Below are 112,745 nucleotides of genomic sequence, written 5' to 3' on the forward strand. Positions count from 1 at the left end.
GATTTATTTAAAACTTTGAATTAACAGGTACGTTTTGTCTTGTTTAGTTTTCAAAGATCATTATAATGGAGCGGGTGATGAGAATCGAACTCACGACATCAGCTTGGAAGGCTGAGGTTTTACCACTAAACTACACCCGCATTTTAAATTGGCGCGCCCGAGAGGAGTCGAACCCCTAACCTTTTGATCCGTAGTCAAACGCTCTATCCAATTGAGCTACGGGCGCTTATCAGGCGACTTAACTATCATACTATCAATCAGTGATGATGTCAAGTGTTTTTTTATTTCTTTTCGAAGTTGTTTTCTCAACCTCATTTATTATACACGTTTCTGAGAATTTGTAAAGTCTTTTTTCAAAAGCTCATTTTCTCTTTTAGCGTGATCGCTTTGTTCATCAGCGACGTTTAATAATATACCATGCCCCTTAAATCGCGTCAACACTTTTACAAAAGTTTTTTCTCACTTATTACTTCCTTCTATATATATAGAAAATAAAAAACAGGATTCCTAAGAACCCTGCATCTCTCTTGATTACCCGCTCACCTTGACCTCTGCACTTTTTCGCTCTGGTTTTTCATAAGTACGGAAGTTTTGTTCAAGCTGTTCAAGCGACAGACCTTTTGTTTCCGGCAGGAACCTTTTCACGAATATGACGGACGCTATTCCTAACAGAACAAAAATAAAGAAGGTTGCTGACAGTCCGATGTTTGCGAGCAGAACCGGGAAAGTTAAACCGACAAGGAAGTTCGCGATCCAAAGACAGAAGACAGTGACTCCCATACCAAGCCCCCGCAATCGAAGCGGGAATATCTCCGACAGCATCAGCCAGGTCACAGGAGAAACCGCTCCCTGCTGAAACGCAAGGAAAGTGACGGTTAACCCAAGAACTACATAAGGAAGTGAAGGGGATCCTTTCAGCACGACAGATAAAATGCCGATCAGCAGCAGCACGGCAGTCGTTCCGATCAGCCCCGTCATCAGCATCGGGCGCCGGCCGACTCTGCCGAGAAGCCATATGCCTACAAAAGTCGCAAGCACGGAAATCACACCGTTAGCGATATTGCCGATCAATGCAGCTTTTGTTTCGAAGCCGGCATCTTTTAGTATTTGAGTTCCATAGTACATAATTGAATTTACGCCGGTGAGCTGCTGCACTACAGCAATTCCGATTCCGATAAACACAATGCGGCGCACCCACGGAACGGCAAGGTCCTTAAATGTCGCCTGCTCCATCTCCGCTTCCTTATGAAAAGCAGATTCAATCTCGGCGAGTTCTGACTTTGCTTTCTCGTCATTCCGTATTCGCCGGAGAACGCGCAAAGCATCTTCTTTTCTTCCTTTAGAAACCAACCAGCGCGGACTTTCGGGAACTTTCAGCATACCGAAAAACAAGAATACCGCCGGAAGAGCCGCGATAACGAGCATGTAACGCCAAGCGTGGGACGTATCACCGAGCACATTGCCGATGATGGCATTACACGTGAAGGCAAGCAGCTGGCCCGTTACAATCATCAGTTCATTTTGGGTAACCATTCTCCCCCGGCTTTCCGCCGGCGACATTTCAGCCAAGTATGCCGGAACTGTCACGGAAGCTCCCCCGACAGCAAGCCCCAGCAGAAAACGAGAGATAATCATAACCGATACGTTAGGCGCCAGTGTACATCCCAGCGTCGCCGCAAAGAACAAAACGGCAAGGAAAAGGATATTTTTACGTCTGCCGTTATAGTCTGACAGCCGCCCTCCGAAAACTGCGCCGATCGCAGCCCCCAAGAGAAGGGAGCTTGCCACCATGCCTTCAGTCAGGGCCGTAAGATTAAGCTGGTCAGCTTTCGCCATAAAAGGAAGCGCTCCATTAATTACACCTGTATCGTAACCGAAAAGAAGCCCCCCGAACGTCGATACTAAAATGATGGTTCTCAAAAATGAATACTGGCTGCTATTTTTATTCATCTTCAAATCCTCCCAGTTTTTATACAGAGATTTAAACCGAATATTCAGTTATCTATATTTACGCCTATAATGTCTTACCCACGTTTCGACAATTCAAAACAGCTTCTATATAAAAAATCACTCGAAAGCGTCATCATTTATCATTTATATTCGCTCTCTCCTTTCGTCGAATTGTTACTTTATAGTTATTTTTTAGTTAAGTTGTAATGATATTATTAGCACTTATGTTATTATCTTAATTTTAAAAGCGCTTTCAGTCAATAAATATTTCAGATAATTTCAAAACTTTTCTAAATATGATCTACACATAATCAATATTTGTTTAAAATCATCTCACTTTCAGAATATACTCAATAATCATCTCAGTTTTAATCAATAAATGATTATATAATGAAAAAACCCCCAACTGCTGATCGGGGGTTTTTGTTTATTCTTCGTTCAGTTTAACGATCGTTCTCCCTCTCGCTTTTCCTTTTAAGAGAGCAGGGAGCGTGTCCGGCAGTTCCTCAAGTGTAATTTCCTTTTGAATAAAGGCCTCGAGATCCGCTGGCTTGAAATCTTCAGCCAGACGCTGCCATGTTTTCTTTCTTGTCTCCATCGGACAGGATACTGAATCAATTCCCAGGAGGCTGACGCCGCGCAATATAAACGGGAAGACCGTAGCCGGGAGTTTCGTTCCCGCTGTCAGTCCGCTCACTGCAACTGCTCCGCCGTACTGAATCTGGCTGAGAACTGAAGCAAGCGGCTCACCTCCGACCGGATCGACGGCCGCGGCCCATTTTTGTTTTTGCATCGGTTTTAACGTGCCGTTGTAAACTTCGTCACGGTGAATAACCGATTTCGCACCGAGACTCTTCAGATAGCCGCTTTCTTCTTCTTTTCCCGTACTGGCCTCTACGTCATAGCCTAATGCAGAAAGAATGGAAACCGCAAAGCTTCCGACGCCTCCTGTTGCTCCCGTCACCAGCACTTTCCCTTTTTCAGGGGCGGCATGGTTTTCCTCAAGACGCTGAACGGACAATGCGGCCGTAAAGCCGGCGGTTCCGATCGTCATGGCTTCTTTAAGAGTCAGACCTTCAGGCAGCGGCACGATCCAATCTGCAGGAATGCGGGCCATCCCGCTGTAGCCGCCAAAGTGGGAAACGCCTATGCCGTAGCTTGTCGCAATGACTTTGTCCCCTTCTTTAAAACGGGCGTCATCTGAGGAAACGACGATTCCCGCTAAATCAATTCCCGGCACGAAAGGATACGAGGTTACGATCTTGCCGTCAGGAATGGCAGCCAAGCTGTCTTTGTAATTCACGCCTGAATAGCAAACTTTAATCAGCACTTCACCCTCGGGAAGGTCCTGAACTGCGAGCTCCTGTACGCTGACTGAAAACCGGTCTTCACGTTGATCGACTACTAACGCTTTAAATTGATCTGTCATCACTACGTCTCCTTAAAATGTATTGAATGGCTTTGAAAAAGCATAAACTAAGTTTGATTTGTTTTCAAATGTCCTGCCCCGTGTAGTATGATCAAAAGAAAAAACAGCGAAAGAGTGGTTAGCAGCATGTCTGATAAACAAAACAATGATAACAAAAATAACAACAGCAGTAATCAAACATTACCGGACATTATTCATACCGCCGTTTTCAAGGCGCCGCTGCAAGTGGTCTGGGATACGGTCTCCACTGCGGACGGACTGTCTCTCTGGTTTATGCCGAATGATTTCACGCCTCAAGAAGACAGTGATTTTCAGCTGGAATCTCCATTCGGTCCGTCTCCGTGCAAGGTGCTGGATATCGAAGCGCCGTACCGCCTTTCTTTTTCATGGGATACGGAAGGCTGGATCGTTTCTTTTATCTTGAAAGAAACGGAAAGCGGAGATACGGAATTCACTCTCATTCACGGCGGATGGAAAGAGCCGGATGCCGTCATCAATAAAGTCAATCGGAAAAGCTCGGAGATTCACAGTACGATGGACCAAGGATGGAACGGGCTTGTGAACACGAAGCTCCGCGGGGCGGTCGAGGCTTAACGCAAAAGGACGGGACACACTTTCCGTCCTTTTTTGCTGCCGATACATAAAAACCGACTTTGCTAAGACACGAACAGAAGAACCGAAAACTGATTTCAGGGGGCGCTGTTCATGTATTATTACAAAGAAGAACTGATCAATATCATTAAGCCGGACAAGCCGGATCCGGCCGCCGCCAAGGTGCTTCAGGAAATTTTAGGCGGGCACTACGGAGAAATGCGGACGATGATGCAATACTTTTTCCAAAGCTCTAATTTCAGGGGAAAAGAAAAGCAGTTCCGCGACCTGCTTCGGGGCGTATTTTTAGAAGAAATTGCACACGTTGAGCTCGTCCAGCATACGATTAATGCGCTGCTCGATGAAAGCGGGGCGGAGGGCCCCGGAAATCAGGCTTCAGATCAGGCGCCGATTGACGAAGCAGTGAAGCATGCCAATCCGCACCATTATATTATCGGGGCGCAAAGTTCTCTGCCTGCAGATGCAAGCGGCAATCCATGGAATGGCCCTTGGGTCTACAATCACGGGAATCTGATTGCCGACTTATTGGACAATGTCGTGCTGGAATCAACCGGCGTGCTGCAAAAAACGCGCATTTATGAAATGAGTTCTAATCAGACGTTCAGAGAAACACTCGGTTTCCTGATTGTCCGTGACAATGCTCATCAAAATGCTTTTACAAAAGCGCTGGAAACACTGGGTGTTGAATGGGGAAAATTATTCCCCGTGCCGAATTATGACATTGAGAAATATCCGGAGTGCCGTAAATTCGTTGAGATGGGATATCACAATACCCAATTTAATTTCAGACTGGATTCGACACGGATCGGAGAAATTCTGCAAGGACAGACGCCGAGCCGAAACGGCGGCGAATTAAGTGTGTCTGAGCCGCCTAAAGGGTTCCCTGTGCCGGAACTTCCTGAGCTTCCGAATGAGCACAGCCCCGGACTGAAAGATATGAACTTGTAATAAAAAACGCCTGCTTCGGGCGTTTTTTTATTTTTATAGATGTAAGGTTTGAACGTGAGCAAAACGGGGAATATAAGCGGGGAGATCTTGACATGCGGCCGTATCAAGTCACTCCATTATGATTTGAGCATACTGCTGTACATACTTCAGCATATAAAGCTGTCCTAATTTTCCAGCCGGCCGGCTGGGTATGTTCGAATGATAATGGGAATTATGTAAATAGAACATGTCTTATAAGGAGGCAGCGAATGTCTAAGCAAGGAAACTTCCAGAAATCTATGTCACTTTTTGATCTTATTTTAATCGGCATGGGAGCCATATTCGGTTCAGCATGGCTGTTTGCCGTCAGTAACGTCGCCTCTAAAGCAGGCCCATCAGGCGTTTTTTCCTGGCTGATCGGCGGGGGAATCATCTTATTGATCGGCTTAGTTTATGCGGAACTAGGCGCCGCGCTGCCGCGGACCGGGGGAATTATCCGGTATCCCGTATATTCACACGGACACCTGGTCGGATATTTAATTTCCTTTGTCACCATTGTGGCCTACACGAGCCTTATTTCTATAGAAGTCACGGCAGTCCGCCAATACGTGGCATATTGGTTTCCCGGGTTGACCGTGAAAGGTTCTGACTCACCGACAATTGCCGGGTGGATATTGCAATTTGCGCTGCTCTGCATGTTCTTCCTCCTCAATTACTGGAGTGTCAAAACCTTTGCAAAAGCAAACTTCATTATTTCGATTTTTAAATATGTCGTTCCGATTACGGTTATTATAGTACTGATTTTTCATTTTCACCCGGGCAATATGACCGTTCACGGATTTGCGCCTTTTGGTTTCACCGGAATTCAGGCCGCGATTTCTACCGGCGGTGTCATGTTCGCCTATCTTGGGCTGCACCCGATTGTGGCTGTCGCAAGTGAAGTGCAGAATCCGAAGCGGAACATTCCGATCGCATTGATTGTCTGTATTATCGTTTCTACTATTATTTACACCGTGCTGCAGCTCACTTTTATCGGGGCGATTCCGGCGGATACCCTGAAGCACGGATGGCCGGCTATCGGGACTGAATTCTCTCTTCCGTTCAAAGATATCGCCGTTTTGCTCGGATTAGGGTGGCTGGCGACATTGGTTATTTTAGATGCGATTTTATCACCGGGCGGTAACGGTAATATCTTTATGAATACGACTTCACGTCTCGTCTACGCCTGGGCCAGAAACGGAACTTTATTCAGCATCTTTTCTAAAGTCAATAAAGAAACCGGGACACCGCGTGCCTCCCTTTGGCTTTCGTTCGGTCTGGCTGTTTTTTGGACGCTGCCGTTCCCTTCTTGGAACGCTCTTGTGAACGTGTGCTCCGTCGCATTGATTCTGTCTTATGCGATTGCGCCGATTTCTTCAGCGGCGCTGAGGGTGAACGCGAAGGATATTAACAGACCGTTTTATTTAAAAGGGATGAGCATCATCGGGCCGCTGTCGTTTATTTTTACCTCTTATATTGTATATTGGTCCGGATGGCGCACCGTATCCTGGCTTCTCGGTTCTCAAATTGTCATGTTTCTGATCTACCTCTGTTTCAGTAAATATGCTCCCAAAGATGATGTCAGCATACGGCAGCAGCTGAAATCAGCCTGGTGGATCGTCGGCTTTTATGTGATGATGCTGATTTTCTCCTATCTCGGCTCGTTCGGCCACGGATTGGGCATTATCAGCAATCCGCTTGACCTGATTCTGATCGCCATCGGTTCGCTCGGTATTTATTACTGGGCAAAATATACGGGACTGCCGAAGGCTATGATCGACAGTGATAAATGATGAACGCCGGAAAGAAGCATGATCTTCTTTCCGGTCTTTTTATTTTTAAGGATGACAAAAAAGCGAAAATACGATAAAATGAATGACAGTCATTCATAAAAGGAGGAACCCCTCTATTGGCAAAACAAAGCTCGGGAAAATATGAAAAGATCCTGCAAGCCGCGATTGAAGTCATTTCTGAAAAAGGATTAGACAAAGCATCCATCTCAGAAATCGTCAAAAAAGCCGGAACGGCCCAAGGGACGTTTTACTTATATTTTTCTTCTAAAAACGCCCTCATATCAGCGATTGCAGAAAACCTGCTTGATCATACGCTGGACAGAATCAAAGGGAAAACGGACGGCACTGAAGATTTTTGGACGGTGCTGGACATTTTGGTTGATGAGACATTTCACATCACCCGGCTTCATAAAGATATTATCGTCCTCTGTTATTCCGGTCTTGCCATCGATCACTCAATGGAAAAATGGGAGGCCATTTATCAGCCTTATTATTCCTGGCTGGAAGGCGTCATCAATACGGCCATTGAGCAGGGTGAGGTCATCAGCGGCATTCATGTCAGATGGACGGCCAGAACGATTATCAATGTTGTCGAGAACGCGGCTGAACGGTTTTATATCGGCTGTGAACAGGATGTTGATCTCGAAGTATATAAAAAAGAAATATTCAGCTTTCTCAAAAGAAGCTTACAGAAATGATTGGCAGAGACCGATCATTTTTGACCGCCCTAAAAATGACTGACATTCATTCATAATTGAGGTGACTGTAAATGTATTGGCTGCTTGTACTGATAGCCGGACTGTTAGAAGTGGTTTGGGCGTCCGCTCTGAAACATGCGGACTCGCTCATTGATTGGATCGGTATTTTCCTGCTGATTGCCGTCAGCTTCCTGATGTTGATTCGTTCTTATAAAAAAATACCGATGGCTGCCGCATACACCGTTTTTGTCGGAATAGGCACCGTCGGCACATATGTAACGGGCGTCATTTTAGGAGAGCCTTTTTCAATCGGGCAAATCTTCTTTTTGGCTCTGCTGTTGTCCGGTATTTTAGGAATGAAGGTATTTACGAAAGAAACTGAAACAAGGGGTGAACATTAATGGCTTGGCTGCTGTTATTTATTGCCGGAGCGGAGGAAGTTGTAGCGGCCGTTGCCATGAAACATATTGACGGTTTTAAAAAAAAGTGGCCGCTGATTGTCATGGTAACAGGCTTTATGCTTTCATTCTTTTGCCTTTCAGGAGCGATGCAGGTTCTTCCCACAGGTGTCGCGTATGCGGCTTGGACCGGGATGGGAAGCATCGGCGTATCAGCCGTGGGCATACTTTGGTTTAAAGAAAAATTCAATCTGTCACAATTGGTGTCTCTGGGGCTTATCCTCATCGGTGTCATCGGTTTGAAACTGACAACGTGATGTCCGGAGACAGCTTTTCAAATAAAAAACAAAGGGCCCTAAGCGGGCCCTTTGTTTTTTTATGCTGTTTTGATCTGTTCCGCTTTTCCCGCTCCGACACCGAAAATGAAAATCAGGACGGAGACCGCGATCAGCATGAATAACGGAACCGTCCAGCCGTGCGTGATATCATGCAGCAGGCCGAATACGAGCGGTCCGAACGCTGCAAGCAAATATCCGAATGACTGGGCCATTCCCGAAAGCGCCGCGGCTTCATGGACATGGCGGGTCCGCAGGCTGAAGAACATCATTGCCAGACTGAACGCACAGCCTCCCGCAATTCCGATCAAAATGACCCATAGCGGAGTGAGAGCCGGGCTTCCGAAAAGAACGCCGGCAATCCCGATAAGGAAAAATAAAGCCGTCAGGCCGGCGAGTGCGCGCTGGTTTTTCATTTTAGCGGCAGCGATCGGCACGATAAAAGTAATCGGCAGGACTGAGAATTGCATTAATGAAAGCATCCATCCCGCCTTACTTGAGCTGAGTCCATTCTGCTGAAGAATTTCCGGCAGCCAAGCGATGACGGTGTAAAAAATAAGGGATTGCAGCCCCATGAACAACGTCACCTTCCACGCCAGCGGAGACCGCAGCAGACTGCTTTTCTTCTCTCCGTTTGTCCCAGTCGTGCGGACGGGCAATTCGCGTCCTCGCATTTGCGGAATCCACATGACGAACGCAATGAAAGAAAGGATAGCCCAGCAGCCGAGCGCGCCTTTCCAGCCTAACCCCGCTGAAGAGGCGATCGGCACGCTGATGCCGGATGCAATCGCGCCGCACAGATTCATAGAAACCGAGTAGACGCCGGTCATGACGCCTAAATTTCCGGGAAACTTATGTTTAATGAGACCCGGCAGCAGGACGTTGCATACGGCGATCGACAATCCTAACAGGATCGTTCCGAAAAAGAGAGTGCCGATCCCTGCGATGGAGCGCAGCAGCGTTCCGGCTGTCAGGACAATTAATGATGACAGTAAGACAATCTCGGTCCCGAAGCGCCGGGACAATAAAGGAACAAACGGCGACAGACATGCAAAGGCCAAAAGCGGCACTGTCGTAATGGTGCCGGCAGCCGCATTGGTCATTCCGAGGCTGTCCCGAATTGAGGAAACGAGCGGTCCGACCGATGTCAGAGGCGCTCTGAGGTTGGCCCCTATCAATATGACTCCGATAACCAGCAATATCAGTTTTTTACGCTGACTTGCTTGCAGAATTTGATGTTCGTCTTCAATTTTCATGTTCATCCTCCATGTGTATTGTATCTTTAAATACTGTGATGTATTGGTTGACGGCCTCCATGGCCTCATCCGGTTTCTGTCCGGCAATCGCAGCGGCAAGCTGGGTATGGATCCGGATAGCAGGGGTGATTTCCAAGAGATTATGGACTGACGCACAAAGCGCATCCGTCATATGCTCGTACAGATCAGAAAGCATATTGTTATGGGCCGCCTGTACAATTGTTTTGTGCAGTTTAATGTCAGCTTCGGCATACCGTTTTCGATCTTCATTTTGCAAGGCCGCTTCACATTCATCTAAGCATGCCTTCAGTGCTTTCAGGTCTTCGTCATTACGCCTTTGGGCCGCCAATCGTGCAGCTTCTCTCTCAAGTGCGTATCTGACTTCTAATGTTTCAAGCAAATTTGATTTTTTAATATGGCGGTAAAATGCCGCGCCGAGGACACTGGATGAGCTGACATACGTACCGCTCCCCTGCCTAGTCTGAAGAAGGCCGGCATGTACGAGCGCCCGAATGGCCTCACGTAATGTGTTTCGGCTCACATCAAATTGCTTCATTAAATCCAGCTCAGGGGGAATGCGCGTCCCGACCGGCCATTTATCCGATTGTATTAACGATTCAATTTGCGCCACCACTTGTTCTACGAGCGACAGTCTGCTTGTTTTGGATATCTCCATCAAAACACCTCTGTAATTTGTAGGATGATTCTATCATTGGGTAATATAACATAAATGAAGCGAAGATGTAAATCAGCCGGAACGAAAAAAAGTGAGATTTCTCTCACCCTTCGGCGCTTTATGAACGTTTTAAATTGACTGACGTTACGACGAACTTGTCATGGCGGCGGCGATTTTTTCGTATTTATTCATCGGTTTCCTCCGGCTGTGTAATGTTTGATCTGTATAGACTCCTTACGGTTATCATAAATTTTTTTCTGCTTCATCAATGACCCGCTATTGAAATTGAAAGGATTTCCTCGAATTTTCTATGGAATCTCTCTCACTATTATGGTAGAATTCTTTGCAGAAACGGACACAAACGAATATTGTATACATTGTATAACCTCAATGATATGGTTTGAGGGTGTCTACCAGGAACCGTAAAATCCTGATTACAAAAAATTGTCCCGCACACTTTTTGTAATCAGGATTTTTTATTTTCTAAAAAATAAAAAAAGGAGTATCTGTACATGAATTTCAAAGTATTTCTGCTTGCAGCATCTACTATTGCAGTCGGATTGGTTGAGTTAATTGTGGGCGGTATTCTTCCGCAAATCGCTTCCGACTTAGATATATCCATCGTCAGCGCGGGGCAGCTGATCAGCGTATTTGCGCTCGGTTACGCGGTATCCGGCCCGCTGCTTTTGGCAGTGACGGCAAAAGCTGAACGAAAGCGGCTTTATTTAATCGCACTTTTTGTTTTCTTCCTGAGTAATCTGGTCGCTTATTTCAGTCCTAATTTCGCCGTGCTGATGGTGTCACGGGTGCTCGCTTCCATGAGTACGGGACTGATTGTCGTCCTTTCTTTAACGATTGCCCCTAAAATCGTAGCGCCGGAATACAGAGCGCGGGCGATCGGCATCATTTTCATGGGCTTCAGCTCCGCAATCGCTTTAGGCGTGCCTGTCGGCATTATCATCAGCAATGCTTTCGGATGGCGCGTTCTGTTTTTGGGAATCGGCGTATTATCTCTTGTTTCCATGCTGATTATCAGCGTCTTTTTTGAAAAAATACCTGCTGAAAAAATGATTCCGTTTCGTGAGCAGATCAAGACGGTCTGGAACGCCAAAATTGCCAGCGCACATCTTGTCACCTTGTTTACACTGGCTGGGCATTACACACTCTATGCCTACTTTGCGCCTTTTTTGGAAACAACGCTTCATTTGAGTTCCGTTTGGGTCAGTGTATGCTACTTTTTGTTCGGCCTGTCAGCGGTATGCGGCGGACCGTTCGGCGGCTGGCTGTATGACCGTTTGGGATCATTTAAAAGCATCATGCTTGTGACTGTTTCTTTCGCTTTGATCCTGTTTATCCTTCCGCTGTCAACGGTTTCTTTAATTATTTTCCTGCCTGCGATGGTGATCTGGGGATTGCTCAGCTGGAGCCTTGCGCCGGCGCAGCAAAGTTATTTGATCAAAATTGCGCCTGAGTCTTCCGATATTCAGCAAAGCTTCAATACATCCGCTTTGCAAATCGGCATTGCGCTCGGGTCAGCCATCGGCGGCGGCGTGATCAGACAAACGGGTTCTGTCACAGCAACCGCCTGGTGCGGCGGTTTGATTGTCATTATCGCTGTCGCGTTAGCTGTGTTTTCTTTAACGAGACCCGCTTTGAAAAGAAAATCCGCATAAGTGTGAGACCGCAAAAAAGCCGAAGGAGTTCCTTCGGCTTTTGCGGTCTTTTTTTATTTTGCGGCGGAAAGCTCGTCTTCTGTCACCCATTTATGGTTCGTTACTTTTTGGCCGCCGTCCGTCGGTGTATAGTCGACCATATAAACGGTTGTCTTTTTGGCTGAATCAATAACGGCTTCGGCACCCTTCATGCCTTTCATATGGGATGCCTCGATGACGGCCTTGTCACCCGGCTTTAACGTCTTATCACCGGCGCCCTTTAATTCTTCCTGTATGACCCATTTATGATCTTTAACGCGCTTTCCTCCAGTTGTCGGCGTGTAAGATACACTGTAAACCGTTGTATCATAAGCACCTGTTACGGTTCCTTGCGCATTTTTCATGCCCTTCATATGAGAAGCTAAAATCATGACGTCACTGCCGACTTTATAAGTCGGATTTTCGGCCTTCTTTAAACCTTTCGGCACCTCGGATGAACCTGAGTGATTCATGTCTTCGTGAGCGTGCGTTTCTTTGTCTTTCGCTTTTTCGCTTCCTCCTGAAGATTGGCTGTTGCATCCGGCAAGCGCCAGGACGGGAATGAGGAGAAACATGCTGAATAAAAATAATCTTGCTTTCATTTCAAGAACTCCTTTGCCTTTTTGATTTTTTACTTTTCCCTTTCGGTTCGTCAGTAAAACAAAAGATGAATTGCAGCCGGTCACCTCTCCTAATTCTTCAAATCTCTCTTCATTGCCTTTCGTCAGGTGAAATTGTTCACAAAATGTACACATTAATGGAAATGCAGTATAATTCAATTATCAGATAATAGGGGGAACTCATCATGAAAACGAAGGTTTTTGCGGTGGTATTAGGCGCTGTTTTAATGGTTGCAGGTTTGATTTTGGCAGAGGTTTCACTTTATATGGAATACATCACCATGCTCGGAGCTATGATTTTTTCTTCTATCTTTATGTCAGAGCCGAAAAGGAAATTTCGCGTCATCAAAGGGGTTTGACTTTTCTATTAACCGCCGTCTTCTCAGGACGGCGGTTTTTTTGTATGTCACTCAGTCTATTCGCAAAGCGGTTTCTTCTGTGCCGTCTTGATATAAAACGAAATGTGAGGCCGCCTGGGCTTTATCATCGACAAATTCAATTTCAAGCGGCAGTGCCCTGACAAAATAACGGGTTTCCGTCATTGGGAATAATTCGAATGGTGTCTGCCCGTCTATAGTAAGATACAATCGATTTTCTTTTACCGCCACCGATGCATGTGTATCATCCTGAAATGAGTAATCACCGGTAAATCTGCTGTAAATCGCAGGATCGATATCTGCTTTTTTCTGATCCGCCGGACGTTTCGGAATCACGTATGGCTGATCAAATAAGATGTTTACGGCCGCGGCAATCACAGCTTGTTCAAATTGATACGGTTGTTCCATATTGCTGAGATAGATCAGTGTTTTATTGTGGTCAATATAACGGATCATCAGAGTTGAATAGCCCGGCCAGCCTCCGTCGTGACTGACAACCTTCCCTTTTTGGGGGCTGTTTTGAATCATCCAGCCAAATCCATACCCGAAGTGCTCTTCTTCATTCCAATAGCCAGGTGTAAAAGCTTGGTCTTTCGTCTCTTTGCTGATGATTTCTTCCGTATAAAGAGCCTGATCAAACAGATATAAATCTCTTATCGCGGAGTTAACGGTTCCGTCACCTTGAATGCCGTCAAGGAAGACGACATAATCGGTTTCCTCAAGTTCATCAGGCAGGACATACTCTCCGGAATGCACATCATAGACATAGCCATATGCATAGTTCGGGATGTTTTCTTTACTCAGCCTTCTGTTATAAACCCGCGTATCGTTCATACGGAGCGGATGAAATACAGCTTGCTTCATAAATGCAGCAAAACTCATGCCTGATACAATTTCAATCATAACCGCTAACACAACATACCCCGTATTACTGTAAAGCCACCCCTTACCCGGCGGGAAATAAGCATCCGGTTTATGCTGCTTAAGCATATCGATCACATCTTGATTCACTGCAATTCTGTCCCGGTCCCAATGTGTTAAGAACAGCTCCATATAATCCGGCAATCCTGACGTATGATGAAGTAAATGCCGAATGGTAATGCCCGGATAAGGAAAATCAGGAAGCCACCGCTCTATCATATCGTCATACCGCAGCTTCCCCTGCTGCTCTAACTTCATAATTCCGAGAGCAGTAAACGGCTTCGATACTGAGGCCAATTCAAAGACAGAGCGGTCATTCAGCATCCTGTTTGTTTCCAGTTCTGCAGTGCCGAATGAACCCTGATATAAAATGCGGCCGTTTTCTGCCGCTAAAACAGCTCCGTTTATTTCATGCCTTCCGTCTAAAGTGCTGAAAAGCTGTTCAAAAGCTTGTTTTTTCTTATCCTTCATTATGATCCCCCCATATAAAAACTGTATCTCTCTTTTATACGAATGGCTTTTATATGAGTTTCAATATTCTCCCTTAAACGGCACAAGTCGGTAAATATACGATGATAATCAGAAGCCGCGGAGTTTTTATGACAATCTTTTATTCACACAATACAGTACAGGCTTCGAATTCAACATGCTTCTCATCTTTTTTGGCCCCGGCAATTTCCATAGTTGAAAACATCGCACAGACGACAGCTTTGTATTCGTTCATGACGGTTTGAATTTCAATCAGGAACCGTTCGGATGAAGCCGCGCATTCCGTTACGTACTCTTTCATTTTGCCGATAATATCATCTGCCTGACGGCTGAATCCTGCAGCCTCCAAATCACTCTCAAACTGGTTTTTGTTCATCAAATGAATATGCATTTTCAGGCCCCTTTCAGCAGTAGGTTTGTGGTTATACCTACTGTAAAGGACAGGGTTGGATAAACTTTTAATAAAATATGAACAAACTATGAATTGGCGCATCAGCCTGACCCGCGTGCATCCGGCTGTTCTCCATACCATTTGAACTACCTGAAAATAATACTTCTTTACTCTATTAAAAACAGCTCATATATGATCTAATACTGTAAAACAATCGTTTAGGAGGCGGCCTATGTCAACAGCAGGAAACCGGCAAAAATTTTGGGTTAAGGCGATGCTTATAGCGGTCTTTGCTGTGTTTGTCTTCTCTTTTTCTGAGAATCATTCACAAAAGGACTGGCACGCGACAGTAGATCAGGCGTCCGTGAATGTTTTCGGCCAGCAGATCTTTGAAAAAGACCGTCTGGAAAAAACACTCGGCGCACGTGAGGCAGAATCTCTTCTGACTCTTATCAAACTCGCAAATGAAGAGCATCACATCATCTAAGAGTCTTTATAAAAAGCCTGTTTCCCTTTTTACAGCGGAAACAGGCTTTTTTCGTGTATTATTTTTTTTGTTCAATAAACCGGTCGATCCGGGCCAGAACATCTTTCATGTCCATGCATTCTTTAAAGCTTTCGTTAATGGCTTGAATGCCTTGTTTATATTTCCGGTTATGCAGCACTTCTTCTGCAGCAAGCTTTAACTTTTCAGCGCTTAATTCATCTTTTTGCACTGTATAGCCGGCATTCAGTTCAGTCAGGCGGCGTGCAATCATCGGCTGATCTTTATCATGCGGGATGACAACCAGCGGCACTTGATAATGAATGCCTTCATTTACACTGTTCATTCCGCCATGTGTAACAAATAGGTCAGCCTGCTCCAGCACCTCAAGCTGCGGCACGTATGGAGCGATGATAAAGTTTTCCGGCGCCTGTTTGATTTTCGACAGATCGGCTATTTCTCCGGCGGCGATGACAACCTTGCCTTCAAAATCTGAGAACGCGTCTATGCACAGATTGAAAAACGCTTCCGTGTCCCAGAGTACCGTCCCCATTGAAATATAAATGACTTTTTCATCCTTTAAAGAATCAATCGGGAAGTCGGCGTGCCCCTTTCTCTTCGGAAAACTTGGACTGATAAATAAATACTCATCTCCGAACGTCTCGCTTTCGGGCTGAAAATATCTGCTTGTATAGACGACGTTCAGTTCACCCGTGTTGTTCATAAATTGGAGCAGGCTGTCAGGAGCAACGCCGTATTTGTCTTTCATCTCAGCCAACAGCTCTTCACATTCCCTATCCGGCTGAAACGGCACGCCCGATTCCGGATGGAGCGGGAGGGTTTTCAGGCCGTCTTCGTTGAGCAGGAAGGATGCTGAAGAAGAGATGCCGGGAATGTTGAGATAATCTCTCACCAGCTCTCCCGCACCGAATTTATCATAATAGACGGCGTCGAATTGAATGTCCTCAGCCAGACGCTGCACAATATGTAAAATCTCCAGTGACGTTTTGATATGAATTTTTAAGAATGGCAGTATGCCGGACGGGCTGTCTGGATCAATGGGTGTCATTCTGAGCAGATCGCGGTGAAGGTGAACCTCCGCCCCTACTCCTTCCAGCCTGCTTTTGTATTTTTCCGTTGAGATATAATGAACGTGATCGCCCCGTTCACTGAAGGCCTTTGTCATACCGAGGGTCGGGTTTACGTGTCCTTCTGCGGGAAAATTGACCATGAGAATATGTTTTGCCATTTTCAAACTCCTTTGCCTTTTTTGCGCTTTTTCCATATCCATCATAAATGAGCAGAAAAAATCATGCAAGAAACATCAGTCAGGTCTTTATTGCAGTTTGATGACACCGCAAAAAAAAAGGACAAGGCTTTTCGCCTTGTCTATCGTGATGATTCGTCTGTTTCTTGTGCTTTCAGCACGCCTTTCAGATGTTCTGCATCGTGCTTGAGATGTTCCGTCATATAGTGCACAGCTTTTGTTTTGTCGCCTTTTTTTATTTCTTCAAAGACTTTCCGGTGCTCATGTAAGATCACTTCCGCACGGTCATCCCCTTTAAAATTAAGGACTCTGCAAAAATGAATCAGCACATTGACATGCTCAAGCAGCTTGGCCAGCTGACTGTTATGGCTGAACTCCACAAGGAGCTGATGAAACGTTTCATTCAAGGAAATAATCTCCGTCTCTTTGACGCCTTTATGGATGGCTTCTTCCGTCTCCCGCAGCTGTTTTTCGATGAGTTCAATTTCACTCTCAGCCGCTTCATCAATGACGAGTTCGACCGCCAGTGATTCAAGTGACATTCTGATTTGATAAATCTCTTCAACATCCTTTACGGATAAAGAATAGATGACAAAGCCGTTTCGATCGTCTGCCGTCAGAAGTCCGTCCTTTTCAAGGAGCCGCATCGCTTCTCTGACCGGCGACCGGCTGACTCCGAAATCCTTGGCCAGCTGTGTTTCATTCAGCCGTTCTCCCGGTTTAAAAATCCCGTCAAATATCATTTTTTTCAATTGGGAATAAAATTGCAGATAATACGGGGTTGGCTTATCTAATTTAAAGTTATCCATCTTTCCTACCTCTTCATACAATTTAGGCCTTATTGTTACCAAGATCATATAACAGTTTATCTATGGAAGCAACATTCCCGAGCTTGTCAGCATAGCGAATGTGGCGTAATATGGAATTATAACAAACGACGGTCGACGGTCTGCCGTAAACCGAAACAATTCATTCAGGGGGGATGGAATATGAAAACATACAAGATTGCCAGCATACCGGGGGACGGTGTGGGAAAAGAAGTCGTTCCGCAAGCGGAGCGGGTGTTGAACGCAATCGCCGAATTACATGGGGGCATGGCATTCGATTTTACTTCTTTTCCGTGGAGCTGCGAGTATTACTTGGAGCACGGAACCATGATGCCGGATGATGGATTAGAAACGTTACAGCACTTTGATGCTTTGTTTTTAGGAGCGGTAGGGAATCAAAAGCTCGTCCCCGACCATGTTTCGCTGTGGGGGCTGCTCATCAAGATACGCCGGGAATTTGAACAGGTGATCAATGTGCGGCCGGCGAAGCTGCTGCCGGGCATCACGTCCCCTCTCGTTAACCCTAAGGATTTTGATCTGCTGGTCGTCCGGGAAAACAGTGAGGGCGAGTACAGCTCTGTCGGCGGCAGAATGTATCAGGGCGAAGACGAAATCGCCATTCAAAACGCGGTCTTTTCCCGCAGAGGAACGGAAAGAGTGATGCGGTATGCCTTTGAACTGGCGGCAAATCGGAAAAAACACGTCACAAGCGCGACGAAATCCAACGGTATTGTTCACTCGATGCCGTTTTGGGATGACATCTTTAAAGAGGTCAGCCAGGAGTATGCCGGGATTGAAACGGACTCGCAGCATATTGACGCACTGGCGGCCTTTTTTGTCACTCACCCAGAGCGCTTCGATGTCATTGTCGCTTCAAACCTGTTCGGAGATGTGCTGACAGATATCGGCGCGGCGATTATGGGAAGCATCGGGATCGCTCCCGCCGCCAACATCAATGTAAACGGCAAATACCCTTCCATGTTTGAGCCTGTTCACGGCTCCGCTCCGGATATTGTCGGAAAAGGGATTGCCAACCCTATCGGCCAAATATGGACGGCTAAATTAATGCTCGATTCATTCGGAGAAGAGGAGCTGGGCAATCTCCTCCTGCAATCAATTGAAACGGTCACAAACAGCGGCGTCCTGACCCCGGACGTCGGCGGAAAACATTCAACGGAAGACGTCACTTCCGCTATTATTTCTCAAATAAAAAAATAACATTTTATAAGGAGAGAGAAAATGGATTCTTTTCGTGAACAATTTGAAAAGCATGTGACCCATGATTCAATTGAGGTAAATGGCATCCGCCTTCATTACGTCTTTGCGGGAAAGGAGGAGGCTCCCCCCGTCATTCTCCTGCACGGCTTTCCGCAAAGCTGGGTGACGTGGCGTTATGTAATTCCGACGCTTGCCGCTTCTCACAGAGTCATCGCTGTTGATCTGAGGGGCTACGGCGATTCTGAAAAGCCGGGCGGCATAAACGGCTATGATAACAAAACGATGGCAAGCGATATACAAGGTCTGATGCGCCGCCTGCATATACAAAAAGCGTTAATTGCCGGGCATGACAGAGGCGCCAGGGTAGCAAGACGGCTTGCTTTAGATGCTCCGGAGCTGGCGGCAGGCCTTGTGCTCATTGACATTATGCCGACTGAATACGTCTATGATTCTCTGACGGCAGCTGAAGCGGCAAAAAAATACTGGCACTGGACATTTCAAGTCGTTCCCCATCTGCCGGAAGAATTAATAAGAGGAAAAGAAGAGGAATATCTTAGATTTTTATTAAGCAGAGGTGACGGGCTTTTTGACCTGCTGACATCAGACGGCGCCTGGGACCGGTACTTAGCCGCCTGGAAGCAGCCCGGCGCTGTCCAAGCTGCGCTTAACGACTACAGAGCCGCTTATCACATTGATTTGCCGAGATATCGTTCAGAAAAGGAAGCACAGAAAAAACTGGATGTTCCCACGCTTTTGCTGTGGGGAGAAAAAGGGAACTTAGCCGGCCTTCCCGTGCTTGACACATGGAGAGAATCAATTCGTGAAGTCAGCGGATTTGAGGTAAAAGGCTGCGGCCATTACGTCCCCGAGGAAAAACCGACAGAAATTGCCCGCAGGATTATCGATTTTTCAAAAACGGTTTTTTAAGGGCGGACCACACCGAAACAGGCAGACTCTTAAAACCCGGCCTGATGATTTACCATCTCTATCACAGGCCGGATCATTCATAAGTGAAATGGTTCTGAACCAGTTCCTCTCTTTTTCCTGCTTGCTGCCTTAATCAAAATAAACGGGTTCGTCCGGATGTTTGAGATATGCAAACATCCTTTCAATCTGACTTTCCGTATTGCGGGCTTCAGACAGCGGCGGCAGCTCCGTTTCTGCAAAAAAAGCGGCCGCGCTTGTTTCCGTTCCCTCTCTGAGCCGGCCGCCGATGATCTCGCATTTGATAAACACTTTGTAAACGTGGGCGGCGGACGGCGGATGGGAATGGCATTTCTTATCCATTACAGCTAACAGTTTAACGGGCTTTACGTCGATTCCCGACTCCTCCTTTACTTCTTTGACAGCGGCTTCGCCAGGAGAGATGCCGATATCGGCCCACCCGCCCGGCAGCGCCCATCTGCCGTCGCTTTTCTCTTTCACCATTAATATGCTCTGATCTTTAAAAACTGCCGCTCTGACATCAACTTTCGGAGTGGGATACCCGCTGTCCCCTGCGAAGACGTCTTGTATAATCTCTTTGCCGGTCCCGGTATGATGCGCCATGATATCCACGCTTATTTTTCTTATTTCTTCAAATCTCTCAATATCATATATGTCTTTGGAATAAGCCAGCCCCGCTTGCGCCGCGGATTGAAGCTGTTTTGCCCATTCAAGCCATTTTGGCTCCATTTTCAATCACCCGCCGATCTTTATGTTTTCACGAATACAGAAAATGCTGCCGGTTCATTAAACCCCAGTTTTTCCGCCGATGAGACTGGGGCCGGTTCTCCCCCCTGCCGGAGAAAGCAGACGGAACAGGGTTTGTTTTTTTACATGAATTCAACTGTTATGAAGTATTTTTTGACGTCTTCGCTCATAATACCTCCTTGACGATATGGCAACCATATCCATTATGATGATCATTGGATGATCTTCAGAAAAAGCGGAAGAGGAGTATGAAGGATGACGATTGAAATCAGAGCAGTGACGGAAGAAAACCGTGCCGATATACTGGCGCTTCATGTAAGTGAAAGCCAGGCTTTATTTATTGAAACCGCGGAAGAGTGTTTACAAGATGCTGAGGATTGCCGGCATTATCAGCCGGCCGGCCTTTATGTTGACGGGGAGTTGGTCGGCTTTGCCATGTACGGCTGGTTTCCGGAATATGATGAAGAAAATAAAAACGGCAGAGTGTGGCTTGACCGTTTTTTCATTGATGAACGATACCAGGGACGGGGATTGGGCAGACTGATGCTTGATGCCCTTATCCATTATCTCGCTCAATTATATGATTGCAGACGGATTTATTTAAGCCTGTTTGAAGATAACGTGCACGCACTGCGCCTTTATCAAAAATTCGGCTTTAGATTCAATGGAGAGCTGGACTCAAACGGGGAAAAAGTGATGGTCAAAGAGCTTCAGAGCGCTGTATAAAAGCATTCCGGCTTCTTGCCAATACTTTAAATTTGAGGTAACATAAAGATATTGAACGACGGTCGACGGACAACGGTCGATCGTTAAACATCTGGTACAGCGGATCGAAACATTGTCATCAGGCATCTAAATGGAGGAGAAGATTGTGCTTATTATACTCGTTATGTTTCTGCTCGGGATTATTCTCGGGTTTATCGGCGCGGGGGGAGCCGGCTTTGTCATTGCACTTTTAACCATACTTTTTCACGTCCCGATTCACACGGCTTTGGGCACTTCCCTTGCCGGAATGGCTTTCACAAGTTTGTCCGGGGCTTTCAGCCACTACCGTGAAGGCAATATTCAGATGAAAATCGGTCTCATCGTCGGCGTTTTTGCGGCATTCGGTTCTTTTTTCGGGGCCAGACTTACTTCTCTTATCCCCGCAGATTTGCTGCATTACTTGACGGCGGGCATGCTGTTTTTATCTGCTCTATTGATTTTAGTCCGGTTATTTATTTTAAAAGAAACACAAGAAGACACCGGACCGCAAAGCAATCTGAACATATGGGTGAAAGCCGTTGTTCTCGGTATCATCGCAGGAATCTTGTCCGGAACATTCGGCATCGGCTCCGCCCCTTTCATCCAAATCGGCTTAATGATTCTTTTGCGCTTATCCATCCGCCAGTCGGTCGGCACCACCATGCTAGTCATTATCCCGCTTGCAGTCGGCGGAGGTCTCGGTTATGTGACGGAAGGGTTTGTCGACTATATGCTGTTGGTCAAAGTGCTGATCGGAACGATGTGCGGCGCATATGTCGGAGCGAAATTCACCAATCTCGTGCCGAAAGTCATTCTGAAATCAGCTATCTTTTTAACACCGGCCATCGCCGGTCTGATGCTTTTATTTTAAACTGAACGGAAGGCAGCGGCCTTCCGTTTTTTTCTGTTTTCACCTGTTTTCGAAGAGCTTTTTCAGCTTTGCTTCCGTTTCGGTATGATCTACCGGCGTATAGACGCTGCAGCGCAGGTCACTGTTGCCCTGAACCTGAAAAGAAGTCAGATTAAAGACCATTTTTCCCGCCTTCGCGTGGCGGAACTCAATTAATACTTCGGGAGCCGAGCTGACTTCGCTCTCATTCCACAACGTATGAAACTCTGAATATGTCTTCTCCATTTCTTCTATAAACTGAGAATACCACGTATCCGCTACATATTGGCCGTAATACGTTCTGAAAATGGCAATGAAACCTTTCACAAAGTGCTCCCAGTTCACGGCTAGACTTCTTAATTCTTTTCTTGAAAACAATAGCTCAATGAGATTCCGTTTTTCGGGGGGGATTTGTTCAAAATCTAAAAACACGTGAGCCGCCGCCTGGTTCCACCCTACGATATGACACCGCCTGTCCGAGATAATGGTGGGACAATAACGGAGTTCCTGCAAAATTTTTGAAAGGGACGGGCTGATGACCGCTTCTTCCTCTGCGGTAAACGGCTGTTTCACGCCCTCATCAATGGCAAGCGCGTACAAATAATTTCTTTCATCTTTATTCAGCTGCAACGCATCGGAAACGGCGTCCAATACACCTGCCGACACTTTAATGTCTCTGCCCTGCTCCAGCCACGTATACCACGTGGTGCTTACGCCGGCTAATTGCGCGACCTCTTCTCTTCTGAGTCCCGGCGTTCTTCTTCGCGTACCCGTCGGCAGGCCGGCCATCTGCGGAGAAATTTTAGCCCGCTGCGTTTTTAAAAACTCTGAAAGAGCCTGGAGTCTTCCTTCTGGTATCATTCCGAATCTCTCCTCTCCTACCCTGGTATTCATTATACTAGGATAAACAACAACTTGTAATAGGATAATTGCGAGTTACAATAAATACATACCGAAGGAGGAATGACCATGAAAAGAGTTGTAATCACCGGAATGGGAGTGATTTCACCTCTCGGCAATGATGTAAATACATTTTGGAAACACCTGACGGAAGGAAAATCGGGAATTTCTTTCATAGATTCTTTTGATGTCTCCGGCTCCAAGACAAAAATAGCCGGCACCGTCCGCGATTTTGACGCAGAAGAAAGATGGGGCAGAAAAGAAGCGAGACGGCTTGACCGTTTCAGCCAGTTTGCTTTAGCGGCAGCGGAACAGGCGCTGGAAAGCTCCGGAATTCAGCTCGATCAGATTGACCGTGAACGCCTCGGCGTGTACGTCGGCTCCGGAATCGGCGGCATCACGACTTTGATTGAGAATGTTCATACTTTAAATGAACGGGGAGCACGAAAAGTGAGCCCGAGCCTTGTCCCCATGATGATCTCAAATGCGGCCGCCGCTCAAATCAGCATCAGATTAGGCGCGCTCGGCCCCTCACTTTCTCCTGTGACCGCGTGTTCCATCGGCAATACGTCGATCGGGGAAGCATTCAACGCCATTCGGAATGATGACGCGGATATCATGTTTGCCGGGGGCGCGGAGGCGGCGATTACCAATCTGTCACTGGCCAGCTTCGGCAATGCCCATGCCCTTTCAGCAAGAAACGAAGATCCCGCCGCGGCAAGCCGGCCGTTTGACGCGGATCGTGATGGATTTGTCATGAGTGAAGGCGCAGGCATCTTAGTATTAGAATCATTGGATAGCGCAATCAGCCGAAACGCCCCTATCCTCTGTGAGGTGCTCGGCTACGGCGCGAGCTCGGATGCCTATCATATGGTAGCCTCTCATCCGGAAGGAACGGGCGCTTACCTGGCGATGAAAAACGCTTTGAAGAAGGCGAACGTTTCAGCGGAAGACATTGATATCGTAAGCGCCCATGCGACAAGCACAAAAGCCGGAGATCTCTCTGAAACATTGGCCATCAAGAAATTATTCGGGGAGCTTGCCTATGACATTCCGGTCACGGCAAACAAATCAATGCTCGGCCACATGCTTGGCGCGGCAGGCGGAGTTGAAGCCATCGCTCTGACAGAAAGCTTGAGACACGGCATCATCCCGCCGACAATCAATCTGCAAAACTCTGATTCGGCGTGTGATTTGGACTATGTATCAGACGGTCCGCGACATCAATCGTTAACGATCGGCCTTTCCAACTCATTCGGCTTTGGCGGGCATAATTCAGCGATCGTGCTCAAGACATATGAATAACGGGAACAAAAAAAGGAGTGAATCATTTCACTCCTTTTTTTGCTTTCTCCGGTTTAGTTGTTAAGGTGAAAAAAGCGATGGAACCGATAACGGATGTCGTAAACATAATCGCCCCCATCGGGACGGCCGTCGCTTCATTCATTCCGACAAGCGGCGACACGATGGAACCGAGAAGAAGCGGAAGCATGCCGAGCAGTGCGCTTGCGCTTCCCGCGCGGTGTCCCTGCTTTTCCATCGCCAATGTAAAGGTGCTTGTCAGCGTCATACCGATCGTAATCATATAAATAAAAATTGAAATCACCAGTGCCGCCAGCGGCCCGTGAATGATCGTCATGACAAGCAGAACGGCAGTCGCCGTCATCGCTGTAATCACGCCGATTCTCAGCAGGCTTTTTTCATGAATGATTCCGCCGAAACGCCCGATGATAAAACTTCCGGAAATGATCGCCAGACCGTTTATGCCGAATAAAATACTGAATACCTGCGGCGAGACTCCGTAAATATCCTGATACACAAAAGGCGTCCCGGAAACATACGCAAAGCTCCCGCCGTGAATAAAGCCGACCGTCAGCGCATAGCCGATAAATGACCGGTCTTTCAGCAGGCTTCCCATTGTCCGCACGGAATTTCCGATGGAACTCGGAATCCGCTTTTCCGGCGGGAGGGTTTCTGTCAGCTTGAGCGCAATGATGAGAACAAGCAAAAACCCGATAACGGTTAAAAAGAGAAAAATCGTATGCCATGATGCAAACGGGAGCAGTAAAATCGCGCCTCCCGTCATCGGCGCCACCATCGGCGCGACGGCGGTAATGACCATCAGCAGCGAGAAAAACTTAGAAAGCTCTCTTCCCGTAAACACATCTCTGACGATCGCACGGGACAGAACGAGCCCCGCCGAAGCGGTGAATCCTTGAAGAAAACGGGCAATCACTAATGTTGTAATGTTCGGTGCAAGCGCGCAAAACAGAGAAAACAAAGCAAATAAAAAAATACATAGTAATAACGGTTTTCTTCTTCCCTTCGCGTCACTTAACGGGCCGACAACAACCTGTCCGATTGTCAGTCCGATCAGACATGCGGTTAAACTGAGCTGGACAAGTGATGCGCGGGCGCTTAAATCTTCAGCGATTTCAGGGAAACTCGGCAGATACATATCTATATTCAGCGGCCCCAGTATCGCAAGCATGCCGAGAAGAAAAGCCAGCGCAAGCCGCTCCTTGCCGGTCGGATTATGCAGCATATCGTTCCCACCTTTCCTTTGTTAGTCTCTCAAAACATTTGTATATTGTATCATAATTTTTTCTTTATTTTTAAAAGTTTTCAAGCGGGGCAAAAAGACATAAAAAAACCAAGAGCCGTCACAGCCCCTGGTTTCAAATCGCGCGATGAAAATGTTTACGCATGCTTTTCTTTAAACGCTTTTGCGTATTGGTCGGCCGCTATAATAGCATCCGCCACGTCGTCAGCCGTCACATCAAAAGCGGCATGAATCGTTTCTTCCTCAATCGTCGCGGCTTCTGCCACTTTCATAATATCCTCTTTCGATGCGTCTTTTAATTTGATGTCTTCAAGTGTGACTGGCAGTCCCAAGCTGATATAAAACGCGATATACCGCTCAATTTCTTCAAGCGAACGTTTTTCCAGCGCCAACTGAACGAGCGTGCCGAATGCCACTTTTTCACCGTGGGTTAAGTGATGGATTTCTCCTTCAAGCGCGGTGAAGCCGTTGTGAATGGCATGCGCCGCAGCCAAGCCTCCGCTTTCAAATCCCAGTCCGCTCAGAAGTGTATTCGCTTCAACTACCGCTTCCAATGCGGGCGTAACGGCTTTCGCTTTTACAGACTCATAAGCGAGACGGCCGTATTTGAATAATACCGCTTCACATTTTTCCGCGATAGCCTCTCCGGCGATTGTCGGAATTCCGCCTGCCATCGTTTTACCGCCATTGGCGATGACACTGCGCGCCTCTATCCACGTCGCCATCGCATCGGCAATCCCTGATGCTAAAAAGCGCGGCGGAGCTTCTGCAACGATTTTCGTATCGACCAGAACCAGATCAGGATTCTTATGGTAGAAACGATAATTTTCAAACGCGCCTTGTTCAGAATACACGACAGACAGCCCGCTTGTCGGGGCATCCGTCGAAGCGGCCGTCGGCACGATAACAGTGTAGCCGTTTATTTCATCTGATACCGCTTTGGCCGTATCAAGCGTTTTACCGCCGCCGACTCCGATTACAATGGACGCGCCCGCTTTCTCTGCGATGCCCGCAATTCTTTTCATTTCTTCTTGGGAGGCTTCCCCGTTGAAAACCGCCTCTTCAGCCGAAATGCTGCTTTTCTTTAATTCAGCCGTCACTTTGTGACCCGCGATATCCCATACGGTTTTGTCTGCAATGACGATGGCTTTTTCACCAACGCCCTCAAGGTGTCCGCCGATCGTTTCAATTGCGTTTTTTCCCTGCACATATTTAGCCGGACTGATAAAAATTCGTTCCAATGTTCTCATCCCTTCTTTGTTGCTTTATTCCATTTCTCTAATCAATAGATTAGAAGTAAAAACTCTTCTGATATAATTCCTTGTTTTTATTTCATTCAAACCTCATATATACAATAGAAAATTCAATTTTTACGTCATTGACAAGATGTGAAGGTGTCTATATAATCTTCGATATTGAAGCTGATCATTCTTTACTGAATGAACAAACGAGATTGTGAATGATTCGTCTTAAAAATTATTTAGTTCTGCTGGATAATTTTTGAGGCGTTTTTGTTTTGTATATATTTTTGACTGCGGAGGAGGTTTGCACATGAAGAATATTTGCAAGGATATACTGATGATTATGGCCGGAGCCTTTCTTATCGCGGCATCCGTGGAATTTTTCGTCATCCCGAATCATCTGGGGGACGGCAGCACCGTGGGAATCGCTCTCGTTTTATATTATCTTTTCCATATACCTGCAAGCATTACAACTCTGGTTGTAAATTTGATTTTTATCGGGCTGGCTTATAAATTTTTAACGAAAAAGACAATTTTATATACGATACTCGGCACGGGAATGACTTCTGTTTTTCTCAGCATCGTCAGCTTTATTCCATTCGGCGTGCACGACATGGTGCTCGGGATTGTATTCGGCGCTCTGCTGATGGGAGCAGGGCTGGCATTGATCTTTATCGCTGACGGATCTACCGGCGGAACCACGCTTTTGGCGTATTTATTGAATTACACAAAGGGCTTTAACATCTCCAAAAGCATGTTTTATATGGATTGCGTCATTATTTTCGCGTCCGTTTTAGCGATCGGCATCAATCATATGCTGTATACGTTTATATTCGTTTATCTGTGTGCCAAAATCGTCGATATTGTCATTGAGGGTTTCCATAATAAAAAAGCTCTCACCATTATGTCCGACCAATACGAAGAGATCGCCAAAGCCATCACGTCCGAATACGGCAACGCGGCGACGATTTTTTACGGATACGGGTATTACGGCAGCAAAGACAAGCGTATTATCTATGTCGTCATTAAAAAGAACGAATTGCTGAAAATCAAAAAACACGTTCAAAAAATTGATCCAAAATCATTTATCGTTATTCATGAAGTAAAAGAAGCTGTCGGAGGACAATTCGGCTTTACTAACCTGCCTGCCGCCGCGAATGAGAAATAACCGCCTGCAGTGTACAGCTGCAGGCTTTTTATATCGCCCTTCCCCGCTCAAAGGTTTTTGCATCTTTTCGATCGAAGTATTAGCATGAAACCTTTTGGATGGGAGAATGTAAAATGAAGATCAAAACCGACAGGCTCGTGATCCGGACATTTGAACGGGAAGATTGGCAAGACGTTTATGAGTACACGTCAAATCCGGAGGTCATGAAGTATATACCGGAAGGCGTCTTTTCCGAAGAAGACGCCAAGAAATTCGTTATTGAAAACAGCGGTGAACATGCTGAAAAGTATCCCGTTTTATTGAAGAATGAAAAAACGGTCATTGGCCACATTGCTTTTTTTAAGTATTTTGGCGACCATACGTATGAAATCGGCTGGGTGTTTCACCCGGAATATCAGGGCAAAGGATATGCTTCAGAGGCTGCACGCGCCGTGCTGGCATTCGGGTTTAACGAGATGAAATTACACCGAATCATTGCGACATGCCAGCCGGAAAATACGGCTTCGCACCGGGTGATGGAAAAGATCGGAATGAGACGGGAAGGTTTCTTCAAAAAATGCATCCCCCATGAAAATCACTGGTGGGATGAATATTATTATGCGGTGTTAGAAGAAGAGCGGGAAGCCTCGAATCTGGAATAAAAAGGCGAATACCCTTTGCTCTTACAGGTAAGTGTGTGCTACACTGTTTGTAACAAATACGAAGGGACGATGGGTGGACAATGATTAACTAATCTTATTTTGACCGTTTGAAATCAAATATTTCAAATTAGAAAAAATAGGATTAGTCTGCCCATTTTCTATACGATACGAAAGCTATGTGAAAATAGCTTATTTGATCATGCACAGGTACGGCTAATCCTTCCAAATCAATTGGGAGGATTTTTTTGTCCTCCCTTTAAAGCGAGGGATTGACATATGAAAGAAATATTAAAATTAAGCGGCATCAGTTATGAAATCAACAGTGTGCCCCTTTTTGAACAGATCAGCGCAAGCGTTCAGCTGGGCGACATTATCGGCGTTATCGGCAAAAACGGCGCCGGCAAATCTTTATTGCTGCAAATGATCTGCAATAAAACAGCGCCGTCACAAGGACAGATTCAGATGATGCAAGATGTGAACATATATATGGTGGAACAAGAAACGGAAGCTTATGATTCCGGCCAACCGGAGCCTGCAGAAGCAGCCCTGTTAGAAAAATGGAACGTGCCCGCCCGCACCTTTTCACAATTAAGCGGCGGAGAAAAACTGAAAGCCCGGCTTGCCAAAGGATTCTCCTCCTCAAGCGGTCTTTTGTTATTAGATGAACCGACGAACCACCTCGATCAGCAAAGTTTAGACATATTGCTTAATCAGATCAAGAACTATAAGGGCACCATTATTTTCGTATCACATGACCGTGCATTTTTGGATGCGGCGGCGACAAAAATCTGGTCGATCGAAGGAAAGAAACTCATTGAACATAAAGGGAATTATTCAAGCTATATGGAGGTCCGCAAACAGAGAAGACTGACACAGCAGCGGGAATATGAGAATCAGCAGAATATGATCAGACGGATTGAAGCTCAAATGAACGAGCTGAGCGCCTGGTCAGCAAAAGCCCATGCCCAATCAACGAAAATAGAAGGCTTTAAAGAATACCATCGCGTAAAAGCAAAACGCACGGACGCCCAGATTAAATCAAAACGGAAGCGCCTTGAAAAAGAGCTTGAAAAAGCGAAAGCAGAACCGGTGGTGGCGGAGTATGAAGTCCGTTTTTCCATTGAGCACCGCAAAAAAGCGGGAAAGCGTTTTTTAGAAGTGAGTGATCTCACAAAATCGTATGACGGCCGAACGCTGTTCAAAAACGTGAATTTCACTGTTATGCACGGCGAAAAGATTGCCATTACAGGCCCGAACGGGAGCGGGAAAACAACATTATTGAAGGTCATTCTCGGTCAGGAAAAAGCGCAGGGAAGCATATGGATATCTCCGTCTGCAAACGTCGGATATTTAACGCAGGAAGTATTCGACCTTCCGCTTGATAAAACCCCCGAACAGCTTTTTCACAAAGAAACGTTCGAAGCAAGGGGAAATGTTCAAGCTCTCATGAAGCATTTAGGATTTACCGCAGCGCAATGGACGGAACCCATCGGCAAGATGAGCATGGGAGAGCGGGTCAAATGCAAGCTGATGGCGTTTATTCTGGAGGAGAAAGATGTGCTGATTCTGGATGAGCCGACAAACCACCTTGACCTGCCGTCACGCGAGCAGCTTGAAGACACATTGGCTCAATACGACGGTACGCTCATCATCGTATCGCACGATCGCTACTTTCTCGAAAAGACGACAGACATCCGGCTTGATATCACGAACGGCAGCGTTCAAAAACAATGGAAAGAATCCCCCGCCGCCAGAGATGATATTGAAGAGCTGCGGTTAAAGCTTGAAACCGAACGGCAGGAAGTCCTCGGAAAGCTCAGCTTCATGACTCCGGCTGATAAACAATATCGTGAGCTTGACCAAAAATTCAAAGAGCTGACGGAAGAGATCAAGAAATTGAAATGAATGTAAAGACCCGTGATTATTGTCACGGGTTTTGTTTTAGAAAGCTTACGTATAAAGAGAATAATTTCAAACTGATTTGTACAACCTACGTTCAGATTTGTTATGAACAGGCTCAGAAAGAAAGGTTCAGGTGAACGAAGAATGGCCAAGCGCATTGGTATTACGGGAAATATTATGGCTGATCAATCCGGGCCTTTCCCGGGTTATAATCGGGCGTATGTCAACAATGATTATATTCAGTCTGCTGCCGAGGCCGGCGGTGTGCCGTTTATATTGCCGGTAATTCAAGAAACTGAGCTTTTAAAGGAACAGGTCTCTCATGTTGACGGCATTATTCTGTCCGGCGGCCAGGATATAGACCCGCTGATGTACGGTGAAGAACCTTTACAGGCTTTAAGAAAGACCTTTCCTGACCGGGATGCCTACGAGAAGGAGCTGATCCAAACGGCGGTTGCTTTGGAGAAGCCGATACTGGCAATCTGCCGGGGGATGCATATATTAAACGTCACTTTCGGGGGGACTTTATACCAGGATCTGACACACGCTTCGTTTGCTGAAATTAAGCACGATCAAGAAAAAGATCCCCCGTTAAGAACCCATCATGTTTCTTTTGAAAAAGGAACCCGTCTTCATTCCTTGTTTGGCGATTCAACGCTTGTGAACTCGTTCCATCACCAAATCATAAAAGAGACAGCGCCATCGTTTAAGGCCGCGGCTTATGCGAAAGACGGGGCCATTGAAGCGATTGAACGGACGGGTGAATTATTTGTCGTCGGCGTGCAATGGCATCCTGAAATGCTGACAAAAAAACATGAAGATATGAAAAAGCTTTTTTCTCTTTTTATGGATGCGGTCAGCACATAAAAAAAGCAGATCATTATGATCTGCTTTTTCATTTTATTCTTCCGGTTTCTCCGGCGTTTTGCTTTGTGTCAGCTTATGGCCTTCGATATCCACGTTCGGAATGATCTTATCCAGCCACTTCGGCAGGTACCAGGCCGCATGTCCCATCAGCTTCATGACACTCGGAATGATGGTCATTCTTACAATGAACGCATCGAAAAGAACACCGAATGTCATTGCCAATCCCATGGATTTGATCGTAGAGTCCCCTGCGAAGATGAATCCCGCAAAGACGAAAATCATGATCAGCCCCGCCGCTGTTACGACAGGCCCGCTATGTTTCAATCCGGCATGGATGGCTTGTACCAGGTTTTTTGTTTTGACATATTCTTCTCTCATTCTGCTGACAAGGAATACTTGATAGTCCATCGCCAGCCCGAAAAGAATACCGATGGCTAAAATAGGCAGGAAGGCGAGAATCGGACCTTTTTCCGGAATGCTCAGCAAGCCGGTAAAATTCCCATCCTGCAGGACGAACACCGATAATCCAAGTGTAGCGGTCATCGTCAGCAAAAAGCCAAGAACGGCCGCCAGCGGCACGAGAAGCGAGCGGAAAACAACGGTCAGCAATACAAACGCAAACCCGACAATAAGAATGGCGAATTCCGGAATCGCATCGTTTAACCGGTCTGAAATATCAATATTCACCGCTGTTGACCCGGTGACGAGCAGGCGGATACCGTGTTTGTCTGATCGTTTCCGTATATCCTGCACTAACTCTTTCGTCGCCTTATCGTTCGGCCCGGTTTCAGGCACTGCCGTAATAATGGCATAATCCCCTTTTTGATTCGGCATGGCAGGGGTGACGCTCGCCACATTGTGCAAGTCCTTTATTTCTTTCACGGCGTCTTGGAATGCTTCATTTTTATTGCCCTTGACATCTTTTGCATCGGCAACAATTGTCAGCTTGCCGTTAAAGCCTTCGCCGAATCCTTTAGATAAAAGATCATAGGCACGGCGATCCGGACTGTCTTTCGCTTTCATTCCTGCATCAGGCAACCCCAGCTCTAAATGCATGGCCGGCAGACTGATGACGGCTAAAAGAATAATGCTGAAAATGCTTAACAGAATAGGCCTCTTTGTCACGAAGCGCCCCCAGGCATTCGTGTCGGCACTTTTCTTTTCTTTCTTCTTGTTTGATTTCGGAATCATCCGTTTTCCTGCGATTGATAACACTGCTGGCACCAGCGTAACAGAAGCCAATACAGCCATCAGCACACTGAGTGCCGCAGTCAGCCCCATCGCAGACATGAACGGAATGCCGACAACAGTTAATCCGCAAAGCGCCACGATCACAGTCAGTCCGGCAAAAACGACGGCGCTGCCAGCCGTTCCCGCAGCTTTAGCGATCGATTCATTTTTTTGTACACCTTCGCCCAAAAACTGACGATGCTTCGTAAAGATAAACAGCGCATAATCAATCCCGACGGCCAGTCCGATCATTCCGGATAATGAAAGACTGACTGAGGCGATCGTAAAGAACTGTGTCCCAATTAACGTCAGCGCGACGCTTACGCCTAACCCAATCAGGGCCGTGACAATCGGCAGCCCCGCTATGACTAATGAACCAAACGTAATGGCCAGTACGACGAATGCCAGCACAATGCCGATAATTTCTGATACACCGCCGACTTCAACACCGGCCCCCGGCACATCACCGCTGAGCTCCGTCTGCAGGCCCTTGTCTCCGGCGGCGGACAGACTGTGTTTAATATGTGAAACAGACGCATCCGTAATGTCATCCGCCGCTTTTTTGTACGTAATATCGGCATATGCCACTGATCCGTCTTTAGAAATGGTTCCTGTCTCAAAAGGACTTGCAATGGAAGCGACTGAATGATCTGTTTTGATCTTCTTTAAAGTATCTTCGATCGCTTGTTTTTCCGGTTTTGACGTCAATTTCTTCCCGTCTTCAGCTCCGAAAATAACCCGTATGCTTCCTTTATCAGGACCCTTTGAAAATTCTTTTTGAATGATATCCATCGCCTTTTCAGAAGGTGTGTCGGGAATTGACATATCCTCAGAAAAAGCAGGTTTTAACGAAATGGCGATCACTATTGAAGCGATCAGTATCACAAGCCACGCACTGATCATTTTTAATCGGTTGCGGGCAGACCATCCCCCTAATTTATATAAAAATCCAGACATCGAATACTCCTCTCCAATCATTACTTTCTGCCTAATTGTAGTTCACATTCACATAAAAAAAACGTACATAGGGGCATGTACGTTTGGGCAGTTTTTTATTATATATTCAGTTTCAAAATACCTTTTTGCATGGCAATGGTGACGGCTTCAGTCCGCGAATCCGCTCCTAATTTGTTATAAATCGATGTTAATCTCGCTTTTACCGTCCGTTCTGAGATTCCTAAATCGAAGGCGATTGCTTTGCTTTTATGCCCTTTCGCCACGGCTTCCAGAACTACGATTTCCTTTTCCGTCAGCTGTGTTTCATTGGCATTGTTTGCCCGTTCCATTTTCATTTTCCGGAAACGCTGCAAGATGTCCGGCTGCAGAAGCACTTCTCCCCTGACTGCCGCATCCATCGTATGAAATAAGGTTTCTGAGCTTGTGTCTTTCAGCAGATAACCGTTTGCGCCTGATTCAATGCCTTCTATCATCAGGTGATCTTCATTATAGGTCGTCAAAATAATGATCGGCACATCAGAATGCTCTTTTATCTGTTTAATGGCTTCCAGCCCGCTCATTTCCGGCATGTACAGATCCATGAGAATGACATCGGGCTTTAGTTCCTCTGCGAGGCGGACGGCGGTTTTCCCGTTTTCCGCTTCTCCCGTTATGGTGTAATGGTCATTTGTTTCTATCAAAAGCTTCAGACCTTCTCTGACGACAAGATGGTCATCTGCTATTAACACTTTATACATGTTCCGCCTCTCCTTGAATTGGTATGATGATCTCAATTTGAGTTCCCGCTGATCTGGCGCTTGTGATACGGCAGGTGCCGTTCATCATATTGACACGTTCTTGTATCCCAAGCAGCCCGTAATGTCCGCTTTTTCTCATTTCCGTTCCGGCATCAAAGCCTTTCCCGTCATCTTTGACGGTTATGCGGATCTGTCCCTCTTCTTCTCGGACGGATACCCAGACGTTATCTGCTTCCGCATGCTTGGCGGCGTTTGTCAGGCCTTCTCCGATTATATAATGACAGTTCTCCGCCATATGAACGTCAAGCACATGATGCACGCTGTACTCTAAAAAACAAGACAGCCCGGAGGCTTCTGTAAAATGGTTGATTTGTTCAGTGATGCTTTCTTCTAAAAATCCGATCTCTTCTGATTTGCTGCGAAGATTATCAATGGCTGAGCGCGCATCAGCCAATGTGCCCTTTACTCTTTTCATTGACTGGCGGATGATGTCTTTCGCTCTGTCAGTGTTATCTTTCGAAAGATGAACTTGCACCGCTTCAAGCTGCATATGCAAGCTGACCAATCCTTGGGCAAGCGTATCGTGCAAGTCTCTCGCCATCCGCTGCCTTTCGTTTTGAAGCGTCAGCTGTTTCACTTGCCGGTGAGCGAGCTCTAATTTTTCAAGCGTCATCTGTGTTTTTATTTTTTCATCAACTTGCGCGAAAAACGTTGCCGCATACGTGATAATCACAATCATAATGGGAGCGGCGATAACGATGAAACGAAGCAGATGATGCGGATGCTCCTCGTGCAAGGCTGTTATGGACATTAAAATGAAAAGATAGAGTATGAGCAGCGTTTTGCCCTTATCCGTCATTCCGATAATCTGCCCGATTAAAAAGGCATAGAGACCGACGACCACCGCGATATAGCCGCCGGCCATCAAGTTAGCCGATGTATATATGATTAATCCCTGTATGATGAAATAAAGAAACGTTTTTCTCTTGACCCAGCGATAGGAATGCCAGTGCAGCACGGCAAAAGTGACGATCAATATCGTGAATAACAGCAGCAAAAAAACCGTCCAGCTTTCATAAATGTACTGCAAAGAGACTGATGCGGCATATACCATAAAAATAAACGCCAGACCGGGCACCCGAAATGCGAGCATATGCAATGAGCGTCTGTCACGGGAGACATAGTCTTCTTGATGTTTTGTACCAAACAATCTCTGTCCACTTCCTTTTAGCCGACCGGCCTCACGAGATTTTATTCTATTTGTCATCATACCATAAGTGCCTGCCTCTCACCTTCCCCTTCTGTCCTGCATGACGGGTGAAAGAAAAAACAGCCAGCCGGAACCAGGTTCGTTGCCCTGGACAGCGTTCTGTTTATTATCAGCACAGAGGCTTTTGCCGCTTTAAAAAGCATCTTATTTGGACTCATTTACCATATTAGGTATATCGTTACAGGAGGGGTATGCTTCCTCTTTTTTGATGGGCCCCCAGACTTCTTCTCTGCTTTTTTTATAAACAAAATGTGCAAGAATAAAGTCCTTTTCTCAGGGGAAATTAATTACGTAATTGAGAAGAGGAGGTTTAAAGATAATTATGGAAAAGCGTGAATTAGCGGCTCACGAGTCGCTTGACTTACATGAAATGATTAACTTCAAGACGCTTTGTGTAGCGAAGTCCAAGCTCATGCAAGGGCTTGTGTTTGATCAGGACCTGAAAACGTTAATGGAGAAAGATGTTCAGCAAGCCTCTCAAGACCTGGCTGATTTACAGGCGGTTTATGAACGTGCATCTTTTCAGGCTCCTGTTCCTCAAAACCGGCCGACTTCGATCATCAATTGAAAGGAAGGTAAGCATCATTGAATCATGACTATTTAGATCCAATCAATTCATTACACGTCCCTGAACTCGCAGATACGACATTCGCAATGGATTTTCTTTTACGGGCAAAAGAAGGCGTCAGAAATACCGCCGTCGCTTTAACAGAAACCGCTTCACCTGATGTAAGAGCTTTGCTGCGCAAACAGCTCATGCAAGGAATCGCGATGCATCAGGAAATTACAGACTTGATGGTCAGCAAAAAGTGGTTTCACCCGCATGATCTGAGCGAACAGTATAAACTGGATCAGCTCTCTGCGAAAAATACCCTCATGGTCGGAAACATGAATCTGTTTCCCGTTGAAACGAACAGAAAAGGGATGTTTGACCGCACACCTGATGAACACTAACACTGGAGGTATTACAGCATGAAGGCCGTAACGTATCAAGGAGTTAAAAACGTCGTCGTCAAAGACGTGCCTGATCCGAAGATTGAAAAACACGATGACATGATTATAAAAGTCACAAGTACGGCAATTTGCGGGTCAGATTTACATTTAATCCACGGACTCATCCCGAACTTGCAGGAAGACTACATCATCGGGCATGAACCGATGGGCATCGTGGAAGAAGTCGGCCCCGGCGTGACGAAAGTCAAAAAAGGGGACCGTGTCATTATTCCTTTTAATATCGCCTGCGGAGAATGCACTTATTGTAAAAATCACCTGGAAAGCCAATGTGATCAATCAAATGATAACGGCGATATGGGCGCTTATTTCGGCTATTCAGGGAGTACCGGCGGCTATCCGGGCGGCCAGGCCGAATATTTACGCGTCCCTTTTGCGAACTTTACTCATTTTAAAGTCCCCGAAACATGCGAAGAACCGGATGAGAAATTGAGTGTTATTGCCGATGCGATGACAACCGGCTTTTGGAGCGTTGACAATGCCGGCGTAAAAGCAGGCGATACGGTCATCGTTCTCGGCTGCGGGCCTGTGGGTCTGTTCGCTCAGAAATTCTGCTGGTTAAAGGGAGCGAAACGCGTAATAGCTGTAGACTATGTCAACTACCGTCTCCAGCATGCGAAACGGACGAATAAAGTGGAAATCGTGAACTTCGAAGACCACAAAAATACGGGCAGCTACCTGAAGGAAATCACCAAAGGCGGCGCTGATGTGGTCATTGACGCCGTCGGCATGGACGGAAAAATGACGGATCTGGAGTTCCTCGCCAGCGGATTAAAACTTCAAGGCGGGGCGATGAGCGCTTTAGTCATTGCCTCCCAAGCGGTGCGCAAAGGCGGAACGATCCAGATTACGGGTGTATACGGCGGCAGATATAACGGGTTTCCTCTTGGCGATATCATGCAGCGAAACGTCAATATCCGATCAGGACAAGCTCCGGTTATCCATTATATGCCGTATATGTTTGAACTGGTGTCAACCGGCAAAATTGATCCGGGCGATGTTGTAAGCCATGTCATTCCGCTTAGTGAAGCGAAGCACGGCTATGAGATGTTTGACACGAAAACAGATGATTGTATTAAAGTTGTACTCAAACCTTAGAGAACGGAGGCTACAGAAATGGCCAGCGCCTTACATGAATTACTCGAAATTCAGGAGATGGCTTCTTTTAAGTCACTTTGTCTGACGAAATCCAAAACCATGAAAGCGCTCGTATCCGATCCGCAGCTGAAAGAAATCATGCAGCAGGATACGGATACATCAACAAGGCAATTGCAGGAGTTTGCCTCGATTTTATCTGATGCAAAGCATGAATAGGAGATGAATAACGAATGAATCCGATTATGGAATACCTGACGGGGATGGATGCACTGACAGACCAAATTGTCGCTATGGATTTATTGAATTCGGCAAAAAGCGGAGTCAGAAACTATGCGATGGCGGCGACGGAAGCCGGAACGCCTGAAGTGAAAGCGATCCTCACCCGTCACTTAGAAGAAGCCATCGACATGCATGAGCAAATCTCACGCTATATGATGGAAAAAGGCTGGTATCATCCGTGGAACACAGATGAACAAGTCCGGTTTAATTTACAAAATATTGATACGGCGCTCCGCCTGCCCGTCCTATAAATCGTTTTGCTGCTGAGACAGCAGCTTCAGTATGTCAAACTGAGAACTGCCTTTACAGCGCCCAGGCAACGAAACCCTCGCGAATCAGCTCTGCAGCTTCTCCAGCCTTTCTTCGGGCTGTTATTGGCAGCCGTGATTCTGCACGAAAGAGTAGGATGAGGAGGATGAGGAGGATGAGGAGGATAAGGACTTGCGGGGGTGAATGTCGGCGTTATCGCGTGCGTGGCAGCCGCCCGGCGGTTCTCTAATAAAGCAGAAAAGGCAGAACAATAACCTTGTTCTGCCTTTTCATTATTTTCCGCTTTATTCAGGTAGCTTGAACTCCCTTAAACGCATTCATCACCAAATCATGCACATAGGCATCATTGACCTCGTCCCCTGTTACAAGCAGCCGATAGAAAATCGGTCCGTAAATGAGATCAATACTTACTTCAATATCAAGATCCTCTCTCAATTCACCTTTCTGAATTCCCTTTTCCAGAAGGCCTTTCGCTTGGAGGCGGCGGGGCCGGAAAAATCGTGTGCGATATTCTTCTGCCAATTTGGCATCCAGCTGCCCAGCACCTATTAATTCCTTAATCACGGTTCCTTCCCGGCTTGTCAAAAACCTTGCTAAATTCGCGGCGTGGATCGATACATCGTGTACTGTTGATCCCGTATCAGGCACAGGCAGTCTTTCCGTAGCGGTCGAAAGAAAGCTGTCCATGATAACGGCAGCTTTGTTTGCCCACCATTTATAAATCGTTGCTTTACTCACTTTTGCGCGCTCTGCAATTTTATCGACTGTCACCGCATCAAAGCCTTTTTCCAGCAAGAGGTCATAGGCCGCAGAAAGAATCGCCTTATGTGTTCCTTCATCACGCGGCCGCCCTCGTTTACTCTGCACATACATCATTCCTTCCCGAAATATAAACGATACGTTCAGTATACTTAACATGATAAAAAAATAAAACAGAAACCCATTTACAAAACTGAACGTTTAGTATATCATTCACTTAGAAATAAAACTGAACGTTCAGTTTATAAAATGTTCAACACTCCGCAAAACCTTATCATTAAAAATCTATGGAGAGGAGATGAATCAGCAAAATATTTATCCAGCATCATAAATTCATTAAAAAGGAGTTCATTCACATGGCTACATTAAACAAACAAAAAGCAGATCAGGGGGTCTCAACTGGTTTAACCCTTCTTCTCGCAGCTGCATGCGGCATCATTGTCGCTAATCTTTATTATGCACAGCCCTTGGCAGGATTCATCAGTACGGCAATTGGGCTTTCTCCAAGCAGTGCCGGATTGATTGTCACGCTGACTCAGATCGGATACGTTGCCGGCTTACTGTTTCTCGTCCCTTTGGGAGATATTATCGAAAACAAAAAACTTGTCGTGGTATCGCTCCTTCTAAGCGCAGCCGCTTTGACACTGACAGCATGTGTGAAGCATGGAACACTGTTTTTAGCCGCTGCGTTTTTCATCGGATTGGGATCGATCGCAGCCCAAGTGCTTGTTCCGTTCGCATCCTACCTTGCACCGGACGCCGCACGCGGCCGGGTTGTCGGCAATGTGATGAGCGGCCTATTGCTCGGTATTATGCTTTCCCGCCCGATATCCAGTCTGGTCGCTGATATATGGGGGTGGAATGCCATATTTGCTTTTTCCGCCGCGTTAAGTGTTGTCCTGGCCATCGTCTTAGCAAAAGTGCTTCCTGCCAGAAAACCAACAGCAAACACACGCTATACCGTCTTACTCGGTTCAATGTGGAAGCTGCTGCGCACGACTCCGGTCTTACGCCGCCGCGCCATTTATCATGCGTTTGTATTTGGAGCTTTCAGCTTGTTCTGGACGACTGTACCTTTATTATTGTCCGGTCCTGCTTTTCATTTTTCTCAGAAGGCAATCGCGCTATACGCACTGGCGGGCATTGCGGGTGCAGCCGCTGCACCGATAGGCGGCCGTCTGGCTGATCGCGGCCTGACCCGGCTTGCCACCGGAATCGCTCTCGGTGCTGTCATCGTTTCTTTATTACTCCCGCTCATGATTCAGAGCAGCTCCCCCGTCGGAATAGCAGTTCTGGTGGCCGCAGCTATCCTGTTAGATGTGGGTGTATCTGCCAATCTCGTACTCAGTCAGCGTGCCATTTTTTCGTTAGCGCCTGAATTTCGCAGTCGATTAAACGGTTTATTCATGGCAATCTTCTTTCTAGGCGGTGCTGTAGGTTCATCAATCGGAGGATGGGCATACGCTTCAGGCGGGTGGAGTATCACATTATGGATTGGAATCGCTTTTCCGGTCATAGCATTGCTTTATTTCACCACGGAGAAATAAGCCTTTCACCAAAAATAAGCCGTCAGGACCAAGCTGACAGCTTTTTTGGTGTATTCTTCTTTAAATCCTTCCGAACAAAAAATACGGATTCATGAAAAATTTTGCTTCATGCGGTTCCATATTCTCACCGTTAAGACCGTAATCAATATAAATGAAACAATAATAAGTGCAATGCCTGCAAAAGACTCACTGAAATTGATAACAACAAAGCTGGACAATACGATGACAGGAATATTTGAAAGCAATACAGTTAACATGTAGACAGAATACTTTAACCCGGCTGCAGCGGATAAAAAACAAATCACATCCGTAGGAGCTGCCGGGCAAAGCATCCCCAATGCCAAAAACTTATAATTGTACTCCTCCAATAACACTTTCAAATCAGGATATTTATCTTCCAGTAATTGAGTCGTTTTTTCGCTGGCGAATTTCCTCGAAAAAAGATAAACCAATGTTTCGCTTATAAACAGACCGGCCAATGATAATAAAATGCTGACCATCGGATCAAAGCATATTCCGCCCAAAAACATCAGCGTCATGCCGGGAATAAAAAAGAGAAGCCTGACGACCCACAAAGCCAAAAACAGCAGCATCGCGTATTCCGCATGCCCTGATATAAAATCCGTTACATCATTCATATCAAATGACAGCAAGTCCAGTTCCTTCAAACAATAAATGCCTAAAAACCATATACATAATAAAACAATTTTATTTTTCAATTTCACCGCTCTCCTCGCTTTCCATCACATCATAAGCAAAGAAAATGAAGAAACAGCCGGTAAAATTCTTAAGGATTCTTAAGTTATTCTAAAAAAAGCTTATGGAATGTTTGTGCCGCAAGCTCTAATCAATCTGGTGTTCAACAGTAAAACTAAGCCAGCCGCCGCTGTAATCCGCATGAATACGGCCGCTGTGAAGCTCAACAATTCTTTTTGAAATGGCAAGTCCGAGCCCGGTGCCATGATGACCCGTCCTGGCCTTATCCCCTCTGAAAAACCGTTCAAACAATTGATTTATATCGTCAGCCGGAACATTTTCGGCCTTGTTTGATACTTGCAAAATCGCTTTTTCATCTTTCAGCTCAAGGTTTATGAAGAATTCAGAAGGTTTGATACTGTACTTTAACGCATTCATAAAAAGATTATCATAAACGCGAACCATCTTTTCTATATCAATACATACAGGTACATGTTCTTCCGTAATTGATTTTCGGACAGTTAATTGTTCCTTTTCAAACATAGGAAAGTACTCTCCGACGATTTGTTCCAATAAAGCAGACAAGTCTGTTTTGCTTCGGTTCAAAGTAACATCCGGACTCGATAAATGTGTATATTCAAACAGTTCATCTATCAAATATTTCAGTCTTTGTGATTTTGAATAAATCGTTTCAAGGTATTCCTGAAATTGTGCTTTACTATTGTATTGTTCTTTTTTAAGCAGATCCAAATATCCGATAATCGATGTTAACGGGGTTCTTAAATCGTGCGATACATTTGAGATCAGCTCACTTTTCGTTCGTTCCAATTGTCTTTCATGTTCAAATTTACTCTCTAATTCTTCAGACATATAATTGATATGTTGTGCAAGCTGAGTCAATTCATCCCTACTCTCCATCCTAATGGTCAAGCCCAAATTTCCATTGGCAATATGGTGAACACTCTCAGTAATGAGCTTCAAATATCCTATTTTTTTTCGTATCAATAACCAAAAAACCACAATAAAGGTCAAAATAGCTGCAGTAAACTGAAGCAATATCTTAAAATAGGCGCCGCCTACGCTCATATTTGTCAAATGGTATATTTTATCCAAATATGAAATAGATAATATAACAAGAATCAATACACCGAATGCAACAAGATAACTAATAGCGATCGCGACCAGAAGCCTGACAATCAGCTTATTTCCAAACTTCCTCATATTTTATATCCCGTTCCCCATACCGTTTTGATATAAATCGGATGTTTAGAATCCTCTTCTATCTTGTCTCTGATCTTTGTGATATGGACCATTACAGTATTGTCCGACTTAAAAAAGTCTTCCTTCCATACCGCCTCATATATTTTTTCAACACTCATGACAATTCCTTTGTTTCTCGAAAGAAGCTCCAGAATATCAAACTCTTTCGGAGTGAGCCTGACTTCTTCTCCCCGCACCCACACCTGCCTTGTATCCGTATTAACGGTCAAATCACCGATTTCAATAACGTTTGCCGTGCTGACCGCATCTGTATTGTATTTTTTATACCTTCTCAGCTGAGATTTCACTCTGGCGATCAATTCCAACGGATTAAACGGTTTCGTTAAATAGTCATCTGCACCGGAAGCCAGCCCTTGAATTTTATCCATATCTTCTGATTTGGCGGACAGCATGATGATGGGCAGATTTCGTTCTTGTCTGATCTTCATGCATGCCTCAATCCCATCCATATTGGGCATCATAATATCCAAAATAATCAGGTCAAACTCCTTTTGCTCCAATAATTTCAAGGCTTCAGCAGCATCTTCCGCCTTGCGCGTGCTTATTCCTTCATTTTCTAAATATACAGAAATAAGATTTCGGATATCTTTGTCATCATCCACGATAAGAATGCTTGTCCCCATATGAATCCTCCCTCGTTTTTGGCGGCAATGAACAGCTGAAAACATAAGCCGGCGGAATATTCCTGAATTCTCTCCTTACTTCTGTTTTGGGAAAGAATTGCTCAATCAATGCCTTCTTATATTGAGTATATTGGAACGTGATAAATTCTCCATGATTTCTTAAGATTTTAGCTGTATCCGTCAAAATATCTTCAGAAACATTTTTTGGCAGGCTTGCAAAAGGAAGTCCGGAAACGACATAGTCGGCATAAGGGATTCCATGCTCTTTTATATGCCTCTCAATATGTTCGGCTGATCCGTGCACAATGAATAGGTTCTGTTCATCTTTATATTGTTCTTTCAGCAAAGCATAAAATTCTTCATTTTGTTCTATCAATAAGATTATTGTCCCGGGTTGCCGTTTTTCAAGCAGCTTTTTTGTAAATACTCCCGTACCGGGCCCGTATTCAACAATGTATTCAGCTTTATGAAAATCAATTTTTCCCATCATCTTCTCAGCAAGAAAACGCGAGCTGGGCAGAACGGCGCCAACAGATCTGGGATTCATAATATATTGAAATAAAAATAACAGACGTTTCATCTTTAATCTCTCCATTTGTTTTGAATTTATAAAACACACTCTACATTCAAAACCTGAAGAAAAAGCGGTGAAAGTTCTTAAGAAATCTTAAGATATAAAAAAGACGGCGGGATTTGCCGTCTTTTTCAGCTGCCGATTCTTTCAGCAGCGGTAAAACCATGTCATAATTGATAGACATAATTGCGCTATAGGCAGGTGAACACATGAAGAAGTATTTATATAAACACCTTTTGCTGGCTCTGATTTCGTCCGTTTGCTTTTTAATGATCTTTTATTTTGGTTTAAGAATGACACAAGAAGACACACCGCCGTTGTCTTCTTATCCGTTTTACCTTTTTATTTATATGTACATAGCAGCCGGATATTTGACGGTCGGCCTTTTGTCAGCATGTATGACTGATGTCTTGAAGAACCGCTGGACATTGAATAAAACGTCTTCCATTCTATTGAAACTTATCGTTTATTTACTCATAACGTATGCTATTTCCCGTTCTTTCTTCGTTTTATCGGCGCCGTTGATTTATTTGCTGTTTGAGTCGTTATTCATCCTGAGAAAAGCTTCATAATCAGAAAAAAACATACCGCATGCTGCCGGTATGTTTTTAAGATGCGTATCAGTTTTTTGCAGTGATCCGCTTGATGTTTTCTTCCATCAGGCCGGAAATGAGCTGTTCGTTTGTGTGCGGGATCTGTTTGAGCTGTTGTACGACCATTTCCTGTCTTTGAGCTGAATGATTTTGACTCAGCTTCGCTTGCCCCTCTATTTTGCTGATTTTAATTTTAAAGCCTTTTACCCCTTTGTTCATGCCTGACAGGAATTTCGCATCGACATCCTCTAATTTGTAGGGGCTGTCGGGGCTTTCGTATTTCAATACGAGATCGCCCATCGAATGCACGGTTTCTTCCTCATCCAAAAGCTCTGCCTCCCCGTATACATGAACCGCCACATAATTCCATGTAGGAACAGCCCGATTCGTCTCATACCATTTGGGTGAGATATAACAATGAGGCCCTTGAAAAACGGCTAATACACTTTGGCCTTCAATCTCTTTCCATTGGGGGTTCGGCAAGGCAAAATGACCGTATAAGCATTCGTTGTCCTTGCTCATCGTCAATGGCAGATGGGTTGCATACGGCATGCCTCCTGCCGTTGAGAACAGTGCTGCGAAACCATACTCTTTAATAACATTGCACGCTTCAGCTTCACTCAGCTGAAATGGAGCGGGAATATACATAAAAACTCTCCTCTCTGAACCTGGATTGGTAAAGCGCTTTCCGCTATAATAAAATATCAACTGACATTTAAAAAGGTACAGTTTCGGATAAATGCACATGTCAGAGGAGAACATCTGATGAAAAATATGATTTTTGCTTTCAAAAGCGACACCCCGAAATACAAACAAATTTACGAGCAATTTAAGACATTGATTGAGCAGGGAACGATTCAGGCAAATGAGCGGCTGCCATCCATTCGGGAGCTGGCAGATTCCCTGCGGGTAAGCCGCAACACGACACTGATGGCCTATGATCTGCTTTTCGCGGAGGGATACATTCGCGGCGAAACGCGCAAAGGATATTTTGCAAATGAAATAGAGCCCTCTTTATTTCAGCAAGAAAACGATGTTGTTCACGCAGAGAACACCGAATCAACTCAGCCGGCCCTGATTGATTTTCGCGCAGGAGCCGTCGATCAAAAGCATTTCCCTCTGAAAACATGGAGAAAATTATACAATCAAGTTTTAACATCAGAGAAAAGCTTTCTGTACGGTGAACCGTTCGGCGAGAGAAACTTGCGTGAACAAATTGCCGCTTATCTCTTGGAATCACGCGGGGTGAAAACAGATGCGGATTCGGTTATCATCGGCAGCAGCACACAGCAGATGCTGATTTATCTCAGCCGGATTCTGAAAGAAGATTTTTCCGGAGTTATAGTAGAAAACCCGGGCTTCGACGGTGCCAGAGAGGCTTTTCAATTTCACGGGCTTTCTCTTGAAACGATACCCGTCTATGAAAACGGAGCTGATTTTTCTCAATTGCATGCAATGAAAGAAAAATTAATCTACGTGACTCCTTCCCACCACAGCCCTTACGGCGTAAGCATGTCCATTCAGCAGCGCCAAACTCTGATCAATTGGGTGAATAAAAGAGAGGGATATATTCTTGAAGATGATTATGACAGTGAATTTCGTTATACGCAGCAGCCGTTTCCCGCCCTTGCTTCCATTCAGTCAGACCGGGTGATTTATTTAGGGAATTTCTCAAAATCCTTTCTTCCGGGCATCCGCATAAGCTATATGGTTTTGCCGCAGCGCATTTTGCATCGGTATAAAAAACATTTCATTCATTTCGAAAGCACCGCTTCTTCGCTTAACCAGCTGACCATGGCTGAATTGATGAAGACCGGGGAATGGACCCGCCATATTAAGCGCATGCGCACTGTCTACAAGCGTAAGATGCAGCACTTGACTTCACATATCAAGCAGCAGTTCGGCGATCATGTGACGGTCATCGGCGAGCAGTCCGGATTGTATATATTGGTGAGAGTTCACTTGAACTGTACAGAAGAAACGTTAATTGAGCGCGCTCTTCAGTACGGAGTGAAAGTATACCCTACCTCCGTTTATTTCGTTGCCGGAAAGCCTGAACCGCCGATCATAAAGTTAGGTTTCGCCCACCTCGATACTGAACAGATCGCACAGGGCGTGCAGCTTTTGAAACATGCTTGGCTGAGATGAAAGAAAAAAGGCGCCGAACGGCGCCTTTTTTTATTTCGTATTCCTTGTGAATTTCGGCAGGCCAAACATAATGGCGATGATGCCGCAAATTCCGATTAAAACGGGGTAGAAAGAGTATGGCAGGATGCTGACGGGGGAAATATTCCCGAATTTCCCGGCCGATAACAGCTGCGCGCCGTAAGGAATCAAACCTTGCACCATGCACGAAAAGATATCCAGAATACTTGCCGATTTTCTGTTGTCGATCTTAAATTCATCAGCGATATTCTTTGCAATCGGACCGGCTGCGATAATCGAGATCGTATTATTGGCAGCAGCCAGATTCGTCACGCTGACCAGTCCGGCAATGCCGGCTTCGGCGCCTTTTTTCGAACGGATTCGTTTCGTGATGAACTCCAGTAAAAAGTCGATTCCGCCATTTTGTTTCATCACGCCGACCATTCCGCCGATCAGCATGGACAGGATGATCAGATCGCTCATTCCGGCAACTCCATCCGTAATCGCCTTAAAATAAGAATCAAACGTCAGGCTGCCGCTCGCTAACCCTATGATTCCCGTCAAAACCAATCCGCCGAATATGACAGCCATCACATTAATACCGATTAACGCAAAAACTAACACGGCGACATAAGGAAGCACCTTAATCCAGCTGTAAGATGCAGCACCCGTATGGAGGGCGTGGCCTGCCGGAATAAAAAATAAGATAATAACAGTCACAATGGCAGCGGGCAAAACAATCAGAAAGTTCGTTTTGAATTTATCCCTCATTTGTGTTTTTTGCGTCCGGACTGCCGCAATGGTCGTATCTGAAATAAAAGAAAGATTATCTCCGAACATAGCTCCGCCGACCACAGCCGCAATCGGTATCGCGCTGGAGATGCCAAGCTCGCCGCTCAAACCGGCGCTGATCGGCGCAACCGCCGCAATCGTACCCATTGATGTTCCCATCGATATAGAAATGAAACAAGCAATGATAAACAGCCCCGGCAGCAAAAACTGCTGCGGAATAATGCTCAAAGCAAGATTGACAGTTGAATGCACCGCTCCCATCGCTTCAGCCGCTGAAGCAAAGGCACCTGCCAATATAAAAATCATAACCATAATGATAATATCAGGATGTCCCGCGCCGGAAGCAAACCATTCTATTTTTTGATTGAGCGATTTCTTCCGGTTAAATAGCAGCGCAAAAGCTGATGCAATAATCGCGGCAATCAGAATCGGCAATTTATAAAAATCTCCGGTCACCAGACCAGAGCCGACAAAAAGCCCTACGAATAAGACTAAAGGCAATAACGCCCAAGGGTTCTTTTTATTGTTCATCTGGGTAAACCACCTCTTTTCAGCATTAAAGTCGCTAATCACAGTCTAAGCAACATTTCACACTTTAAAAGTCTGCAGTAAAAAAGTCAAGCTGAAAAAAGGATAAGTAAAGATTGATAAGATAGGAAAAACTGTTTTGTCTCCTCTCTTTAGAAAATAAAAAAACCAAGGTTCGTTTCCCTTGGTACATTTCATGCGGCCCGGCGCCCGGGACATCTACTCTTCATTCAGAAATACATTCAGCTTTCAATCTGTTTTTAAGTTTCGCTTCATTTTTGAGGATGTCTTCGTAATCCTCAATCTTCCTGTTTAATCGTTTTATAGTTTCATCAATTTCCCTCTGTTTCTCCGTCAGCCTTTTCCTTTCATTTATAAGGATGTTTTTTCGGGGTTCAATCGTATGATCGGCTCCTTCAATAAATAAAGCGGTATATTCAATCAGCGCCTCAATCGACAGCCCGGCACTTCTCATGCATTTTATAAATTGAATCCAATTCACATCATCTTCGTCATAATCGCGGATGCCGCTTTCATCGCGTTTTACCGGAGGAATCAGTCCTATACTTTCATAATACCTAAGCGTCGCGGCTGATAACTCAACCTGCTTTGCAGCCTGCGCAATTTTCATCTTCTTACCACCCATCCTTCATCCCTTTCATAAGCGTGCCATTATAGAATATCATTTCATAAAAAAATAAACCAAACCCCTTGACTTAAAGTTCGCTTTAACCTTTAAAGTAAAACCGAACAGAGGATTCATCACTTTATCTTGGAAAGGAAGATAACCATGTGCAATAATCATCCGACTCGTGTATTAAGCGCTCCGCATGCAAAAGCTAAATTTGAGCGGACGACGATTGAGAGAAGAGCATTACGGCCGCACGATATCCTGATTGATATTAAGTACAGCGGGATTTGTCACTCAGACATCCACAGCGCATTCGATGAATGGGGCGGCGGAATCTTTCCGATGGTTCCCGGGCATGAAATTGCCGGAGTTGTGGAAGCCGTGGGTGAAGAAGTCACCAAATTTGCCGTCGGCGACCGTGTAGGTGTCGGCTGTTTTGTAGACTCCTGCGGGGAATGTGAATACTGCCTTAACGGAGACGAACAATATTGCACAAAAGGTGTTGTTCAGACCTACAATAACCTGGACTACGACGGAAATCCTACGTACGGCGGCTACAGCCAGAAAATAGTTGTCACTGACAGATTCGTTGTCCGGATTCCGGATCAGCTGGATTTGGATGCTGCCAGCCCGCTATTGTGCGCGGGCATTACCACGTATTCTCCGCTGAAACACTGGAATGCCGGTCCCGGCAAAAAAGTGGCGATTGTCGGAATGGGAGGGCTCGGACACTTAGCCGTTCAATTCGCGCACGCTTTAGGCGCAGAGGTCACCGTCCTCAGCCGCTCAATGAACAAAAAAGACGAAGCTCTTGAATTTGGAGCCGATCATTACTTCGCGACAAGCGATCCGGATACATTCACTGAGCTGGCCGGACATTTTGATATCATTTTAAATACGGTATCCGCAAACCTTGATGTAGATGCCTACTTATCCCTGCTACGCATTGACGGTACATTAGTAAATGTAGGAGCGCCTGCTGATCCGGACTCATATAGTGTGTTCTCCTTAATCACGGGCCGCCGCAGCATCGCGGGTTCACTCGTCGGCGGTATTCCGCAGACTCAGGAAATGCTTGATTTCGCCGCCGAGCACGGCATTGCTCCTAAAATTGAAGTGATTCCGGCCAATCAAGTCGACGAAGCATACGAACGGGTTCTTCGAAGCGATGTCCGCTACCGTTTCGTCATTGATATTTCAACTTTATAATCATCAAAAAAACATACCAATATTTATTGGTATGTTTTTTTCAGCGCAGATTATTTTTTATTTCAGCAGCCATCCGGGCACCGCTTTGATATAAATCAATTCGCCTATCAGTTCAACAATCGTCTGTGTGACGATAACAGCTGCGGCTAATGAGGCCCAAGCATCCGGCAAGGCCAGCGCTAACGGAAGGACTGCGAGAGAATTTCTTGTGCCCGTGCTGAAGATCAATGCTCTTCCTTCGCCTGTATCCAGACGGAACGCATATGCGATAAACCGGGAAACAAACGGCATCATGAGCAGGAATAACAGATAAATCGGAATTACGCGTATAATGACCTCAAAATCACTGTATACCTTGCCGATTTGTGTGGCAACGACCGCCAGCAATACGAGAGCCATAAAAGGAACAGGCAGCCAGGCCGTCCACTCTAACATCCTTTCTCCAGCCGGCTTCTTATCAGCCCACAATTGTGTCATCACTGCCGCCAGCAGCGGTCCCGCTATTAAACATAAGAATGCTTCCAGAAACGGCCCGGCATGAACAGCCCCTATGACTTCTTTCCCGATAAACAGCCACAAGTATAACGGAAGCAATACCATCTGAACGACGAACAAAACCGGCGTGGAAGCCAGTATTAATTTCTCATTACCTTTCCCGAGCTGAGTAAAGACGATGACGTAATCAATGCAAGGTGTAAGCAATACTAAACAAACTCCTAATAATATAGGAGGAGATTGAGGAAAAATGGCGGTCAAACCCCATACAACAACAGGCACAGCTAAGAAATTACCAATCAGTAAAGCCGCCATAAACTTGAGGTTTGAAATGGCTTCCCTCAGCTTCAAGAATGGGATTTGGGCAAACATGGCATACATGAGAACAGCGATTAGCGGTGATATCGTCCAGCTCCAGCTGAGTCCTGAATCCTTCCCGGCGATCCCCGCTATTCCTCCGATCACAAGAAACACACCATATATCCAAATTTGCTGATTTTCTAATGTCTCTCTGGTTATTTTCATTGACTGGCACCCCTTCCCGCCCATTATACCTTCTTTTCTGATGCTCTTGTTATTACCGGCTGCATGAGTATATTCCGCCTCGTTTTTTTATAAATAATGGTTAACAAGGTAAAAAGTATGATATATTATGATTGAAATAAATTGGGAGTGTGATAACTTGCTGAAAAATCCACCTATTCTGTTGGTTCTGTTATCAGTTGCAGGATTTCTGGCTTATATCAGCCGGACCGCTGAATTATCAGTTCCTATTAGTTGGATCGTTTTATTACTGGGTGTTGCTTTGTCATTTTACAGCGCTGTATGTCTTGTAGCATATAATGCCAATCTAAAGAAACAGCTTCGTGATAACTGAAATGTTCCAAAGAAAAAAACAAGCATGTAACAATATGCTTGTTTTTTTACTTATGCATGATCAGACCTTCTAGCCGTGTTTTGTTTTAACATCCTTATTCCTTCCAATGAATAAGGTCACGGCAACACTCGCTAAACTGACCAAAGTCCCCAGAACGGCAGCAAGAATTGTCAAAAAGCCATGAGGGATAAGAAATCCAATTGGAATGAGCCCCGCAAACGTGAGAACGATAAAACATTGATAAACTCCGGATATGATTCTCACAATCAAGCTGCCAAAAAAGGACATCACTAATGGGGGAATGAATAAACATAAAATGATTCCGAGTGAGATCAATAAAATCATAGGCTCGTCAAAAGAAATGACATGATCACCGGGAGACTCCTCAGCAGCCGCGAATACAGCAAATACAGACATTATCAGCGTAAGAAAAACAAGAAAAAACCTTTTCAGCAACGTTTTATACTCCTTTTTATAAAAAATTGAGCAAGGGTCTGCTCCAACTGCCGCTAAATTTATTTCAAGATTATAAATTTGGAATCAATGCCAAACAATTAACCTCTCATCACCCTTAAGCGGCAGTTAAAATTGATAATACCAAAAAATCGCGATCTCATTTGCCGTTGAAAAGTTGGAATAAAGCATAGTATCAACTGCGCCTATTACAAAGCCGTGTTTAGCATAAAAATGACAAGCTGATACATTAATATCTTGTGTTTCAAGCATGAGACCGCAAAAATCATTCTCCTTTGCCCATTCAATCCCTTTATTTAATAATGCCGTTCCAATACCATTGTTTCGATAGTCCTTTGCAACCGCAATGTCCTCTATCAGCGCATATCCATTCCAATTAGAACGTATTTTAATCCGGCCGATGCAGTGATTTTCATCATAATAAAAAAAGACTGCTTTCCCCTCTTCTTCAACATAACTGACGTCAATTTCGTCATCTTCATATTTCTTAACATAAGGCTTAGAAAATCGTTCCTCAGTATATGTCCAAACATTGTTTTCAAGTGCGGGTATAATTCTCCCGAAAACAACCAGAGGTTCATTTGGTTTATTGAAGTCTTTGATATGAAACGAAGTCATTTTAATGATCATCTCAATCTCCTTCTCAACGAGATTACATTCCACCATTTCCATTATATGTTACTGCGCAAATAAATCAATAACGTTTGCCAAATGAATGAAGAAGCAAAAAAAGAGGATCTCTTTCTTTGCTGAAAAGCCTAATCAAGAAGGCCATATTGGACTCGTGCCGGGGTATACCGGAGAATTTGAGGCCGTTAAAACCGATACATTGCCCGCAGCGATCAAAGACCGATTTAAGGAAATTAAATCCAACAAAAAATAAGGCCGATTCATATTAAATCGGCCTTATTTACCGTACTCTTGGGCATCCAGAAAGGCGTAATCCCAGTTTGTCAAACCTCTGCAGCATACTTTACGCTAACCTTCCGCAGCCTCTGCATCTGCCTTAGTCGCATGAACCGTACCAAATGGATGGTTGGGAGGCGCATAAATTGAATATAGTTTTAACGGCGTATTACCCGTATTAATCACATTGTGCCAAGTGCCGGCAGGTACAACAATGGCAAAGTCATCATAGACATTTCTTTGGAAAGTTAAATTTTCCTTGCTCCTGCCCATTTTAACGATTCCCCGGCCTTGCTCAATCCGTAAGAATTGATCTACGTGGGGGTGGATTTCCAAACCGATATCTTCTCCAATGCCGATACTCATCAAGGTAATTTGAAAATGTTTTCCTGTCCATAAGGCAGTACGGAACGTGTGATTTTGTTTTGCGGCTTTATTGATATTCACAACAAATGGTTTTGGTCCGTAATCTTTCAAGAGAAGGTTTCTATCTTCGTATGAAGATCGCAAATCATCATTTCGGTCTGCATACCCCATGTCGTTTGGATAAGTCCAATAAACAGATCTTCCATCGCTATACATCGGTACATTCACACAATAATAACATTGATGCGAAAAAGGTATATAATACATTTTTCATCCCCGCAATTTCAAATTTTTATGATATTATCCTATGCTTTTTGTAATGAGAGTGTGCCACAGCAGAAACGGCCACAAAACCTGTTTGCATAAAAAATACCAAAGGTCTGCAACTCTTGGTAACACTGTTGCAGCCGGGAAACTTGAATCTGCCCGGGGTATGCACTCACCATTTCGACAACCAAGAGATATTGTATTTTCTGTTCAACAAGCCGATTAAAACAGCGTTTTTGGCGGGTTTCCTTACGTGCCGCGCAGTTAGCTCGGGAAGTACGTCAGAATGTTGCACAATCAGTGAGTCAGGGATCTTCTTACTTAATAAGTCAAAAGATTTTTTCGGCTTTACACAGTCACATAACTGGACTTATTCAATACAAAAAAGAGCAGTAAACCCGTAAGTTACTGCTCTCCTCAGTCTATCCACCGTTCATTTGTTTTACAATGTATTCAGCATCATTTCCTACACCTTGAAGCAGCGCTGAACCTCGCCTATGCTGCCAAGGCAAACCAATAAAGTACAATCCTTTCACAGCTGAAACACCCCGGTGATGTATAATTCGGCCTTCCTTATCCAAAACACCTTCTATTTTCATCCACCAAAGCGGATTCTTAAAACCAGTTGCCCAAATAACATTGTTTACTTCTAATGAAGATGAATCTTTAAAAATGATTTCATTTTGCTTTCCGGCTATGACTCTTTGTTTTAAAATGATCTTCTTCTGTCTTATTGCATGTTTTAATTCATACCCAAATATGGGGTCGCCTTTCTTTTGAATGAACTTGCCTAATATTGATGTATGACTTGCATGTAAAACTCCTAATTTATCAAACCACCAAAAGATGCTTCTTTTTCCAATCCATAAAGGGAAATAAACCGGTTTATTACTGCAAGACAAATATGTAACTCTTTCTTTGGATAATTCAACAGCTATCTGAGCCCCGCTATTCCCGCCGCCGACTACCAGTACATTCCCAGGCGCCAGTTGTTTTGAATGTTTATATTGTGAAGAATGTAATTGATGAATATGACCGGCTACATCCTTTGATATTGATGGAATGTTAGGGGTATGAAAAGGACCTGCGGCCATCACAAGATTCTTCGTTTGATAATCTTCCCGGTTTGTTTTTATTAAGAAATAGTTGTTTAATTTTTGGACACTTATTACTTCTGTCCGTAATTGGATCGGGATTTCAAATCTTTCAACATATTTTTTCAGATAAGCAGCAATTTCATTTTTTGAAGGGAGCCCATGCTTGTCTCCTTCAAGATGCATTCCAGGCAAAGAGCTGTACATTCGAGAAGTAAATAAAACCAATGAGTCATACCGGTTTTTCCAGCTTTCTCCCACTTCATGACTTTTATCTAAAATGATAAACTTTTGTTTCGACTTCTTTAGATAATATCCTGCTGAGATTCCTGCCTGACCGGCTCCGATTACTATCGTGTCGTACATCCGAATCCCCCTCCGGTTTTATCTTAATTGTCAGAGAGACAAAGTGAGTCCCTATCTCCTCCTTTAATGATGATGGTGGCCGTCCGTCTGCTCAATTTTTGCCTGACAAAGGATTGCATTGTCGTGATTATGCGCTGCTGTTTCCATTTGAATCGTTACATGCGTAATGCCTTTATCTCCAAGCTCATGTTCAATTTTGCGTAAAATACTTTCGCTTTCTGAAATGGTCAGCTGATCGTCAACAACAGCGTGACAGGAAAGAGCATTCAACCCGCTTGTGATGGACCATATATGTAAATCATGAATATGCTGAATGCCCTCTGTCTCTTCAATCGTATGGATGATGTCAGTCACGTCAATATTTTCCGGGGTTCCTTCCATTAATACGTGAATGGAATCTTTCGTCACATGGAAACCGCTTCTTAAAACAAGAACAGCTACAATGACACTGGCCAATGGGTCTGCCCAGCCCCACCCGAAGAAGATGATAAGCACCGCAGCCAGAATGGCACCTACAGAGCCGAGCATATCACTTATTACATGTAAATAAGCTCCCCTTATGTTCAGGTTATTCTTTGTATCTCCGCCGTTCAGCATAATCCAAGCGACCAATATATTCACAGCTAACCCGATGATACTAATGATAAGCATGCCGGTTGTTGCCACTTCCGGCGGATGAGAGAAACGTTTGATTGCTTCATAAATGATATAAAGGGAAATCAATATTAAGGCAACACCGTTTATCACAGCTGCGAGAATCTCAAATCGTTTATAACCGAATGTCTTATTATGACTTGCCTTTTTTTCGGCTAATTTAAAAGCAATCAGAGCAACCATTAATGAGATTGAGTCACTCAGCATATGACCGGCATCTGACAAAAGCGCTAAACTATTGGTTACAAATCCCCCTATAGCTTCTATTATCATATAACCTGTAATCACGATAAAAGAGATCAATAAAACCTTCTTATTGGACCCGCCGGCGTGATTGTGATTGTGACCCATAAAAAATCTCCTCCTGCATTTATTATTCCTTTTCTGTTATGAAGCATTCTAACATGTACACAAAAATAATCATATATGATTATGTGCTCACATATGAATATATAGGTTCTTTACTGAAATGTCAAAATCTTTTCTATATGGTGCTGCAGTGCAATAATGAAACTTGATATCATTTTCTTATTATCAGCTTGGGAGGTTATATTTTTATGAAACCGCGGGTTACAGTCATCACTTTAGGCGTAGATCATCTGGAACGATCACTTCGCTTCTATCGGGACGGCCTCGGACTGCCTGCTGAGGGAATAGTCGGAAAAGAGTTTGAACATGGCGCCGTTGCCTTTTTTGACTTACAAACAGGACTGAAACTGGCCATTTGGAATCGTAAAGACCTCGCACATGAGACAAACGTTGTTTTAACTGCATCAAGCCCGGCAGAATTTACATTAGGACATCATGTTACGAGTAAAGCTGAAGTCGATAAAGTCATGGAACAGGCAAAACAGGCAGGAGCGACGATAACTGATCCCGCTCATGATACTTTTTGGGGCGGATACTCCGGTCACTTCCAAGACCCCGATGGACACTTATGGGAAATCGTTTGGAATCCGCACTGGGATGCAAGTGAATAACCAAATTTTATAGCAACAATAAAAAACACACCTGAATGTTCTGGTGTGTTTTTTATTTTGTTTCCCAAAACGATCAAACTATTTATACGATGGCGGGATGCTTTGCGGAAAATGAAATACATTTTCGGGATCGTATTTCGCCTTTACTCTTTGAAGCCTTGCAAAGTTTGAGCCATAATATGCTTTTCCGAAATTTTCAATATTCTGATCCGGAACATTGACGTATGAACCTGTTACATATGGTTTCAACAGCTGACGCACTCTTTCAACTGATGCAAGGTTCGAGGCTTCTTGTGATTTATTTTTCCAACTGGCCGTCCATTCCGTATAAAACAATGGACGGCGCCAAAAGAAGGCTGTTTCGCTGCTGGGAACTCTGCTTATCGCACCGCCCCAATTGATAAAAAAGAAATTTGTTTCTGTCCCGGTGGCTTTTTCTAAAAATTGTCTCATCACTGAAATAGGTTTTTCCGGCCAAAGATTTAGCGCCCACGCCGAGGAGAATTTAACACTCTGATCAGATCTTCCCGGGATCGGTTCATCAGGGTCCAGGAAATCTATGCAATCCGGATAGTATAATGTTTTGATAATTGTCCGTGTCGGGGTTCCGGCATTTAATAAAGGTTTTAATAATTGAATCAGCTCAGGTTTTGAACCGAGGAACAATCCTTCCGCATGACACAAGCCATTTACTTTGCTGTAAATCTCAAGGTAGCACCCCAATCGTTCGTCTGTAAACGGCGCCCACTTTTGCCAAGCTTTAAAGACCGTCTCCAACTGCTCCCATGGCCAAATAATATTAAAGACGGTTGCAGTTTTAGGAGCACGGTGAACTTTGAACGTGTATTGGGTATTATATCCGAAGTTGCCTCCCCCGCCGCCTCTGGAAGCCCATAGTAAATCTTCATTGTGAGATTGATTTGCTTGAATGATCCTGCCTTTTGCATCTACCATTTTCAGTGCGAGAAGGTTATCACTTATCAGGCCGATTGATCGTGAAAGCACTCCAAACCCGCCGCCCATCGTAATTCCTCCGATTCCCACTGTCGGACTGTCTCCAAACGGAGCCATAAAACCATCCCGGGCCAATCCTTTCACAAGCGGGCCGACGTGAATGCCGGTTTGAACGGTTGCAATCGCGTTTTTTTCGTCTAATAAAACTTTATTCATGTCACTCACATCAATAACTATTCCATCACTTACGACTGAAAGGTTTCTATCCAGAGCATGGCGGCCGCTTCTGACACGCAAAGGCACATTATTCTCACGCGCCCATTTAATCGCATTACTTACATCGTATGAATTTTGTGCAAAAACAAAGACAAGCGGACAGACATCAACATAAGGGTTCCAATTCTTAACCGCCTGTGCATAGCCGGGGTCCCCTTTGAAGATGACGCGCCCTGTTAACTGTGTTGATCCCATCTGTTTCACTCCCCATAAACATTTGATTCCGATTCCAGTATATGCAGGATTTGGACAAATTCTTAGACGGATGATCTGCTGACTTAAAAATAAATACAAATACGCGAAGATGATATAAAAACACAAAAAAGACAAGAGCGGCAAGTTGCCGAAACTCTTGTCTCTCCTATCTTTTTAATATGATTGGCGTGATATACTGACCCGGCTATGGAAGCTCATAGGAAAGTTTTTGTTTGCCCTGCTATGCGTCCTTTTTGCCGCACCAGCTGAGTAATCTTCCTGTTTGATCCTCCAACAAGAATCTTTTTCTTTATCGTTTTTGCAGCCTTGGGCCGGAATTTCTCTTATTTTTTCTTCTTGTGTTTCCGTTTGCAATCATGTTTTTTCTCTTTCTTATGATGTTTTTTACATTTCGCTTTTGCTGCTGCTTTTGCTGCTTTTGCCGCTTTTACCTTTGCTTCTGCTGCTAGTCTTTCTGCTTCTGCTGTTCTGGCTCTTGCTTCTTCCGCTCTTGCTATTGCCTCTTCCGCTCTTGCTCTCGCTTCTGCTTCTCTTGCAGCTTCTGCTCTTGCTTCGTCTTCCGCCATATCAAAATCATGGCCAAGGTCACAGGCTTCGTCGTATGGTTTTTTCTGAACGTGATTTTCACCTGGGTTATAATACATGAACTACCACTCCTTCTCATATTTTTTAATCTCTTCATACTATGTATATAAAAGACTCCAGCTTGGACTATTCATTTAGTTAACCAGCACATTTCAGCCTCAATTTTCATTTATCCATACAACAGACTCTGGATGCCTGCAATAAACTTGAAAAAAATAAGCTGCGAAAACCACAAAAAAACCAAGGGGCTGAACCCTTGGTTTTTTGTGAGACTGAGAGATGCTGCACGCTGCAGCCTCCTTCTGTACCGACTTTTTTGACTTTTAATTTGCTTGCTGTGTTTGTTTTACCGGTTCTTTGCTAAAAAGTCCAACAATGTTCCACAAGACAACTACTGAAGCTATTATTAAACGAGTAGTGTTCACTTCTTGGTTAGTCAATAATTTATAACCATATATTGATCCCAATGCAACTATACAAAAAATATTGAACCATTTACTCCAACGCAATTAGAAAACTCCTTATCAAATGATAAAATTTCCAAACAATGTATTATAATATTAACAAAATTTTTCAATATTTAAACTTAAACCTTTCTTAATTTCGGTTTATCACTACAGGCTAGATCCAGACATCATTTTCAGCTGTTTGATCAGTTATTTCTTCCCCGGTATTCACAACACCTTTAGGCTCTACAAGCAAAATTTTACACTCTGATTCTGCATAAGGTTTATGTTCAGCATTTTTCGGAATGACAAACATTTCACCTTCATTTAATTTTACTTCTCCATCACGAAATTCAATGATTAAATTCCCCTCAATCACAATAAAGACCTCATCTGTTTCCTCATGCTTATGCCAAACAAAGTCCCCTTGTACTTTAACAAGTTTAAATTGATAATCATTCATTTCAGCAATTACTTTTGGAGACCATTGATCTTGGAATGCAGCTAATTTCTCTTGAAAATTAATCGGTTTATATTCCATTCTTTCCCCTTCCCGTGTAAAACTAAAGACATATATGTCCGCCTTTGTTCTTCTCCTGATTTTAACTAGTCCCAAATGAAAGGCCGCTCCACTTCAGCAGTTCTGAGATAGTCTAAAAGCTGACCGGTATGTACTGACTCATGATAAGCAATCCTTAATAACATGTCCCCCAGTTCACGGACGTACCCAACATCAGACCTATCAATCTTTATATTTGTTAAATCGGTTTCATTTAAAGATTTGATGAATGTCAAAAACTCGGTCCGAAACGGTTTTGCAAATTCTAATTCTTCGGCTGCTGTGGTAAACGTTTTTGATTCATAAGGATTAGCAGATTCCTCTGAAGTCTCATTCATATGTTTTAGTAAAATTTGATGATAAAGACATTCTGCTTCTAAAACATGTCTTATCATTTCCTTACACGACATGGCTTCGGAATCCGGGCGCCAGTCCATCTTTCCTTAGATATACCTGTCCATAACTTAATGCTTCGCCGTCTCACTTATTTTTAAATCATTCTCCTTCTTCCCGGAAAAACCTCTTCAAATAAAGAAGATATTATTTCCCAACCCGCTGGATTGATAAATTTTTAAGATAAAGAGATCTTCATTCATCCATACAATAGACTCTGGTTGAGCATATACTGAATGATAGTTTTCATTAGAAAGGAGACATCAGCTTTGGCAAAATATCGGATCATGACCTTTGATGGGGGAGGTACGTTAGGTGCTTTAAGTTTACAGCTATTGAACAGACTGGTTAAACAAAATCCCACTTTAATAAGCCGAACCCACGTGTTTTCAGGAAATTCAATCGGTTCATTCACTGCCCTTGCATTAGCCAGCGGAAGATCGCCGCATGAGACATTCCGCTATTTTAAGGAAAAAATCCTGCCCGCATTCAGCGTTTCCCGGCCGGGCGGACCCGTTTTCAATCAACAATTACCATATTCCGGTTTTATTAAAGCGGTACGGAATTTTTTCCCGGCAGATCTTCGTCTCAAAGATTTAAGAAAGCGAATTGTTGTCCCTTCATTTAAATTATACTCTCCAAAACTGGATCGTTGGACTCCTGTATTATTTCACAACTTTCCCGGCTCTCCCTATTTAAATGAGAAAGTGAGTGATGTCATACTGCGGAGCAGCGGTGCCCCTGCGACGCAACGCGCCTATCAAAACTACGTGGACGGATATGTAGTAGCAACGAACCCCAGTACAGCCAGTATCGCGTTTGCAGTTGGTAAAGCCAACGTGCCATTGGATCAAATTGCGGTATTGTCCATCGGAACAGGTGAAGCCCCGACCCGGTTAAGAAGAGATACGAGGGGATGGGGAATGGTAAGTGCAGATAACATACGTCCCGAAAATCTGAAGAACCTTCCTCCAAATTGGGGAGTCCTTTTGGACAGGTCGCCTAATGAACCTTTACTGCCATTTCTTCAGATAATTGCTGGCGGAAATGGTTACTATGAATCCATGGTCAGTGCGAATCTTCTGGGAGATCGTTTTTTCCGATTAGATCCGCGGATTCCGAACTTCTCCAAAACGGACCCTGCCGTCGTTCCCGCTGTCATTGAAATTGCAAACAAAACCAACTTACAGCCTGCGATTGAATTCATAGAGAAAAACTGGAACAACAAATAAGAACAGACAAAATACCAAGGGTGGAAAAACCCTTGGTATTTTTAGATGCGGCCGGAGAGGACTGCTTAATATGAAACTGAATCGGTCTCCGGCTTTTGCTCTTTTTTTATTTTCACCGTTTCAGGCAGTAAGCAAGTAAATATTGCCGCTCCAAACAAAATAATAATTGAGAAATAAAAAGAAGGATCATAGTTACCCAATTCACTATAAAGAAAACCCGGTACATAAGCTCCCAGTGCTGATCCTATCTGATGGCTCAGGAATAACCAGCCTAAAATAAATCCAACTGAATATTGCTTAAAATATTGCGTGGCTAACATTTGGGCAGGAGCTACAGTTGCAAAATCAACCAGCCCAAACAGAATTGCAAAAATAAGTAATATAACCGGATGATGACTGTATAACAGGATGCAAATTGATAATGCGCGGATGACATATAAAAGAATAAGCATCTTTTTACTGCTCCAGCGGTCTGCCGCAATTCCTGAAATGATTATCCCCAAAATATTAAATCCCGCCAACACACTAACTGCAGCACTGGTTACACTTGTTGAAAACCCATGGTCATGAGAAAAAGGAATAAGGTGAGTATCCATCAGACCTGTAGTTGTAAAACCGCATATCGCAAAGGGTAATATTAAAAACCAGAATTGTTTCTTGCAAAATACTTCCCAAACAGAAATGCGGGTCGTATGCTGCCCACTTCCAGCTTCTTCTTTCATCAAGCCGCCCATAGGAGATAACCCCATCTCGCCGGGATGATTCCGTAAAAATAACAGGATGACAGGAAACACAATAACCATTAAAAGCAGACCCAAAATCACTACAGTTAACTTCCAGTCAAACCATTGAATCAAAATGAGAGAGCCGGGAACAAGAAGCATCTGACCAGCGCCAAACCCCGCCTCCATAATGCCAAAAGCAAGCCCGCGTTTTTCATTAAACCAATTTGTAACCACAACTGTTGCGGCTACATTAGATGCCCCTCCAACACCGATGGAGATAACAATTCCGTAAAGGATAAATAATTGCCATGGATGATTCACAAAAGAAGTTAAAATAAAGCTAAGCCCGACCAAGAAAGTGCTGACTGACAAAATCATTCGGGGGCCTAATTTATCAACCAGCCTCCCTATTATGGGCTGAGATATGCCATATATGATAAAACTCAGAGTAGAAATAAGGGAGATTGTTCCTCTGTTCATGGAAAAATCTTTTTCCCACGGTTCAACAAAAGCTCCAAATGAAAGACGTGCCCCTTGAACCGCTAATAAGGTTAAAAAACTGACAAAAACAATGATCCATGCGTAGTGATATTTTATTCGCATCCTATCCCCCCTCACTCTTATTTATAATTCCAAATCCCAGCGCTCTTCTATTAAATTTGATCCCCATAAAGGTTTCTCTTCATGAACTTCTGTCATTTCGAATCCGGTTTTTTTATACAATGGCCGGGCTGTTGACATGTCTTTTACCGTCCAAAGAAATATGCGCTCGTATCCATTTTCTTTACAATATTGAACAAGTTCCTTCATCAGACGGCTGCCGACACCTTTTCTTTGAAAAGACGGATCGACTAAAAACCATCTTAACTGTCCTGTTTTTTCATCGTCATTCACTAAGCCGATACAACCCGCAAATTGATTCCCGCTTTCTGCCACCCATATTTTTTCAATATCAGCTTTAAACGTATCGCGAAGATAAGATAAGAATGTGTCATCCCACCCATGGGATTTGGCATAAAATAATCGCTGTTTTTCAATTATGTTTTTGACATCCTCTGAAGTATAATAGTCTCTTATTGAAATCGGAGATTCTTTATCATAAAAAGAATGCTGCAAAATGTTTTGAATGGTTTCCATTGATTCTACAAGTTTTTCTTGTTCCTCTTTGTCTATGCATTCAAGGATATATTCAACTTGCTGATTGGCTTTTTTCTCCAGACTTTTATAAAGACTTTTCCCTGACTCGGTGACATAAAGGAAATGATTACGTGCGTCTTCTCTGCATTTTTGCTTATATATGAAGCCTTCCTTTTCTAATTTTCTGATAATTCTGCTTACATATCCTCTGTCCAGGTCTAATTTTTCTTGAATGATTTTTGCTGTACAATCCGGCGTATTATAAATTTCGTATAAAATCCTGGTTTCTGTTAAAGAGAATGGACTGTCATAAATATGTTCATTCAGAAAACCCAAAATATCTGTATAAAATCTATTAAATTGTCTGAATGCCAAAACACGTTTTGTTTCCAAATTGATGTTCCTCCTCCAAATGATTGACTTAAGCAACTTTTTTTCATCGTAATCGAGACAGTTGCTTAAGTCAACTATATTTTTCAATCCTTCTACCTTTTTTGTAATGAGCACCTTTTATTTCTAAAAAACACATTGAAAATAAACGGCACTGTTTCATCGGAGAACCGTTATGCACCGCCATAAATTCTTTTTTACTTCAAGTTCCTTTTACAAATTTTGAAAAACTCATTGACTATTCAGTTGAACTGTATTACATTATTATAAAGTTGAACTATATAGTCGAACTGAATAGAGGGTGAGGATATGAAACATAAATTATTACCGCTGTCTGAAACCATGCATTACATTTTATTAGCTCTGCGTGAGCCGCTTCATGGCTATGCCGCCATGCAGAAGATAGAAAAGATGAGTAACGGTACTGTTATATTAGCGGCCGGCACTTTATACGGCGCGATTGAAAATTTGAATAAGCATGGCTGGATTGAGCCTGTCGGAGAGTCGGGCCGGAGAAAAGTCTATATGATAACTGCGGAAGGAAGCGCCATTTTGAAAATGGAACAAAACAGGTTATTGCATATTTTATTCCTGTACGAAGGAAGTGAATCGAATGAAGAAATTTAAGATGTTTTTTGATATTGAAAAAGAGGAGCAATGGCTGAACGAGCAATTACAAAACGGCTATCGTTGTACAAATATTAGCGGATTAGGAATATACACCTTCGAAAAAACCGATAAGAGATATGTAATGCGAGTGGATTATCAAGATTATTTATCAAACAAAAAGTTCAAAGATTACAAAGGAATTTATGAAGACTTCGGCTGGAGTTATATAAATGGCCCTTGGGGGCTTGGAACTCGATATTGGCAAAAAGAAGATGATGGTCAAAATGAAATCTTCTCGGATCGCCAATCAAAGAGTAATTATTATAAAAGATTAATGAGTTATTCATCAAGTTTTGGTTTCCTGTGTTTGTTTATTTCTTATATGTTTTACAAGGATTCAGGTTTATATTTAGCTGAAGGCCTGTGGAGTATGGAAGGCTCAATGTTTTGGAAAGCATTTTTATTTGAAACTCCATTTGCCATTTTGAGGTCGCTTCCCGCCCTTATGGCTGTTATCTTCGGCATCAGTTTCTATAAAGCGTATCGAAAGTATTCAATGTTAAAAGAAGAATAATGCGGGGAAGTTACATTCAAAAAAGTAATGAAGGATCATGTACCTGTCACAGTCGGGCGGTTTAACGCCCTGAATTCGCTGACAGATCAGACGGCTTATTTTAAAACAAAAAATACCAAGGGCGTTAAAACCCTTGGTATCATTGGGGTGCGGCCGAGACGGCGTGACGTTTTTAAAACAGATGAAGCAAAACATTCTTGAAACCAGCTCTTCTACTCGTTTTCGTTTCATCCCGAAATGATCCTCCCCTGTTTAGTGGGGATTTTTTTCATTCAAGGTTTTTGGAAATGTTGCATGTTAAACTGAATACAATTTAAATTTCCAGAAAAATATCCATTCAAGTACAGCGCCTATAATGTTAATGCTTTTGAAGACAAAGCAGCTTTCAATCTTCGTATCCCTTCTTCTATTTCTTTCTCAGCTAAATTTCCGTAACCTAAAATAATTTTGTTTTTATGAACCCCTTTCTGGATCGTATGGAGTTCAACCGGGTAAATTTTAATTTTATGCTGATCTAACTTTTTCAGCACCTGTTCAGAAAAAATGACATTTTTAAAACTCGCTATTAAATGGAGACCTGTCGAATCTCCAAATATCTTGACCTCATCTCCAAATTCACGGTTCAGGCTTTGTTTTAAAGCCTCACGACGTTTCTTATACACTTTTTTCATTTTACTAATATGGTGTTCTAGATAACGATCCTCAATAAAGTTTGCAAGTGTAAGCTGCTCCAAGGAAGAGGTATGAAGATCTGTAAACCATTTTAGATTCTTACACTTCTCAACGAGAGACGGCGGAAGAACTAAATATCCAAGACGCAGTGCCGGTGATAAGATCTTACTGAATGTACCGATATAAATAACTCTTGACGGGTCTAACCCCTGAAGGGAACTTATAGGTGATCCCTTATATCGAAATTCACTATCGTAATCATCCTCTACGATATAACAATTTGATTGACGCGCAAACTGTATTAATTGAATACGGCGTTGAATTGTTAATGTACCGCCGATTGGGAATTGATGAGACGGAGTGACAAATACAAAACTTGGTTTTTTATCGTGGGGCAGCAGCTCCGTTCGCATCCCATTATGATCTACTGGTATAGGGTATAACGAGCTGCCGGGTGATGAAAAAATAGTTTGAATTTCATGTGTAATAGGATCTTCAATAATGACTTCATCACCCGGTGACAATAACAATTTTGCTATAAGGGAAAGTCCTTGGGTTGCACCTGAAGTGATGACAATTTGGTCAGGATGACAATGAACCCCTCATGTTCTTCTAAGATACCTTGAAAGGACATGCCTTAATAGGATTATTAGTTAGCGTACAAGTTCCCCATATAGAAAATAAAAAGCCAGCTCTCCTTCGGGAGAAGAACTGGCATAACAAAGCTTCTTGCTTCTTATTTTGCTGTATTGCTCGGACCTTTTAATTTCTCTTTGTTCTTGCGTCAATGTTTTATTTTTAGGACACAACCAATTAAATAATGACGATCGAGAATAGCAACGCTGCTTTTGCAAAGCAGTAAGCCCTCCAAAATATAAAAGAGCTGCAGTCATTGCTGCTGGGATAATCCCGGATTATTCTGAGTCTGTATGTCGAGTAGTCGGTCAATTAAATTGATGCTTTTTTCATTCCTTTTCTGTTTGCTCCATTTTCCACCACAGTGAATCTTTTGGATTTTCAACAGCTTCTTGAAACTCAGCTTTAGAAGCAACTGTTGGGTAAGAACCTTTTAAAGATTTACCTGAAGTATCTTTAAATAAGGTTAACACCACTATTAAGCCAATTAGACTAACTGCTAATAAATAAAAACCTGGCGCCAAATTGTTTCTTGTCACATGGGTTAACCAAGAAGCAACTAAGGGTGTTGTTCCGCCAAAAATAGAAACCGATAAGTTGAATGTCCAGGATAATGTACGATATCTAATGTCAGTATGGAACAACGTAGGTAAAGATCCTGGCATAGTACCTTCATATACAGATAATACAATACCTAACAATAAAAGTCCTATAAATAAGAATGTTATATTCCCCATATTAAGAAATTGGAAAGAGATAATCGAAAATACAATTCCCAATACTAATCCAATTGTTATAACTTTTTTATTTCCTAATTTATCTCCCAGTTTACCAAAAGTTAAAGCGAACGGTACCATAATAATCAATACAATTGCTGTAACCGGTGTACTTATATTATCACTTATACCAAGGTTCTCATCTAAATAAGAAGGCATATAACCTAACAATAGGTAATTGGTTATATTGAAAAACGCCACAAATACGATACATAAAAAGATATCTTTTTTATATGTTTTAATTACTTCTAATAAACCTGGTTGTTGTTCTTGGTTTTCAGAGATGTCATTTTCAAAGATTGGTGATTCATCTAAATGACTTCTCAAATACAAACCAAATAATCCAATTGGAATACTTAAGAAGAAAGGAATCCTCCATCCCCAACTATTCATTTGAACATCAGATAAAGCCCAGAAAAGTACTGTAACTAAAACAGAAGCTACTATATAGCCAGATAATGTACCGATTTCTAAACCACTGCCTAACCTTATACGTTTATTATCTGGAGAAGATTCTGCGATATATACCATTGCACCAGCGTACTCTCCACCCACAGAAAAACCTTGCAGAATACGAGCTAAGAGTAATAATATAGGGGCCCATACACCAATCTGATCATAGGTAGGAAGTACACCAATTATTAAAGTAGATAAAGCCATCATTAAAATAGTAATTGTTAATACCATTTTCCGACCAAATTTATCACCCATTTTACCAAAAATAATTCCGCCTACCGGTCTAAGTAAAAAGGCAATTGCAAATGTAGCAAAAGTAAATATTAACTTTAATTCATCGTTTTGAACCGGACTGAAAAAGTTTTTACTAATAATAACTGCCAAATAAGAATATAAAGCAAAATCAAACCATTCCATCGCGTTTCCTATCCCTGTAGCAAACACGCTTTTCTTCGCTTTTTGAATGTCTACAACGTTAATTTTTTTCTTGTTGAACTTCATTTAATAATATCAACTCCTTAATGATCAAATCCACATGATACAAGCGGATAAACGGTCCAAGCGTGCAGTCCCAGAATGTATAGCGTAATGCTTCTCTAAAAAGTCTGGGGGTTTCTGTTTCACCTGATGGAGAGCTAATGGCATAGTGGCTGATCGGTTCAACTGGACCTTAAAAGACTAGACCAATATCCATCTCAGCGCCAAATAACATTGTAAACCAGGAAAGAAGGATGAAATTCAGCTTTTCCGACGGTTTTCTTAACTTATTTTTGCCGATTGGACTAAAAATAATACAAACAGCAACAAAAAGAGAAACAACCAACAGATAATGCCAGCCAAAGTGGTTAGTGATACATCCTTGGGCTGTGGTTGGTATTTTCTGCAGACTGTTTGGAGAAATGATTCCCCTTCATAAGCTCTATTGTGAATATTATCACAATCGAAAAAAAACTTTTATTTCTTCAAAGTATCCTAAACCTTTATTTTAGTTCTTCCATTACGTCTTCCAATATGTTTATTATGTGTTGCAGAAAGATTTAGGTCATTTCTAAGAATTATTTACTGATCCTATCTTTATTACCCCGCAATCAGGTGAAACAAAACATTATAAACGTAGCATACCTTTTTAAAACCTGACAAGCCCAACAGGGTGATAGAAACCCGGCTAAAGCCAAGCTAATCAATGGATAGAAGAAATTTTTTTTGTTTTTCCAAAGGAATAACCGTCTGCGTTTAATCTAGCCCAATCAGAAAGAAAAAAGAGCAGGAGTCATCCTGCTCTTTCATTCAAAACTTTAATTTGTATGACGAATTTCGTATACCTTTTCGACTTTCTTTACCTATTAATTAGTATGCAGACTGCAACAGAAATACTCATATCGCCATCATCAATAATGCATTATAAAATCAAAGATATTTTTTCCTATTAAGATAACAGTAACTAAAATAAATAACATTCTCACATAGGTTACACCTTTTTTAATTGCGAAGTTAGATCCCACAAGCGCTCCTAATATCATTGATATACCCATTGGTACACCATATAAAAAATTAATTTTATGAAGAAAAAGAAACATAATTAGAGCTGCAATGTTACTGCCGAAATTAAGAAATTTTGCATTTCCTGCAGATTGTAAAAAATCGAAGCCTATTATCAAAAAGGCAAATAAAATAAATGAACCCGTTCCTGCACCTAAAAATCCATCATAAAAACCAATAGCGAATATTACAAAAGAAAAAAGAATGGCTTTTTTCCAAGTCAGTTTTTTATAAGTAGACTCATTACCCCAGTTTTTCTTCAAAATAGTGTAAATAGCTACACCTACTAAAAGAATTAATATTAATGGTTTTAATAATTCAGATGAAATAAAATTGACAACTAATGCACCCAATAAGGACCCTATAAAAACAATCGGAAACAATTTAGATACTAACTGAAAATTAACTTTTCCTGATCTTATAAAGGAAATCGTACTCGTTAATGTACCCATTGTACTGGCTAACTTATTAGTAGCGATAGCAACTGAAGGCGGGAGACCTGAAAATAACAAAGCTGGTATAGAGATCAGTCCTCCTCCTCCCACTACTGAATCAATAAAAGAAGCAAGAAATCCGAAACATACTACTATTAATAGTGTATAAAAATTAATATCCTCCACTTATAAAATCCCCCCATAATGGTAAATAATAAGAGTGATCAAACTATTTTTCAATAAATAGTTTGATCACTCTGTCCATTATTTTTGCAATTCAAGTTCGATTTTTAAAGGCATACATACATGACTTTTAATAGAACGACTTGCACTTGATTTATTACTATCAACTACAGCAAACATTCTTTGTAACCATCTGTCTTTCCCCATATTTTGGTTTAAAGGCCGTTCGAGCATGTGCCGCTAAATGGTTGTCTAATATAATAAGGTCACCAGGTTTTAGAACTACTCCTGAAGACACTTCCGATAGTGCTTTTTCAGCTCTTCTAATGCCCATCTGGCTTCATCATTTAATCCTTCCATTAAGGAACCATGAATACATAAGTCCGGTTTAATAAATCTTTTTCATTTCAATCCCTTAATGATTTAATTCCAGTATATAAAAAATTTTTAAAAAATTCCACATCTTATTCATTTCCTTTAGGTGACACGTATGGATACGTTCAAAAACACACCAAAAATTCAGGTGTGTTTCAAAAAGGCACTCAAAATTGTAAATCCATATCACTTGTCATGAAGGTTTGTTGCATGGCACTTTCTAACCCCACATTCATCATTTCTATAGCTTTGGATAAGTTGGGTTAACCATAATCGGTTAACAAAAACCACCCTTACTTTCCCACTTCTATTCCCATTACGTTCAATTTATTACCTATCCTTCAACAATTTTTTGGGAAGCCCATAACTTATCTATGGTGATATTTGGTTATTAAGTCGCCAAAAAGATTATAAAGAATTGAAAAATCAAATGATTAATTTGAAAAAGCATTTAAGGCTGTTGCTGATCTTGATGATTGTGAGTTCTCTGGGACGGGAGCAAACAATATTTAAAGCATTTTTTCACGATCACACAGGTGTCGCCGATCAATGGATTGATTTCATTGAAATGAAGATCGTTTTCCTTTAGCATTTCCGATGTGCTGGAACATGCCAGCTTATCCGATGCATATGTCGAAGAATCCTTCTTAGAACACGAACTGACAAACGCATATAGAAAATCACAAGCAATGATGTCCGAGCAGAAGAAAGCAATGAAAGATATTCTGAATGAGATCGATGAAATTCTTCCACTTGATTTATTTTCAACAGAGACTTTTAAGGATGAGCTCTCTTCTGCCGAAAACAAACGGAAAAAGACGGTTGATAAAATAGACGATGTGGACGAACACTTAAAAACTGAATATGCACTGACTGGACCTAACGAACAATTCATTAAAGCAGACTTTCAAAAGTTACAGGAGTCAACAGGTAAGGGCAAAAATGCTACACCCATTCACTATAATGCCAAGGCATATCGCGACAGTGACATACATAAGAAAAAAGGCGATATCGAAAAGCAATCTAAAGCTTATTTAAAGATCAAAAAAGAAGAAGCTAAAAAACGTGAAATAAAAGATTTGAAGAAACAGCTTGTAATGGTTAAAAATCGGTGATTAAATTGTGCCCATGTAGATTGCAAACATGTCATTAATGTCAAGTCATGAACTCCTAATGGATATTTAATAACTCATTTTCAATGAAAAACTGAACTCTGATCATTAGTCAAGATTCTAAGATATACACGGACCAATCGTCCTTCCCTTTTTTCGAAATCCCAATGGTTCCCTCTTGTTTTGATGTTGTTTTTTTAAAAAAAGTTATTGACACCAAAAAATTATCATGTTATTATTATAAATTTGATATCGCTTTCCATATATGTTAACCTTAAGTTGAGTTACCATATATGGAGGTGGATGATATGTTTCAAATTGGCGATAACATTGTTTATCCAATGCACGGAGCAGGTATAATTGAAGCCATAGAAGAAAAAGAATTCTTAGAGGAAAAAGAACATTATTATGTCATAAAAATGTCAATCAGTCATATGACAGTTATGATTCCAACGCGTAAAATAATGAGTTTAAATATACGACCAGTTACTGATATACTTGCATTAAAACACATTATCCACATTTTTCAGCATGGAGAATCAGATAAGTTGCTGCCGTGGAAACAAAGATATAAAGTAAACACAGACAAAATAAAAACGGGTAAAATCCAAGAAGGTGCTGAAGTTGTACGTGATTTAATGCGTATGAAGAAAGAAAAAGCACTTAATGCAAGCGAAAAAAAAATGTTGGATAGTGCATATGAATTTTTGATTAGTGAACTGGAAGTTATTAAAGGAATCACTGAAAATCAAATAAAAAGTTTCTGTTAAGGTTAGATAATGTTTGCTTTCCAAAACATCCTTAAGTTTTCGGAAAATTACGATTAGACGTTTAATTTCTTCAACTTACTTTTAGAACATTAACCTCTTTTATTACTCCTGCAATCTAATCTGTTTTATTTTTAAATTTCTTCAATGAACATTTTAATTTTTATCAAAAACTCGATGGAATAGTCACTTGATTTTTGTAATCCTGATTCACACTGGCACGGACAAGGAGCCGTAAAGATGGAAGAGAGGCAGGGTTTTCATTGTTTTAGGTCTAAGTGATTATTTCCAGAAGAAAAAACAAACCCTCTCCTCTTTATCTTTAAGAATTTCTTACAACTGCTTCCACAGTGAATAGCAATTGTTTATCTTCTTTTCATAAAAGAGATATGCGAATTGTAACAAAGAATAACATACCGTTACAAATCATTTATATATATTCCACATATCGTCAATCCGTTATGTTATACTGTAAACAATCCTTTGAGGTTTTAAACCTTTTTTTTACCTTGTAGCATCTGTCCCTACTCGAACGTTGAGTAGGGTTTTTTATTCAGTATTATACAGAGAACATAAAAAAACAGGCCCTATAAAAGAGCCTGTTTGTATAAACGATTGAAGATTAAGCAGTTTTTTGAACGTTAGCAGCTTGGGCTCCACGAGCACCTTGCTCAACGTCAAACGTTACTTTTTGACCTTCGTCTAAAGATTTGAACCCGTCACTTTGGATTGCAGAAAAGTGTACGAATACATCGTCTCCATTTTCACGTTCGATAAATCCAAAACCTTTTTCTGCATTAAACCATTTAACTGTACCTTGTTCCATTTTTGTTGCCTCCTAGTGTGTTACACATTGTATTACTATCCTTGCCCAAAGTATCATCAAGACGAAAAGTCGATATTCATACTATCCTTTACACGAACAAAAATAATTCTCCTTTATCATAACACGAAACGGAAATAACTGCAAATTAATATCATGTTTCATTTTGTTAAACGTGTCGATACCAGTGCAAAATAAGATGCCTATTAACAACGATGGTTTGAAAACACCGTGAAAATGGATCACGAGTGTCTTCAAAAAAGCTCAGCTGTTTCTTGTTCAAGTACAAGATATTCTTTTAAAAGCAGGGCTGTTCACTGGTATAGCTTTGTTTCTGCAGATGTTTCCAAACGATCACTCAGGTATACTGTAATGTTTGTTCTTCAAACAATGAATGTTTACGGTCTAAATAATCCGATTCCCATAGGAGAGCATGGAGAGAGTTTGGCCCGATAAAGAGCTGGGTATAATCTTCATACGCTTTTTGTATCCCGGCTGGCCATTGCTCATAAAGATTTAATCGAGATGGAGATCAGTTTCTGACCTTCAATCATTTTACATAGGATGAGGAAAGATACTTATTATACAGGAAGGATGACAGCTGGGACTTCAAAGGCCTAAAACGTTTTCTATACTTAGATTAAGAACATCAGGGAAGGGGAAACTTTTAAAAATGAATGAACAAAACCTAAGGACTTTGAGAAAACTGGTTACCCCTTACGAAAAGTCCGATTCACAAAAAAGCATTTATCAAATCATTAACACATTGGTGCCATTTTTCCTGTTATGGTGTTTGGCCTATAAGAGCTTGTCGATTTCTTATATCCTTACATTAGCGATTTCTGTCGTTGCAGCCGGTTTTTTAGTGAGAACCTTCATTATCTTTCATGATTGCTGCCACTATTCATTTTTTAAGAACCGAAAGGCGAATCGAATCCTTGGAACAATTACAGGAATTCTGACTCTGCATCCGTTTGATCATTGGGCACACGATCATTCTGTCCATCATGCGACAAGCAGCAACCTGGACAAACGCGGTACGGGCGATATTTGGGTACTGACTGTTGAGGAATATAAAGAAGCCTCAACTAAGACAAAAATAATGTACCGTTTGTACAGAAATCCGTTTGTTATGTTTATTATCGGACCGATTTACGTCTTCGGGATTACCAATCGTTTTAATCGTAAAGGGGCAAAACGCAAAGAACGGATGAATACATATGTAACGAACCTGGGGATCGTCGCTTTGGCAGCACTTTTATGTTGGGCTATCGGCTGGCAAAACTTTCTGCTGGTCCAGACGCCAATTTTTATGATTTCGGGATCCCTCGGAATTTGGATGTTTTATATTCAGCATACGTTTGAGGATTCATATTTCGAAGAAGATGAGCAGTGGGAATATGTAAAAGCGGCAGTTGAAGGAAGCTCTTTTTATAAGCTTCCAAAAGTCATGCAATGGTTAACAGGCAATATCGGTTTCCATCATGTTCATCATTTAAGCCCAAGAGTCCCAAACTATAAGCTGGAAATCGCGCATAACAACACTGAACCATTGCAAAACGTTCCGACCATCACACTGGCAACAAGTCTTAAGTCGTTAAAGTTCCGCCTATGGGATGAAGAAGGCAAAAAATTTGTTGGTTTTAACCACTTAAAAAAAACTTCTAAAAGCCAAGTATCAGCTCGGCTAAGAACGGATTAAAAACTAATCGATGATAATGGGCAGTGTACCTTGCAGAATAAAAGTGCAGACTCGCGCAAAGATTTTGTGCAGAGATCAGCACTTTTTTAATGCCAAATGCACTTACAACAAAAAATACCAAGGGTGTCAAAACCCTTGGTATCATTGAGATGCGGCTGAGAGCCTTTGTTTCTGCTTAATAACTTATTCAGCTTCTCCAACAACTGTAAAACGTTCATTTATATGTTTTGGATTTTCGATTTCATCCAATACTGCAATTGCATAGTCTGCATAGCTGATATAACTTTCGCCTTTCGAATTCACAAGAAGATGATCTTTTCCTGACTGATAAAATCCAGTTCTTTTCCCGTCTGGGTCAAATACCGCTGAAGGACTGATAAATGTCCAGTTAATATCAGAAGTTTCCTTTAGTTCTTGCAAGTTACGGCCTTGCCCTTTAGCTGTTGGAATAAAAATCTCAGGGAAATCAGGTGTATCCATTACACTGACAGTTTTATTTTCATCTACATAAAGACTCCCTGCTCCACCTACAATTACAGCTCTTGTACCCGTTCCTTTTAATGCCCTAATTAATGCCCGGCCAGCATCTACATGTGCCTGTTCTTCTCCTAATGGAGCACCGAAGGCATTAACTGCTACATCTAACTTTTTTAGATCATCCGATGTAAGATCAATTATATTTCTTTCAATGATTGAAATCTTATCCTCTTTAAGTTTTGCAGCATCTCTTACAATTGCAGTTACTTCATGTCCCCTGCTTACCGCTTCTTTCAAGATAAGACTTCCAGCTTTTCCGGTTGCACCAATGATTCCAATTTTCAATTTCCAGTCCTCCTAATAATTCAACATTTTTAAATGTAACCACATTGATTACATGTAATCATTTTAGTTACATCATGTTTATTTGTCAATACGTTTATCATCTTGTTAATTGAGCATATTAGAGTAAAATAAACTTGTAATACATTCAGTTACAAGTGTACTATAAAGAGTGTAAAGTAATTAGGATGGTGAAGAAATCATGTCTATTAGCAGCCGTTTTGCTGTAGGAATTCATATATTGGCTCTTGTTGAAATAAATGAAGACGGAATTAGCACTTCTGAATTTTTAGCTGGGAGTGTAAATACAAATCCCGCCTTAATAAGAAAAATTATGGGGATGCTGAAAAAAGCAGGTTTAGTAAATGTACGGCCAGGTATTGCAGGAGCCGAATTAGCGAAGGATTTAACTGATATCACCTTACTTGATGTTTATAGAGCAGTTAATGTTGTTCAAGATAAAGAATTGTTTAGTATACATGAAAATCCCAATCCTCAATGTCCTGTAGGTCGGAACATTCAAAGTACAATTGGTCCAATATTTGAAATCGCCCAATCTGCCTTGGAAAAAGCTCTTGGGCATATCACAATTGAGGATGTGGTAAAGGATATTATTGAAAAAGAAAAATTGACCAATAATTGTTAAATAACTCCCTGGAAAATATTTCATCAGACTGAAAACAAAAAGGGACTGGATCATATTGAATCCAGCCCCGTATTGATATTGATTTTTCGATTGAAAAAATGGCTTTTTCAAGTAGTAAGCTTGCGAGAACTTTCTTCTGGCTGATAAAACGCAAGCTGAATATACTTCCCGTCATCATATACACGAATTATAGCGTTATCTCTCTTGTACTCATCTGAATCCTCGCATTACTTTTCTGACTTTCTTCTCCTGCTTCATCACTTCATTAATTGCATTATCCTATTTACTACCGCCGCACGCAGTCAGCAGAAGGATGAAGATGACTGACAAATCATACGACCTACTATAAGTAAGTGGACAGTAACAGATAAATTTCTATAAACAAAAATACCAAGGGTATCAAACCCTTGGTATCATTGATGCGGCCGAGAGGACTTGAATCTCCACGGGTTATTCACCCGCTGGGCCCACCATCTATAACTATTGCTCAGTTGTCAGCATGTTAAGTAAATTACGAATTTCCTTGTTATAACTTTTAATTTCTTCTTCATTACAACCGGTTTTATCAAATACTGCATTAGGTATCAATGTGACTTTTTCTTTAAACTCATTCCCTTCAGTTGTTAACGTTATAATTACACTTCGTTCATCCTCTTTTGAACGCTCTCTTATAATAAGACCTCGCTCCTCAAGTCGTTTTAAAACTGGAGTTAATGTTCCGGAGTCTAGATATAATTCTTCGCCTAAACCTTTAACAGATATTTTTTCCTTCTCCCATAAAACAAGAAGAACCAAATACTGCGGATAAGTAATTCCTAATTCTTTTAAGAGAGGATGGTATAACTTTATCATTTCACGGGAAGCTGCATAAATCGCAAAACATAGATGATTACTTAACAGTAATTTATCATCATTCTTCATGTTAAATCCCTCACAATATTTATATTCATTGTTACACATAATAGCACAAGAATTACATTAAGTAAAATTGAATGACTAACAATTTAATTAATCATAACTTATACTATGATCTCCTATTTTCTCAATATGGTTATTATGTACACTAACCTTAAACTGCCGAAAACTGTTCTTTATTTTTGTATAACCAATAATTTAGAGGATTTTCATTATGAATTTCAATTGAGAACAATTAAATTTTTAAAAATTTAATTGACAATGCTATTTAGATTGGTTAAAATTCAATTGTGTTAAATTTAATTTATAGGGGTGTTTGATGATGACAGTATATTTTACAGCAGAAGCTACAACAAAAGGCGGAAGAGAAGGTCATGTAAAATCTAATGATCTTATTATTGATTTGGATTTAGCTATGCCAAAACCAAATCAAGTATCCACGGCGACAAATCCAGAACAATTATTTGCAGCAGGCTATTCAGCTTGTTATGACAGTGCTCTTCATTTAGCCGCCCAAAGAAAACGATTAAAAATCGAATCAGCAGTTACTGGTAAAGTAAGTTTATTAAAAGATGAAAGTGATAATGGTTATAAACTTGGAGTTGTTTTGGAGGTGGAAATTCAAGGGGTATCTCAAGAGCAAGCGGAAGAATTAACACATGCAGCTCATCAAGTATGTCCATATTCTAAAGCTACTCGCGGAAATATTGATGTACAAATCATTACAACAGCAATGTAAGACGAAAGATGTCAAGATCAATAGATAATAGAATAAAAAAAATAATGATTAAAACATATATAAGGAGAGATATCTATGTTAAAGAAAGTACAATTAGAAAAAGCAGCTCAAGAATTTGCAGACGCAACCGCGAACCCACCCTATCTATTCGACCTTGGACCTGAGAAAGGACGAGAAGCTGTAGATGAGGTCCAATCTGACCCAATTGATAAACTGCCAGTTGATATTGAAGATATTATGATTTCAGGAGGACCGAGCGGACAGGTATCAGTAAGAATAATGCGCCCACAGAATGCGCCTGCGCACCTTCCTGTCATCGTGTACATTCATGGGGCCGGCTGGGTATTTGGTAATGAGCATACACATGATCGGCTCATCCGTGAGCTAGCAGTTGGAGCACAAGCTGCTATTGTCTTTCCAAATTACACCTTATCTCCAGAAGCAAAATATCCGACAGCTATTGAAGAAATCTATGCAGTAGTGAAATGGGCAGCTGACAATGGCCGTGAGAACGGCATGATTCCCGAGAGTCTAACAATTGCAGGTGATAGTGTTGGCGGCAATATGACTGCTGCTGTCACGCTAATGGCCAAAGCACGAGGTGACTTGAATATCCGGCAACAATTACTTTTCTATCCGGTAACAGACGCTTCTTTCGATACGGAATCCTATCACCAGTTTGCTACAGGATACTTTTTACGCAAGGACGCGATGATGTGGTTTTGGGATCAGTACACAACCAATTCGAACGAGCGTGCTGAAATTACAGCATCACCTCTACGTGCAACTACTGAGCAGCTTCAAGGGCTTCCGCCTGCATTGATTATCACAGCTGAAGCTGATGTACTTCGTGACGAGGGAGAAGCATATGCCAATAAACTTCGTGAAGCCGGTGTTCCGGTCACTGCCGTACGTTTCCAAGGTATCATTCACGATTTCGTGATGCTCAACGCCTTAGCTAAAACTAAAGCTGCGCGCGGAGCAATTGATCTTGCCACAACCTGGTTGCGTAAAGGGTTTTAATTCATCTATTGTTCGTCACATAGAGACTGCCGCAAATAAATAAAAAACAAACAGATCCACTCAATAATTGAGTGGATCGTATATTTATTCATACAATGATTATATAAAAACAGCACGTGATTATGGTACCGGTGAGATCTTTCATATGGTTGAAGTACACACTCTCAGTGTTATTGAAGAGAACCCAGGAATTACAGTTACTGAGGCAGCGTTGAAGCGGAACCGAACAAGGGGTGCTGTATCACAGATTATCTCTAGTCTGGAAAAACGCGATTTGATTATAAGAAAAAAAGAAGGCGGAAACGCCAAGAATGTACGTGTGTATGCAACCGAGCTGCTGGATAGACCTCTTGACATGTATATGACCATCTTAATAAACAAAAAGAGATGGCTGACAAATTAGATGACTTCCTATAAGTTAGTGGACACTTTTGGTCACAAAACACATTAAAAAAAAGAAATAAAAAGGCGTCTAAACCTTGGTATCATTGATGCGGCCGAGAGGGCTTGAACCTCCACGGGTTATTCACCCGCTGAGCCCTCAACCTAGTAAAAACATGTCGTCATTTACAAAAGCCTCTATTCAAAGCATCTGTTTATTTTATTGACAGCTATTTTCATCATTTTTCATGAATTCTGGGCACAAATTGGGCACCGATTAGAGACCAAGGAACTCTACATTTCATCAAGTAATATGTACTCATTGCCCTGCTGTAATTAATTTTAAGCCCTCGCTCTATGCTCCCCTGAATTCAGTATTCGATGTAAAACTTTGAAATTAAGTTTATTAAAATCTATCACAAACCCTTATTTTCACAACACATAATTTGTTTCAGCCTCCCTTGCGAATACCGGATCAATGCTCAGCTTTAAGATAGTCAACCAATTTCTCCGCACTGTTCTTAACATCTTCTTTTGAAAGGTGAAGTGTCCCATATTGTGTAAAGGCAGGAAGAAAACGCATTCCTATATAGTTAGCAGTGACTTGAAACGGTCTGATAAGCTCGCTGATCGTGATATTATATTCTCCGCCTGCTTGATAATCAGATTCCGGTGCGCCTAAGGAGATAGCTAAGAGTAGTTCTTTTCCATGCAATTTAGTTCCTCCAGTTCCATAAGCCCAGCCATGTGTTAACACATCATCTTCCCATTGTTTGAGTAACGCGGGACTGCTGTACCAATACATTGGGAACTGAAAAACGATACGCTCATGATCTAACAGGAGCTGCTGCTCTTTTTCTACATCAATGATAAAATTAGGGTATTCACCGTACAGGTCATGAACCGTAATGTCATTCTCTTGCTTTAAACGATTCATCCAGGTTTTGTTGACAGCGGACGTTTCCAAATTAGGGTGTATAACGATAACTAATGTTTTCATTTGACTGATTATCCTTTCTTCGCCGATTAGTTATTCTTGCTTTTGCGATAATGAATTGATTCTAATTTTAAAATAGCAACTTTATTACACCTATTTTATCCTTTTTCAAAAATTCAGGGCAACTAATTGGGCAGCAATTATAGTCAAAAAAAGGCCTACCCTTTTAAAAAGATTAAGCCTTTTTAGTACCCTCGTGCGCCTACCCTATCAGCAGCCACTTTGACTTCTGTACTTTGATCATCTTGCAAATAAGTTATTGAAAATACACTACTTAAAATCTCCGCTGTCAAAAGAATCCGCCTGATTTTCATTAATAATCTCCCCTTGTTTAATTTTTCGTCTTGCTTCAATACTCATACGATAATATTCATTAGAGAGCATTAAATTTCCTTTTTGTATTAATGCAGGAAGGAGGGCTCGGCCAATTACTCCAGTCCCCCCAGCAACAATGATCTTCACTATTTCTTATTTACCTGCTAATCTTGAAGCAGCTTCTTCAACTTCTTTATTTGCTTTTTGTAATACACCCTCCGGATTTAGTACATCTGTTCCTTGCACTCGGATAGTTTGATAATCCTCAATACCTAAGAAATTGAACATTGATTTCAGGTATTTATGAGAGTATTCAACTTCTGTATACCAATCATTATTTGTATAGATTCCTCCGCTTGCTTGGATGACAAGCATTCTTCGTCCGTCTTTAAGCAGACCCACTGAGCCAGTGTCCGTATATTTAAATGTTTCACGTGCGATCATGATATTGTCCATATAGTCTTTTAATTTTGATGGAATATTGAAATTATGCAAAGGTAAAACGATGACATATGTTTTTGCGCTTTTGAATTGTTCCAATACTTCTGTCATGCGTTCTGTTACTTTTTGTTCCTCGCTTGTCAGTTCTTCGCCCTTGCCTGCCTTTTCCCATGCGCTTAAAACTGTTTTATCAATCATAGGCACTTCATCACTATATAAGTTAATTTGCTCAAGCTCTTCACTCTCTGGAATTAATTCTTTGTAAGCCTCTAAAAAGTGGTTCATTACCCCTAAACTGTATGACGATGTATCATCTACTTTTGGATGTGCGTTAATGATAAGTGTTTTGCTCATTTGAAACTCTCCTTTTAATTTATATTGAAGACTAATTTAATCGACGATTGACTCGGTCTCTAATATAAACCCTGTATTTTTTTTTGTCAAACGGAACAAATAATATACCTAAAGAAGGGTTTTATGATTGACTATCACCAAAAATACTCCTAAGATACAATGTGATAACCCTTAAAATCAAAAGCAGGTGAGTTTATATGCAGTATAGTGTTGGGGTTGAATATGCTTTACATTGCCTGGTTTATTTAATAGATGTTCCCTCCAAGGAAAGTGTCGGGATTCGGGACCTTGCAGAGTTCCAAGGACTTTCAGAAACATTTCTTTCAAAAGTTTTCGGTAAATTATCTAAAGCTGGTATTGTAAATTCTGTCCCTGGTGTAAAGGGAGGATATAGGTTAGCAAAAACCCCAGAAGATATTTCCTTTTGGGATGTAATAGAGGCTGTTGAAGGACCAAAACCCATTTTTCAATGTAAAAATATTGTAAGCAATGGTCTGCTTTATCGAGACAAATGCGACTCCTGTGAATCCAGCAATTCCTCTTGTACAATTAACTTGGTAATGCTTGAAGCAGAAGAACACATGCGTAATTATCTTCGTAATAAAACGCTCGCATGGTTAAATAAAGAATTGGACGCAGTATTGCCTAAAAAAACCAGGATAGATACTCGGGAATACTTCATAAAAAAAAGCTCTGACTAAATTAATTAGTTAGAGCTTTTTTGTGCTTAAAGATGCCTTTAAATTACAAGTCATATTATGTTTTTTCGTTTCTCTTGCATAAGAAAGCGATACTTATATTAAAGACTGCATTAATCGTCGGTTTATATAGTCTCTTATAAACAAGAATAACTGCTGTATTGAGTGGTGCTATGTTGATTATTTTCGCTCTAGGTTTAACAGTAGGAACAGGTTTTAAGACTTCTCTTGACTATTCTGTATTCTCTGCATCTGCAGGTGCATTCATATTAATTTATTTTTAAAAAATACCCGATAGTATAGATGCTTTACTGATGAAAAAAACTGTAGAGGCTAAATCATTTTCACTAGAGTCAGACAAATAGCCCCAAACCTCTAAAAAATAGGGAAAGAAATTTTAAGCATAAAAAAGGAGCAGACATATAAATCTACTCTTCCAACTTCGTTTCCTTCCCTTTAACTTCTTCATAACCAGGTGTTTTCTTATACAGACCAAGTCGGTCGCCATCCCCGGCATATGTGCCATTTCCTCAAAAGAATCTATGAAAGCTTGTTTTCATTACACTTTCTAACATCACCCTACATCATTTCTATAGGTTTGAATGAATTATGGTTAATAATTGGTGAGCAAAAAACACCCTTACTTCCCCACTTCTCCAAATCTCATTACGTTCAATTCATTACCTCTTCTTCAACATTTTTTTCGAACTTCACATCCTATCCATGGTAATATTTAGATATAAACTTGCTGAAAGGATTGGACAATGAAGGTATTTGAAGCAAGGTCTTTGTTATCTGAAGCTGAAAACCGAGCAAAAGATTATAAAGAATTGAAAAATCAAATGATTAATTTGAAAAAAGCATTTAAGGCTGTTGCTGATCTTGATGATAGTGAGTTCTCTGGGAAGGGAGCAAACAATATTAAAGCATTTTTTCACGATCACACCGGTGTGGCTGATCAATGGATTGATTTCATTGATATGAAAATCGCTTTCCTTACTAGTATCTCCGGTATTCTGGAAGATGCCAGCCTATCAGATGCATATATCGAAGAATCCTTCTTAGAACACGAATTGGCAAACGCATATAGAAAATCACAAGCAATGATGTCCGAGCAGAAGAAAGCAATGAAAGATATCCTGATTGATATTGATGACATTCTTCCACTTGATTTATTTTCAACAGAGACTTTTAAGGATGAGCTCTCTTCCGCCGAAAACAAACGGAAAAAGACTATTGATAAAATAGACGATGTGGACGAACACTTAAAAACTGAATATGCAATGACTGAACCTAACGAACAATTTATTAAAGCAGACTTTCAAAAGTTACAGGAATCAACAGGTAAGGGCAAAAACGCTTCACCCATACATTATAATGCCAAGGCTTATCGCGAGAGTGACATACATAAGAAAAAAGGCGATATCGAAAAGCAATCTAAAGCTTATTTAAAGATCAAAAAAGAAGAAGCTAAAAAACGTGAAATTAAAGATTTGAAAAAACAGCTTGTAAATGTAACAGATCCTGACGAGTATTTAAAAATTGCTGAAAAAATTGGATACGAGAATTTGGAGCCTGACCAAAAAGTTTATTTCCGCCAGCTCGAAGAACTTCAACAAAAAGCCGATATCGGAAAAGGTATTGCAGTTGGAATGTATGAAGCCGGTAAAGATACCGTGATGGGTCTCTATCAACTTGCAATGCACCCTATTGAAACGCTTTCTGGAACGGTGAACGCCTTCTTACATCCAATCGATACTTATAAGATCATAGCAAAAGACATAGAAGACACTTTCCAACGTGATATGATTAATGGAGATAGCTACAGCAGGGCAAAATGGGTGTCCTATGTCGGCAGCACTGTTGTTCTTGCAATAGCTGGTCCGAAGGGTATTGATAAAGTATCCAAAGTTGCAAAAGCCGGTTCAAAAGTTGCTGCAATTAAGACGCTCGAAGTTTCAAAAGCAGGAATAAAAAAAGGTATTGAATACGTTAAAATACCAAATGTTTTTGAACAACAATATGCAATGGCTGGCGGTTCAGGAACTTTTCCTTTCAACACAATTGATGGACAGAGTTATAAAAACTCTGCACTTGAAGTTTTTAAGAACCAGTCTGCTACACATGGTATAAAAAAAGCAAAGCCGCATGAAGTTGTAAACGAATTAGAGACTTTTCAAAGCAGAAAATACATTTTTGGAGGACAGTCATTTCTCATTGATAAACGTGGAATGAAGCATATTTTAGAGCGCCATCATCCTAGTTTATGGGATGGTTCAGTTAAGTCTCGTCAATCTTTTCTCAATAAAGAGATGACTGTTAGCGATGTTGCAGATGCGATAGAATCAATCATGAAACAAAACCGTGAAGAGTTAGTACAAAAAGGAACAAAATTCAGTTATCAAATTAGAGGAACGTATAAGGGTCAGCAATATGTTGTAGGCTTTCAAAAAGGAAGAGTAGGTCAATTCTATCCGGAAAAATAGGAGAGGTAAAATGTTTTATATACAATCATTAATTTTCAAGCCAAATAAGAAGATAAAGAATCTTTCAGTCTTAAAAAATAATGTTGACGATTACTTTGTCCCACTTAACAATATAGGGGAACTTAAGAACATGAAATCACAGTTAGACCCAAACTATTTATCAGGAGCGATTATTTTAAAATATGGTGAACAAGAATTGCTTGATGTCACGATGTGGGACCTGATTGACCAATTATGGGCTTATTTTTTAAATCTAATTGAAGAAGCTATTGAAACAGGAAAAAGCGAAACTTATTTTCCAGATCAACCCCTTCTATTGAAAATGAAATCAATATCGAATGATATGTTGTTATTTGAAATTGACCAAAAACAAAAAGTATTACTGCCGAAACTTGATTTTTTCGAATCACTCTTAAAGAATGCGAGAAGTTTCTTTGAAACTATGAATTTTGTTTTAGAGGAAAACTGTGATTATGAATATGAACTTAATAAGGTCGATAAATTGCAAGCAAAAATTAGAAATGTGCAAGACTTAATGTAAAATAGTTAAAAAACCTGCTCATAGAGTAGGTTTTTTATTTCTCACCGTAATCACTTTACTTAAAAACACCCTGTGTTTAACTGTAAACAAGAAGAGGAACTATAACATATCTCTAAATTACTTTGTCATAATCTCTTTTAATTTATGGGCTATAAAGTTCTCAAAGGAATCATAAAGTGCTCTTTCACACTGTCTTTTATTTAAGTGTTTTATTCCTCCAATATTATTTATATTGAATTCGAACTCGATATTTTTTTCACTCTTTTTTTTCAGCAACTTTGGAAAACCATAATTGATTTTACACTTTAATGTGTGAGAATTATATATTAATTTATAACTTGCTTCTATTTCTTCTAATATTATTAACCTATTGTACGATTCATCTGTTAATAAATCAGAAGAGTGCAAAGATTTTCCATCAAGTACAATTTTGTTAACCTGATCTGTAAGCAACTTTATTTCATCAGGAAATTCTTCTACACTAGTGTCTGGACCAAATTCTATATTTGTTACTTCTATAAACTCCAGATCACCAAAGTTCCCCAGTAAACCCAATAAGAATTTATTACGATGTTCCGTTTTAAACATATTAGAAGTAATTTTCTTAGGTTCTTCTTTTTCTTCTATAAACTTCTCTTTTTTAAAGTTTTCAACTATCTTTCTCATAAATGTTTCATTACATTCTTTAGTTTCAGTCGATGTATGCTCCATTGTAATTTGAACTTCATTATTGTCATTTTTGAAGAGTTTTATTAATCCTTTATGATTAGTAAAGTGATCAGTCCAATTTTTGGTTAAATCATGTCTTTCTATCTCATATTGAAGAATAACTTCATTTTTATTTTCAATTGTAAAACTTGGAGCTCCTAATATCTCAAAGTTTTTTTCTTCATTCTCTATTATAGAATTAAAATTTATTTCTTCAGAGTTAACAAAAGCACCTATAAAGTCTGCTTCGTCATTCCATTTTAAAGATTGAGAACGCCTTTTTATACTATCTTCTTTTGTTTTTTGTTTCTCTTTTAACTTCTCAAATTCATAAGGCGCTAATAAACAAGTAGTTAAAATGGGTATTGTGTTCTCGTCGGTAGGATCTGAAATAAAAACGCCTCTATCAGCAAGAAGACTTTTAAGATCCGAATTGCTGAGATTAGAAGATAGTAATAATGGTTTTAAACTATCCCCATAAGGTAACAGATAACTCAAATGGAGTGCTTTTTCATTTTCCATCATCAATCCTCCAATTTTCTGAAGTCTCCAAAAGAGAACTTTCGCACTTCTATTTTGTTAGCATATTTTTGATCCTCGAAACTATGTAAAACTTCACTAATTGAGTGCTCATGGGTTAACTTATGATAGTCGGGAAAACAGAAAATGATTTTATTTCCCCATCCAACTGTCAAAGAATAAGACATTCCTACAAATCTTTTAAAATGATCTCGATCAAACCCAGTAATTGAAAAAAGAACCAGAATTTCCTCCGAATCACTTTTTTGTTCTTTTATTAATTTAATTGGTATAACGCTGCTATTTACAAATTGCAAAGGAAGAATCTCACCGCTTGATCTTACTGTAGTAATATCTTGATTTAATTGGTATGAAGTTTTAGGATAAAAGAATTCATGTTGATAATCAGAATAACCACTTTTTAAAAAATCAAAAATTCCTAAAATAAAGTTCGCTCGTTTATTGTCAACTAAGTAGACAGTTCCATAATTATTATCAAAAGTTTCTGTAGATCGGAAATCAGTAATCCTTTCAATTATATCTGTTTCTTGATCCTCATTATATGCTAACCATAATATTACTCCGCTAAATTTTTTTTGCTTAATTGACTTTGTTTTTTTTAAGTTTGCTATATTATTATATTTCAAACACTCTTTCGCACCAGAAATATCAATTATAAAATCCTTAAATTCTGCAGTAGGATTTTTTTTAGGGTATTCTTTACGATACTTCATAGATACAGGTATACAATCAAGTCTATGGTTTATTAAAGGAGACTCATAACTTGCAAAAAAATCTAAACCGTGCGTCCTACGCTTTGATTGGTTGATTCTGTGTTCTGCAGAGTGTAAACATTTGATATCATATCCCTCTAATAAATTATTCCAACCTAACTTTTCGAGAAATTTTTTTGCAACAGTCTCTCCAGCTTCCCCAGTACTCTTACTTTTTTCCCCCATTATATAACCTCGCTCTTATAATTCTTGATTAAAGTAAACTTTATAATAAGACATTCGTTTTTCATCATCAAAGCCCTTTTCAATTAAGTTATTTTCTTGATGTTCATTAGGGTTAATCTTAATTTTAATTTCAATTCTGTTGTCAAGTTTTATTATCTCATTTAACTTTTTTCTTTCCTTTTTTATCGGCGTTGATTCTATTAAAAACTCTCTAGGTAAGGTTTCCTTTTCAATAAAATCCTCAAATGTTTTAACCTCTTGTTTATCTCCCTTAAAAACATTTGAAGTAAATGTGTTCAAATCAAATTCACTATTCTCCTCAAAGTACTCTAATGTTTTACTTAAAAATTCAACTTTTTTTAACTTCTGTGGAACTGTTTTCTCTTTAACATATGAGTCAGAATAATTTTTACAAATATTTAAATACTTCTGAGTATGATAACGGTTATCAACATAATCTGTGACACTTAAAAAATTCTCTGTCCAATATTTTGCCTCATCGGCTTTCTTACTTGAAGTGTCTATAGTGTAAATCTTGTATCCATTTTCTTTGTCAATATTAAGAATTATGGCACCTTTATCTAATTTTTTTGCATTAATGCCTTTATCAAAATTCAGAGTAACATTATCAGATTCAGTATTAACCTGTAAAAAAGTATCTTTATTTTCGGATTTAAATATACCTATTGCATCTACTTCTTTTCCCGTAATAAAACATGATGTTAGGTAACCGATGTATAACTCTCCACCCTTTACATTTGGATGATTAGATTTGTTATATAAATGCTTTAATATGTTAATAGATTGTTCATTAAATTTCTGTAAATCTTCAAAAATAACTTTACAATACGCATAAACTTCATTAAGGTCTAAATCTGTTGTATGGTCAAATCTAAAGGCTCGATCATAAGTAAAAGAAGATAAGAAATAATTCATTAATGTTTCATTTGCATTTATGCCTTCTCTTTCGCTTAAGTTCGGAGAAGATTTTGATGCAAAATATCCTTCTTGTTTCAACTTATTACCAACTTTGTGAACAATCAATTTGTTGAGCGTAGCGCTTGTATAATCAATCATATTAAGCCCCCTTCACAAGGAAATTTTATCACTTTATTCCTTTATTTTAAATGTTTTTCAAAAATTTGTTTTTGAAATTTGCATTTAACGCTCGAAAAAAAAAACAGTTCTTTGGCACCGCGAAGAGAATAAATGTGATAACATTTAGATAAAAAATTCCTATTAGGAGGATTATATGGAGGAAGATGTCAAGGTACCAAAAGTTTTTATATCTTACAGTTGGTCTTCTGATGCTCATAAACAGTGGGTACTTGAATTAGCTAAAAGATTAGTAGCTGAAGCTGGAGTTGAAGTCATTTTAGACAGATGGCACTTAAAAATTGGACATGATAGATATAAATTTATGGAAGAGAGTATAAGACAAGCTGACAAGGTAATAGTAATTTGCGATAAAACTTACTGTGAAAAAGCAAACAATAGAGTTGGAGGAGTAGGATCAGAAACCATCATACTTACACCCGAGATTTATGAAGACACTAAACAAGATAAATTCATTCCTATTGCAATGGAATCATCAGTCGATAACCAGTTGCTCTTACCTGATTTTATAAAGTCAAGATTGGTTTTACCGATTTTAGACAAAGGAGATTTTGAAAAACAGTATGAAGATTTAATACATCTTATTTGGGATGAGCCAAGGCTAACTCCCCCAAAAAGAGGAAGTAAGCCAGACTTCAAAAGTAGTAGCGAGAGAAATGATGATTATGATATTGTCTTTGATAAAAGTAATAGCGAGAGAATAATTTGGTTACTCCCAAGGGGATTTTTATTATTGAAAGACATAACATATCAAACACATGACTCTTGGGCAATAACTGTACATTATTTCAATTACAATGGAGAGTGGCAACACAGTACACATTATCACGATTCATACTATAGAGACTGGGATAGAAATATGGAAATTCAGTTTAGTAAACTTTCAATCCCTAAAGCTGATTGGCTATGGTGTCGAGCGCCTTTAAACTTAGTTAGGGATCTAAGAGATGCAACTACAATTATTGATATAGCTAAAGTTATTCAAAAAGAACAACAATGTGATTATCCCGTTTATTATTATGGTCCACAAGAACCTATCCATTTACCTAAAGTTCCTTCTGATTACCATTTTTATTATAAGAATGGTAAGCTTAGAGATATTTTAGAGTATTTAAATAATAAACAACTAAAAAATGAAACCGACTTAAATGAACTACATTCAAATGCGTTAACAATAAGGCAACGCACCTACATTGAATGTCTTAAGTTCTTAGGCGAAAAAAATCCCTTATTTCATTTTGTCAAAGAAGTCCTTGATGAATATGATAAATCTTTTTCAATTGATGATTTAATTATATGGTTCGATAGAATTGAAAACATACTTTCTAGTACATTAAGTCACGCTTATGATGATTGGAATCTTAAAAATTAAGTTAGAAATGAAAAAGAGCAAATTTTTAATATATGCTCTTTTTCTATGTTCGCTTAACAACAACTTTATCTTATGCGATTTTTATCTCAATTGATTTGCTTATGCCCATGTAAATGAGTGAAGGCAAAAATACGCCTCAATACCACGCTAATTAATATGAGTGTTGCACAGCTTCATCTATTAGCTCGATATCCACTAAAATTTCCATGTCCATAAAATGAAAATATCGATCTATTATAATCACCTGTTAAGCACCTACTCTGTCATCAGCAACATGAAAAGGAGCTTTGATAACAGGGACATCATTTGTTAAAACCACTCCTCCTATGCTACCCAATAAAATGACTGTAAACAAAGTCCGGCTGATCTTCATTAATAATCTCCCCTTTTTTTATTTTTCGTCTTGCTTCAATACTCAGTCGATAATATTCATTGGAACGTGATAAATCCCCTTCTTCATAAAAATAATCCGCTACTCTGATTGCAAAATTTTCAATGTCTCCGAACATTCTTTTTTCATTCAGATGCGAAAAGGCTTCTTCAATTAAAGAATATTCATCATCACTAAAATAAAGTCCTTCTATAATCTTGAACTTTGCATCATATTCTAAATCCCCGTATTTCTTTGCGACAGATTGCCCCTTTTTTAAATAAGGTAAGGCTTCAACCAGAGCTTTCTGTTTTGTTTTAACGTTTACTATATTGAACAATGTTTTTGTCACAAATATATGTTCAGTCTTTTCAAAAAACTCTAATGAAGTTTGTAAATATTCAGTGGCTTTATCATATTCACCTATGTAATCATAACAAATACCAATATTCATTTTAGACATGCCAATCAAGTAATCTGCACCAATCGATTCAGCTATACGCAATGTGTCTCTAAACACATCTAATGCTCTTTCATAATCCAAAGAGTCAATTAAATTACCCGCAATTATATTTTGACATCTTATGGTTTGAACTGCATACGCATCGTACTGTTTGAAAATTTTAAGCGCCCGATTGGCATAATTTAAAGAGAAATAAGTCTGCTTCATGTAGTAATACACATGGGAGACTTTGAAAAAGAACTCCGCCCTTTCAATTTCGTCTTCCACCTCAAATAACTTTTTCTCCGCGATTCGATAAGCACTTATTGCTGTAGTAAGCTCTTTTCTTCTAAATTCATACATTCCCATAAAGAAATAGAAATAATACTCCAACATGCCGGTTAATTGGCCTTGGGATTCAATTTCCCTTAGCGTCTCATATGCAGTTTCTAAGCTATCCATATTCTTTGATTTCATATAGCTCAACATGATTTCATGTCTGAATTCTAGCAGCTGATAATATAATAGAGCATCGTGATTTTCAACTATATCAGCTAGTTCAGCTTCAGCTTCCACTTTAATTCTTTCTGCTTCATCAACCAAATCACTCTTTATCGCCATGTACCAAGCATTTAGTTTTTTTGTCACCAAATCATATGGAATTTTGCTTCTCTTTAAAAAACCCTGCTGCAAGAAAGCTCCCCCATCTTCACTAAATTGTTGTAATATTTAGATTAATCGTATTATGGCAGATCGAACATTTCTTGACAGATTTTAAACATAAAAAAAGAGCAGACTTCTATGTCTGCTCCAAATCCTTACCAATCCAATCCGCCAATATCAGCATAGACACCAGGATAATTAGGAAGAAAACGCAAGTTTGCTCCTTTAAATGTCATGCTATTCCCATATAACTTAATCCTCTTATTCTCACCCGTAAAATGACCCTTAACATATTTGGTTCCCCATACCATATCTCCCATTATCCCCTTTCTACAACAGCATATTTGATACCTGTATTGTTATGTATTTTTATAACTTTAAACTCATAATGTACTGCTCACCGATTATGCCCATTTTTCTAATTCCTGTATCTTGAAACCCAACTTTTAGATACAGTTTTTGAGCAGCTATATTTTTATGATTAACAGCTAAAACAATTTCATTACAGTCGGGGAATTCATCAGCAACGAATTTCCTTAGTAATAACAAAGCTTGCTTAGCGTAGCCTTTTCCTTGTTTGACTTGATTAATTGATAATGCTGTTAGCAACATAGCATGCGGATTATCCGAATAGTCCTTCACTTCGTCAGTTGCGTGTAATAAAAAAAACCCAACTGGTTCTCTATCATTAAGTATAACAATCCGATACTGTCCTTCTGTTACTTCTTTATAATTGCCCGGTAACGAAGTAAATTGAACTTGCACTTTAGGAAGTTCAAAAGAATCCAAAATATCACTATATTCTTCCGAAAAGTATACTAACTCAGTTTTATTCATTTGTCATTCCCCCTTAATTTCATAATACAATAAGAACTTACGTTTTGTGAATTGAAGTAAATATGAAGATAATTCTTTCACTAAACTGCCCGTTAGTTGATAAAAGAAATAACCTTAAACAGTAAACTTTGATAATCTAAGTGTATTATACGTTTCTATATTTGGAATTAAATTCTCTTTTATTATCATATCGTTCACCGTAACTTCATTTCTCTGATGATGGATGCTTTCTAATACTTGAAATCACGCCCACGCAAGGTAATTGTTCAGATATTTGGTCGCCACACCGTTAAAACGCAGACATAAAGTCTACTCATTCAAAGTGTTTTATACTACTGATTATTTAACAGGAATGCGTTTAGGTGAGATTTTAGCTCTCAAATGGAAAGACTTAGACAATTTTAGAAGAGAAATCAATGTATACAAAGCAATAACGTACATCAACCAAGAATACATTATTACTCCACCAAAAACCAAAAACTCAATTCGCAGAATAAGTATCAATTCAAAACTTATAGCACTGCTAGATCAGTGGAAGCAAAAACAAAAAGAAATTTTTGATGGATTAGGAATTAAACAAACAGAGGAATCCTATATGTTTCAGTACAAAGATAGACCGCCTACAAAGGATATTTTCAGCAGAAAGATAAAACAGATATGTAAAAGAGGAAATATTGAACCTATTCGTTTTCATGATTTGAGACACTCACACGTCGCTTTGCTTATCAACCAAGGCGAAGATTATCTAGTGATAAAAGAACGACTGGGACATGGTTCAGTTGCCTTTACAATGAACACCTATGGACATCTTTTTCCTAATAAGCAGAAGGAAACTGCCGACCGTTTGGACGAATTACTTTAAGTAACTGGTGAGTTTTGGTGAGCAAGTCCTTTTTCAAGGCCGTATTTTCAGCATAAAAAAATGATACCAAAGGCGGTTAAACCCTTGGTATCATTGAGATGCGGCCGAGAGGACTTGAACCTCCACGGGTTATTCACCCACTAGGCCCTCAACCTAGCGCGTCTGCCATTCCGCCACGACCGCGTGTTATGAAGCTGTTTTTCCACTAAGCATGTAAGCTAGTGATCAGCACTTTGAAAATAAAGTGCGGGTGAAGGGACTCGAACCCCCACGTCGTAAGACACTAGATCCTAAGTCTAGCGCGTCTGCCAATTCCGCCACACCCGCGTGACAAGTGGTGAGCCATGAAGGACTCGAACCTTCGACCCTCTGATTAAAAGTCAGATGCTCTACCAACTGAGCTAATGGCTCGCTCTAAAAGTGATTCAAAATTTTAAAATAAAATGGCTGGGCTAGCTGGATTCGAACCAACGCATGACGGAGTCAAAGTCCGTTGCCTTACCGCTTGGCTATAGCCCAACGAAGGTAAATGGTGACCCGTACGGGATTCGAACCCGTGTTACCGCCGTGAAAGGGCGGTGTCTTAACCGCTTGACCAACGGGCCGTCTGGTTGAGAACTTATCTGGCGGAGAAGGAGGGATTTGAACCCTCGCGCCGCTTACGCGACCTACACCCTTAGCAGGGGCGCCTCTTCAGCCACTTGAGTACTTCTCCATATGGCTCCACAGGCAGGATTCGAACCTGCGACCGATCGGTTAACAGCCGATAGCTCTACCACTGAGCTACTGTGGAATAATCAGACTTTCTTCATTATAAATGATGCGACATATTGTGTCAATAAGCAACATTTATTTTTTTAAGAAAGTGTCGTTGTCTCTCAACGACTTTTATAATTTAACATAGAACATTAAAATGAGTCAAGTCTTTTTAAAAAATTCTTTTGATTTTTCCCCTGCACTTTCCGCAGGCATATCTTTCCGGATTCATTGCCCGCTTCTTTATATACTGTTGGCCGCAGGCCGTGCATCTATACATATATGTTTTCTTTTGTGTCTTTTTTGTTTGGAGCGGCGTGCAGAATCTCGGCGCTCCGACTTTCTGAAGCAGGTCTCTGAAGTCTTTGTCTCTGTGCTTGTACCCTTTTCCTTCAAGGTGAAGGTGATAATGGCAAAGCTCGTGTTTGATGATGCCTATAAGCTCGCTCCGGCCGTGTTCGAGCAGATATTTGCGGTTTAATTCGATGTTATGGGAAGACAGCATGTACCGGCCGCCTGTCGTTTTCAGCCGGTCATTGAAAAAGGCCCGGTGACGGAACGGCTTCCCGAAATCCTGTGCAGAGATGTCTTCCGTCAGCTTTTGAAGTTGTTCGTTATCCATATGTGCACCCCGCTTAAAAACATCGAACGGGACAATTTACCGTTCGCATACAATATGTTAAAACCGCCCTCTAACTAAAAGCTGAGGAGGAATGAGCCATGCCGAATTGGCTGATGAAACAAATGCAAAAAGCGTTTTTAGAAAAGGACAATTATCAAATCAAACTGCTGAACCAGTGCTGGTATTTCTACAGAAAAAAACACTGCTCGTAAGCAGTGCTTTTATTTTACCATAGACAGCGACACTCTGCCCTTTTGCACGTCCACCCCTTCGACCCATACGGTGACAATGTCTCCGACCGATACGATGTCGAGAGGATGTTTGACGAACTGATTGCTCAGTTTTGAGATGTGCACAAGCCCGTCTTGCTTGACGCCGATATCGACGAAAGCGCCGAAATCCACAACGTTGCGGACGGTGCCCTGCAATTCCATTCCTTCCTTTAAATCCTCAAGCTGCAGAACGTCTTTTTTCAGCAAAGGCTTCGGCACTTCGTCACGGGGATCGCGTTCCGGCCTTGTCAGCTGTCCGCAAATATCTGCAAGTGTAATTTCCCCTATACCGAGCTCCTCAGCCGTCTCAGACAGCGGCAGTGCGCTGATTTTCTCTTTTACGTCCGCGCTTCCGATCTGATCTGCAGTGAGCTGCAGTTTTTTGAGCAGCGCCTTTGTCTCTTTATAGCTTTCCGGGTGTATCCCGGTGCGGTCAAGCGGCTCCTGGCCTCCGGGCACTCTCAAGAAGCCGATGCATTGTTCATATGTTTTTGCGCCGAGGCGCGGGATTTCTTTCAGCTCTTTACGATTTGTAAATTTGCCGAGTTCTTCCCTTTTTTTGACGATATTGCCGGCGACGGTTTTGGATAATCCGGCTACATATTGAAGCAGCGCGGCGGATGCTGTGTTGACATTTACCCCGACTTGGTTGACGACGGTTTCTACGACAAAACGGAGAGATTCGTTTAATTGCTTTTGGCTGACATCATGCTGGTATTGCCCGACACCGACGGATTTAGGATCAATTTTTACAAGCTCGGCCAGCGGGTCCTGCAATCTTCGCGCGATGGAGACGGCGCTGCGCTCTTCGACTTGAAAATCCGGAAATTCCTCACGGGCGATTTCTGACGCGGAATACACGCTTGCTCCGGCCTCATTGACGATGACGTAATAAATGTCCCGCTCTGTTTCTTTTAACACATCAACGACGAATTGCTCTGTCTCCCGTGATGCCGTGCCGTTCCCGATCGCCACAACCTCGACTTCGTACCGGTCCAGCAATTCTTTGATTTTTTTCCGGGCTTCCGCTGTCTTTTTGACGGGAGCGTGCGGATAAATGACGTCGATTTTCAGCACTTTTCCCGTCTCGTCAACGACTGCCAGTTTGCATCCCGTACGGAAAGCCGGATCGACGCCGAGCACGACTTTTCCCTTCATCGGCGGCTGCAGCAGGAGCTTACGCAGGTTTTCAGCGAAAATATGGATCGCCTGCGCGTCTGCTTTTTCTGACAGCTCTTTGCGGATGTCACGCTCAATAGCCGGCTGGATCAGGCGTTTGTAACTGTCCTCAATGGCTTCTTTCAGCGTTTCTTTCACAGGCGTTTCACGGTGTTTGATGATTTGCTTTTCTAAATAAGCTTTTATCTGATCGGCGGGCGGTTCGATCGCAATCTTTAAAATGCCTTCTTTTTCACCGCGGTTCATCGCGAGCACTCTGTGAGGAACGACCTTTTGGATCGGCTCTTCGTACTCATAGTACATTTCATAGACGTTTTTCTCATCGTCTGCGGCTGACTTGCCTGCCGCGGATGTGAGAATTCCTTTTTTATACGTTTCCTGGCGGATCCACTTTCTGAAATGAGGATCATCCGAGATTTGTTCGGCTATGATGTGCTTCGCGCCTTCAATGGCTTCTTCCCTTGTGGCGACTTCCTTTTCTGCATTGATATATTGATCAGCCGTTTCGTGTAGACGGTTTTCTTTCGGGAGTGAAAGAATATAGTCCGCAAGCGGTTCAAGCCCTTTGCTTTTGGCGACGGTCGCTTTTGTTTTCCGTTTTTGTTTGAAGGGACGGTATAAATCCTCGACTTCCTGAAGCTTGGCCGCTTGTTCGATTTTTTGCTTCAGTCCGTCCGTCAGCTTGTCCTGTTCGGCGATCAATCTGATGACTTCTTCTTTCCGCTGCGTCAGGTTTTGTATGTACTGCCACCGCTCGGAGATTGCCTGAATCTGCACCTCATCCATTGAGCCGGTCTGCTCTTTTCGGTACCGCGCAATAAACGGAACGGTATTGCCGTCTTCAAGCAGGCGGATGACACTTTCGACATGTTTTTGGGATAACGCTGTTTCTTCAGCAATTTGTTTTTTCAAAAGGGCTAATGTTTCCATCTCACCAAAGCCTCCATCTCTTCATTCTTTCTCTAGTGTATCAAAAAACGGCGGAACATAAAAAAAGCAGCCTTACGATAAAAGCTGCCCGAGAATATAGGTCAAATCATCACGTCTGGATGTTGTGTACGGATGAATTGATTTTGATATATCTTCTATTGAGTGTCCCTGCTTTAAGCAGGTGCGGATATGCGGAACCTCCAGCCCATCCGTGTAGATGATGAATGTCGCCCCTTTTTCGTATGATGACGTATACGTTTTGTATTTTTGCGGTTTGCCTGAGAGGTAACCCGAAATCGGGAGCGGATGAAAGACTTCGCCTGATGGGGAGTGCAGAAAGAAACGGACATTCCCGATCGAACAGTATGTCAGTTCTCTTTTGGTGAAATTGATTTTTAAGATGGAGGCAGTCGCCCCTCTTTTGTTTTTCATCGCTTGGTTACAGCGCTCAATGATGCTTTCCACATCCTCATCCGCATATGTTTCCACGATGTCTTTAATAGCTGAGGAGGATTCGTTGGCAAGGGATCCGCTGCCGAGACCGTCGGCTACCGCGCAAACCAATTCCTCTTCATCCGCCTTTATGAAAAAGCTGTCCCCGCATATGGACTTGCCTTCTTTATTTAATTGGTATACAAGAGTTTGAACATGTTCGTTTTCTTCAACCTGAATCATTACATTAGCTCCATGGAGGGATCTCCAATCAAGGCCTCTCTCAGTTTTTTCACCGCTTTCCGCTGTAGGCGCGAGACGTGCATTTGAGATATTCCGAGAATGTCCCCTGTTTCTTTTTGGCTTTTATTTTGCACAAATGTTAGATCGATAATTTGTTTTTCGCGGTCAGACAGCACATGAAGCACGCTTTGGATCATCATCTGCTGGTTGACGCGTTCGTATCCTTCCTCGTGCGAACCGACGATATCAAGGATCGTGACGGTGCTTCCGTCTGCATCCGCTTCGATGCTGTGATCGACAGAAAGCGCCTGATAGCTTTTTCCCATCTCCATCGTTTCAAGCACTTCCTCTTCTGACACATCGAGAAAGGCTGCGATTTCTTCGACTTTCGGCGACCGCTGTGTCTCTGTCGTCAGCTGATCCACCGCCATTTTAATGCGCGGCCCGAGTTCTTTAATCCGTCTCGGGACGTGTACGCTCCATGTTTTATCTCGGAGGAAGCGTTTGATCTCGCCGATGATGGTCGGAATCGCAAATGCTTCAAAGGATTTGCCGACCTCCGGATCATAGCGTTTAATGGCGCCGAGAAGCCCGATCATCCCGACCTGGCGGAGATCCTCGTGAAAGCTTTTTCCTTTTGAATATTTCTTTGCCAGCATTTCGACGAGATTGGTATACACCTCGACGAGTGTCTCCTGGGCTTTTTTATTATCATGTATTTGAAAGTCGCGTATGAGCCGATCAACTTCATCTTTAGTTAGTTTCGTAGTTTTTGATGGTTGTGCCATGATCAACTCGCTCCCCATTTAAATACTTTGTCATCGCCACGGTTACGCCAGAGTTGCTTTGAACTTTGACTTCATCCATGAGCGTTTCCATTAAATATAGACCGAGTCCTCCTTCTGACAATTGATCGACTGTGTGCGAAGGCGTGTACGGCCCGAGATCCTGCTGCTTCTGATCAAAATCAAAGCTGTCTCCCTGATCGGCGACAATGACCTCCAGCCGATCCTCAAACACACCGAACCGCACGGATACTTCTCCCTTGTTTTCATCTTTGTATGCATGCTGGACAGCGTTTGTACAAGCTTCGCTGACAGCGATTTTCAAATCTTCAATGTCATCGTAGGTATAGCCCATTCTGCTGGCGACACCTGATAATGTAAGCCTGACGATCCCTACGTATTCCGGTTCGGCCGGAATTTTCATCTCAATATAATCAACTGATGTACTCATTGCACGCCACCTTCTGACTTTGCCGAAATGTCGATGATATCCTTAAGCCCCGTAATTTCAAACAGACGGACGAGCCGATCGGAAAGATTCTCAAGCTTCAAAGAACCGCCTTCCTTGCTCACCGTTTTAAACACGCCTACAAAAACGCCTAAACCCGTACTGTCCATATAGTTTACATCTTTTAAGCAGATTCTCATGTTTTTCCCCTCGTTTGCCAAGGGCATCAGCTTTTCACGAACCACCGGAGCTGAGTATACATCGATTTCTCCAGCGATATTGATTTGTATATCTGAAAGATTCTCCTTCATATCTACCGTTAAATTCATCGTATCACCTCTGAAAGTTATCCTTACTCGTGCTAATGGCTTTTTACCCGTGCTGCCGTTTTGTTAAACCTTTCTTTTCAAAACTATTAACGTAAAATCGTCATGAAGCTGAAAGTCCTGGAGTCTCAGCAGGCTGTCGTAAATATTTTTGACCATATCCTGCGCCGAGCATTCCATATGTTCTTCCAGCATGCGCTGAATGTCGCTGCGCTCCAAGAAACCGTTTTCGGTACGGCATTCGGTGACGCCGTCAGAAAAAAGAACGATCATGTCTCCTTCGTCCATGTGCTGTTCGTATTGGCTGTAATCAAAATCCTGAGAAATTCCCAGCACCAATCCTTTTGCCTCCAGATCATAAAACTTCTTTTCTTTTTCAGAGTAGTAGAAGCCCGGTTCATGCCCCGCAGAAGCATACGTAAATTGGTGATTTTTCGTATTGTAGTTTGCGTAAAACATGGTGATAAACATGCTTGAGTCCACATTCTGTTCTACAACGCGGTTAAGGTTTTTCAACACTTGGGAGGGGTGAATGCCGATCTCTGGAAGAGAGTCCATGGCATACTTGATCATCGACATGCACAATGCGGCGGGGATTCCTTTTCCGATGACATCGGCTATCGCGATGTTAATCGATTCCTTGTCTTTGACAAAGTGATAATAGTCCCCGCTCATCTGCTTGGCGGGAACGCTGATCGCCCCGATATCCAGCTCTTCTTCTTCAGGAATTTTTGTGCCCAGCAGCGTCTGCTGGACATTTGCGGCAATTTCAATTTCTGAACGAAGCTCCTGCTGGATATCTCTCAGACTTTGATGTTCCTGATAAGCCATCCCGTAGCCAATCATGACTTCTATTAAAAAATCCAGCGAATGAAAAACATCTTCCGGCAGATCCGGATACAGTTCCTTTATTACTTTTCGGTGGATGCTGATAATTTCCTCCGGAGGAACCTGATGTTCAATCGTTTTTCGGCTGAATTTTTGGGCTTGATATAAAGATGTTTCTGTTAATTCGGCTATATATCGGCTAAGCAGCTGATGGTACCGCTGCTCTATAACCTCCCTGAAATCCACGTTCTAACCTCCTACCGAAGCCATTTCACGGCTTGAATCTCTGTTCCTTCCTCTGCAACAGATTGCAGGCTGAATTCATCCATCAGCCTTTTGACGCCCGGAAGCCCCGCTCCCAGTCCGCCAGACGTTGAAAAGCCGTCTTCCATCACTTTACGGATGTCGGGGATTCCGGGTCCTTTGTCTTCTGCTATGATTTTAAGGCCTTTTTTACCTCTGTCGTTTACTTGTTCTATGCTGACCTGGCCCTTGCCGGCATATAAGTAGATATTTCTGGCCAATTCTGAGATAGCCGTAGTGATTCTGGCCTGGTCCACCGTGCCGAAGCCTAATTCCTTCGCAACGTTGCGGCCAAGCTGTCTGGCGGCTACGATATCCCATTCTGTCATGATTTTCACACAGGATTGGTCGTTCATCGCTATTCCCCCAATTCCCGCTTCAATGTCTCAAGCCCTTGCTCTAAGTCGAGCGCTGTTTCGATTTCCTCAAGTGAGATTCCGAGTTCAATCAATGTGACCGCCACAGCCGGCTGAATTCCCGTCAACACGACTTTTGCGCCCATTAATTTTGACATGGTAATGACATCGCCGAGCACTTTCGCGATAAATGAATCGATCATATCAACGGATGTCAGGTCGATGACGACCCCGTTCGCGCCGGTTTCATAGATTTTGTTCAGCAGGTCTTCCTGAAAATGCAAAGCAGTCTGATCGTCAAGTTCCCATTGAATGGATACCAATAAGCAGTTATACAGTTTCAAGATCGGGATTTTTGGATGTCTCACAATGTTATTCCCCCAATGAAACGATTTTTCGATTTGTCATTTCAAGCGCTGTTTGAATTCCTTTTTGAAGGGTATTCTTCGTAATAACCTGTGACAAATCAATTCCCAGATTAACGATCGTCTGCGCGATTTCCGGACGGATTCCGACGAGCAGGCATTTCGCGCCGACAAGCCGCACCGCTTCCGATGCCTGGATAATATGGTGCGCCACCATCGTATCAACGACCGGCACGCCCGTAATATCAATCAATACAACCTGTGAACGGTGCTTCACCACGCCGTTTAACAGATTTTCCATAATGTGCTTTGCACGCTCCGTATCAATCGTCCCGACAAGCGGCATGACCGTTACATGCTCAAATACCGGGATCAGCGGAGCCGACAGTTCCTGAAGCGCGATTTTTTGCAAAGTAACCGTTTTTTCCCAGGAGATAGAATACTGATTTAAGATTTCCGTGTTTATCGGATTGAAAAAGCTGTCTATTTCCAAAATCAAATCCGCTCTGTCCTGATCGGCCATATTAAGGTCGACCATCGTTTCGTAAAGCAGTTTCCAAAACTCTGACAGGGTGGCTGAAAGAAGTTTCAGTGACAGGCCGAGCTGAACGGCGCGCAGTGCGAGTTCACTGATCTGCTCTTCGGTAGCCTCGTCATTTTTAGTCGATAATAAAAGAATGTCTATATAATCTTTACAAATATTTTCACATATGTGATTCGTAAGCTGATAGTCTTCCTGATTGCCTACTTCTTTTAGTTTGGCTGTCCAAGTATCAAGCAGTTCATCATGCTGATCAATAATGAACTGATACACTTTCTGATTCGACATGGGTTTCACTGACCTCCCGACACAAAACAACAAATTTTGTTTGATTATCTCTTTATTATAGCGCTTATGTTTTTCGAAAACAAAAAAAGTTGCTCTTTATGAGCAACCAGAAAAATATGACTAAAAATCAATGAGTGCCAAACTGATTTGCAGGGCTTCATCAACCTTATCCATCATTTCATCATCCAGATGAGTTATTTTATCCGTTAATCTTTGCTTGTCAATCGTCCGAATTTGCTCCAGCAAAATAACGGAATCTCTTTCAAAACCGTAGCGTTTTGCATCAATTTCGACGTGGGTTGGTAATTTCGCTTTCTGTATTTGGGCTGTTATGGCTGCAACAATAGCAGTCGGGCTAAAGCGATTTCCGATATCATTCTGGATCACTAAAACCGGGCGTACGCCGCCTTGCTCTGAGCCAACAACAGGAGATAAATCAGCAAAATAAACATCGCCGCGCTTTACAATCAAAATGATTATCCTCCGCTGACTAAGCGCTCAACGGTCGTTTCTGCTTCGCACTCAGCATAGTGAGCCTCAGAAGAAATGTTCAAGTTGATTTTCGCCATTTCCATATACCCGCGTCTCATCAAATCACGGTTGTGGCGAGTTGTCCGTTCGCTGACATACGCTCTCACTGCTTGTGATATCAGTTCGTTTCTGCTTCGTTTCTCCCGCATCGCTACACCATCCAATTCAGCTACTAAGTTTTCAGGCAAGCTGATTTTCATTTCGGTTCTTGCGCTGGATTCAGACAAAAAACATACACCTCCACCAAACTTACGGATACGACCAATTCATCCATCCAGACATAATGATACCATTATTCAAACGTCAAGCAAAGCTGTTTTATAAATTCTCTTTTTCCGGATGACGGCTACTTGCTTGTATTTTCTTGCAGTAAAGGATTTCTTACTTCCATTATACTCTCATTTTCCAAAAACATACGGGGAACGCGGGAACTAATGGTACAAGGGACCTCGTAATTAATCGTCTCAAGCCGCCCGGCGATTTCGTCCATCGTGATCGTTTCTTCTTTCTGGCTGCCGATCAGGGTGACTTTGGTGCCCGGCGGATAAGATTGGTCTAATTCGACCATCAATTGATCCATGCAGATCCTTCCGGCAATGTTCATCCGTCTGCCGCCGATCAGCACAGCCGTACCGCTCAGCTTGCGGAGCCATCCGTCTGCATAGCCGATGGGAACGGTTCCGATCCATTGATCCTTCTCTGCCGTATATGTTGCACCGTAGCTGACGCTTTCCCCTTTGCGGATTTTTTTCACATGGGATAAAACAGAGTGCAATGCAAAAGCCGGCTTTAATTGAAACGGAATTTCGTTTTGGATGTCAGCGGAAGGACGGAGCCCGTACATACTGATGCCGAAACGAACCGCGTTAAAAAAGCCTTTTTTAAGACGAAGTCCGGCAGCGCTGTTCGCGCAGTGGACCATCAATTCTTTTAAAGGAAGCGGAGCGATCAATTTTTTAAAGCGTTCAAATTGGAAGAGGAAATAATCTCTGTTTTTTTCATCCGCGGTTGCAAAATGGGTGAATACGCCTTTACAGACTAAACCGGGATTTTGGCCGAGGATTTTTAACACGCTTTGGATTTCTTCCTCCGTTTTGACTCCGAGTCTGTTCATGCCGGTATCGACTTTCAGGTGAAACGGCACTGTTTCACTTCCGAGGTGGCGCGCAGCTTCCTGAAGCCATTCAACAGAATATCCCGTCAGTGTGACGTCATATTCGGCAGCGGCTTGTACATATTCAGGGGGCACGGCGCCAAGGACGAGAATCGGCGCTGTAATGCCCCGTTTTCTCAAGGAGATCGCCTCATCCAGTATCGCTACGGCAAGACACGAGGCACCCGCTTCAAGCGCGGCTTTCCCGACTTCCAAATCTCCGTGGCCGTAAGCATTCGCCTTTACAACCGCCATGAGATGGACGTTTTCGCCGATGTGTTTTTTCATATGTGTGACATTTTCTTTAATCGCAGACAGGTTGATTTCCGCCCACGTTTCTCTGTAAAAGGATGCTGTGTTCACTCGATACACTTCCTAGCATTATTTTCAAACCATATTGTTATTATCATACTAAAATTATGCTGCAAAGTGAAATGGAATCAAAAAAAGAGGCCGGCAGCGGCGGCCTCTTTTTGACGTTATTTTGAAGACTGTCCCTGCATGCTTTTGGCGGCGGCCACCATTTCGTCTTTCGTAAGATCCTTCGATGACAGGAGGTAATCCACTCCGTCATATGTCCACGTTAAAGACGTATCGGATAGTGCTGCGACCGTGAAGCCGAGATTAACCGGTTCGCCTTTCAGCGTGACGGCAGAGGCTGCTTTTGCGATTTGGGCTTTTTCTTGAATGAGCGTGAATGATTTTTCCCCGCCGTATGTCATGACGACCCGTTTCCCGTCCGCGGTTGAAATATCTTTCTCTTCAAGCTTTTTGACGCCGGCCGGCACTTGAAGCGGTGTTTTGACGGCAAATGAATCAGACGGCTTAGCGCTTGTGGCGACGTCCATCTGGGAAAGCGTCATGTTTTTCTTCTCGTCAAAAGAGTCTTTGTCAAACGGTTTGTTGAATTCAAAGCTTTTGAATTCGACTTTTACCATCACTTTCCGGTCTGTATCCATGACTTTGACGAGCGACGGGCTCATGTCCTTTTTGTTGAAAGTGATTTCTTGCGTCGGCAGCATTTTGTTATGCTGATAGTTTGTTTTTGTTTCAAACGTGTACTTTTTATCTTTGGCGGAATAGACGGCGTCTTTGTCATTTTGCACGTCTTTTACAAGTGACTCAAACAAATATACTTGGCTGCTGTTATTCGGCCAGTCGCTTTGGAAGCGGAAGCTCTTATTTAAAGACGGCGTGAGGACAAAGACTCCGTTGGCGTTCCGTAAAATGACTTGATTTTGGTCTTTTTTCGGATTTTCCAGATAGACCCGGTACAGGGAAGGTTTTTTATGCCAGATTTCCACATTGTATACTTGCGGATCACTCCCCGTTTCAATGGTCATTTTGGCTTTTGCTTTGTACGAGGTGTATTCTTTCGCCTTCTTATCTAAACCGGTCACGATATCTTCCTGTGATTTTTGGCCGCAGGCCGAAAGAATAAGGACGGCAAGCAGTCCCGTTAAAAGCAAAACAAAGCTTTTTCTCACCTTTTTCCAACCCCTTCTTCTCAATTGATGTAAAGGGAAGAAATCGCTTGTTTGACTTTAACGGTACGCCCTGAACGGCCGGACGCGTACCATAAAAGCCTCAAACAACTTGTCTCCCTTAATGCACTATCAAATATATGAAGGGGTTTCGGCTAATATGCAGACTAGCGTGACAACCTTTCAATCACGACCTGCGCCGCGGCGTATTCTTTTGTATGGGTAATGGAGACGTGTATTGCCGCGCCGTCAAGCTTGGCGCAGGTAAGCACTGGCTTTCCGGCCGGGTCCTTTCCGGTTTCAATATCCTGAAAGCTGAGCTCTTTGCCGATACCCGTGCCGTACGCTTTCGAAAAGGCTTCTTTTGCCGCGAATCTTCCCGCAAGAAATTCAATTTTCCTTTTGTCCGACAGCTGTGTAAAGCGGACGTATTCACCGTCCGTCAATATTCTTTGCGGAAATCTCATCTGCCGGCTGAGCATATTTTCAATTCTGTGCAGTTCAACGATGTCGATTCCGATTCCGAAAATCATGTGAATTCCTCCTAAAAGTCCGTACTAAAAAACGGTTTGTGTCATAAACGTGTTACTATATATGTAACAAATCAAGTGCAAAGGGGCTTGCGATGTTTATACGAACGGAAAATTTCCAGACTTTTATCAGACGTTATCCCGCCGTCAGCTGTATTCTGGCGCTTCAGGCGTTTTTATGGCTGTTTTTCAGCCTGCCGCTTCATTCCGTCATGATGTGGTCAGATGCAGTGACCGGCTATAATTACGGTGTTTTCGAGGGAGAATGGTGGCGGCTGGTGACACCGATGTTTTTACACGCGAATTTCACCCATCTCCTGTTTAACTCCATGTCTCTGTTTTTATTCGCGCCCCCGCTTGAGCAGATGCTCGGAAAAGTCCGTTTTCTGATTGTGTACATCGCGTCAGGCATCATCGGCAATATCGGCACGTATCTTGTCGAACCGCTTGATTATGTGCATGTCGGCGCATCAGGGGCGATCTTCGGACTTTTCGGCGTGTATGTGTTTCTGACTGTCTTTCGGAAAGAGCTGATCGGCCGGGACCAGTCAAAAATGATTATGACGCTGCTTGTCATCGCGGTACTGTCGACCTTTATCAATTCTAATATTAACATTATGGCGCATTTGTTCGGACTGGCAGGCGGATTTTTGCTTTCTTTTTTATGCGTGCAGCAAAAAAAGCGGCGGTATTAACCGTCCGCTTTTTCATATGAATACCAGCGCCCGATGCGTTCGGCATCTTCCTCACTGACATCCTTCAGCATGACATGCTCCATGTGGTGAGCTGATTTCACTGCGGTAGCCACGGATGCGAGCCGTCTTCTTTTTTGCAGAATAGACCGGCTGACTTCCAGCATCTGCATTCTTCTTCTCAGCATAATCGTGGTCGTCTTCCCGATCAGCCTCGTGGTGATCTGAAGCCTGCCGCCGTTTATGCACCATGACGCTGTCCTAAACGAGGCATATCCAAGCACCAGTTCGGCAGGAAGCACAAGCAGCGATGCATATCCCCACGGTTTAAACAGAATACAAAGCGGGATGATCACGAAAACCGAGAAGATTATGGATCGGAATAAATACCGGCGCAGCGCCCTTTTCGGCAAATGATTCCGGTTTTCTTCCAGCACGTAATCCGGTGTGAAATCGTTCAGCATCACACCGAGCTTGGATCTGCGGATGATCGGAAACAGAATCGTTTGAGCGCCTTCTTTCTCATTCCCCGCCCTGCCTGCACTGACAATCGCAACCGTCGCGTATCCGAATAGCTGTCTGATGACATTTTCTTTAATTTTAATGGCCTGAATTTTACGGAGCGGGATCGTCACTTGATGCTTTTCAATAATTCCGCGTGTAATGACCAATTCATGTTCCTTTTTCTCTATTTTGAAGTTGGCATGCTTGATCATCATACCGGCGATGCTTAACAGCCAGGCGATGAACAATCCTATGAAAATGATCACGGCGTAAATGCCGATGCTCGCATGCTTGAGAAAAGAGAACCTGTCATAGAGCCAGTCCATCGGAAATACTTCATCAATCTGAGAAAAGAGGGCGAATACCGCTGAGATGATGACACCGATTCCCCCGGATGTTGAAGCCGCCATAAGCAGCTCGCCTAAAGACAGCCGGTAGACGGATTGCACATCACCCCTAGGCATCGGCTCCTGCTCCGCCGCTGTCTCTCGGTGTTCTTCCAGCTCGGCTTTTTGCTGAAAAACCGCCGCTCTGATCCGTTCCGCCTCTTCCACGGTAATGGCGGATAAGACGGCCTCGGCATTTTTTCCGTCGCCGGCCGTTTCGATTTGCAGCTTAACCAGCTTAAAAAGCTGCTGAATGACGCCTGCACTCGTATTCATTGATTGAATCCGGTCAATGGAGATGTATCTTTTTTTTGTAAAAAATAAGCCTTCTTCTATTCTGAATTCCCCGTCTTCAATGCGATATGTAAACTTTCTCCATTCGATCACGCTTGCTGCAATCAGCCAGATAAGCAAAACGGCGAGCGCAATGCCTCCGTAAAAGCGGATGAAATGGTTGGAATTAACAATATAGACAAGAAAAAATGGCAGAATAATGTTTTTAATGGTTTCGATAATAATATGGAATAAGTTCAAAATCACGGCCGCCGGGTGCAGACGTTTCGGCTCAGACATCATCTTCCGTCACCCTTGCCAGACGGGAAATGGAATCCCTCAGCCGGTCAGCTTCCTCCATATCAAGCGCCGGAATGGAATGAACGGTCGCCGCCGTGGAGATTTTGACTGAGGCCAGGCGGTATCTTCTGAGAAGCGGGCCTTGTGAAGTATCTACGTGCTGCACCCTCACCATCGGCACAATGACCCGTTTGACAATAAAAATGCCGGATTGAATATCTATTTCATTTTCATGGACTTCATAGCGCCAGATCCTGTGCCTGATTTTCGGTATGGCATAGATGGATATTACTGAGCCGATGATCCAAATGATGCCGAGGACTCCGGTGATCCAATACGGCCAATGGAAAAAATGGCTTAAAACAGCTGCTGCTATAACGGCCAGAAGACAAACGGCGGACAGGATGATTTCCTGAAGACGCCAGACTTTTAAGCCGCTTGGACTGATTCGATTTTTTGGCTGTGCTCTCAACATACCTACCTCCCATTTTTTATCATACATACAAATACGGCTGATTTGCAAAAAAGATTCACTTTCCGGCATATCGAAAAAAAGCGGACCCTGTAAAAGGGTCCGCTTCCTGTGTTTTAGTATGATTTTTTCTGGCGTCTGTCACCTGAAGAACGGCGGTCAGTTGAACGTTTTTTATCGTAGGAAGAACGGTTGGTGTTTTTCCCTTTGCCGCCGCGGTAGCCGCCGCCTTGGCCGTCTCTGCGCTTAGAAGTACGCTGGTTTTTATAGCGTTTGCTGACCATCGGCGCTTCATCAGTGAGGCGTACAGGCGTGCTGTCCGGCTCTTTTGTCGCCATTTTGATGGCTGCAGCCACAACTGTCACTGCATCATGATCTTCTAACAATTCCGCAGCTGCCGTCATGTAGAAGTTCAGGTTGTTTTCGCTGATCGCCGTGCGCAGACGGTCAACCGTCACCTGCTGCTGTCCTTCTAATGCTTCGTCAAGCGTCGGCTCTTTCATGCGGTCCATTTTGCGTTTTGTCGTTTGTTCAATCGCGCGAAGCATGCTTTTCTCACGCGGTGTGATAAACGTCATCGCCATACCCGTTTTTCCTGCACGGCCCGTTCTTCCGATACGGTGAACGTAGCTTTCAGGATCTTGAGGCACGTCAAAGTTGTACACGTGTGTTACGCCTGAGATATCAAGTCCGCGGGCGGCAACATCAGTCGCTACAAGAACTTCGATTGCACCTTCTTTAAATTTACGAAGCGCAACCATACGTTTCGCCTGCGTTAAGTCGCCGTGAATTCCTTCAGCTGCATATCCGCGCAGGTTCAAGGCTTCAGCCAGCTCATCGACACGGCGTTTTGTACGTCCGAATACGATCGCAAGTTCCGGAGACTGAATGTCAAGAAGACGAGTCAGCGTATCGAACTTTTTACGCTCTTGCACTTCCAAGTAGAACTGCTGAATGTTAGAAACAGTCATTTCTTTCGCTTTTACTTTTACATGCTCAGGCTCAGTCATGAAACGCTCTGCGATCCGTTTGATCGGAGCAGGCATTGTTGCTGAGAATAGAAGCGTCTGATGCTCGCTCGGCACGTTTGAGAGAATTGATTCGATATCATCAATGAATCCCATGTTCAGCATTTCATCGGCCTCATCCATGACAACCGTATTCACGTTGTTAAGACGGATCGTGCGGCGGTTGATATGGTCAAGAAGACGCCCCGGCGTACCTACGATGATATGCGGGTTTTTCTTCAATGCGCGGATCTGACGCCCGATATCCTGGCCGCCGTAAATAGGCAGCACTTTCGCGCGCTTATCTTGTCCGATTTTATATAACTCTTCAGATACTTGAATGGCTAATTCACGGGTTGGCGCGATTACAATTGCTTGAATATTAGGAGACTCGGGGTTCATTTTTTCAACAAGGGGTATACCGAACGCAGCTGTTTTACCTGTACCTGTTTGCGCTTGTCCGATGACATCTTTATTTAAAAGTCCGAGCGGAATCGTTTGTGCCTGAATCGGTGTTGCTTCTTCAAATCCCATACGGTTGATTGACTTCATGAGATCAGAACTTAATTGGAAATCTTGAAACGTTATAGTCAAATTATTCAAACTCCTTCTGATTGCTGTTTCAGTAATGTCGTGATTTACCACTAAAAACTGCCCTTTCATCAAAGGACAGGATCATACGTATACAAAGCCCGAATTACTTTACGTTTAATCTTACCATTACACTATGTGTTTTTCAATAAGGCGAGATGTTCAAGCTGCCGGAAGCGGCCTGACCGGATTCTTCCCGCAAATGACGCCGGCCCCCGCGCCGGGCGGGATTTTCCAGCCGGCGGTCTTTCTTTTTCATACGGACAGAATTATTTCACCCGGATTTAGTTTCTTCATTTTTATAAATTTTTATGAGGCTGATCAGTATTTCTTCAGTTCTCCTCTAATAAATCTTTAACGATTTCTTCAAGCTTCATACCTCTTGATGCTTTAAACAGAAGGAGATCGCCGGAAGCGGCCTTTTCCTGTATAGCGTGAAGCAGTTCTTTTTTTTCGAGATAATGGCTGACGCGGCCTTCTTCAAAATGCCGGCGTGCTCCGTCAGCGATGAACGCGCCGAGAGTGCCGTACGTAAATACATGGTCGATCTCCTCCGGATTGATCGCGGCCCCGCATTCTTCGTGGAATGCTTTTTCATGATCACCGAGTTCAAGCATATCACCGAGCACGAGCATTTTCTTCCGGTAGCCTTTCATCGTTTCGATTAATTCGACCGCCGCTTTCATTGACGTCGGACTTGCATTATACGCGTCGTTAACGATTGAGATGCCGTTGTCCGTTTTGACCAATTCCAATCTCATTCCCGTCACTTTCAGGCGGCTCAGTCCCAGAGCGGCATTTTCGGGCGTAATGCCGAAATAGATGCCCGCGGCGTATGCGGCCATGGCATTCATGACATTATGTCTGCCGAGAACGGGAACAAAGAAAGAACGATCAATACCGTCGATACTGAAATAAGTGCCTTCTTCCGCCTGTTTCATTTCTTTCAGGCGGAGATCATTGTCCGCGCCTGCGCCGTATGTCGTTGTCCGGCAATTGTACGCCCTTTCGCGAAGCAGCGGCTCATCCCCGAAATAAAAAAGAACGCCGTCTTCCCGAAGTCCGTTTATAATTTCTAGTTTCGCCTCCGCAATTCCTTCTCTTGAGCCTAAATCCTGCATATGGGATTCGCCGATATTGGTAATGACGGCAGCTTCCGGTTCGGCGAGACGGCTCAGAAAATCAATTTCGCCTCTCGCGCTCATCCCCATTTCTAAAACGGCGATTTCTGTATCTTCGGGCATGGCAAGCACGGTCAGCGGCAGGCCGATATGGTTGTTGAAATTGCCTGCGGTTTTGTGAACGCGGTATTGAGTGCCGAGAACGGCGTGAAGCATGTCTTTTGTTGTCGTTTTTCCGTTGCTTCCGGTCACCCCGATAACCCGTGTGCCGAGCTCTTTTAAGTAAGCTTTTGCCAATGTTTGCAGCGCCTCCAGCGTGTCATCGACAAGGATCACGGCACGCTCTTGCGGCGGATTCGGCTCAGAGCGGTCCCACAATACCGCGGAGACGCCTTTTTCGAATGCTTGCGGCACAAAGGTATGGCCGTTAAAATGCTCTCCTTTTAAAGGAATGAACAGCTGATTTTTTTCCAAAGTCCGCGTATCGGTTGCGGCGCCCTCAATCATCGTTTGTTCAAATACAGGATTTGTCAGTGTGCCTTTGACCATGTCTGCGATTCGTTTTACAGTTCGCTTTATCAAAGGTGGCACCTCGCTTTCTGAAAATGTTGTCTGTTACGGGAAAAGACACTGCCCTCTTCAGGCAGTGTCCGTCTTCATTAAAATGTATGTTTAATCAGCTGTTTTTCGGCATGGCGTTCTTTTGCCAGCTCAACCAGCTGCTCGATCAGATCGCTGTAATCTACGCCGGCTTCTTTCCACAGCAGCGGGAACATGCTGAATGGCGTAAAGCCCGGCATTGTGTTCACTTCGTTAATGAGCACTTGACCGTCATTGGTCAGGAAGAAATCGGCGCGGACGAGGCCTGAGCCATCAATCGCTTTGAAGGCTTTAATCGCCATCTCGCTGATTTCCGCGTACTGTTCATCCGTCACTTGCGCGGGAATCATTAAATCAGTGTCGCCATCTTCGTATTTCGCTTTATAGTCGTAAAAGTCGGTCTTCGGAGCGATTTCACCGACGGCGGAACATTTCGGTTCGTCATTTCCAAGCACGCCGATTTCGATTTCTCTGCCGGCGATTCCTTCTTCCACAACAATTTTCCGGTCATACTCAAAAGCCAGTTCGAAGGCTTTTTCAAGCTCTTCACGGTTTCGGCATTTACTGATTCCGACACTTGATCCGAGGTTCGCCGGTTTGACAAAGCACGGATACCCCAGCTCCTCTTCAACCTGCTGTAAGCAGCTGTCCGGCGTCTGTTTCCAATCCTTTTTTAAGAAAGCGGCATACTTCGCCTGCGGAAGCCCCGCTTGAGCAAACAAATGCTTCATGATGACTTTATCCATGCCAGCTGATGATGCAAGCACTCCGTTGCCGACATAAGGAACATTCAGCAGCTCCAGCAGTCCTTGAATCGTGCCGTCTTCACCGTTCGGTCCGTGGAGAAGCGGAAATACGACGTCAATCGGCGCCTTCTCGTCAGCCGACGCTTCAGGAAACATTTCCCGGTTCAATGCTGAAAGAGCAAAGCTTTCACCATTTTGTTCCAGCTGGAGCATTTTCACGTTGGAAACCGGTTCAGTCAGAAGCGGGCCTCTTTGCCACTCTCCTTTTTCAGTGATGTAAATCGGATGTATATCAAACTTATCAGTATTAAGCGCTTTTGTTACAGCCAGTGCTGTCTGCAGCGATACATTGTGTTCGGCTGACTTTCCGCCGTACACCAATCCTAGACTTGTTTTCAATGGATATTCCCCCCACAGCAATTCATCTTTACTATCTTATCATTTTCATCAGAAAATGATCTAATTATTTTTGGGCATTCTGAATATGAAAGCATTTGTATGTAATTCCTTTTTATTTTATATTAAAATGGCATGGAAAAGGAGATGTGTCATATGAAAAAAATCAGTACAACAGAACAATTTAATGAACTTATTCAATCCGACAAGGAAATCATCGTGAAATTTTTCGCTGACTGGTGCCCTGACTGCACGCGCATGAATATGTTCATCGGCGATATTTTGGAAGAATATAATCAAAATGATTGGTATGAGCTGAACAGAGACGAACTCCCTGAGCTTGCCGACAAATATCAAGTGATGGGCATCCCGAGCCTTCTGGTCTTTAAAGACGGTGAAAAGAAAGCGCATCTGCACAGCGCAAACGCGAAAACTCCGGAAGAAGTCACAGAGTTTTTATCACAGCATATTTAATTCGTTTCGTGATCTTTGTTTATGACTTCAGGCTCTACATGAACATGGACATGAGTCACATCATGTTCATGTTTTATTGCACATTCGACCTCATCGGCTACTTCATGACCTTCTTTCACAGACAGTCCCGGATCTACCGTAATGACCATTTCCACATGAACCGTGCTTCCCAAATACCTTGCTTTCACATCCTTCAGCCTGCTGACTTCTTTTATTTCTTTCACCGTATGTTTGTACGGTTCCAAATCTTTCAAGTCAAATCCGTCCGTCAATGAGTGGGAAGCATCTTTGAAGATGTCCCATGCCGTCTTACAGATGATGATCCCGATCAGAAAAGCAATGACCGGATCAATCCACGGCAGATGAAAGCGGGCCGTTATGACACCTATAAACGCCCCAATACTGACATATGCGTCAGATCGGCTGTCTTTCGCCGCCGCATGAAGCGCCGAACTTTTGATCCGATTTGCAAGACGGCTGTTATATACATACATGCCGTACATGACGATCGCGCCTCCGAGCGCCGTCCATGCCGCAATGTAGCTCGGTTCGGCCTCCGTTCCGCTGATAACCGCCTTCGCTCCCCCGATCAGCACTTCAATCCCGACCGCCATCATAATAAAAGACGCAATTAGTGAAGAAATTGTTTCAGCCCGATAATGTCCGTAGGCATGATCGCTGTCCGCGGGGCGCTGGGAAATCCGGAGCCCGATCAGCACAGCAAGAGATGCGACAATATCCGTGGCATTATTTAACCCGTCCGCTCTAAGCGCTTCGGAATGATAAATAAGACCGATCGCCAATTTGACGGCGGCAAGGATGAGGTATGCGGCGATATTCAGAATCGCGCCTTTCTCGCCCCGTTTTAAATTTGCCGTTTGATCATTCATGTAAGGACTCCTCCATTCTCATTCATAGTATGGATGGAAAAGCAGAAAAATAGCAGCTTTGATATGCCGGAAATGCAATCAATTCGACAGCATTATTCCCCGGGAAACTTTTTGTCGAAAAATTGGCGGTATTTTCTCTTTACATATGAATAGGCTCATTGTATACTTTCATTAACTGATAATGATTCTCAATATCATTTGATTAGGAGGGTAATCATGAGATCTTCTCCTCAACTCAGACCATCATTCGAAGGACGTAAAAAACATCTGATCCATTTGCTGATCAGTAACGGAATATACAAGAAGTCAGAACGGCACTTATATGAATTATCGCTTGGAGAGTTAGAAAGCGAATATCAAATATGTAAGGAAGGTGCGGGCTCATGGCGAAACGGAAAATAAAAACATACGAACAGCTGATAAAAGAAAACAA

At 42.4% G+C, this 112,745-nt stretch carries 119 protein-coding genes, 9 tRNA genes, 10 pseudogenes and 1 riboswitch (1 of these 139 running past the window's edge); of the genes and pseudogenes, 50 read left to right on the forward strand and 88 right to left on the reverse strand.

Going from position 1 to position 112,745, the window contains the following annotated elements; genetic code table 11:
* Positions 1-66: 66 nt before the first annotated feature.
* The 4 genes from Y79_RS0107255 to Y79_RS0107270 form a co-directional block, all read right to left on the reverse strand.
* A tRNA-Gly gene (locus Y79_RS0107255) sits at positions 67-140 on the reverse strand.
* 9 nt (positions 141-149) lie between these two features.
* A tRNA-Arg gene (locus Y79_RS0107260) sits at positions 150-226 on the reverse strand.
* A 305-nt stretch (positions 227-531) separates the two neighbouring features.
* Positions 532-1,950, reverse strand: a complete 1,419-nt coding sequence (locus tag Y79_RS0107265; RefSeq protein ID WP_016937074.1) for a sugar porter family MFS transporter — start codon at positions 1,948-1,950, stop codon at positions 532-534.
* A gap of 427 nt (positions 1,951-2,377) precedes the next feature.
* Complete coding sequence (locus Y79_RS0107270; protein WP_016937075.1) at positions 2,378-3,379, reverse strand: NADPH:quinone oxidoreductase family protein; 1,002 nt, start codon at positions 3,377-3,379, stop codon at positions 2,378-2,380.
* 126 nt (positions 3,380-3,505) lie between these two features.
* Between Y79_RS0107270 and Y79_RS0107275 the strand changes: the two genes are divergently transcribed.
* The 6 genes from Y79_RS0107275 (at position 3,506) to Y79_RS0107305 (ending at position 8,163) form a co-directional block, all read left to right on the forward strand.
* Positions 3,506-3,973, forward strand: coding sequence for an SRPBCC family protein (locus tag Y79_RS0107275; protein WP_016937076.1), 468 nt, complete (start codon positions 3,506-3,508; stop codon positions 3,971-3,973).
* A 111-nt stretch (positions 3,974-4,084) separates the two neighbouring features.
* Positions 4,085-4,939 carry a manganese catalase family protein gene (locus Y79_RS0107280; RefSeq protein WP_016937077.1) on the forward strand — a complete coding sequence of 285 codons (855 nt, stop codon included), beginning with the start codon at positions 4,085-4,087 and terminating at the stop codon, positions 4,937-4,939.
* A 248-nt stretch (positions 4,940-5,187) separates the two neighbouring features.
* Positions 5,188-6,750 carry an APC family permease gene (locus tag Y79_RS0107285; RefSeq protein WP_016937078.1) on the forward strand — a complete coding sequence of 521 codons (1,563 nt, stop codon included), beginning with the start codon at positions 5,188-5,190 and terminating at the stop codon, positions 6,748-6,750.
* Between the two features lie 116 nt (positions 6,751-6,866).
* Positions 6,867-7,448 carry a TetR/AcrR family transcriptional regulator gene (locus Y79_RS0107295; RefSeq protein WP_016937079.1) on the forward strand — a complete coding sequence of 194 codons (582 nt, stop codon included), beginning with the start codon at positions 6,867-6,869 and terminating at the stop codon, positions 7,446-7,448.
* A gap of 71 nt (positions 7,449-7,519) precedes the next feature.
* Complete coding sequence (locus Y79_RS0107300) at positions 7,520-7,849, forward strand: DMT family transporter (RefSeq protein ID WP_016937080.1); 330 nt, start codon at positions 7,520-7,522, stop codon at positions 7,847-7,849.
* Complete coding sequence (locus tag Y79_RS0107305) at positions 7,849-8,163, forward strand: DMT family transporter (RefSeq protein ID WP_007409295.1); 315 nt, start codon at positions 7,849-7,851, stop codon at positions 8,161-8,163. The genes Y79_RS0107300 and Y79_RS0107305 overlap by 1 nt, the downstream gene beginning before the upstream one ends.
* A gap of 59 nt (positions 8,164-8,222) precedes the next feature.
* On the opposite strand, the gene Y79_RS0107310 is transcribed toward Y79_RS0107305, so the two are convergent.
* Both Y79_RS0107310 and Y79_RS0107315 read right to left on the reverse strand, forming a co-directional pair.
* Positions 8,223-9,437, reverse strand: a complete 1,215-nt coding sequence (locus tag Y79_RS0107310; RefSeq protein ID WP_016937081.1) for a CynX/NimT family MFS transporter — start codon at positions 9,435-9,437, stop codon at positions 8,223-8,225.
* Positions 9,427-10,113, reverse strand: coding sequence for a FadR/GntR family transcriptional regulator (locus Y79_RS0107315; protein ID WP_016937082.1), 687 nt, complete (start codon positions 10,111-10,113; stop codon positions 9,427-9,429). The genes Y79_RS0107310 and Y79_RS0107315 overlap by 11 nt, the downstream gene beginning before the upstream one ends.
* 357 nt (positions 10,114-10,470) lie before the next feature.
* A riboswitch (purine riboswitch) is annotated at positions 10,471-10,570 on the forward strand.
* 55 nt (positions 10,571-10,625) lie between these two features.
* On the opposite strand from Y79_RS0107315, the gene Y79_RS0107320 reads away from it, so the two are divergent.
* Positions 10,626-11,786 (forward strand): MFS transporter, encoded by a 1,161-nt coding sequence (locus Y79_RS0107320; RefSeq protein WP_016937083.1) that lies wholly within the window; start codon positions 10,626-10,628, stop codon positions 11,784-11,786.
* Between the two features lie 53 nt (positions 11,787-11,839).
* Here the strand turns inward: Y79_RS0107320 and Y79_RS0107325 are convergent, their stop codons facing one another.
* Complete coding sequence (locus tag Y79_RS0107325; RefSeq protein WP_029575257.1) at positions 11,840-12,406, reverse strand: YdhK family protein; 567 nt, start codon at positions 12,404-12,406, stop codon at positions 11,840-11,842.
* A gap of 203 nt (positions 12,407-12,609) precedes the next feature.
* Between Y79_RS0107325 and Y79_RS1000000121480 the strand changes: the two genes are divergently transcribed.
* Positions 12,610-12,783, forward strand: a complete 174-nt coding sequence (locus Y79_RS1000000121480) for a hypothetical protein (RefSeq protein ID WP_016937085.1) — start codon at positions 12,610-12,612, stop codon at positions 12,781-12,783.
* Positions 12,784-12,834: 51 nt separating this feature from the next.
* Here the strand turns inward: Y79_RS1000000121480 and Y79_RS0107335 are convergent, their stop codons facing one another.
* Both Y79_RS0107335 and Y79_RS0107340 read right to left on the reverse strand, forming a co-directional pair.
* Positions 12,835-14,193 carry a serine hydrolase gene (locus Y79_RS0107335; protein WP_016937086.1) on the reverse strand — a complete coding sequence of 453 codons (1,359 nt, stop codon included), beginning with the start codon at positions 14,191-14,193 and terminating at the stop codon, positions 12,835-12,837.
* A 139-nt stretch (positions 14,194-14,332) separates the two neighbouring features.
* A complete protein-coding gene (locus tag Y79_RS0107340; RefSeq protein ID WP_016937087.1) occupies positions 14,333-14,602 on the reverse strand; it encodes a hypothetical protein in 270 nt (89 codons plus the stop codon).
* 232 nt (positions 14,603-14,834) lie between these two features.
* Between Y79_RS0107340 and Y79_RS0107350 the strand changes: the two genes are divergently transcribed.
* Positions 14,835-15,089 carry a hypothetical protein gene (locus Y79_RS0107350; RefSeq protein WP_016937088.1) on the forward strand — a complete coding sequence of 85 codons (255 nt, stop codon included), beginning with the start codon at positions 14,835-14,837 and terminating at the stop codon, positions 15,087-15,089.
* A 58-nt stretch (positions 15,090-15,147) separates the two neighbouring features.
* Here Y79_RS0107350 and Y79_RS0107355 read toward each other — a convergent pair whose 3' ends face one another.
* Together Y79_RS0107355 and Y79_RS0107360 are read right to left on the reverse strand one after the other, a co-directional pair.
* Positions 15,148-16,335, reverse strand: a complete 1,188-nt coding sequence (locus Y79_RS0107355; protein WP_016937089.1) for a macrolide family glycosyltransferase — start codon at positions 16,333-16,335, stop codon at positions 15,148-15,150.
* A gap of 140 nt (positions 16,336-16,475) precedes the next feature.
* Positions 16,476-17,162 (reverse strand): GntR family transcriptional regulator, encoded by a 687-nt coding sequence (locus Y79_RS0107360; RefSeq protein ID WP_029575258.1) that lies wholly within the window; start codon positions 17,160-17,162, stop codon positions 16,476-16,478.
* Positions 17,163-17,342: 180 nt separating this feature from the next.
* Here Y79_RS0107360 and Y79_RS0107365 point away from each other — a divergent pair, with 180 nt between their 5' ends.
* A complete protein-coding gene (locus Y79_RS0107365; RefSeq protein WP_016937090.1) occupies positions 17,343-18,398 on the forward strand; it encodes a tartrate dehydrogenase in 1,056 nt (351 codons plus the stop codon).
* 21 nt (positions 18,399-18,419) lie between these two features.
* Positions 18,420-19,325: an alpha/beta fold hydrolase gene (locus Y79_RS0107370; RefSeq protein ID WP_016937091.1), complete on the forward strand. Its 906-nt coding sequence runs from the start codon at positions 18,420-18,422 to the stop codon at positions 19,323-19,325.
* A gap of 129 nt (positions 19,326-19,454) precedes the next feature.
* Here the strand turns inward: Y79_RS0107370 and Y79_RS0107375 are convergent, their stop codons facing one another.
* Positions 19,455-20,072: an NUDIX hydrolase gene (locus Y79_RS0107375; RefSeq protein ID WP_016937092.1), complete on the reverse strand. Its 618-nt coding sequence runs from the start codon at positions 20,070-20,072 to the stop codon at positions 19,455-19,457.
* A 273-nt stretch (positions 20,073-20,345) separates the two neighbouring features.
* Here Y79_RS0107375 and Y79_RS0107380 point away from each other — a divergent pair, with 273 nt between their 5' ends.
* Positions 20,346-20,816, forward strand: coding sequence for a GNAT family N-acetyltransferase (locus Y79_RS0107380; RefSeq protein ID WP_016937093.1), 471 nt, complete (start codon positions 20,346-20,348; stop codon positions 20,814-20,816).
* Between the two features lie 145 nt (positions 20,817-20,961).
* Complete coding sequence (locus tag Y79_RS0107385; protein ID WP_016937094.1) at positions 20,962-21,705, forward strand: sulfite exporter TauE/SafE family protein; 744 nt, start codon at positions 20,962-20,964, stop codon at positions 21,703-21,705.
* Positions 21,706-21,744: 39 nt separating this feature from the next.
* Here Y79_RS0107385 and Y79_RS0107390 read toward each other — a convergent pair whose 3' ends face one another.
* Positions 21,745-22,584, reverse strand: coding sequence for a helix-turn-helix transcriptional regulator (locus Y79_RS0107390; protein WP_016937095.1), 840 nt, complete (start codon positions 22,582-22,584; stop codon positions 21,745-21,747).
* A 108-nt stretch (positions 22,585-22,692) separates the two neighbouring features.
* On the opposite strand from Y79_RS0107390, the gene fabF reads away from it, so the two are divergent.
* Positions 22,693-23,928 carry a beta-ketoacyl-ACP synthase II gene (gene fabF, locus Y79_RS0107395; protein WP_016937096.1) on the forward strand — a complete coding sequence of 412 codons (1,236 nt, stop codon included), beginning with the start codon at positions 22,693-22,695 and terminating at the stop codon, positions 23,926-23,928.
* Positions 23,929-23,950: 22 nt separating this feature from the next.
* On the opposite strand, the gene Y79_RS0107400 is transcribed toward fabF, so the two are convergent.
* Both Y79_RS0107400 and Y79_RS0107405 read right to left on the reverse strand, forming a co-directional pair.
* Complete coding sequence (locus tag Y79_RS0107400) at positions 23,951-25,168, reverse strand: Bcr/CflA family efflux MFS transporter (protein ID WP_016937097.1); 1,218 nt, start codon at positions 25,166-25,168, stop codon at positions 23,951-23,953.
* A gap of 155 nt (positions 25,169-25,323) precedes the next feature.
* Complete coding sequence (locus tag Y79_RS0107405) at positions 25,324-26,436, reverse strand: glycerol dehydrogenase (protein ID WP_032864795.1); 1,113 nt, start codon at positions 26,434-26,436, stop codon at positions 25,324-25,326.
* A gap of 301 nt (positions 26,437-26,737) precedes the next feature.
* Between Y79_RS0107405 and Y79_RS0107410 the strand changes: the two genes are divergently transcribed.
* The 4 genes from Y79_RS0107410 to Y79_RS0107425 all read left to right on the forward strand — a co-directional run bounded on the left by Y79_RS0107410 (position 26,738) and on the right by Y79_RS0107425 (position 31,005).
* Positions 26,738-27,595 carry a YitT family protein gene (locus tag Y79_RS0107410; RefSeq protein WP_003156057.1) on the forward strand — a complete coding sequence of 286 codons (858 nt, stop codon included), beginning with the start codon at positions 26,738-26,740 and terminating at the stop codon, positions 27,593-27,595.
* A gap of 113 nt (positions 27,596-27,708) precedes the next feature.
* Positions 27,709-28,236 carry a GNAT family N-acetyltransferase gene (locus tag Y79_RS0107415; RefSeq protein WP_016937098.1) on the forward strand — a complete coding sequence of 176 codons (528 nt, stop codon included), beginning with the start codon at positions 27,709-27,711 and terminating at the stop codon, positions 28,234-28,236.
* A 276-nt stretch (positions 28,237-28,512) separates the two neighbouring features.
* On the forward strand, positions 28,513-30,141 hold the full coding sequence (gene abc-f / locus Y79_RS0107420; protein ID WP_016937099.1) for a ribosomal protection-like ABC-F family protein: 1,629 nt from the start codon (positions 28,513-28,515) through the stop codon (positions 30,139-30,141).
* A gap of 141 nt (positions 30,142-30,282) precedes the next feature.
* Positions 30,283-31,005: a gamma-glutamyl-gamma-aminobutyrate hydrolase family protein gene (locus Y79_RS0107425; RefSeq protein WP_016937100.1), complete on the forward strand. Its 723-nt coding sequence runs from the start codon at positions 30,283-30,285 to the stop codon at positions 31,003-31,005.
* Between the two features lie 33 nt (positions 31,006-31,038).
* On the opposite strand, the gene Y79_RS01000000120070 is transcribed toward Y79_RS0107425, so the two are convergent.
* The 3 genes from Y79_RS01000000120070 to Y79_RS0107440 form a co-directional block, all read right to left on the reverse strand.
* Positions 31,039-33,192 carry an MMPL family transporter gene (locus Y79_RS01000000120070; protein ID WP_016937101.1) on the reverse strand — a complete coding sequence of 718 codons (2,154 nt, stop codon included), beginning with the start codon at positions 33,190-33,192 and terminating at the stop codon, positions 31,039-31,041.
* A gap of 98 nt (positions 33,193-33,290) precedes the next feature.
* Positions 33,291-33,929: a two-component system response regulator YdfI gene (locus Y79_RS0107435; protein ID WP_016937102.1), complete on the reverse strand. Its 639-nt coding sequence runs from the start codon at positions 33,927-33,929 to the stop codon at positions 33,291-33,293.
* Positions 33,922-35,139 (reverse strand): sensor histidine kinase, encoded by a 1,218-nt coding sequence (locus Y79_RS0107440; protein WP_016937103.1) that lies wholly within the window; start codon positions 35,137-35,139, stop codon positions 33,922-33,924. Before Y79_RS0107440 ends, Y79_RS0107435 begins: the two co-directional genes overlap by 8 nt.
* Positions 35,140-35,521: 382 nt before the next feature.
* Here Y79_RS0107440 and Y79_RS0107450 point away from each other — a divergent pair, with 382 nt between their 5' ends.
* The 6 genes and pseudogenes from Y79_RS0107450 to Y79_RS1000000120730 all read left to right on the forward strand — a co-directional run.
* Positions 35,522-35,767 (forward strand): hypothetical protein, encoded by a 246-nt coding sequence (locus Y79_RS0107450; RefSeq protein WP_016937104.1) that lies wholly within the window; start codon positions 35,522-35,524, stop codon positions 35,765-35,767.
* A 17-nt stretch (positions 35,768-35,784) separates the two neighbouring features.
* On the forward strand, positions 35,785-36,153 hold the full coding sequence (locus Y79_RS0107455; protein ID WP_016937105.1) for a spore coat protein: 369 nt from the start codon (positions 35,785-35,787) through the stop codon (positions 36,151-36,153).
* Positions 36,154-36,171: 18 nt separating this feature from the next.
* Positions 36,172-37,308 (forward strand): zinc-dependent alcohol dehydrogenase, encoded by a 1,137-nt coding sequence (locus Y79_RS0107460; RefSeq protein ID WP_016937106.1) that lies wholly within the window; start codon positions 36,172-36,174, stop codon positions 37,306-37,308.
* A gap of 18 nt (positions 37,309-37,326) precedes the next feature.
* Positions 37,327-37,524 (forward strand): hypothetical protein, encoded by a 198-nt coding sequence (locus Y79_RS0107465; protein WP_016937107.1) that lies wholly within the window; start codon positions 37,327-37,329, stop codon positions 37,522-37,524.
* 14 nt (positions 37,525-37,538) lie between these two features.
* A complete protein-coding gene (locus Y79_RS0107470; protein WP_016937108.1) occupies positions 37,539-37,838 on the forward strand; it encodes a spore coat protein in 300 nt (99 codons plus the stop codon).
* Between the two features lie 90 nt (positions 37,839-37,928).
* A pseudogene (locus tag Y79_RS1000000120730) lies at positions 37,929-38,111 on the forward strand (hypothetical protein); the annotation flags it as partial.
* Positions 38,112-38,145: 34 nt separating this feature from the next.
* Here the strand turns inward: Y79_RS1000000120730 and Y79_RS0107475 are convergent.
* A complete protein-coding gene (locus Y79_RS0107475) occupies positions 38,146-38,724 on the reverse strand; it encodes a TetR/AcrR family transcriptional regulator (RefSeq protein ID WP_029575260.1) in 579 nt (192 codons plus the stop codon).
* A 248-nt stretch (positions 38,725-38,972) separates the two neighbouring features.
* On the opposite strand from Y79_RS0107475, the gene Y79_RS0107480 reads away from it, so the two are divergent.
* Positions 38,973-40,163, forward strand: coding sequence for an MFS transporter (locus tag Y79_RS0107480; RefSeq protein ID WP_016937110.1), 1,191 nt, complete (start codon positions 38,973-38,975; stop codon positions 40,161-40,163).
* 89 nt (positions 40,164-40,252) lie between these two features.
* Here Y79_RS0107480 and Y79_RS0107485 read toward each other — a convergent pair whose 3' ends face one another.
* The 4 genes from Y79_RS0107485 to Y79_RS0107500 all read right to left on the reverse strand — a co-directional run bounded on the left by Y79_RS0107485 (position 40,253) and on the right by Y79_RS0107500 (position 43,343).
* Entirely contained in the window at positions 40,253-40,888 is a 636-nt protein-coding gene (locus Y79_RS0107485) for a TVP38/TMEM64 family protein (RefSeq protein WP_420535150.1), read from the reverse strand.
* Positions 40,889-41,006: 118 nt separating this feature from the next.
* Positions 41,007-42,080, reverse strand: a complete 1,074-nt coding sequence (locus Y79_RS01000000120075; RefSeq protein WP_032864797.1) for a sensor histidine kinase — start codon at positions 42,078-42,080, stop codon at positions 41,007-41,009.
* A complete protein-coding gene (locus tag Y79_RS0107495; RefSeq protein WP_016937113.1) occupies positions 42,077-42,763 on the reverse strand; it encodes a response regulator transcription factor in 687 nt (228 codons plus the stop codon). The genes Y79_RS01000000120075 and Y79_RS0107495 overlap by 4 nt, the downstream gene beginning before the upstream one ends.
* The gene (locus Y79_RS0107500) at positions 42,735-43,343 is read right to left on the reverse strand and encodes a class I SAM-dependent methyltransferase (protein ID WP_016937114.1); all 609 of its coding nucleotides are present in this window, start codon (positions 43,341-43,343) and stop codon (positions 42,735-42,737) included. The genes Y79_RS0107495 and Y79_RS0107500 overlap by 29 nt, the downstream gene beginning before the upstream one ends.
* Positions 43,344-43,546: 203 nt before the next feature.
* Here Y79_RS0107500 and Y79_RS0107510 point away from each other — a divergent pair, with 203 nt between their 5' ends.
* On the forward strand, positions 43,547-43,909 hold the full coding sequence (locus Y79_RS0107510) for a hypothetical protein (RefSeq protein WP_016937116.1): 363 nt from the start codon (positions 43,547-43,549) through the stop codon (positions 43,907-43,909).
* A gap of 48 nt (positions 43,910-43,957) precedes the next feature.
* Here Y79_RS0107510 and Y79_RS0107515 read toward each other — a convergent pair whose 3' ends face one another.
* The gene (locus tag Y79_RS0107515; protein ID WP_016937117.1) at positions 43,958-44,578 is read right to left on the reverse strand and encodes an FMN-binding negative transcriptional regulator; all 621 of its coding nucleotides are present in this window, start codon (positions 44,576-44,578) and stop codon (positions 43,958-43,960) included.
* 117 nt (positions 44,579-44,695) lie between these two features.
* Here Y79_RS0107515 and pdxR (Y79_RS0107520) point away from each other — a divergent pair, with 117 nt between their 5' ends.
* Entirely contained in the window at positions 44,696-46,078 is a 1,383-nt protein-coding gene (gene pdxR / locus Y79_RS0107520; protein WP_016937118.1) for a MocR-like pyridoxine biosynthesis transcription factor PdxR, read from the forward strand.
* A gap of 30 nt (positions 46,079-46,108) precedes the next feature.
* On the opposite strand, the gene Y79_RS0107525 is transcribed toward pdxR (Y79_RS0107520), so the two are convergent.
* Positions 46,109-47,398, reverse strand: coding sequence for a Na+/H+ antiporter NhaC family protein (locus tag Y79_RS0107525; protein ID WP_016937119.1), 1,290 nt, complete (start codon positions 47,396-47,398; stop codon positions 46,109-46,111).
* A gap of 223 nt (positions 47,399-47,621) precedes the next feature.
* Positions 47,622-48,026 carry a MerR family transcriptional regulator gene (locus tag Y79_RS0107530; RefSeq protein WP_016937120.1) on the reverse strand — a complete coding sequence of 135 codons (405 nt, stop codon included), beginning with the start codon at positions 48,024-48,026 and terminating at the stop codon, positions 47,622-47,624.
* 159 nt (positions 48,027-48,185) lie between these two features.
* Here Y79_RS0107530 and Y79_RS0107535 point away from each other — a divergent pair, with 159 nt between their 5' ends.
* Positions 48,186-49,235 carry an NAD(P)-dependent alcohol dehydrogenase gene (locus Y79_RS0107535; RefSeq protein ID WP_016937121.1) on the forward strand — a complete coding sequence of 350 codons (1,050 nt, stop codon included), beginning with the start codon at positions 48,186-48,188 and terminating at the stop codon, positions 49,233-49,235.
* A gap of 57 nt (positions 49,236-49,292) precedes the next feature.
* On the opposite strand, the gene Y79_RS0107540 is transcribed toward Y79_RS0107535, so the two are convergent.
* Positions 49,293-50,255 (reverse strand): arsenic resistance protein, encoded by a 963-nt coding sequence (locus Y79_RS0107540; protein WP_016937122.1) that lies wholly within the window; start codon positions 50,253-50,255, stop codon positions 49,293-49,295.
* Positions 50,256-50,412: 157 nt separating this feature from the next.
* Between Y79_RS0107540 and Y79_RS1000000120735 the strand changes: the two genes are divergently transcribed.
* Complete coding sequence (locus Y79_RS1000000120735) at positions 50,413-50,607, forward strand: hypothetical protein (protein WP_081484454.1); 195 nt, start codon at positions 50,413-50,415, stop codon at positions 50,605-50,607.
* A gap of 69 nt (positions 50,608-50,676) precedes the next feature.
* Here Y79_RS1000000120735 and Y79_RS1000000121695 read toward each other — a convergent pair whose 3' ends face one another.
* From Y79_RS1000000121695 to Y79_RS0107570, 5 genes are all read right to left on the reverse strand, one after another.
* Positions 50,677-51,063: a hypothetical protein gene (locus Y79_RS1000000121695; RefSeq protein WP_016937123.1), complete on the reverse strand. Its 387-nt coding sequence runs from the start codon at positions 51,061-51,063 to the stop codon at positions 50,677-50,679.
* A gap of 126 nt (positions 51,064-51,189) precedes the next feature.
* A complete protein-coding gene (gene satA / locus Y79_RS0107550; protein WP_016937124.1) occupies positions 51,190-51,711 on the reverse strand; it encodes a streptothricin N-acetyltransferase SatA in 522 nt (173 codons plus the stop codon).
* A 348-nt stretch (positions 51,712-52,059) separates the two neighbouring features.
* Positions 52,060-52,620, reverse strand: coding sequence for a cupin domain-containing protein (locus Y79_RS0107560; RefSeq protein ID WP_016937126.1), 561 nt, complete (start codon positions 52,618-52,620; stop codon positions 52,060-52,062).
* Positions 52,621-53,042: 422 nt separating this feature from the next.
* Positions 53,043-54,080 (reverse strand): flavin-containing monooxygenase, encoded by a 1,038-nt coding sequence (locus Y79_RS0107565; protein ID WP_016937127.1) that lies wholly within the window; start codon positions 54,078-54,080, stop codon positions 53,043-53,045.
* A 63-nt stretch (positions 54,081-54,143) separates the two neighbouring features.
* The gene (locus Y79_RS0107570; RefSeq protein WP_016937128.1) at positions 54,144-55,085 is read right to left on the reverse strand and encodes a cation diffusion facilitator family transporter; all 942 of its coding nucleotides are present in this window, start codon (positions 55,083-55,085) and stop codon (positions 54,144-54,146) included.
* Positions 55,086-55,291: 206 nt separating this feature from the next.
* On the opposite strand from Y79_RS0107570, the gene Y79_RS0107575 reads away from it, so the two are divergent.
* The gene (locus Y79_RS0107575) at positions 55,292-55,714 is read left to right on the forward strand and encodes a VOC family protein (RefSeq protein WP_016937129.1); all 423 of its coding nucleotides are present in this window, start codon (positions 55,292-55,294) and stop codon (positions 55,712-55,714) included.
* Between the two features lie 78 nt (positions 55,715-55,792).
* Here Y79_RS0107575 and Y79_RS0107580 read toward each other — a convergent pair whose 3' ends face one another.
* From Y79_RS0107580 to Y79_RS0107600, 5 genes and pseudogenes are all read right to left on the reverse strand, one after another.
* Positions 55,793-57,139: an FAD-binding oxidoreductase gene (locus Y79_RS0107580; RefSeq protein WP_016937130.1), complete on the reverse strand. Its 1,347-nt coding sequence runs from the start codon at positions 57,137-57,139 to the stop codon at positions 55,793-55,795.
* A gap of 344 nt (positions 57,140-57,483) precedes the next feature.
* Positions 57,484-57,804 (reverse strand): hypothetical protein, encoded by a 321-nt coding sequence (locus tag Y79_RS0107585; protein WP_016937131.1) that lies wholly within the window; start codon positions 57,802-57,804, stop codon positions 57,484-57,486.
* 264 nt (positions 57,805-58,068) lie between these two features.
* Positions 58,069-58,254, reverse strand: a complete 186-nt coding sequence (locus Y79_RS0107590; protein ID WP_016937132.1) for a hypothetical protein — start codon at positions 58,252-58,254, stop codon at positions 58,069-58,071.
* Positions 58,255-58,366: 112 nt separating this feature from the next.
* The gene (locus Y79_RS0107595; protein WP_016937133.1) at positions 58,367-58,732 is read right to left on the reverse strand and encodes a cupin domain-containing protein; all 366 of its coding nucleotides are present in this window, start codon (positions 58,730-58,732) and stop codon (positions 58,367-58,369) included.
* A 65-nt stretch (positions 58,733-58,797) separates the two neighbouring features.
* A pseudogene (locus Y79_RS0107600) lies at positions 58,798-59,234 on the reverse strand (DinB family protein).
* A gap of 178 nt (positions 59,235-59,412) precedes the next feature.
* Here Y79_RS0107600 and cotR point away from each other — a divergent pair.
* Positions 59,413-60,375, forward strand: a complete 963-nt coding sequence (cotR, locus tag Y79_RS0107605) for a sporulation hydrolase CotR (RefSeq protein ID WP_016937134.1) — start codon at positions 59,413-59,415, stop codon at positions 60,373-60,375.
* A gap of 65 nt (positions 60,376-60,440) precedes the next feature.
* Here cotR and Y79_RS0107610 read toward each other — a convergent pair whose 3' ends face one another.
* A complete protein-coding gene (locus Y79_RS0107610; protein ID WP_016937135.1) occupies positions 60,441-61,703 on the reverse strand; it encodes an MFS transporter in 1,263 nt (420 codons plus the stop codon).
* A 21-nt stretch (positions 61,704-61,724) separates the two neighbouring features.
* Positions 61,725-62,630: a bifunctional helix-turn-helix transcriptional regulator/GNAT family N-acetyltransferase gene (locus Y79_RS0107615; RefSeq protein ID WP_016937136.1), complete on the reverse strand. Its 906-nt coding sequence runs from the start codon at positions 62,628-62,630 to the stop codon at positions 61,725-61,727.
* A gap of 306 nt (positions 62,631-62,936) precedes the next feature.
* Here Y79_RS0107615 and Y79_RS0107620 point away from each other — a divergent pair, with 306 nt between their 5' ends.
* Together Y79_RS0107620 and Y79_RS0107625 are read left to right on the forward strand one after the other, a co-directional pair.
* Positions 62,937-63,254: a PadR family transcriptional regulator gene (locus Y79_RS0107620; RefSeq protein WP_016937137.1), complete on the forward strand. Its 318-nt coding sequence runs from the start codon at positions 62,937-62,939 to the stop codon at positions 63,252-63,254.
* On the forward strand, positions 63,241-63,810 hold the full coding sequence (locus Y79_RS0107625) for a DUF2812 domain-containing protein (protein ID WP_016937138.1): 570 nt from the start codon (positions 63,241-63,243) through the stop codon (positions 63,808-63,810). The genes Y79_RS0107620 and Y79_RS0107625 overlap by 14 nt, the downstream gene beginning before the upstream one ends.
* 350 nt (positions 63,811-64,160) lie before the next feature.
* On the opposite strand, the pseudogene pdxR (Y79_RS0107635) reads toward Y79_RS0107625, so the two are convergent.
* From pdxR (Y79_RS0107635) to Y79_RS1000000122030, 5 genes and pseudogenes are all read right to left on the reverse strand, one after another.
* Positions 64,161-65,123: pseudogene (gene pdxR, locus Y79_RS0107635) on the reverse strand (MocR-like pyridoxine biosynthesis transcription factor PdxR); the annotation flags it as partial.
* Positions 65,124-65,447: 324 nt separating this feature from the next.
* A complete protein-coding gene (locus tag Y79_RS0107640; protein ID WP_016937141.1) occupies positions 65,448-66,851 on the reverse strand; it encodes an MFS transporter in 1,404 nt (467 codons plus the stop codon).
* 35 nt (positions 66,852-66,886) lie between these two features.
* Positions 66,887-67,257: pseudogene (locus Y79_RS1000000120740) on the reverse strand (BCCT family transporter); the annotation flags it as partial.
* Between the two features lie 481 nt (positions 67,258-67,738).
* Positions 67,739-68,509 (reverse strand): TSUP family transporter, encoded by a 771-nt coding sequence (locus Y79_RS0107645; RefSeq protein ID WP_016937142.1) that lies wholly within the window; start codon positions 68,507-68,509, stop codon positions 67,739-67,741.
* A 160-nt stretch (positions 68,510-68,669) separates the two neighbouring features.
* Positions 68,670-68,840 (reverse strand): TauD/TfdA family dioxygenase, encoded by a 171-nt coding sequence (locus Y79_RS1000000122030; protein WP_223152404.1) that lies wholly within the window; start codon positions 68,838-68,840, stop codon positions 68,670-68,672.
* A 411-nt stretch (positions 68,841-69,251) separates the two neighbouring features.
* Between Y79_RS1000000122030 and Y79_RS1000000120370 the strand changes: the two are divergent.
* Both Y79_RS1000000120370 and Y79_RS0107660 read left to right on the forward strand, forming a co-directional pair.
* A pseudogene (locus Y79_RS1000000120370) lies at positions 69,252-69,975 on the forward strand (T7SS effector LXG polymorphic toxin); the annotation flags it as partial.
* Between the two features lie 326 nt (positions 69,976-70,301).
* A complete protein-coding gene (locus Y79_RS0107660) occupies positions 70,302-70,763 on the forward strand; it encodes a CarD family transcriptional regulator (protein ID WP_016937143.1) in 462 nt (153 codons plus the stop codon).
* Positions 70,764-71,382: 619 nt separating this feature from the next.
* On the opposite strand, the gene cspC is transcribed toward Y79_RS0107660, so the two are convergent.
* Together cspC and Y79_RS1000000121955 are read right to left on the reverse strand one after the other, a co-directional pair.
* The gene (gene cspC / locus Y79_RS0107665; RefSeq protein ID WP_003156143.1) at positions 71,383-71,586 is read right to left on the reverse strand and encodes a cold shock protein CspC; all 204 of its coding nucleotides are present in this window, start codon (positions 71,584-71,586) and stop codon (positions 71,383-71,385) included.
* A gap of 355 nt (positions 71,587-71,941) precedes the next feature.
* On the reverse strand, positions 71,942-72,073 hold the full coding sequence (locus tag Y79_RS1000000121955; RefSeq protein ID WP_081484456.1) for a molecular chaperone TorD family protein: 132 nt from the start codon (positions 72,071-72,073) through the stop codon (positions 71,942-71,944).
* Positions 72,074-72,256: 183 nt separating this feature from the next.
* Here Y79_RS1000000121955 and desA point away from each other — a divergent pair, with 183 nt between their 5' ends.
* Positions 72,257-73,285: a Delta(5) desaturase DesA gene (gene desA, locus Y79_RS0107670; RefSeq protein ID WP_016937144.1), complete on the forward strand. Its 1,029-nt coding sequence runs from the start codon at positions 72,257-72,259 to the stop codon at positions 73,283-73,285.
* Between the two features lie 183 nt (positions 73,286-73,468).
* On the opposite strand, the gene Y79_RS0107675 is transcribed toward desA, so the two are convergent.
* Entirely contained in the window at positions 73,469-74,107 is a 639-nt protein-coding gene (locus Y79_RS0107675) for an NAD(P)-dependent oxidoreductase (RefSeq protein ID WP_016937145.1), read from the reverse strand.
* A 199-nt stretch (positions 74,108-74,306) separates the two neighbouring features.
* Between Y79_RS0107675 and Y79_RS0107680 the strand changes: the two genes are divergently transcribed.
* Positions 74,307-74,750 carry an Rrf2 family transcriptional regulator gene (locus Y79_RS0107680; RefSeq protein WP_016937146.1) on the forward strand — a complete coding sequence of 148 codons (444 nt, stop codon included), beginning with the start codon at positions 74,307-74,309 and terminating at the stop codon, positions 74,748-74,750.
* Between the two features lie 107 nt (positions 74,751-74,857).
* On the opposite strand, the gene Y79_RS1000000121960 is transcribed toward Y79_RS0107680, so the two are convergent.
* Both Y79_RS1000000121960 and Y79_RS0107685 read right to left on the reverse strand, forming a co-directional pair.
* A complete protein-coding gene (locus Y79_RS1000000121960; RefSeq protein ID WP_327816083.1) occupies positions 74,858-74,941 on the reverse strand; it encodes a hypothetical protein in 84 nt (27 codons plus the stop codon).
* Positions 74,942-75,230: 289 nt separating this feature from the next.
* Positions 75,231-75,671 carry a MarR family winged helix-turn-helix transcriptional regulator gene (locus Y79_RS0107685; protein ID WP_016937147.1) on the reverse strand — a complete coding sequence of 147 codons (441 nt, stop codon included), beginning with the start codon at positions 75,669-75,671 and terminating at the stop codon, positions 75,231-75,233.
* A gap of 313 nt (positions 75,672-75,984) precedes the next feature.
* Between Y79_RS0107685 and Y79_RS0107690 the strand changes: the two genes are divergently transcribed.
* The 3 genes from Y79_RS0107690 (at position 75,985) to Y79_RS01000000120085 (ending at position 77,830) form a co-directional block, all read left to right on the forward strand.
* Entirely contained in the window at positions 75,985-76,404 is a 420-nt protein-coding gene (locus tag Y79_RS0107690; RefSeq protein WP_029575264.1) for an organic hydroperoxide resistance protein, read from the forward strand.
* Between the two features lie 75 nt (positions 76,405-76,479).
* Positions 76,480-77,427, forward strand: a complete 948-nt coding sequence (locus Y79_RS0107695) for an alpha/beta hydrolase (RefSeq protein ID WP_016937149.1) — start codon at positions 76,480-76,482, stop codon at positions 77,425-77,427.
* A 145-nt stretch (positions 77,428-77,572) separates the two neighbouring features.
* Complete coding sequence (locus Y79_RS01000000120085) at positions 77,573-77,830, forward strand: MarR family transcriptional regulator (protein ID WP_016937150.1); 258 nt, start codon at positions 77,573-77,575, stop codon at positions 77,828-77,830.
* A gap of 453 nt (positions 77,831-78,283) precedes the next feature.
* On the opposite strand, the gene Y79_RS0107705 is transcribed toward Y79_RS01000000120085, so the two are convergent.
* The 4 genes and pseudogenes from Y79_RS0107705 to Y79_RS0107715 form a co-directional block, all read right to left on the reverse strand.
* Positions 78,284-78,808 (reverse strand): NAD(P)H-dependent oxidoreductase, encoded by a 525-nt coding sequence (locus Y79_RS0107705; RefSeq protein WP_016937151.1) that lies wholly within the window; start codon positions 78,806-78,808, stop codon positions 78,284-78,286.
* A 182-nt stretch (positions 78,809-78,990) separates the two neighbouring features.
* A complete protein-coding gene (locus Y79_RS1000000120750; protein WP_076983039.1) occupies positions 78,991-79,119 on the reverse strand; it encodes a phosphatase in 129 nt (42 codons plus the stop codon).
* Positions 79,076-79,204, reverse strand: a pseudogene (locus tag Y79_RS1000000121215) (tetratricopeptide repeat protein); the annotation flags it as partial. The pseudogene Y79_RS1000000121215 and the gene Y79_RS1000000120750, both read right to left, overlap by 44 nt.
* Before the next feature lie 69 nt (positions 79,205-79,273).
* Positions 79,274-79,915 (reverse strand): FMN-dependent NADH-azoreductase, encoded by a 642-nt coding sequence (locus tag Y79_RS0107715; RefSeq protein ID WP_016937153.1) that lies wholly within the window; start codon positions 79,913-79,915, stop codon positions 79,274-79,276.
* Between the two features lie 197 nt (positions 79,916-80,112).
* Here Y79_RS0107715 and Y79_RS0107720 point away from each other — a divergent pair, with 197 nt between their 5' ends.
* On the forward strand, positions 80,113-80,616 hold the full coding sequence (locus tag Y79_RS0107720) for an RrF2 family transcriptional regulator (protein ID WP_016937154.1): 504 nt from the start codon (positions 80,113-80,115) through the stop codon (positions 80,614-80,616).
* 425 nt (positions 80,617-81,041) lie between these two features.
* On the opposite strand, the pseudogene Y79_RS1000000121710 reads toward Y79_RS0107720, so the two are convergent.
* A pseudogene (locus tag Y79_RS1000000121710) lies at positions 81,042-81,139 on the reverse strand (cystatin-like fold lipoprotein); the annotation flags it as partial.
* Positions 81,140-81,377: 238 nt separating this feature from the next.
* Between Y79_RS1000000121710 and Y79_RS0107725 the strand changes: the two are divergent.
* Both Y79_RS0107725 and Y79_RS0107730 read left to right on the forward strand, forming a co-directional pair.
* Positions 81,378-83,099: a ribonuclease YeeF family protein gene (locus Y79_RS0107725; RefSeq protein WP_016937155.1), complete on the forward strand. Its 1,722-nt coding sequence runs from the start codon at positions 81,378-81,380 to the stop codon at positions 83,097-83,099.
* A gap of 130 nt (positions 83,100-83,229) precedes the next feature.
* On the forward strand, positions 83,230-83,640 hold the full coding sequence (locus Y79_RS0107730; RefSeq protein ID WP_223152403.1) for a hypothetical protein: 411 nt from the start codon (positions 83,230-83,232) through the stop codon (positions 83,638-83,640).
* A 117-nt stretch (positions 83,641-83,757) separates the two neighbouring features.
* Here Y79_RS0107730 and gapS4b read toward each other — a convergent pair whose 3' ends face one another.
* From gapS4b to Y79_RS0107745, 3 genes are read right to left on the reverse strand one after another with little or no spacing between them, the layout of a single operon-like run.
* On the reverse strand, positions 83,758-84,870 hold the full coding sequence (gene gapS4b / locus Y79_RS0107735; RefSeq protein ID WP_016937157.1) for a GapS4b family protein: 1,113 nt from the start codon (positions 84,868-84,870) through the stop codon (positions 83,758-83,760).
* Between the two features lie 2 nt (positions 84,871-84,872).
* Positions 84,873-85,826, reverse strand: a complete 954-nt coding sequence (gapS4a, locus tag Y79_RS0107740; RefSeq protein WP_016937158.1) for a GapS4a family protein — start codon at positions 85,824-85,826, stop codon at positions 84,873-84,875.
* Between the two features lie 15 nt (positions 85,827-85,841).
* A complete protein-coding gene (locus Y79_RS0107745) occupies positions 85,842-86,903 on the reverse strand; it encodes a nucleoid-associated protein (protein ID WP_016937159.1) in 1,062 nt (353 codons plus the stop codon).
* 175 nt (positions 86,904-87,078) lie between these two features.
* On the opposite strand from Y79_RS0107745, the gene Y79_RS0107750 reads away from it, so the two are divergent.
* Positions 87,079-88,314 (forward strand): toll/interleukin-1 receptor domain-containing protein, encoded by a 1,236-nt coding sequence (locus tag Y79_RS0107750; protein ID WP_016937160.1) that lies wholly within the window; start codon positions 87,079-87,081, stop codon positions 88,312-88,314.
* 329 nt (positions 88,315-88,643) lie between these two features.
* Here Y79_RS0107750 and Y79_RS0107755 read toward each other — a convergent pair whose 3' ends face one another.
* The 3 genes and pseudogenes from Y79_RS0107755 to Y79_RS1000000120755 all read right to left on the reverse strand — a co-directional run.
* Entirely contained in the window at positions 88,644-89,819 is a 1,176-nt protein-coding gene (locus Y79_RS0107755; RefSeq protein WP_016937161.1) for a Rap family tetratricopeptide repeat protein, read from the reverse strand.
* 339 nt (positions 89,820-90,158) lie between these two features.
* Positions 90,159-90,626 (reverse strand): GNAT family N-acetyltransferase, encoded by a 468-nt coding sequence (locus tag Y79_RS0107765; RefSeq protein ID WP_016937163.1) that lies wholly within the window; start codon positions 90,624-90,626, stop codon positions 90,159-90,161.
* Between the two features lie 114 nt (positions 90,627-90,740).
* Positions 90,741-90,923 (reverse strand): annotated as a pseudogene (locus Y79_RS1000000120755) (IS1595 family transposase); the annotation flags it as partial.
* A gap of 19 nt (positions 90,924-90,942) precedes the next feature.
* On the opposite strand from Y79_RS1000000120755, the pseudogene Y79_RS01000000120090 reads away from it, so the two are divergent.
* Positions 90,943-91,488, forward strand: a pseudogene (locus tag Y79_RS01000000120090) (site-specific integrase); the annotation flags it as partial.
* Between the two features lie 99 nt (positions 91,489-91,587).
* Here the strand turns inward: Y79_RS01000000120090 and Y79_RS0107775 are convergent.
* The 8 genes from Y79_RS0107775 to Y79_RS0107810 all read right to left on the reverse strand — a co-directional run bounded on the left by Y79_RS0107775 (position 91,588) and on the right by Y79_RS0107810 (position 92,866).
* Positions 91,588-91,671: transfer RNA gene (locus tag Y79_RS0107775), tRNA-Leu, on the reverse strand.
* Positions 91,672-91,733: 62 nt separating this feature from the next.
* A tRNA-Leu gene (locus tag Y79_RS0107780) sits at positions 91,734-91,815 on the reverse strand.
* 8 nt (positions 91,816-91,823) lie between these two features.
* Positions 91,824-91,899, reverse strand: a tRNA-Lys gene (locus tag Y79_RS0107785).
* 33 nt (positions 91,900-91,932) lie between these two features.
* Positions 91,933-92,007, reverse strand: a tRNA-Gln gene (locus Y79_RS0107790).
* Positions 92,008-92,018: 11 nt separating this feature from the next.
* A tRNA-Glu gene (locus tag Y79_RS0107795) sits at positions 92,019-92,093 on the reverse strand.
* Positions 92,094-92,112: 19 nt separating this feature from the next.
* Positions 92,113-92,203: transfer RNA gene (locus Y79_RS0107800), tRNA-Ser, on the reverse strand.
* 3 nt (positions 92,204-92,206) lie between these two features.
* Positions 92,207-92,281, reverse strand: a tRNA-Asn gene (locus Y79_RS0107805).
* A 135-nt stretch (positions 92,282-92,416) separates the two neighbouring features.
* Complete coding sequence (locus tag Y79_RS0107810; RefSeq protein WP_016937165.1) at positions 92,417-92,866, reverse strand: SprT family protein; 450 nt, start codon at positions 92,864-92,866, stop codon at positions 92,417-92,419.
* Between the two features lie 98 nt (positions 92,867-92,964).
* Between Y79_RS0107810 and cmpA the strand changes: the two genes are divergently transcribed.
* Complete coding sequence (gene cmpA, locus Y79_RS1000000121220) at positions 92,965-93,078, forward strand: cortex morphogenetic protein CmpA (protein WP_003156164.1); 114 nt, start codon at positions 92,965-92,967, stop codon at positions 93,076-93,078.
* Positions 93,079-93,087: 9 nt separating this feature from the next.
* Here cmpA and Y79_RS0107820 read toward each other — a convergent pair whose 3' ends face one another.
* The 14 genes from Y79_RS0107820 to acpS form a co-directional block, all read right to left on the reverse strand.
* Positions 93,088-95,247: a Tex family protein gene (locus Y79_RS0107820; RefSeq protein ID WP_016937166.1), complete on the reverse strand. Its 2,160-nt coding sequence runs from the start codon at positions 95,245-95,247 to the stop codon at positions 93,088-93,090.
* Positions 95,248-95,319: 72 nt separating this feature from the next.
* Positions 95,320-95,922, reverse strand: coding sequence for a phosphoserine phosphatase RsbX (rsbX, locus tag Y79_RS0107825; protein ID WP_016937167.1), 603 nt, complete (start codon positions 95,920-95,922; stop codon positions 95,320-95,322).
* Complete coding sequence (gene sigB / locus Y79_RS0107830) at positions 95,922-96,710, reverse strand: RNA polymerase sigma factor SigB (protein ID WP_016937168.1); 789 nt, start codon at positions 96,708-96,710, stop codon at positions 95,922-95,924. Before sigB ends, rsbX begins: the two co-directional genes overlap by 1 nt.
* Positions 96,676-97,158: an anti-sigma B factor RsbW gene (gene rsbW, locus Y79_RS0107835; RefSeq protein WP_003156173.1), complete on the reverse strand. Its 483-nt coding sequence runs from the start codon at positions 97,156-97,158 to the stop codon at positions 96,676-96,678. Before rsbW ends, sigB begins: the two co-directional genes overlap by 35 nt.
* A complete protein-coding gene (locus Y79_RS0107840; protein WP_016937169.1) occupies positions 97,155-97,484 on the reverse strand; it encodes an anti-sigma factor antagonist in 330 nt (109 codons plus the stop codon). The genes rsbW and Y79_RS0107840 overlap by 4 nt, the downstream gene beginning before the upstream one ends.
* A 63-nt stretch (positions 97,485-97,547) precedes the next feature.
* A complete protein-coding gene (locus tag Y79_RS0107845; RefSeq protein ID WP_016937170.1) occupies positions 97,548-98,555 on the reverse strand; it encodes a PP2C family protein-serine/threonine phosphatase in 1,008 nt (335 codons plus the stop codon).
* Positions 98,556-98,566: 11 nt separating this feature from the next.
* Positions 98,567-98,968, reverse strand: a complete 402-nt coding sequence (locus Y79_RS0107850) for an anti-sigma regulatory factor (RefSeq protein ID WP_003156178.1) — start codon at positions 98,966-98,968, stop codon at positions 98,567-98,569.
* A 2-nt stretch (positions 98,969-98,970) separates the two neighbouring features.
* Entirely contained in the window at positions 98,971-99,336 is a 366-nt protein-coding gene (gene rsbS / locus Y79_RS0107855) for an RsbT antagonist protein RsbS (RefSeq protein ID WP_003156180.1), read from the reverse strand.
* Between the two features lie 4 nt (positions 99,337-99,340).
* On the reverse strand, positions 99,341-100,162 hold the full coding sequence (locus Y79_RS0107860) for an STAS domain-containing protein (protein ID WP_003156182.1): 822 nt from the start codon (positions 100,160-100,162) through the stop codon (positions 99,341-99,343).
* Between the two features lie 120 nt (positions 100,163-100,282).
* Positions 100,283-100,633, reverse strand: coding sequence for a type II toxin-antitoxin system endoribonuclease NdoA (gene ndoA / locus Y79_RS0107865; protein WP_003156187.1), 351 nt, complete (start codon positions 100,631-100,633; stop codon positions 100,283-100,285).
* 5 nt (positions 100,634-100,638) lie between these two features.
* On the reverse strand, positions 100,639-100,920 hold the full coding sequence (gene endB, locus Y79_RS0107870) for a type II toxin-antitoxin system antitoxin EndoAI (RefSeq protein WP_003156188.1): 282 nt from the start codon (positions 100,918-100,920) through the stop codon (positions 100,639-100,641).
* A 119-nt stretch (positions 100,921-101,039) separates the two neighbouring features.
* A complete protein-coding gene (gene alr, locus Y79_RS0107875) occupies positions 101,040-102,209 on the reverse strand; it encodes an alanine racemase (RefSeq protein ID WP_016937171.1) in 1,170 nt (389 codons plus the stop codon).
* A gap of 116 nt (positions 102,210-102,325) precedes the next feature.
* Positions 102,326-103,333, reverse strand: coding sequence for a LolA family protein (locus Y79_RS0107880; RefSeq protein ID WP_016937172.1), 1,008 nt, complete (start codon positions 103,331-103,333; stop codon positions 102,326-102,328).
* Positions 103,334-103,497: 164 nt separating this feature from the next.
* Positions 103,498-103,863 carry a holo-ACP synthase gene (gene acpS, locus Y79_RS0107885; RefSeq protein WP_016937173.1) on the reverse strand — a complete coding sequence of 122 codons (366 nt, stop codon included), beginning with the start codon at positions 103,861-103,863 and terminating at the stop codon, positions 103,498-103,500.
* A 92-nt stretch (positions 103,864-103,955) separates the two neighbouring features.
* Here acpS and Y79_RS0107890 point away from each other — a divergent pair, with 92 nt between their 5' ends.
* Entirely contained in the window at positions 103,956-104,555 is a 600-nt protein-coding gene (locus Y79_RS0107890; protein WP_016937174.1) for a rhomboid family intramembrane serine protease, read from the forward strand.
* Here Y79_RS0107890 and Y79_RS0107895 read toward each other — a convergent pair.
* The 5 genes from Y79_RS0107895 to Y79_RS0107920 all read right to left on the reverse strand — a co-directional run bounded on the left by Y79_RS0107895 (position 104,552) and on the right by Y79_RS0107920 (position 110,951).
* Entirely contained in the window at positions 104,552-106,018 is a 1,467-nt protein-coding gene (locus Y79_RS0107895) for a PH domain-containing protein (protein ID WP_016937175.1), read from the reverse strand. The two genes, Y79_RS0107890 and Y79_RS0107895, sit on opposite strands and share 4 nt — an antisense overlap.
* Positions 106,008-106,487 carry a PH domain-containing protein gene (locus Y79_RS0107900; protein ID WP_029575265.1) on the reverse strand — a complete coding sequence of 160 codons (480 nt, stop codon included), beginning with the start codon at positions 106,485-106,487 and terminating at the stop codon, positions 106,008-106,010. Before Y79_RS0107900 ends, Y79_RS0107895 begins: the two co-directional genes overlap by 11 nt.
* A 116-nt stretch (positions 106,488-106,603) precedes the next feature.
* Positions 106,604-108,088 carry a degradosome RNA helicase CshA gene (cshA, locus tag Y79_RS0107905; protein ID WP_016937177.1) on the reverse strand — a complete coding sequence of 495 codons (1,485 nt, stop codon included), beginning with the start codon at positions 108,086-108,088 and terminating at the stop codon, positions 106,604-106,606.
* A gap of 329 nt (positions 108,089-108,417) precedes the next feature.
* Entirely contained in the window at positions 108,418-109,788 is a 1,371-nt protein-coding gene (locus tag Y79_RS0107915; RefSeq protein ID WP_016937179.1) for a UDP-N-acetylmuramoyl-tripeptide--D-alanyl-D-alanine ligase, read from the reverse strand.
* A gap of 77 nt (positions 109,789-109,865) precedes the next feature.
* Positions 109,866-110,951 (reverse strand): D-alanine--D-alanine ligase, encoded by a 1,086-nt coding sequence (locus Y79_RS0107920; RefSeq protein WP_013351087.1) that lies wholly within the window; start codon positions 110,949-110,951, stop codon positions 109,866-109,868.
* Between the two features lie 153 nt (positions 110,952-111,104).
* On the opposite strand from Y79_RS0107920, the gene Y79_RS0107925 reads away from it, so the two are divergent.
* Positions 111,105-111,422 (forward strand): thioredoxin family protein, encoded by a 318-nt coding sequence (locus Y79_RS0107925; protein WP_016937180.1) that lies wholly within the window; start codon positions 111,105-111,107, stop codon positions 111,420-111,422.
* Here Y79_RS0107925 and Y79_RS0107930 read toward each other — a convergent pair.
* Positions 111,419-112,312, reverse strand: a complete 894-nt coding sequence (locus Y79_RS0107930) for a cation diffusion facilitator family transporter (protein WP_016937181.1) — start codon at positions 112,310-112,312, stop codon at positions 111,419-111,421. The genes Y79_RS0107925 and Y79_RS0107930 overlap by 4 nt on opposite strands.
* A gap of 216 nt (positions 112,313-112,528) precedes the next feature.
* Between Y79_RS0107930 and Y79_RS0107935 the strand changes: the two are divergent.
* Positions 112,529-112,703 (forward strand): annotated as a pseudogene (locus tag Y79_RS0107935) (Fur-regulated basic protein FbpA); the annotation flags it as partial.
* Positions 112,696-112,745 carry the start of a Fur-regulated basic protein FbpB gene (gene fbpB, locus Y79_RS1000000120760; protein WP_016937183.1) on the forward strand. It continues 97 nt past the right edge of the window, so 50 of the gene's 147 nt are visible here — the first part of the coding sequence; the start codon lies at positions 112,696-112,698; its stop codon lies beyond the right edge, outside the window. The pseudogene Y79_RS0107935 and the gene fbpB, both read left to right, overlap by 8 nt.

This window comes from Bacillus siamensis KCTC 13613 (assembly GCF_000262045.1).
Taxonomy (GTDB): domain Bacteria; phylum Bacillota; class Bacilli; order Bacillales; family Bacillaceae; genus Bacillus; species Bacillus siamensis.

Excerpts from the sequence above, each read along its gene's own strand:
- Y79_RS0107265 (WP_016937074.1), bottom strand. The coding sequence starts at position 1,950 with ATGAATAAAAATAGCAGCCAGTATTCATTTTTGAGAACCATCATTTTA.
- Y79_RS0107270 (WP_016937075.1), bottom strand. The coding sequence starts at position 3,379 with ATGACAGATCAATTTAAAGCGTTAGTAGTCGATCAACGTGAAGACCGG.
- Y79_RS0107275 (WP_016937076.1), top strand. The coding sequence starts at position 3,506 with ATGTCTGATAAACAAAACAATGATAACAAAAATAACAACAGCAGTAAT.
- Y79_RS0107280 (WP_016937077.1), top strand. The coding sequence starts at position 4,085 with ATGTATTATTACAAAGAAGAACTGATCAATATCATTAAGCCGGACAAG.
- Y79_RS0107285 (WP_016937078.1), top strand. The coding sequence starts at position 5,188 with ATGTCTAAGCAAGGAAACTTCCAGAAATCTATGTCACTTTTTGATCTT.
- Y79_RS0107300 (WP_016937080.1), top strand. The coding sequence starts at position 7,520 with ATGTATTGGCTGCTTGTACTGATAGCCGGACTGTTAGAAGTGGTTTGG.
- Y79_RS0107305 (WP_007409295.1), top strand. The coding sequence starts at position 7,849 with ATGGCTTGGCTGCTGTTATTTATTGCCGGAGCGGAGGAAGTTGTAGCG.
- Y79_RS0107310 (WP_016937081.1), bottom strand. The coding sequence starts at position 9,437 with ATGAAAATTGAAGACGAACATCAAATTCTGCAAGCAAGTCAGCGTAAA.
- Y79_RS0107315 (WP_016937082.1), bottom strand. The coding sequence starts at position 10,113 with ATGGAGATATCCAAAACAAGCAGACTGTCGCTCGTAGAACAAGTGGTG.
- Y79_RS0107320 (WP_016937083.1), top strand. The coding sequence starts at position 10,626 with ATGAATTTCAAAGTATTTCTGCTTGCAGCATCTACTATTGCAGTCGGA.
- Y79_RS0107325 (WP_029575257.1), bottom strand. The coding sequence starts at position 12,406 with ATGAAAGCAAGATTATTTTTATTCAGCATGTTTCTCCTCATTCCCGTC.
- Y79_RS1000000121480 (WP_016937085.1), top strand. The coding sequence starts at position 12,610 with ATGAAAACGAAGGTTTTTGCGGTGGTATTAGGCGCTGTTTTAATGGTT.
- Y79_RS0107335 (WP_016937086.1), bottom strand. The coding sequence starts at position 14,193 with ATGAAGGATAAGAAAAAACAAGCTTTTGAACAGCTTTTCAGCACTTTA.
- Y79_RS0107340 (WP_016937087.1), bottom strand. The coding sequence starts at position 14,602 with ATGCATATTCATTTGATGAACAAAAACCAGTTTGAGAGTGATTTGGAG.
- Y79_RS0107350 (WP_016937088.1), top strand. The coding sequence starts at position 14,835 with ATGTCAACAGCAGGAAACCGGCAAAAATTTTGGGTTAAGGCGATGCTT.
- Y79_RS0107355 (WP_016937089.1), bottom strand. The coding sequence starts at position 16,335 with ATGGCAAAACATATTCTCATGGTCAATTTTCCCGCAGAAGGACACGTA.
- Y79_RS0107360 (WP_029575258.1), bottom strand. The coding sequence starts at position 17,162 with ATGGATAACTTTAAATTAGATAAGCCAACCCCGTATTATCTGCAATTT.
- Y79_RS0107365 (WP_016937090.1), top strand. The coding sequence starts at position 17,343 with ATGAAAACATACAAGATTGCCAGCATACCGGGGGACGGTGTGGGAAAA.
- Y79_RS0107370 (WP_016937091.1), top strand. The coding sequence starts at position 18,420 with ATGGATTCTTTTCGTGAACAATTTGAAAAGCATGTGACCCATGATTCA.
- Y79_RS0107375 (WP_016937092.1), bottom strand. The coding sequence starts at position 20,072 with ATGGAGCCAAAATGGCTTGAATGGGCAAAACAGCTTCAATCCGCGGCG.
- Y79_RS0107380 (WP_016937093.1), top strand. The coding sequence starts at position 20,346 with ATGACGATTGAAATCAGAGCAGTGACGGAAGAAAACCGTGCCGATATA.
- Y79_RS0107390 (WP_016937095.1), bottom strand. The coding sequence starts at position 22,584 with ATGATACCAGAAGGAAGACTCCAGGCTCTTTCAGAGTTTTTAAAAACG.
- fabF (WP_016937096.1), top strand. The coding sequence starts at position 22,693 with ATGAAAAGAGTTGTAATCACCGGAATGGGAGTGATTTCACCTCTCGGC.
- Y79_RS0107400 (WP_016937097.1), bottom strand. The coding sequence starts at position 25,168 with ATGCTGCATAATCCGACCGGCAAGGAGCGGCTTGCGCTGGCTTTTCTT.
- Y79_RS0107405 (WP_032864795.1), bottom strand. The coding sequence starts at position 26,436 with ATGAGAACATTGGAACGAATTTTTATCAGTCCGGCTAAATATGTGCAG.
- Y79_RS0107410 (WP_003156057.1), top strand. The coding sequence starts at position 26,738 with ATGAAGAATATTTGCAAGGATATACTGATGATTATGGCCGGAGCCTTT.
- Y79_RS0107415 (WP_016937098.1), top strand. The coding sequence starts at position 27,709 with ATGAAGATCAAAACCGACAGGCTCGTGATCCGGACATTTGAACGGGAA.
- abc-f (WP_016937099.1), top strand. The coding sequence starts at position 28,513 with ATGAAAGAAATATTAAAATTAAGCGGCATCAGTTATGAAATCAACAGT.
- Y79_RS0107425 (WP_016937100.1), top strand. The coding sequence starts at position 30,283 with ATGGCCAAGCGCATTGGTATTACGGGAAATATTATGGCTGATCAATCC.
- Y79_RS01000000120070 (WP_016937101.1), bottom strand. The coding sequence starts at position 33,192 with ATGTCTGGATTTTTATATAAATTAGGGGGATGGTCTGCCCGCAACCGA.
- Y79_RS0107435 (WP_016937102.1), bottom strand. The coding sequence starts at position 33,929 with ATGTATAAAGTGTTAATAGCAGATGACCATCTTGTCGTCAGAGAAGGT.
- Y79_RS0107450 (WP_016937104.1), top strand. The coding sequence starts at position 35,522 with ATGGAAAAGCGTGAATTAGCGGCTCACGAGTCGCTTGACTTACATGAA.
- Y79_RS0107460 (WP_016937106.1), top strand. The coding sequence starts at position 36,172 with ATGAAGGCCGTAACGTATCAAGGAGTTAAAAACGTCGTCGTCAAAGAC.
- Y79_RS0107465 (WP_016937107.1), top strand. The coding sequence starts at position 37,327 with ATGGCCAGCGCCTTACATGAATTACTCGAAATTCAGGAGATGGCTTCT.
- Y79_RS0107470 (WP_016937108.1), top strand. The coding sequence starts at position 37,539 with ATGAATCCGATTATGGAATACCTGACGGGGATGGATGCACTGACAGAC.
- Y79_RS0107480 (WP_016937110.1), top strand. The coding sequence starts at position 38,973 with ATGGCTACATTAAACAAACAAAAAGCAGATCAGGGGGTCTCAACTGGT.
- Y79_RS01000000120075 (WP_032864797.1), bottom strand. The coding sequence starts at position 42,080 with ATGAGGAAGTTTGGAAATAAGCTGATTGTCAGGCTTCTGGTCGCGATC.
- Y79_RS0107495 (WP_016937113.1), bottom strand. The coding sequence starts at position 42,763 with ATGGGGACAAGCATTCTTATCGTGGATGATGACAAAGATATCCGAAAT.
- Y79_RS0107500 (WP_016937114.1), bottom strand. The coding sequence starts at position 43,343 with ATGAAACGTCTGTTATTTTTATTTCAATATATTATGAATCCCAGATCT.
- Y79_RS0107510 (WP_016937116.1), top strand. The coding sequence starts at position 43,547 with ATGAAGAAGTATTTATATAAACACCTTTTGCTGGCTCTGATTTCGTCC.
- Y79_RS0107515 (WP_016937117.1), bottom strand. The coding sequence starts at position 44,578 with ATGTATATTCCCGCTCCATTTCAGCTGAGTGAAGCTGAAGCGTGCAAT.
- pdxR (WP_016937118.1), top strand. The coding sequence starts at position 44,696 with ATGAAAAATATGATTTTTGCTTTCAAAAGCGACACCCCGAAATACAAA.
- Y79_RS0107525 (WP_016937119.1), bottom strand. The coding sequence starts at position 47,398 with ATGAACAATAAAAAGAACCCTTGGGCGTTATTGCCTTTAGTCTTATTC.
- Y79_RS0107530 (WP_016937120.1), bottom strand. The coding sequence starts at position 48,026 with ATGAAAATTGCGCAGGCTGCAAAGCAGGTTGAGTTATCAGCCGCGACG.
- Y79_RS0107535 (WP_016937121.1), top strand. The coding sequence starts at position 48,186 with ATGTGCAATAATCATCCGACTCGTGTATTAAGCGCTCCGCATGCAAAA.
- Y79_RS0107540 (WP_016937122.1), bottom strand. The coding sequence starts at position 50,255 with ATGAAAATAACCAGAGAGACATTAGAAAATCAGCAAATTTGGATATAT.
- satA (WP_016937124.1), bottom strand. The coding sequence starts at position 51,711 with ATGATCATTAAAATGACTTCGTTTCATATCAAAGACTTCAATAAACCA.
- Y79_RS0107560 (WP_016937126.1), bottom strand. The coding sequence starts at position 52,620 with ATGTATTATATACCTTTTTCGCATCAATGTTATTATTGTGTGAATGTA.
- Y79_RS0107565 (WP_016937127.1), bottom strand. The coding sequence starts at position 54,080 with ATGTACGACACGATAGTAATCGGAGCCGGTCAGGCAGGAATCTCAGCA.
- Y79_RS0107570 (WP_016937128.1), bottom strand. The coding sequence starts at position 55,085 with ATGGGTCACAATCACAATCACGCCGGCGGGTCCAATAAGAAGGTTTTA.
- Y79_RS0107575 (WP_016937129.1), top strand. The coding sequence starts at position 55,292 with ATGAAACCGCGGGTTACAGTCATCACTTTAGGCGTAGATCATCTGGAA.
- Y79_RS0107580 (WP_016937130.1), bottom strand. The coding sequence starts at position 57,139 with ATGGGATCAACACAGTTAACAGGGCGCGTCATCTTCAAAGGGGACCCC.
- Y79_RS0107585 (WP_016937131.1), bottom strand. The coding sequence starts at position 57,804 with ATGTATTATAACCCAGGTGAAAATCACGTTCAGAAAAAACCATACGAC.
- Y79_RS0107595 (WP_016937133.1), bottom strand. The coding sequence starts at position 58,732 with ATGGAATATAAACCGATTAATTTTCAAGAGAAATTAGCTGCATTCCAA.
- Y79_RS0107610 (WP_016937135.1), bottom strand. The coding sequence starts at position 61,703 with ATGCGAATAAAATATCACTACGCATGGATCATTGTTTTTGTCAGTTTT.
- Y79_RS0107620 (WP_016937137.1), top strand. The coding sequence starts at position 62,937 with ATGAAACATAAATTATTACCGCTGTCTGAAACCATGCATTACATTTTA.
- Y79_RS0107625 (WP_016937138.1), top strand. The coding sequence starts at position 63,241 with ATGAAGAAATTTAAGATGTTTTTTGATATTGAAAAAGAGGAGCAATGG.
- Y79_RS0107640 (WP_016937141.1), bottom strand. The coding sequence starts at position 66,851 with ATGAAGTTCAACAAGAAAAAAATTAACGTTGTAGACATTCAAAAAGCG.
- Y79_RS1000000122030 (WP_223152404.1), bottom strand. The coding sequence starts at position 68,840 with ATGGGCATTAGAAGAGCTGAAAAAGCACTATCGGAAGTGTCTTCAGGA.
- Y79_RS0107660 (WP_016937143.1), top strand. The coding sequence starts at position 70,302 with ATGTTTCAAATTGGCGATAACATTGTTTATCCAATGCACGGAGCAGGT.
- cspC (WP_003156143.1), bottom strand. The coding sequence starts at position 71,586 with ATGGAACAAGGTACAGTTAAATGGTTTAATGCAGAAAAAGGTTTTGGA.
- desA (WP_016937144.1), top strand. The coding sequence starts at position 72,257 with ATGAATGAACAAAACCTAAGGACTTTGAGAAAACTGGTTACCCCTTAC.
- Y79_RS0107680 (WP_016937146.1), top strand. The coding sequence starts at position 74,307 with ATGTCTATTAGCAGCCGTTTTGCTGTAGGAATTCATATATTGGCTCTT.
- Y79_RS0107685 (WP_016937147.1), bottom strand. The coding sequence starts at position 75,671 with ATGAAGAATGATGATAAATTACTGTTAAGTAATCATCTATGTTTTGCG.
- Y79_RS0107690 (WP_029575264.1), top strand. The coding sequence starts at position 75,985 with ATGATGACAGTATATTTTACAGCAGAAGCTACAACAAAAGGCGGAAGA.
- Y79_RS0107695 (WP_016937149.1), top strand. The coding sequence starts at position 76,480 with ATGTTAAAGAAAGTACAATTAGAAAAAGCAGCTCAAGAATTTGCAGAC.
- Y79_RS01000000120085 (WP_016937150.1), top strand. The coding sequence starts at position 77,573 with ATGGTTGAAGTACACACTCTCAGTGTTATTGAAGAGAACCCAGGAATT.
- Y79_RS0107705 (WP_016937151.1), bottom strand. The coding sequence starts at position 78,808 with ATGAAAACATTAGTTATCGTTATACACCCTAATTTGGAAACGTCCGCT.
- Y79_RS1000000120750 (WP_076983039.1), bottom strand. The coding sequence starts at position 79,119 with ATGAAAATCAGGCGGATTCTTTTGACAGCGGAGATTTTAAGTAGTGTA.
- Y79_RS0107715 (WP_016937153.1), bottom strand. The coding sequence starts at position 79,915 with ATGAGCAAAACACTTATCATTAACGCACATCCAAAAGTAGATGATACA.
- Y79_RS0107720 (WP_016937154.1), top strand. The coding sequence starts at position 80,113 with ATGCAGTATAGTGTTGGGGTTGAATATGCTTTACATTGCCTGGTTTAT.
- Y79_RS0107725 (WP_016937155.1), top strand. The coding sequence starts at position 81,378 with ATGAAGGTATTTGAAGCAAGGTCTTTGTTATCTGAAGCTGAAAACCGA.
- Y79_RS0107730 (WP_223152403.1), top strand. The coding sequence starts at position 83,230 with ATGAAATCACAGTTAGACCCAAACTATTTATCAGGAGCGATTATTTTA.
- gapS4b (WP_016937157.1), bottom strand. The coding sequence starts at position 84,870 with ATGGAAAATGAAAAAGCACTCCATTTGAGTTATCTGTTACCTTATGGG.
- gapS4a (WP_016937158.1), bottom strand. The coding sequence starts at position 85,826 with ATGGGGGAAAAAAGTAAGAGTACTGGGGAAGCTGGAGAGACTGTTGCA.
- Y79_RS0107745 (WP_016937159.1), bottom strand. The coding sequence starts at position 86,903 with ATGATTGATTATACAAGCGCTACGCTCAACAAATTGATTGTTCACAAA.
- Y79_RS0107750 (WP_016937160.1), top strand. The coding sequence starts at position 87,079 with ATGGAGGAAGATGTCAAGGTACCAAAAGTTTTTATATCTTACAGTTGG.
- Y79_RS0107765 (WP_016937163.1), bottom strand. The coding sequence starts at position 90,626 with ATGAATAAAACTGAGTTAGTATACTTTTCGGAAGAATATAGTGATATT.
- Y79_RS0107810 (WP_016937165.1), bottom strand. The coding sequence starts at position 92,866 with ATGGATAACGAACAACTTCAAAAGCTGACGGAAGACATCTCTGCACAG.
- cmpA (WP_003156164.1), top strand. The coding sequence starts at position 92,965 with ATGCCGAATTGGCTGATGAAACAAATGCAAAAAGCGTTTTTAGAAAAG.
- Y79_RS0107820 (WP_016937166.1), bottom strand. The coding sequence starts at position 95,247 with ATGGAAACATTAGCCCTTTTGAAAAAACAAATTGCTGAAGAAACAGCG.
- rsbX (WP_016937167.1), bottom strand. The coding sequence starts at position 95,922 with ATGATTCAGGTTGAAGAAAACGAACATGTTCAAACTCTTGTATACCAA.
- sigB (WP_016937168.1), bottom strand. The coding sequence starts at position 96,710 with ATGGCACAACCATCAAAAACTACGAAACTAACTAAAGATGAAGTTGAT.
- rsbW (WP_003156173.1), bottom strand. The coding sequence starts at position 97,158 with ATGAGTACATCAGTTGATTATATTGAGATGAAAATTCCGGCCGAACCG.
- Y79_RS0107840 (WP_016937169.1), bottom strand. The coding sequence starts at position 97,484 with ATGAATTTAACGGTAGATATGAAGGAGAATCTTTCAGATATACAAATC.
- Y79_RS0107850 (WP_003156178.1), bottom strand. The coding sequence starts at position 98,968 with ATGAACGACCAATCCTGTGTGAAAATCATGACAGAATGGGATATCGTA.
- Y79_RS0107860 (WP_003156182.1), bottom strand. The coding sequence starts at position 100,162 with ATGTCGAATCAGAAAGTGTATCAGTTCATTATTGATCAGCATGATGAA.
- acpS (WP_016937173.1), bottom strand. The coding sequence starts at position 103,863 with ATGATTTTCGGAATCGGAATCGACATCGTTGAACTGCACAGAATTGAA.
- Y79_RS0107890 (WP_016937174.1), top strand. The coding sequence starts at position 103,956 with ATGTTTATACGAACGGAAAATTTCCAGACTTTTATCAGACGTTATCCC.
- Y79_RS0107895 (WP_016937175.1), bottom strand. The coding sequence starts at position 106,018 with ATGATGTCTGAGCCGAAACGTCTGCACCCGGCGGCCGTGATTTTGAAC.
- Y79_RS0107925 (WP_016937180.1), top strand. The coding sequence starts at position 111,105 with ATGAAAAAAATCAGTACAACAGAACAATTTAATGAACTTATTCAATCC.
- Y79_RS0107930 (WP_016937181.1), bottom strand. The coding sequence starts at position 112,312 with ATGAATGATCAAACGGCAAATTTAAAACGGGGCGAGAAAGGCGCGATT.